This is a genomic window from Enterobacter cloacae complex sp. IR5428, assembly GCF_049238585.1.
GTDB classification, from domain to species: domain Bacteria; phylum Pseudomonadota; class Gammaproteobacteria; order Enterobacterales; family Enterobacteriaceae; genus Enterobacter; species Enterobacter intestinihominis.
Window position 1 is genome coordinate 56,893 of record NZ_JBMKHV010000008.1, and the last position, 115,343, is coordinate 172,235.

Annotated in this window: 103 protein-coding genes, 1 tRNA gene and 1 pseudogene (2 of these 105 only partly in view); 62 read left to right on the forward strand and 43 right to left on the reverse strand. The window is 55.2% G+C overall.

The window, feature by feature from the left end:
* Positions 1-81: the 3' portion of an esterase gene (gene yjfP, locus ACOTXC_RS13790; RefSeq protein ID WP_063146650.1), read on the forward strand. The gene continues 642 nt to the left of window position 1, outside the view; only the last 81 of its 723 coding nucleotides appear in the window; its start codon lies off the left edge, out of view; the stop codon is at positions 79-81.
* Here yjfP and ulaR read toward each other — a convergent pair.
* Positions 78-833: an HTH-type transcriptional regulator UlaR gene (gene ulaR / locus ACOTXC_RS13795; protein WP_003856014.1), complete on the reverse strand. Its 756-nt coding sequence runs from the start codon at positions 831-833 to the stop codon at positions 78-80. The two genes, yjfP and ulaR, sit on opposite strands and share 4 nt — an antisense overlap.
* A gap of 110 nt (positions 834-943) precedes the next feature.
* Positions 944-2,008: an L-ascorbate 6-phosphate lactonase gene (gene ulaG, locus ACOTXC_RS13800; RefSeq protein ID WP_023299142.1), complete on the reverse strand. Its 1,065-nt coding sequence runs from the start codon at positions 2,006-2,008 to the stop codon at positions 944-946.
* A 359-nt stretch (positions 2,009-2,367) separates the two neighbouring features.
* Here ulaG and ulaA point away from each other — a divergent pair, with 359 nt between their 5' ends.
* From ulaA to ACOTXC_RS13830, 6 genes are read left to right on the forward strand one after another with little or no spacing between them, the layout of a single operon-like run.
* Entirely contained in the window at positions 2,368-3,768 is a 1,401-nt protein-coding gene (gene ulaA / locus ACOTXC_RS13805; protein WP_022646831.1) for a PTS ascorbate transporter subunit IIC, read from the forward strand.
* A gap of 12 nt (positions 3,769-3,780) precedes the next feature.
* Entirely contained in the window at positions 3,781-4,086 is a 306-nt protein-coding gene (gene ulaB / locus ACOTXC_RS13810) for a PTS ascorbate transporter subunit IIB (protein ID WP_003856022.1), read from the forward strand.
* 9 nt (positions 4,087-4,095) lie between these two features.
* Positions 4,096-4,563 (forward strand): PTS ascorbate transporter subunit IIA, encoded by a 468-nt coding sequence (gene ulaC / locus ACOTXC_RS13815; protein ID WP_421767761.1) that lies wholly within the window; start codon positions 4,096-4,098, stop codon positions 4,561-4,563.
* A gap of 12 nt (positions 4,564-4,575) precedes the next feature.
* Positions 4,576-5,226, forward strand: coding sequence for a 3-keto-L-gulonate-6-phosphate decarboxylase UlaD (gene ulaD / locus ACOTXC_RS13820; RefSeq protein WP_017694667.1), 651 nt, complete (start codon positions 4,576-4,578; stop codon positions 5,224-5,226).
* Between the two features lie 9 nt (positions 5,227-5,235).
* Positions 5,236-6,096, forward strand: a complete 861-nt coding sequence (locus ACOTXC_RS13825; RefSeq protein WP_022646833.1) for an L-ribulose-5-phosphate 3-epimerase — start codon at positions 5,236-5,238, stop codon at positions 6,094-6,096.
* Positions 6,089-6,775 (forward strand): L-ribulose-5-phosphate 4-epimerase, encoded by a 687-nt coding sequence (locus ACOTXC_RS13830; protein ID WP_045307814.1) that lies wholly within the window; start codon positions 6,089-6,091, stop codon positions 6,773-6,775. Before ACOTXC_RS13825 ends, ACOTXC_RS13830 begins: the two co-directional genes overlap by 8 nt.
* 133 nt (positions 6,776-6,908) lie before the next feature.
* Here ACOTXC_RS13830 and yjfY read toward each other — a convergent pair whose 3' ends face one another.
* Entirely contained in the window at positions 6,909-7,184 is a 276-nt protein-coding gene (gene yjfY, locus ACOTXC_RS13835) for a DUF1471 family protein YjfY (RefSeq protein ID WP_421767762.1), read from the reverse strand.
* 340 nt (positions 7,185-7,524) lie between these two features.
* Between yjfY and rpsF the strand changes: the two genes are divergently transcribed.
* From rpsF to ACOTXC_RS13860, 5 genes are all read left to right on the forward strand, one after another.
* Positions 7,525-7,920, forward strand: coding sequence for a 30S ribosomal protein S6 (gene rpsF, locus ACOTXC_RS13840; RefSeq protein WP_003856034.1), 396 nt, complete (start codon positions 7,525-7,527; stop codon positions 7,918-7,920).
* Positions 7,921-7,926: 6 nt separating this feature from the next.
* Positions 7,927-8,241: a primosomal replication protein N gene (priB, locus tag ACOTXC_RS13845; RefSeq protein WP_022646836.1), complete on the forward strand. Its 315-nt coding sequence runs from the start codon at positions 7,927-7,929 to the stop codon at positions 8,239-8,241.
* A gap of 4 nt (positions 8,242-8,245) precedes the next feature.
* The gene (gene rpsR / locus ACOTXC_RS13850; protein WP_000135199.1) at positions 8,246-8,473 is read left to right on the forward strand and encodes a 30S ribosomal protein S18; all 228 of its coding nucleotides are present in this window, start codon (positions 8,246-8,248) and stop codon (positions 8,471-8,473) included.
* Between the two features lie 41 nt (positions 8,474-8,514).
* The gene (rplI, locus tag ACOTXC_RS13855; protein WP_006810372.1) at positions 8,515-8,964 is read left to right on the forward strand and encodes a 50S ribosomal protein L9; all 450 of its coding nucleotides are present in this window, start codon (positions 8,515-8,517) and stop codon (positions 8,962-8,964) included.
* Between the two features lie 152 nt (positions 8,965-9,116).
* Positions 9,117-10,046 carry a DMT family transporter gene (locus tag ACOTXC_RS13860; RefSeq protein WP_400212270.1) on the forward strand — a complete coding sequence of 310 codons (930 nt, stop codon included), beginning with the start codon at positions 9,117-9,119 and terminating at the stop codon, positions 10,044-10,046.
* Positions 10,047-10,092: 46 nt separating this feature from the next.
* Here the strand turns inward: ACOTXC_RS13860 and ACOTXC_RS13865 are convergent, their stop codons facing one another.
* The gene (locus tag ACOTXC_RS13865; protein ID WP_421767763.1) at positions 10,093-10,731 is read right to left on the reverse strand and encodes an OapA family protein; all 639 of its coding nucleotides are present in this window, start codon (positions 10,729-10,731) and stop codon (positions 10,093-10,095) included.
* Between the two features lie 231 nt (positions 10,732-10,962).
* Here ACOTXC_RS13865 and fklB point away from each other — a divergent pair, with 231 nt between their 5' ends.
* Both fklB and cycA read left to right on the forward strand, forming a co-directional pair.
* Positions 10,963-11,583: an FKBP-type peptidyl-prolyl cis-trans isomerase gene (fklB, locus tag ACOTXC_RS13870; RefSeq protein ID WP_022646839.1), complete on the forward strand. Its 621-nt coding sequence runs from the start codon at positions 10,963-10,965 to the stop codon at positions 11,581-11,583.
* Positions 11,584-11,897: 314 nt separating this feature from the next.
* Positions 11,898-13,307: a D-serine/D-alanine/glycine transporter gene (gene cycA / locus ACOTXC_RS13875; protein WP_022646840.1), complete on the forward strand. Its 1,410-nt coding sequence runs from the start codon at positions 11,898-11,900 to the stop codon at positions 13,305-13,307.
* A gap of 86 nt (positions 13,308-13,393) precedes the next feature.
* Here the strand turns inward: cycA and ytfE are convergent, their stop codons facing one another.
* The gene (gene ytfE / locus ACOTXC_RS13880) at positions 13,394-14,056 is read right to left on the reverse strand and encodes an iron-sulfur cluster repair protein YtfE (RefSeq protein WP_023299148.1); all 663 of its coding nucleotides are present in this window, start codon (positions 14,054-14,056) and stop codon (positions 13,394-13,396) included.
* A gap of 245 nt (positions 14,057-14,301) precedes the next feature.
* On the opposite strand from ytfE, the gene ACOTXC_RS13885 reads away from it, so the two are divergent.
* Entirely contained in the window at positions 14,302-15,948 is a 1,647-nt protein-coding gene (locus ACOTXC_RS13885; protein ID WP_023299149.1) for a methyl-accepting chemotaxis protein, read from the forward strand.
* A gap of 80 nt (positions 15,949-16,028) precedes the next feature.
* Here the strand turns inward: ACOTXC_RS13885 and ACOTXC_RS13890 are convergent, their stop codons facing one another.
* The 3 genes from ACOTXC_RS13890 to ACOTXC_RS13900 form a co-directional block, all read right to left on the reverse strand.
* On the reverse strand, positions 16,029-16,994 hold the full coding sequence (locus ACOTXC_RS13890) for a DMT family transporter (RefSeq protein WP_023305304.1): 966 nt from the start codon (positions 16,992-16,994) through the stop codon (positions 16,029-16,031).
* Between the two features lie 75 nt (positions 16,995-17,069).
* Positions 17,070-17,894: an AraC family transcriptional regulator gene (locus tag ACOTXC_RS13895; RefSeq protein WP_023299151.1), complete on the reverse strand. Its 825-nt coding sequence runs from the start codon at positions 17,892-17,894 to the stop codon at positions 17,070-17,072.
* An 81-nt stretch (positions 17,895-17,975) separates the two neighbouring features.
* Positions 17,976-18,824, reverse strand: a complete 849-nt coding sequence (locus ACOTXC_RS13900; protein ID WP_421767764.1) for an SDR family oxidoreductase — start codon at positions 18,822-18,824, stop codon at positions 17,976-17,978.
* An 84-nt stretch (positions 18,825-18,908) separates the two neighbouring features.
* Between ACOTXC_RS13900 and ACOTXC_RS13905 the strand changes: the two genes are divergently transcribed.
* Positions 18,909-19,295 carry a winged helix-turn-helix transcriptional regulator gene (locus tag ACOTXC_RS13905; RefSeq protein ID WP_421767765.1) on the forward strand — a complete coding sequence of 129 codons (387 nt, stop codon included), beginning with the start codon at positions 18,909-18,911 and terminating at the stop codon, positions 19,293-19,295.
* Positions 19,296-19,388: 93 nt separating this feature from the next.
* Here ACOTXC_RS13905 and ACOTXC_RS13910 read toward each other — a convergent pair whose 3' ends face one another.
* Complete coding sequence (locus ACOTXC_RS13910; protein WP_421767766.1) at positions 19,389-21,332, reverse strand: bifunctional 2',3'-cyclic-nucleotide 2'-phosphodiesterase/3'-nucleotidase; 1,944 nt, start codon at positions 21,330-21,332, stop codon at positions 19,389-19,391.
* Positions 21,333-21,522: 190 nt separating this feature from the next.
* Between ACOTXC_RS13910 and cysQ the strand changes: the two genes are divergently transcribed.
* Complete coding sequence (cysQ, locus tag ACOTXC_RS13915; protein ID WP_022646848.1) at positions 21,523-22,263, forward strand: 3'(2'),5'-bisphosphate nucleotidase CysQ; 741 nt, start codon at positions 21,523-21,525, stop codon at positions 22,261-22,263.
* Here the strand turns inward: cysQ and ACOTXC_RS13920 are convergent.
* On the reverse strand, positions 22,257-22,814 hold the full coding sequence (locus tag ACOTXC_RS13920) for a YtfJ family protein (protein ID WP_421767767.1): 558 nt from the start codon (positions 22,812-22,814) through the stop codon (positions 22,257-22,259). The two genes, cysQ and ACOTXC_RS13920, sit on opposite strands and share 7 nt — an antisense overlap.
* Positions 22,815-23,138: 324 nt before the next feature.
* On the opposite strand from ACOTXC_RS13920, the gene ACOTXC_RS13925 reads away from it, so the two are divergent.
* A complete protein-coding gene (locus ACOTXC_RS13925) occupies positions 23,139-23,345 on the forward strand; it encodes a DUF1107 domain-containing protein (RefSeq protein ID WP_006179016.1) in 207 nt (68 codons plus the stop codon).
* A gap of 76 nt (positions 23,346-23,421) precedes the next feature.
* Here ACOTXC_RS13925 and ACOTXC_RS13930 read toward each other — a convergent pair whose 3' ends face one another.
* Together ACOTXC_RS13930 and msrA are read right to left on the reverse strand one after the other, a co-directional pair.
* Positions 23,422-24,759 (reverse strand): hemolysin family protein, encoded by a 1,338-nt coding sequence (locus ACOTXC_RS13930; RefSeq protein WP_022646849.1) that lies wholly within the window; start codon positions 24,757-24,759, stop codon positions 23,422-23,424.
* 250 nt (positions 24,760-25,009) lie between these two features.
* A complete protein-coding gene (gene msrA / locus ACOTXC_RS13935) occupies positions 25,010-25,651 on the reverse strand; it encodes a peptide-methionine (S)-S-oxide reductase MsrA (protein ID WP_061856194.1) in 642 nt (213 codons plus the stop codon).
* Positions 25,652-25,875: 224 nt separating this feature from the next.
* Between msrA and tamA the strand changes: the two genes are divergently transcribed.
* From tamA to ACOTXC_RS13950, 3 genes are read left to right on the forward strand one after another with little or no spacing between them, the layout of a single operon-like run.
* Positions 25,876-27,609 carry an autotransporter assembly complex protein TamA gene (tamA, locus tag ACOTXC_RS13940; RefSeq protein ID WP_022646850.1) on the forward strand — a complete coding sequence of 578 codons (1,734 nt, stop codon included), beginning with the start codon at positions 25,876-25,878 and terminating at the stop codon, positions 27,607-27,609.
* Entirely contained in the window at positions 27,606-31,382 is a 3,777-nt protein-coding gene (gene tamB, locus ACOTXC_RS13945) for an autotransporter assembly complex protein TamB (RefSeq protein WP_421767768.1), read from the forward strand. Before tamA ends, tamB begins: the two co-directional genes overlap by 4 nt.
* A gap of 2 nt (positions 31,383-31,384) precedes the next feature.
* The gene (locus ACOTXC_RS13950) at positions 31,385-31,729 is read left to right on the forward strand and encodes a gamma-glutamylcyclotransferase family protein (RefSeq protein WP_022646852.1); all 345 of its coding nucleotides are present in this window, start codon (positions 31,385-31,387) and stop codon (positions 31,727-31,729) included.
* Positions 31,730-31,870: 141 nt separating this feature from the next.
* Here ACOTXC_RS13950 and ppa read toward each other — a convergent pair whose 3' ends face one another.
* Positions 31,871-32,401: an inorganic diphosphatase gene (gene ppa / locus ACOTXC_RS13955; RefSeq protein ID WP_006810347.1), complete on the reverse strand. Its 531-nt coding sequence runs from the start codon at positions 32,399-32,401 to the stop codon at positions 31,871-31,873.
* Between the two features lie 309 nt (positions 32,402-32,710).
* On the opposite strand from ppa, the gene ytfQ reads away from it, so the two are divergent.
* The 5 genes from ytfQ (at position 32,711) to ACOTXC_RS13980 (ending at position 38,987) form a co-directional block, all read left to right on the forward strand.
* Positions 32,711-33,667: a galactofuranose ABC transporter substrate-binding protein YtfQ gene (gene ytfQ, locus ACOTXC_RS13960; protein WP_046621030.1), complete on the forward strand. Its 957-nt coding sequence runs from the start codon at positions 32,711-32,713 to the stop codon at positions 33,665-33,667.
* Between the two features lie 131 nt (positions 33,668-33,798).
* On the forward strand, positions 33,799-35,301 hold the full coding sequence (gene ytfR / locus ACOTXC_RS13965; RefSeq protein WP_022646854.1) for a galactofuranose ABC transporter, ATP-binding protein YtfR: 1,503 nt from the start codon (positions 33,799-33,801) through the stop codon (positions 35,299-35,301).
* 10 nt (positions 35,302-35,311) lie between these two features.
* Positions 35,312-36,337 carry a galactofuranose ABC transporter, ATP-binding protein YtfT gene (gene ytfT, locus ACOTXC_RS13970; RefSeq protein ID WP_161496795.1) on the forward strand — a complete coding sequence of 342 codons (1,026 nt, stop codon included), beginning with the start codon at positions 35,312-35,314 and terminating at the stop codon, positions 36,335-36,337.
* A complete protein-coding gene (yjfF, locus tag ACOTXC_RS13975) occupies positions 36,324-37,325 on the forward strand; it encodes a galactofuranose ABC transporter, permease protein YjfF (RefSeq protein ID WP_421767769.1) in 1,002 nt (333 codons plus the stop codon). The genes ytfT and yjfF overlap by 14 nt, the downstream gene beginning before the upstream one ends.
* 93 nt (positions 37,326-37,418) lie before the next feature.
* Positions 37,419-38,987, forward strand: a complete 1,569-nt coding sequence (locus ACOTXC_RS13980) for a methyl-accepting chemotaxis protein (protein WP_045307825.1) — start codon at positions 37,419-37,421, stop codon at positions 38,985-38,987.
* A gap of 39 nt (positions 38,988-39,026) precedes the next feature.
* Here ACOTXC_RS13980 and fbp read toward each other — a convergent pair whose 3' ends face one another.
* On the reverse strand, positions 39,027-40,025 hold the full coding sequence (gene fbp, locus ACOTXC_RS13985; protein ID WP_022646858.1) for a class 1 fructose-bisphosphatase: 999 nt from the start codon (positions 40,023-40,025) through the stop codon (positions 39,027-39,029).
* A 179-nt stretch (positions 40,026-40,204) separates the two neighbouring features.
* On the opposite strand from fbp, the gene mpl reads away from it, so the two are divergent.
* Positions 40,205-41,578 (forward strand): UDP-N-acetylmuramate:L-alanyl-gamma-D-glutamyl-meso-diaminopimelate ligase, encoded by a 1,374-nt coding sequence (mpl, locus tag ACOTXC_RS13990; protein ID WP_022646859.1) that lies wholly within the window; start codon positions 40,205-40,207, stop codon positions 41,576-41,578.
* 86 nt (positions 41,579-41,664) lie between these two features.
* Here the strand turns inward: mpl and yjgA are convergent, their stop codons facing one another.
* A complete protein-coding gene (gene yjgA / locus ACOTXC_RS13995; protein WP_003856072.1) occupies positions 41,665-42,216 on the reverse strand; it encodes a ribosome biogenesis factor YjgA in 552 nt (183 codons plus the stop codon).
* A gap of 95 nt (positions 42,217-42,311) precedes the next feature.
* On the opposite strand from yjgA, the gene pmbA reads away from it, so the two are divergent.
* The 12 genes from pmbA to ACOTXC_RS14055 all read left to right on the forward strand — a co-directional run bounded on the left by pmbA (position 42,312) and on the right by ACOTXC_RS14055 (position 53,072).
* On the forward strand, positions 42,312-43,664 hold the full coding sequence (gene pmbA / locus ACOTXC_RS14000) for a metalloprotease PmbA (protein ID WP_023299182.1): 1,353 nt from the start codon (positions 42,312-42,314) through the stop codon (positions 43,662-43,664).
* Between the two features lie 42 nt (positions 43,665-43,706).
* Positions 43,707-44,093: a cytochrome b562 gene (gene cybC, locus ACOTXC_RS14005; protein WP_022646861.1), complete on the forward strand. Its 387-nt coding sequence runs from the start codon at positions 43,707-43,709 to the stop codon at positions 44,091-44,093.
* A gap of 310 nt (positions 44,094-44,403) precedes the next feature.
* Positions 44,404-44,742 carry a PRD domain-containing protein gene (locus tag ACOTXC_RS14010; RefSeq protein ID WP_026080657.1) on the forward strand — a complete coding sequence of 113 codons (339 nt, stop codon included), beginning with the start codon at positions 44,404-44,406 and terminating at the stop codon, positions 44,740-44,742.
* A gap of 10 nt (positions 44,743-44,752) precedes the next feature.
* Positions 44,753-45,115 carry an SFCGS family glycine-rich protein gene (locus ACOTXC_RS14015; protein WP_337057281.1) on the forward strand — a complete coding sequence of 121 codons (363 nt, stop codon included), beginning with the start codon at positions 44,753-44,755 and terminating at the stop codon, positions 45,113-45,115.
* 2 nt (positions 45,116-45,117) lie between these two features.
* Positions 45,118-45,417 carry a DUF4312 family protein gene (locus tag ACOTXC_RS14020; protein WP_006810338.1) on the forward strand — a complete coding sequence of 100 codons (300 nt, stop codon included), beginning with the start codon at positions 45,118-45,120 and terminating at the stop codon, positions 45,415-45,417.
* A 22-nt stretch (positions 45,418-45,439) separates the two neighbouring features.
* Positions 45,440-46,216, forward strand: coding sequence for a DUF4311 domain-containing protein (locus ACOTXC_RS14025; protein WP_006810337.1), 777 nt, complete (start codon positions 45,440-45,442; stop codon positions 46,214-46,216).
* A gap of 13 nt (positions 46,217-46,229) precedes the next feature.
* The gene (locus ACOTXC_RS14030; RefSeq protein WP_003856081.1) at positions 46,230-46,871 is read left to right on the forward strand and encodes a DUF4310 family protein; all 642 of its coding nucleotides are present in this window, start codon (positions 46,230-46,232) and stop codon (positions 46,869-46,871) included.
* A gap of 42 nt (positions 46,872-46,913) precedes the next feature.
* Positions 46,914-48,047, forward strand: coding sequence for an amidohydrolase/deacetylase family metallohydrolase (locus tag ACOTXC_RS14035; protein ID WP_022646862.1), 1,134 nt, complete (start codon positions 46,914-46,916; stop codon positions 48,045-48,047).
* On the forward strand, positions 48,031-49,149 hold the full coding sequence (locus tag ACOTXC_RS14040; protein ID WP_063849838.1) for a DgaE family pyridoxal phosphate-dependent ammonia lyase: 1,119 nt from the start codon (positions 48,031-48,033) through the stop codon (positions 49,147-49,149). The genes ACOTXC_RS14035 and ACOTXC_RS14040 overlap by 17 nt, the downstream gene beginning before the upstream one ends.
* On the forward strand, positions 49,146-49,886 hold the full coding sequence (gene dagF / locus ACOTXC_RS14045) for a 2-dehydro-3-deoxy-phosphogluconate aldolase (RefSeq protein WP_023299185.1): 741 nt from the start codon (positions 49,146-49,148) through the stop codon (positions 49,884-49,886). Before ACOTXC_RS14040 ends, dagF begins: the two co-directional genes overlap by 4 nt.
* Before the next feature lie 119 nt (positions 49,887-50,005).
* A complete protein-coding gene (locus ACOTXC_RS14050) occupies positions 50,006-51,142 on the forward strand; it encodes a lactonase family protein (RefSeq protein ID WP_048965764.1) in 1,137 nt (378 codons plus the stop codon).
* Positions 51,143-51,161: 19 nt separating this feature from the next.
* On the forward strand, positions 51,162-53,072 hold the full coding sequence (locus tag ACOTXC_RS14055) for a BglG family transcription antiterminator (RefSeq protein ID WP_023305322.1): 1,911 nt from the start codon (positions 51,162-51,164) through the stop codon (positions 53,070-53,072).
* Positions 53,073-53,104: 32 nt separating this feature from the next.
* On the opposite strand, the gene nrdG is transcribed toward ACOTXC_RS14055, so the two are convergent.
* The 5 genes from nrdG to treR form a co-directional block, all read right to left on the reverse strand.
* Positions 53,105-53,569: an anaerobic ribonucleoside-triphosphate reductase-activating protein gene (gene nrdG / locus ACOTXC_RS14060; protein ID WP_022646867.1), complete on the reverse strand. Its 465-nt coding sequence runs from the start codon at positions 53,567-53,569 to the stop codon at positions 53,105-53,107.
* 105 nt (positions 53,570-53,674) lie between these two features.
* Positions 53,675-55,813, reverse strand: coding sequence for an anaerobic ribonucleoside-triphosphate reductase (gene nrdD / locus ACOTXC_RS14065; protein WP_022646868.1), 2,139 nt, complete (start codon positions 55,811-55,813; stop codon positions 53,675-53,677).
* 373 nt (positions 55,814-56,186) lie between these two features.
* Entirely contained in the window at positions 56,187-57,830 is a 1,644-nt protein-coding gene (gene treC / locus ACOTXC_RS14070; protein ID WP_063853060.1) for an alpha,alpha-phosphotrehalase, read from the reverse strand.
* A 51-nt stretch (positions 57,831-57,881) separates the two neighbouring features.
* The gene (gene treB / locus ACOTXC_RS14075; RefSeq protein ID WP_280005346.1) at positions 57,882-59,300 is read right to left on the reverse strand and encodes a PTS trehalose transporter subunit IIBC; all 1,419 of its coding nucleotides are present in this window, start codon (positions 59,298-59,300) and stop codon (positions 57,882-57,884) included.
* Positions 59,301-59,427: 127 nt separating this feature from the next.
* Complete coding sequence (gene treR / locus ACOTXC_RS14080; protein WP_022646876.1) at positions 59,428-60,375, reverse strand: trehalose operon repressor TreR; 948 nt, start codon at positions 60,373-60,375, stop codon at positions 59,428-59,430.
* A 386-nt stretch (positions 60,376-60,761) separates the two neighbouring features.
* Between treR and mgtA the strand changes: the two genes are divergently transcribed.
* Both mgtA and ACOTXC_RS14090 read left to right on the forward strand, forming a co-directional pair.
* On the forward strand, positions 60,762-63,470 hold the full coding sequence (gene mgtA / locus ACOTXC_RS14085) for a magnesium-translocating P-type ATPase (RefSeq protein ID WP_063150733.1): 2,709 nt from the start codon (positions 60,762-60,764) through the stop codon (positions 63,468-63,470).
* Positions 63,471-63,670: 200 nt separating this feature from the next.
* On the forward strand, positions 63,671-66,055 hold the full coding sequence (locus ACOTXC_RS14090; protein WP_421767770.1) for a beta-N-acetylhexosaminidase: 2,385 nt from the start codon (positions 63,671-63,673) through the stop codon (positions 66,053-66,055).
* Between the two features lie 214 nt (positions 66,056-66,269).
* Here ACOTXC_RS14090 and gbpA read toward each other — a convergent pair whose 3' ends face one another.
* From gbpA to ACOTXC_RS14115, 5 genes are all read right to left on the reverse strand, one after another.
* Positions 66,270-67,721, reverse strand: a complete 1,452-nt coding sequence (gbpA, locus tag ACOTXC_RS14095; protein ID WP_421767771.1) for an N-acetylglucosamine-binding protein GbpA — start codon at positions 67,719-67,721, stop codon at positions 66,270-66,272.
* A 136-nt stretch (positions 67,722-67,857) separates the two neighbouring features.
* A complete protein-coding gene (gene ridA, locus ACOTXC_RS14100) occupies positions 67,858-68,244 on the reverse strand; it encodes a 2-iminobutanoate/2-iminopropanoate deaminase (RefSeq protein WP_003863373.1) in 387 nt (128 codons plus the stop codon).
* A gap of 73 nt (positions 68,245-68,317) precedes the next feature.
* Complete coding sequence (gene pyrI, locus ACOTXC_RS14105) at positions 68,318-68,779, reverse strand: aspartate carbamoyltransferase regulatory subunit (protein ID WP_421767772.1); 462 nt, start codon at positions 68,777-68,779, stop codon at positions 68,318-68,320.
* A gap of 12 nt (positions 68,780-68,791) precedes the next feature.
* The gene (gene pyrB / locus ACOTXC_RS14110) at positions 68,792-69,724 is read right to left on the reverse strand and encodes an aspartate carbamoyltransferase (RefSeq protein ID WP_063152419.1); all 933 of its coding nucleotides are present in this window, start codon (positions 69,722-69,724) and stop codon (positions 68,792-68,794) included.
* A gap of 34 nt (positions 69,725-69,758) precedes the next feature.
* The gene (locus tag ACOTXC_RS14115; RefSeq protein ID WP_022646880.1) at positions 69,759-69,863 is read right to left on the reverse strand and encodes a pyrBI operon leader peptide; all 105 of its coding nucleotides are present in this window, start codon (positions 69,861-69,863) and stop codon (positions 69,759-69,761) included.
* On the opposite strand from ACOTXC_RS14115, the pseudogene ACOTXC_RS14120 reads away from it, so the two are divergent.
* A pseudogene (locus ACOTXC_RS14120) lies at positions 69,843-69,960 on the forward strand (hypothetical protein). The gene ACOTXC_RS14115 and the pseudogene ACOTXC_RS14120 overlap by 21 nt on opposite strands.
* Positions 69,961-69,963: 3 nt before the next feature.
* On the opposite strand, the gene ACOTXC_RS14125 reads toward ACOTXC_RS14120, so the two are convergent.
* The 5 genes from ACOTXC_RS14125 to arcA form a co-directional block, all read right to left on the reverse strand.
* Positions 69,964-70,443, reverse strand: a complete 480-nt coding sequence (locus tag ACOTXC_RS14125; protein ID WP_003863366.1) for an arginine repressor — start codon at positions 70,441-70,443, stop codon at positions 69,964-69,966.
* 80 nt (positions 70,444-70,523) lie between these two features.
* Entirely contained in the window at positions 70,524-71,927 is a 1,404-nt protein-coding gene (locus ACOTXC_RS14130; RefSeq protein ID WP_022646882.1) for a YfcC family protein, read from the reverse strand.
* 46 nt (positions 71,928-71,973) lie between these two features.
* Entirely contained in the window at positions 71,974-72,978 is a 1,005-nt protein-coding gene (gene argF, locus ACOTXC_RS14135; RefSeq protein ID WP_003863360.1) for an ornithine carbamoyltransferase, read from the reverse strand.
* A 128-nt stretch (positions 72,979-73,106) separates the two neighbouring features.
* A complete protein-coding gene (arcC, locus tag ACOTXC_RS14140) occupies positions 73,107-74,018 on the reverse strand; it encodes a carbamate kinase (RefSeq protein WP_023299193.1) in 912 nt (303 codons plus the stop codon).
* A 10-nt stretch (positions 74,019-74,028) separates the two neighbouring features.
* Positions 74,029-75,249, reverse strand: a complete 1,221-nt coding sequence (gene arcA, locus ACOTXC_RS14145; RefSeq protein ID WP_023299194.1) for an arginine deiminase — start codon at positions 75,247-75,249, stop codon at positions 74,029-74,031.
* Between the two features lie 675 nt (positions 75,250-75,924).
* Here arcA and ACOTXC_RS14150 point away from each other — a divergent pair.
* The 5 genes from ACOTXC_RS14150 (at position 75,925) to ACOTXC_RS14170 (ending at position 82,737) form a co-directional block, all read left to right on the forward strand.
* A complete protein-coding gene (locus ACOTXC_RS14150) occupies positions 75,925-76,377 on the forward strand; it encodes a YhcH/YjgK/YiaL family protein (RefSeq protein WP_421767773.1) in 453 nt (150 codons plus the stop codon).
* Positions 76,378-76,615: 238 nt separating this feature from the next.
* Entirely contained in the window at positions 76,616-77,524 is a 909-nt protein-coding gene (gene yagE, locus ACOTXC_RS14155; protein ID WP_421767774.1) for a 2-keto-3-deoxygluconate aldolase, read from the forward strand.
* 14 nt (positions 77,525-77,538) lie between these two features.
* Positions 77,539-79,506: a xylonate dehydratase YagF gene (gene yagF, locus ACOTXC_RS14160; RefSeq protein WP_023299197.1), complete on the forward strand. Its 1,968-nt coding sequence runs from the start codon at positions 77,539-77,541 to the stop codon at positions 79,504-79,506.
* Between the two features lie 226 nt (positions 79,507-79,732).
* Positions 79,733-81,115, forward strand: coding sequence for an MFS transporter (locus ACOTXC_RS14165; RefSeq protein WP_336196705.1), 1,383 nt, complete (start codon positions 79,733-79,735; stop codon positions 81,113-81,115).
* Positions 81,116-81,126: 11 nt separating this feature from the next.
* Positions 81,127-82,737, forward strand: a complete 1,611-nt coding sequence (locus tag ACOTXC_RS14170) for a glycoside hydrolase family 43 protein (protein ID WP_421767775.1) — start codon at positions 81,127-81,129, stop codon at positions 82,735-82,737.
* Here ACOTXC_RS14170 and xynR read toward each other — a convergent pair.
* The 3 genes from xynR to argL form a co-directional block, all read right to left on the reverse strand.
* The gene (gene xynR, locus ACOTXC_RS14175; RefSeq protein WP_421767792.1) at positions 82,722-83,483 is read right to left on the reverse strand and encodes a DNA-binding transcriptional repressor XynR; all 762 of its coding nucleotides are present in this window, start codon (positions 83,481-83,483) and stop codon (positions 82,722-82,724) included. The genes ACOTXC_RS14170 and xynR overlap by 16 nt on opposite strands.
* A gap of 450 nt (positions 83,484-83,933) precedes the next feature.
* Positions 83,934-84,938: an ornithine carbamoyltransferase gene (gene argF, locus ACOTXC_RS14180; RefSeq protein WP_023299201.1), complete on the reverse strand. Its 1,005-nt coding sequence runs from the start codon at positions 84,936-84,938 to the stop codon at positions 83,934-83,936.
* Entirely contained in the window at positions 84,908-85,003 is a 96-nt protein-coding gene (gene argL / locus ACOTXC_RS14185) for a putative translational regulatory protein ArgL (RefSeq protein WP_213083700.1), read from the reverse strand. The genes argF (ACOTXC_RS14180) and argL overlap by 31 nt, the downstream gene beginning before the upstream one ends.
* A 99-nt stretch (positions 85,004-85,102) precedes the next feature.
* Here argL and rraB point away from each other — a divergent pair, with 99 nt between their 5' ends.
* The 4 genes from rraB to ACOTXC_RS14205 all read left to right on the forward strand — a co-directional run bounded on the left by rraB (position 85,103) and on the right by ACOTXC_RS14205 (position 87,277).
* On the forward strand, positions 85,103-85,528 hold the full coding sequence (rraB, locus tag ACOTXC_RS14190) for a ribonuclease E inhibitor RraB (protein WP_017694625.1): 426 nt from the start codon (positions 85,103-85,105) through the stop codon (positions 85,526-85,528).
* Between the two features lie 46 nt (positions 85,529-85,574).
* Complete coding sequence (gene miaE, locus ACOTXC_RS14195; RefSeq protein WP_421767776.1) at positions 85,575-86,333, forward strand: tRNA isopentenyl-2-thiomethyl-A-37 hydroxylase MiaE; 759 nt, start codon at positions 85,575-85,577, stop codon at positions 86,331-86,333.
* 30 nt (positions 86,334-86,363) lie between these two features.
* Positions 86,364-87,086: a topoisomerase II gene (locus ACOTXC_RS14200; protein WP_421767777.1), complete on the forward strand. Its 723-nt coding sequence runs from the start codon at positions 86,364-86,366 to the stop codon at positions 87,084-87,086.
* 106 nt (positions 87,087-87,192) lie between these two features.
* Positions 87,193-87,277, forward strand: a tRNA-Leu gene (locus tag ACOTXC_RS14205).
* A gap of 214 nt (positions 87,278-87,491) precedes the next feature.
* On the opposite strand, the gene ACOTXC_RS14210 is transcribed toward ACOTXC_RS14205, so the two are convergent.
* Positions 87,492-87,893: a hypothetical protein gene (locus ACOTXC_RS14210; RefSeq protein ID WP_421767778.1), complete on the reverse strand. Its 402-nt coding sequence runs from the start codon at positions 87,891-87,893 to the stop codon at positions 87,492-87,494.
* Positions 87,894-88,108: 215 nt separating this feature from the next.
* Here ACOTXC_RS14210 and ACOTXC_RS14215 point away from each other — a divergent pair, with 215 nt between their 5' ends.
* The 9 genes from ACOTXC_RS14215 to brxL all read left to right on the forward strand — a co-directional run bounded on the left by ACOTXC_RS14215 (position 88,109) and on the right by brxL (position 107,035).
* Complete coding sequence (locus ACOTXC_RS14215; RefSeq protein ID WP_032621392.1) at positions 88,109-88,726, forward strand: DUF1819 family protein; 618 nt, start codon at positions 88,109-88,111, stop codon at positions 88,724-88,726.
* Positions 88,723-89,325, forward strand: a complete 603-nt coding sequence (locus ACOTXC_RS14220) for a DUF1788 domain-containing protein (RefSeq protein WP_032621390.1) — start codon at positions 88,723-88,725, stop codon at positions 89,323-89,325. The genes ACOTXC_RS14215 and ACOTXC_RS14220 overlap by 4 nt, the downstream gene beginning before the upstream one ends.
* A 12-nt stretch (positions 89,326-89,337) precedes the next feature.
* Positions 89,338-92,952, forward strand: a complete 3,615-nt coding sequence (gene brxC / locus ACOTXC_RS14225; protein WP_421767779.1) for a BREX system P-loop protein BrxC — start codon at positions 89,338-89,340, stop codon at positions 92,950-92,952.
* 49 nt (positions 92,953-93,001) lie between these two features.
* Positions 93,002-96,679, forward strand: coding sequence for a BREX-1 system adenine-specific DNA-methyltransferase PglX (pglX, locus tag ACOTXC_RS14230; RefSeq protein WP_421767780.1), 3,678 nt, complete (start codon positions 93,002-93,004; stop codon positions 96,677-96,679).
* 110 nt (positions 96,680-96,789) lie between these two features.
* Complete coding sequence (gene pglX / locus ACOTXC_RS14235; protein WP_421767781.1) at positions 96,790-100,437, forward strand: BREX-1 system adenine-specific DNA-methyltransferase PglX; 3,648 nt, start codon at positions 96,790-96,792, stop codon at positions 100,435-100,437.
* The gene (locus ACOTXC_RS14240) at positions 100,437-101,519 is read left to right on the forward strand and encodes an AAA family ATPase (protein WP_421767782.1); all 1,083 of its coding nucleotides are present in this window, start codon (positions 100,437-100,439) and stop codon (positions 101,517-101,519) included. Before pglX (ACOTXC_RS14235) ends, ACOTXC_RS14240 begins: the two co-directional genes overlap by 1 nt.
* The gene (locus tag ACOTXC_RS14245) at positions 101,516-102,349 is read left to right on the forward strand and encodes a hypothetical protein (RefSeq protein WP_421767783.1); all 834 of its coding nucleotides are present in this window, start codon (positions 101,516-101,518) and stop codon (positions 102,347-102,349) included. Before ACOTXC_RS14240 ends, ACOTXC_RS14245 begins: the two co-directional genes overlap by 4 nt.
* A 2-nt stretch (positions 102,350-102,351) precedes the next feature.
* Positions 102,352-104,949 (forward strand): BREX-1 system phosphatase PglZ type A, encoded by a 2,598-nt coding sequence (pglZ, locus tag ACOTXC_RS14250; protein ID WP_317578758.1) that lies wholly within the window; start codon positions 102,352-102,354, stop codon positions 104,947-104,949.
* A gap of 10 nt (positions 104,950-104,959) precedes the next feature.
* Positions 104,960-107,035: a protease Lon-related BREX system protein BrxL gene (brxL, locus tag ACOTXC_RS14255; RefSeq protein WP_045307844.1), complete on the forward strand. Its 2,076-nt coding sequence runs from the start codon at positions 104,960-104,962 to the stop codon at positions 107,033-107,035.
* 380 nt (positions 107,036-107,415) lie between these two features.
* On the opposite strand, the gene ACOTXC_RS14260 is transcribed toward brxL, so the two are convergent.
* A complete protein-coding gene (locus ACOTXC_RS14260; protein ID WP_421767784.1) occupies positions 107,416-108,285 on the reverse strand; it encodes a phosphorothioated DNA-binding restriction endonuclease in 870 nt (289 codons plus the stop codon).
* 300 nt (positions 108,286-108,585) lie between these two features.
* Between ACOTXC_RS14260 and ACOTXC_RS14265 the strand changes: the two genes are divergently transcribed.
* Complete coding sequence (locus tag ACOTXC_RS14265; protein WP_180250691.1) at positions 108,586-109,059, forward strand: SymE family type I addiction module toxin; 474 nt, start codon at positions 108,586-108,588, stop codon at positions 109,057-109,059.
* A 77-nt stretch (positions 109,060-109,136) separates the two neighbouring features.
* Here ACOTXC_RS14265 and ACOTXC_RS14270 read toward each other — a convergent pair whose 3' ends face one another.
* From ACOTXC_RS14270 to trpS, 7 genes are all read right to left on the reverse strand, one after another.
* A complete protein-coding gene (locus ACOTXC_RS14270) occupies positions 109,137-109,508 on the reverse strand; it encodes a hypothetical protein (RefSeq protein WP_157508492.1) in 372 nt (123 codons plus the stop codon).
* 114 nt (positions 109,509-109,622) lie between these two features.
* On the reverse strand, positions 109,623-109,871 hold the full coding sequence (locus ACOTXC_RS14275) for a bacteriocin immunity protein (protein WP_083264126.1): 249 nt from the start codon (positions 109,869-109,871) through the stop codon (positions 109,623-109,625).
* A gap of 58 nt (positions 109,872-109,929) precedes the next feature.
* Entirely contained in the window at positions 109,930-110,187 is a 258-nt protein-coding gene (locus ACOTXC_RS14280) for a colicin E3-like toxin immunity protein (protein ID WP_421767785.1), read from the reverse strand.
* Between the two features lie 39 nt (positions 110,188-110,226).
* A complete protein-coding gene (locus tag ACOTXC_RS14285) occupies positions 110,227-110,478 on the reverse strand; it encodes a DUF7683 domain-containing protein (RefSeq protein WP_154051865.1) in 252 nt (83 codons plus the stop codon).
* Complete coding sequence (locus ACOTXC_RS14290) at positions 110,478-112,019, reverse strand: colicin E3/pyocin S6 family cytotoxin (RefSeq protein WP_421767786.1); 1,542 nt, start codon at positions 112,017-112,019, stop codon at positions 110,478-110,480. The genes ACOTXC_RS14285 and ACOTXC_RS14290 overlap by 1 nt, the downstream gene beginning before the upstream one ends.
* Before the next feature lie 3 nt (positions 112,020-112,022).
* Positions 112,023-112,505, reverse strand: a complete 483-nt coding sequence (locus ACOTXC_RS14295; protein ID WP_155024510.1) for a hypothetical protein — start codon at positions 112,503-112,505, stop codon at positions 112,023-112,025.
* A gap of 250 nt (positions 112,506-112,755) precedes the next feature.
* Positions 112,756-113,757, reverse strand: a complete 1,002-nt coding sequence (trpS, locus tag ACOTXC_RS14300) for a tryptophan--tRNA ligase (RefSeq protein ID WP_421767787.1) — start codon at positions 113,755-113,757, stop codon at positions 112,756-112,758.
* Positions 113,758-113,956: 199 nt separating this feature from the next.
* Here trpS and fosA point away from each other — a divergent pair, with 199 nt between their 5' ends.
* On the forward strand, positions 113,957-114,382 hold the full coding sequence (gene fosA / locus ACOTXC_RS14305) for a FosA/FosA2 family fosfomycin resistance glutathione transferase (protein WP_193132287.1): 426 nt from the start codon (positions 113,957-113,959) through the stop codon (positions 114,380-114,382).
* Here the strand turns inward: fosA and ACOTXC_RS14310 are convergent.
* Positions 114,368-115,343, reverse strand: partial view of a LacI family DNA-binding transcriptional regulator gene (locus tag ACOTXC_RS14310; protein ID WP_069596203.1) — the 3' portion only. Its footprint extends 32 nt past the window's final position; only the last 976 of its 1,008 coding nucleotides appear in the window; its start codon lies off the right edge, out of view; the stop codon is at positions 114,368-114,370. The two genes, fosA and ACOTXC_RS14310, sit on opposite strands and share 15 nt — an antisense overlap.

Sequence of the window (115,343 nt, forward strand, 5' to 3'; positions counted from 1 at the left end):
CTGTGGGGTGCCGGTGTCCGGCACCGTATTACTCCGGCTGCGCTGGAAGCCACCGTGGAGTTTTTCCGTCAGCACCTTTAAACGCGCAGCACCGTGACACCCTGATCCTCGAGCTTGCTGAGGATCTCGGGGTTGGCGTTTTTGCCGGTGATCACCATGCTGATTTGCTCGGCGCGGCTGAAAAGCATGCCGGCGCGTTCACCGACCTTGCTGCTGTCGACCAGCACCACCAGTTTACCCACCACGTTGAGCATGTTCTGCTCTGCCATTGCGGTGAGCATATCGGTTTTATACAGGCCATCCGCCGTCAGGCCTTTGCCGCTGGTAAACATCCAGTGCCCGGCGTAGAGGCTGTTTTCACTGTCCTGCGGGCTCAGGGTTATGGACTGGCTCTTGTTATACTGGCCCCCCATGATCACCACGCTTTCATGTTCCTGGTCAATGAGATAGTTGGCCAGCGGCAGATAGTTGGTAATGATTTGCACCGGCTTGCCGCACATCTCTCGGCCCAGTAAAAACGCTGTCGAGCCGCAGTTAATCACCACGCTTTCCCCGGGATTCACCAGCTGTGATGCCGCTCTGGCAATCCGCACCTTTTCATCGTGATTCTGCGCCTGGTGAATATTCATCGGCGTCCAGCGTGGACGCTGCTGGCTGATGGCCTCTGCGCCGTTGCGGACTTTTTTCAGCTTGCCGCTTTCATCCAGCTTGTTAATGTCCCGCCGCGCGGTAGCAGGGGAGATCCCTAAACGTTCGATCACTTTCTCGACGGTGATAAACCCTGTTTGCGCCAGGAGTTCCAGTAAAATTTGATGCCGTTGCGCTTCCGTCATGAGCTATTCCGAAAAGAATTGATTTGAAAAGATGATATTTGAAATAGCATGAAATTACTAAATTAAATATGACATCGCCAGACACAGTGTCTGGCGATTGGGCTGCACAATCAGAGGAAGGACTTGAACGGCAGGTCTGGCTCAATGGTGAAGCAATCATCAAAACCACGCGGGTAGTGGTACTCGAGATTGTCTTTATCCAGCGGCCAGGTGAACTTGCCGCCAACCTGCCAGATGAACGGCTTGAAACCATACTTGAGTCGGTCTTTTTTCATCTCCCACAGGACGCGGATCTCTTGCGGATCGGCCTGGAAGTTTGACCAGATATCGTGGTGGAAGGGGATCACCACTTTGGTGTTCAGCGCTTCGGCCATGCGCAGCATGTCCGCGCTGGTCATTTTGTCGGTAATCCCGCGCGGGTTTTCACCGTAAGAGCCAAGCGCCACGTCAATCTGGTGCTCGTTACCGTGCTTCGCGTAGTAGTTGGAGTAGTGAGAGTCACCGCTGTGATACAGGGAACCGCCAGGCGTTTTGAACAGGTAGTTCACTGCGCGCTCGTCCATCCCGTCTGGCAGTACGCCTGCGGCTTTCTGGTCAGCAGGCAGGGTGATCAGCGCGGTGCGATCAAAGGCATCCAGCGCGTGAATTTCAACGTCTTTGATTTTCACCACGTCGCCCGGCTTCATCACAATGCAGCGCTCTTTCGGCACGCCCCAGCCAATCCACAAATCCACGCAGGTCTGCGGCCCGATAAAGGGTACGTCGTCCGCGCAGTTTTGCATTACCGCTGCCGCCACGTTCACGTCGATATGATCGTTGTGATCGTGGGTAGAGAGAACGGCGTCGATCTGGCGAATGGCAAAAGGATCAAGCACAAAAGGCGTGGTGCGCAGGTTCGGCTGGAGCTTTTCAACGCCGGCCATACGCTGCATCTGGTGGCCTTTTTTCATCAGTGGATTGCCGTGGCTCTGTTTGCCGGTGCCGCACCAGAAATCGACACAAATGTTGGCGCCGCCTTCTGATTTCAGCCAGATCCCGGTGCATCCAAGCCACCACATCGCAAATGTGCCAGGAGCAACCTGTTCCTGCTCGATCTCTTCGTTCAGCCAGCTACCCCACTCCGGAAAGGTACTCAAAATCCATGATTCACGGGTGATGGTTTTCACTTTACTCATCGTTTGACTCCTGGTTTTAATCAAAAGTAATCATACTGTGACTTGTTGTGATTAATGCTGGCACTGTTTGAATCGATTTGCAATGGCTGATTTGCGGAAAATTCCCCTCGCCACATCACAGAAAATACACCTCGTCGTTGTTAAGATAACCGCTACATATAATTAATATATTGAAAATTAAGAATTTATTTATCTTTCTGGATCGGTAGTGAAAATCATTACTAACTCCATGGAAATAAATTGCGTGATCCGTCACAAATAATCAAATTCAATCTTGTGGTGATTATTTGTGATTAATAGAGTGATGACACCAACCACACAGGGATTGCCCCTCGTGTTCTCATTTTCTGGAGAGAGTTATGGAGATCCTCTACAACGTCTTTACCGTTTTCTTTAATCAGGTAATGACCAACGCCCCGCTGTTGCTGGGTATCGTGACGTGCCTGGGGTACATCCTGCTGCGCAAAAGCGTCAGCGTGATTATCAAAGGCACCATCAAAACCATCATTGGTTTTATGCTGTTGCAGGCGGGGTCTGGCATTCTGACCAGCACGTTTAAGCCGGTCGTTGCCAAAATGTCTGAGGTATATGGCATTAACGGCGCCATCTCTGACACTTACGCGTCCATGATGGCCACCATCGATCGCATGGGGGATGCGTACAGCTGGGTTGGGTATGCGGTACTGCTCGCGCTGGCGCTGAACATCATTTACGTGCTCCTGCGCCGCATCACCGGTATTCGCACCATCATGCTCACCGGGCACATCATGTTCCAGCAGGCGGGGCTGATTGCCGTTTCTCTCTATATCTTCGGCTACCCAATGTGGACCACGGTCATCTGCACGGCAGTGCTGGTCTCGCTTTACTGGGGCATCACCTCCAACATGATGTATAAGCCAACGCAGGACGTTACTGACGGCTGCGGCTTCTCCATCGGTCACCAGCAGCAGTTCGCCTCCTGGATTGCGTACAAAGTTGCACCGTACCTGGGTAAAAAAGAGGAGAGTGTTGAAGACCTCAAATTGCCTGGCTGGTTGAATATCTTCCACGACAACATCGTCTCCACGGCGATTGTGATGACCCTTTTCTTCGGTGCCATCCTGCTCTCCTTTGGCATTGACGTGGTGCAGGCGATGGCGGGTAAAACCCACTGGACGGTCTATATCCTGCAAACCGGTTTCTCCTTTGCCGTGGCCATTTTCATCATCACTCAGGGCGTGCGTATGTTCGTCGCCGAGCTGTCGGAAGCGTTCAACGGTATCTCTCAGCGCCTGATCCCTGGCGCGGTGCTGGCGATTGACTGTGCGGCTATCTATAGCTTTGCGCCAAACGCCGTCGTCTGGGGCTTTATGTGGGGCACCATCGGCCAGCTGATTGCGGTCGGCATCCTGGTGGGCTGTGGCTCCTCAATCCTGATTATTCCTGGCTTTATCCCGATGTTCTTCTCCAACGCCACTATCGGCGTGTTTGCTAACCACTTCGGCGGATGGCGCGCCGCGCTCAAGATCTGCCTGGTGATGGGCATGGTTGAAATCTTCGGGTGCGTGTGGGCGGTCAAGCTCACCGGCATGAGCGCCTGGATGGGCATGGCGGACTGGTCAATTCTGGCGCCGCCGATGATGCAGGGCTTTGCGTCCGTCGGGCTGGTCTTTATGGCCGTCATCATCCTGATTGCACTGACTTATATGTTCTTCGCTGGCCGTTCGCTGCGAGCTGAAGAAGATGCGGAAAAACAAACAGCAGAAGTTTCTGCTCACTAAGGAGTTTCGATTATGACCGTACGTATCCTGGCTGTGTGTGGCAATGGGCAAGGAAGCTCCATGATCATGAAAATGAAAGTGGACCAGTTTTTAACCCAGTCAAACATTGACCACACGGTGAACAGCTGCGCAGTGGGTGAATACAAAAGTGAACTGAACGGCGCGGACATCATCATCGCTTCAACGCACATTGCCGGCGAGATTAGCGTGTCGGGCAACAAATACGTGGTAGGCGTGCGCAACATGCTGTCGCCTGCGGATTTTGGGCCAAAACTGCTGGAAGTGATCAAAGAGCACTTCCCACAAGACGTGAAGTAAGGATGCCACATGAAACTACGTGATTCGCTGGCTGAGAATAACTCCATCCTTTTACAGGCCGAAGCCAGTACCTGGCAGGAAGCGGTGAAGCTGAGCGTGGACCTGCTGGTTAAGGCGGACGTTGTCGAGCCGCGTTATTACCAGGCCATCCTGGATGGCGTGGCGCAGCACGGCCCCTATTTTGTGATTGCCCCGGGGCTGGCAATGCCGCATGGCCGCCCGGAAGAGGGTGTCAAGGAAACCGGTTTTGCGCTGGTGACGCTGAAAACCCCGCTGGTGTTCAACCACGAAGATAACGACCCGGTCGACATTCTGATCACCATGGCAGCTGTCGATGCCAACACCCACCAGGAGGTGGGCATCATGCAGATCGTTAACCTGTTTGATGACGAAGCTAATTTTGACCGTTTACGTGCCTGCCGTACCGCGCAGGACGTGCTGGATTTAATTGATAACGCCACTGCGGCGGCCGTTTAAGAGGAATTGAAAATGTCATTACCAATGTTGCAGGTCGCGCTGGATAACCAGACGCTGTCTCACGCTTACGAAACCACCCGTCTGATTGCGGAAGAGGTGGACATCATCGAAGTCGGCACCATTCTGTGCGTGGGCGAAGGCGTTCGTGCGGTTCGTGACCTGAAGGCGCTCTATCCGCATAAAATCGTGCTGGCGGATGCCAAAATTGCCGATGCGGGCAAAATTCTCTCTCGCATGTGCTTTGAAGCCAACGCCGACTGGGTCACCGTGATCTGCTGTGCGGATATCAACACCGCGAAAGGCGCGCTGGACGTGGCGAAAGAGTTCAACGGCGACGTGCAGATTGAACTGACTGGTTTCTGGACCTGGGAGCAGGCGCAGGAGTGGCGCGAAGCGGGTATCCAGCAGGTGGTTTATCACCGTAGCCGTGATGCGCAGGCCGCAGGCGTGGCGTGGGGCGAAGCCGATATCAGCGCGATCAAACGTCTGGCCGATATGGGCTTCAAAGTGACCGTCACCGGTGGCCTGGCGCTGGAGGATCTGCCGCTGTTCCAGGGTATCCCGATTCACGTCTTTATTGCCGGTCGTAGCATTCGTGATGCTGCGTCTCCGGTGGAAGCGGCGCGTCAGTTCAAACGCTCAATCGCTCAGCTTTGGGGTTAAGGAGCGGGTATGTTGTCAAAACAGGTCCCGCTTGGCATCTATGAAAAGGCACTCCCTGCGGGGGAGTGCTGGCTGGAGCGGTTACAGCTGGCGAAGCAGCTGGGTTTCGATTTTGTCGAAATGTCGGTGGATGAGACGGACGAGCGTCTTTCTCGCCTGGACTGGCGCCGCGACCAGCGTCTGGCGCTGGTGAGCGCCATTGCCGAAACCGGCGTGCGCGTGCCATCCATGTGCCTGAGCGCTCACCGTCGTTTTCCGCTTGGCAGCGAAGATGATGCCGTACGCGCCGAAGGGCTGGAGATCATGCGTAAAGCCATTCGCTTTGCACAGGATGTTGGCATCCGCGTGATCCAACTGGCGGGTTACGATGTTTACTATCAGGAAGCCAACGATGAGACGCGCCGTCGTTTCCGTGACGGCCTGAAAGAGAGCGTTGAGATGGCAAGCCGTGCGCAGGTGACGCTGGCGATGGAGATCATGGATTATCCATTGATGAACTCCATCAGCAAGGCGCTGGGCTACGCGCACTATCTGAACAATCCGTGGTTCCAGCTTTATCCGGATATCGGCAACCTGTCGGCATGGGATAACGACGTACAGATGGAGCTTCAGGCGGGCATCGGGCATATCGTGGCGGTGCACGTAAAAGATACCCGTCCCGGCGTGTTTAAAAACGTACCGTTCGGCACCGGGGTGGTGGATTTCGAACGGTGCTTCCAGACGCTCAAACAGACAGGTTATTGCGGACCTTACCTGATTGAGATGTGGAGCGAAACCGCGGACGACCCGGCGGCAGAAGTGGCGAAAGCCCGGGACTGGGTGCGCGAGCGCATGGCGCGGGCAGGCTTACTGGAGGCGGAACATGCTTAAGCTGAAACAGCAGGTCTTTGAGGCCAATATGGATCTCCCGCGCTATGGACTGGTGACGTTTACCTGGGGCAACGTAAGCGCCATCGATCGCGATCAGGGGCTGGTGGTGATTAAGCCGAGCGGCGTGGCCTATGACGCCATGAAAGTGGACGATATGGTGGTGGTTGACCTGGAAGGACACGTTGTTGAAGGCAAATGGCGTCCTTCTTCAGATACGGCAACCCATCTGGCGCTGTACCAGCGTTACCCGTCCCTGGGTGGTGTTGTGCATACCCATTCCACGCACGCCACCGCCTGGGCACAGGCCGGGCTGGCGATCCCTGCTTTGGGTACGACGCACGCGGACTACTTCTTCGGCGATATTCCCTGCACGCGGGCGTTAACGCAGGCTGAGGTCGAAGGCGAGTACGAACTTAACACCGGCAGGGTCATTATCGAAACGCTGGGTGAGACGGAACCACTGCATACGCCGGGTATTGTGGTGTACCAGCATGGTCCATTCTCATGGGGTAAAGATGCGCATGACGCCGTGCATAACGCGGTGGTGATGGAAGAGGTGGCTCGAATGGCGTGGATTGCGCGCGGCATTAACCCACAGCTTCAGGGCATTGATGATTATCTGATGAACAAGCATTTCATGCGTAAGCACGGCCCGAATGCTTATTACGGGCAGAAGTGAATAAGTGCTCTGGAATACCGAAACAGTTGTAACCGGTGGTATTCCGGAGCCATTCATAAAAAAAGCCCCCGGCAGGGGGCAATCATATATAGCTATGATTTTCGTTGGCTTTCCTGGTGCTGGCGATAAAGCGTTACTGGTAAATATCTGCACTGGCGCGCATATTGCCGTTGCTGCCGGGCTCACGTGTCAGTATGACGTGATAGTATTTTGCGCCCTGCGCATCGGTTTCTTCATTAAGCGCCTGATCTGCTTCACTTTCAGTGGCGAAGTTATGATTGATGTAAATAACGCCTAAGCTCTGCACATCATCCATGTTTCTGGCCTGTCGGCTGTCTATCTTGATGGCTGCCATCGCGTTTGCACTGAGCAAAAGCGCAGCCAAAATGGCGATTGCGATTCTTTTCATGATATGCGCTCCACGACTGCGTGCTGTGATATGGGGTAATGCTCTCCTTCTCTGCTTAAGGCTTCTGATTAAAGTGTAATCGCTACTCGGGTTGCGATGGGTGACCATTTCTGATGGTGTTGTTCAAAAAAACAGCGTTTCTGATAAGTGAGATTTTAAATCACCCACTTAGAACAGCTTTACCCTTTGTGCGAATTATTTGTGCAATCACCTTGTGTTTAGCGGGGCGCGCAAGTATTATGACGCGTCAATTTTTCAGCCGACCTTTAACACGTTCCTTGCCTCCCCGGGCCTCGGCTGACCCAGACAGGAGGCTGAATAATCCGTAAGGAGCAATTCGATGCGTCATTACGAAATCGTTTTTATGGTCCATCCTGACCAGAGCGAACAGGTTCCGGGCATGATCGAGCGTTACTCTGCTGCCATCACTGGTGCAGAAGGCACGATCCACCGTCTGGAAGACTGGGGCCGCCGTCAGCTGGCTTACCCAATCAACAAACTGCACAAAGCTCACTACGTTCTGATGAACGTTGAAGCGCCGCAGGAAGTGATTGATGAGCTGGAAACTACCTTCCGCTTCAACGATGCCGTTATCCGCAGCATGGTTATGCGTACCAAACACGCAGTGACCGAAGCATCTCCGATGGTTAAAGCGAAAGACGAGCGCCGTGAGCGTCGCGATGATTTCGCAAACGAAACCGCAGATGATTCTGATGCTGGGGATTCTGAAGAGTAATTTCTGATGACCAACCGTCTGGTGTTGTCCGGCACCGTGTGCAGGACCCCCCTTCGAAAGGTCAGCCCATCAGGAATTCCGCATTGCCAGTTCGTGCTTGAGCATCGTTCTGTGCAAGAGGAAGCCGGGTTTCACCGGCAGGCGTGGTGCCAAATGCCCGTTATCATTAGCGGACACGAAAACCAGGCCATTACTCACAGTTTAACGGTCGGTAGTGCAGTAATCGTTCAGGGGTTCATCTCTTGCCACAAGGCAAAGAACGGCCTGAGCAAAATGGTTCTGCATGCCGAGCAGATTGATTTGATAGATACTGGAGACTAGCCAAATGGCACGTTATTTCCGTCGTCGCAAGTTCTGCCGTTTCACCGCGGAAGGCGTTCAAGAGATCGACTATAAAGATATCGCAACGCTGAAAAACTACATCACCGAAAGCGGTAAGATTGTCCCAAGCCGTATCACCGGTACTCGTGCAAAATATCAGCGTCAGCTGGCTCGCGCTATCAAACGCGCTCGCTACCTGTCTCTGCTGCCGTACACTGATCGTCATCAGTAATCGGGCACGGTCCATTAATACGACTTTAAGAGGATAAGGTAATGCAAGTTATTCTGCTTGATAAAGTAGCAAACCTGGGCAGCCTGGGTGATCAGGTAAACGTTAAAGCGGGTTACGCTCGTAACTTCCTGGTACCACAGGGTAAAGCTGTTCCAGCTACTAAGAAAAACGTAGAGTTTTTCGAAGCACGTCGTGCTGAACTGGAAGCCAAACTGGCTGACGTTCTGGCGGCTGCTAACGCTCGCGCTGAAGCAATCAACGCACTGGGCACCGTTACCATCGCGTCTAAAGCTGGCGATGAAGGTAAACTGTTCGGTTCCATCGGTACCCGCGATATCGCTGATGCAGTCACTGCAGCAGGCGTTAAAGTGGCTAAGAGCGAAGTTCGCATGCCGAACGGCGTTCTGCGTACCACTGGTGAGCACGAAGTTGACTTCCAGGTTCACAGCGAAGTGTTCGCTAAACTGGTTGTTAACGTAGTAGCTGAGTAATTTTTTACTCTGCTCACGTCGAAGCGCCGGCCTTGTGCCGGCGTTTTGCTTTTTAGCGTGACCCTACGTCATGTTTTGCGATTGTAAGGTCGCTATTCCTGATGCATTCTCTGATAATAAATTGAAACGCAATTTTATTTATGAGATTTGTCATGGATACCGCTCTGCCCACGCCCGTCTTTGCCCGTCGAAATGTGGCCTATGCCTGCGCCACGCTCTGCTGTCTGCTTTGGGGAAGCTCATACCCGGCCATTAAAAGCGGCTACGAACTCTTCCAGATCGCGACCGATGATATTCCGTCCAAAGTCGTCTTTGCTGGATACCGTTTTCTGTTTGCCGGTGCGTTGCTGCTGCTCTTTGCCCTGGCCCAACGTAAACCGATTGGCAGGCTCACACCCACGCAGTTTGGTCAGCTCACGATCCTCGGGCTGACCCAGACCACCCTCCAGTACACCTTCTTTTATATCGGCCTTGCTTACACCACCGGGGTGAACGGTTCGATCATGAATGCCACCGGGACCTTCTTCAGCGTGCTGCTGGCGCACTTTATCTACCACAACGACAAACTCAGCTATAACAAAACGCTGGGCTGTGTTCTGGGCTTTACCGGCGTGATGCTGGTGAACTTCCACGGCGGGTTAAGTGATTTCCAGTTTGTCTGGCAAGGTGACGGATTTGTGGTGCTGGCGGCCTTTATTCTCTCTGCGGCCACGCTTTACGGGAAACGCATTTCCCAGACCGTTGACCCGACGGTGATGACGGGATGGCAGCTGGCGATAGGCGGGGCGGCACTGGTTGCGGGAGGCTATGCCACGGGCGGGGCGCTGGAGGTGCACAGCATGAAGGCCGTCGCCGTGCTGGGGTATCTGACGCTGCTCTCATCCGTGGCGTTCGCCCTGTGGAGCGCGCTGCTGAAAGTGAACCGCGTGAGTATGATTGCCCCGTTCAACTTTGTCATACCTGTAGCAGGAACGGTGCTCTCCGCCATATTCCTCGGCGAAGACATTCTGGACATCAAATACGCGATTGCGCTGGTGCTGGTCTGCTCGGGGATCTGGTGGGTGAATAAACGTCGTGCCTGAGAACAAAAGTGCCGGGGGGCGGCTTCGCCTTACCCGGCCTGGGCTATTAACGTGCTCTGATAAAACTGCCGTCCGGCTGGCGGGTAAACAGTACCTGCTGCCCGTTTCCGGTATCGATCGTTAACCCGGTCACCACCCCACTGGCATTCTGGCGGATCTGCACCATCTGACCATTTTGCAGGTTGCTGAGCGGCTTGCCTGCCCCCTCGACTTGCGCCATGGCATACACATCCGTTGCAGGCAGGCTGTGGTCGCGGAACAGCTGAGCAAGGGTTTTCCCTGGCTCTACGCGATACGAACGCCACTGCTGCTCAATGCCGGTGGGCTGTTGCGCCTGTGGCTCTGAAGGGGCGACGGTCTGCTCCTGATCTTCCTGAACAGGTTCTGGTTCAACCGGCGCAACCTGGCCCGGATCGTTAGACGGTGTGACCAGTTGCGTCTGCATCGGCTGTGAATCAGGCTGCGGCTGGCTTTGCGACTGGATATCCAGCTCAGCATTGCGGCTTACCGGCCCGGTATCAACTTTGTCACTGCCGGAAGGAAGCAGGAAACCGATGACCATCAGCAACGCGCCGATGATAATGCCTCTGCGGTGCAAAGGCGGCAGCGGGTCCATGATGCGAAAGTTATCCGGCGCATGCCAGATTTTCGCCAGGGTAGGTTTCAGTTCAAATCGCCCGGGCATGGCTCTCCTCCTGCTCCGCGTCTTTTTATCCTGTCCTGAGAAGTGTAGTTTGCTAACTGCCTGATGGGCGTAACAAAGCCAGCTTTCGTGACATATATTAGGGAAAATCCTGACGGCTGCTATTGTTTCCGTTTCGTCGCAGTTTGTCACCTTTACTTAAGACAAAGTTTTACCCATAAGGGCATGGCTGATATGCTGCCCGCTACTTTAAATGTGATGGAAGGAAAACCCATGACCACCCCGACTTTTGACACTATCGAAGCGCAGGCAAGCTACGGCATCGGCTTGCAGGTAGGACAGCAGCTGAGCGAATCCGGCCTGGAAGGTCTGTTACCGGAAGCGCTGGTGGCGGGTATCGCTGACGCGCTGGAAGGCAAGCAGCCCGCTGTGCCGGTTGACGTTGTGCACCGTGCGCTGCGTGAAATCCACGAACGTGCTGACACCGTACGTCGCGCGCGTTTCGAAGAGATGGCGGCAGAAGGCGTGAAATATCTGGAAGAGAACCGTGAGCGTGAAGGCGTGAACAGCACCGAGTCCGGCTTGCAGTTCCGCGTAATCAATCAGGGTGATGGCGCAATCCCGGCGCGTACCGACCACGTTCGCGTACACTACACCGGTAAGCTGATCGACGGCACCGTGTTCGACAGCTCCGTCGCGCGTGGCGAACCGGCTGAATTCCCGGTCAACGGCGTGATTGCAGGCTGGATCGAAGCCCTGACCCTGATGCCAGTAGGTTCAAAATGGGAACTGACTATCCCGCACAACCTGGCATACGGCGAGCGTGGCGCTGGCGCGTCCATTCCGCCATTCAGCACCCTGGTGTTTGAAGTCGAGCTGCTGGAAATCCTGTAATCGGTTTTTCTTATTTTCCTCTCTCCGATCGGGGAGAGGAAAATAGCGATAAAACCTGGAGTTACGACGGAATCAACATTTTGTATTGCAAACGAAACTGTTACGTGTATTTTTGTGAGCTGTTTCGCGCTGTATGAGTGATATGACACTCACTTTCAACATATTATTAACATAATATTCAAATCATAGTATTCATCCCGCCGATTCTTACCTACTATCGATAAGCCCTTACACAGGGAACGTCATTTTTTTGGCGTATTTAAAGGCCAGAAGAGCCTTAACAACACAGACAGGCATAAACAGGAAAATATCACATGGTAGATCAGGTCAAAGTCGCCGCCGCAGAAGAGGCGACGTCTGAACAGTCGCTACGGCGAAATCTCACGAACCGTCACATTCAGCTCATTGCCATTGGCGGCGCCATCGGCACAGGGCTATTTATGGGCTCGGGCAAAACTATCAGTCTTGCAGGCCCGTCGATCATCTTCGTTTATATGATCATCGGTTTTATGCTCTTTTTCGTGATGCGTGCAATGGGTGAATTGCTGCTCTCGAACCTCGAATACAAATCCTTCAGCGACTTCGCGTCAGACCTGCTCGGCCCGTGGGCGGGCTATTTTACCGGCTGGACCTACTGGTTCTGCTGGGTGGTTACCGGCATGGCGGATGTTGTCGCTATTACGGCCTACGCCCAATTCTGGTTCCCCGGCCTGTCGGACTGGGTGGCCTCGCTGGCGGTGATTGTCCTGCTGCTGAGCCTCAACCTCGCGACCGTTAAAATGTTCGGTGAGATGGAGTTCTGGTTCGCGATGATCAAAATCGTCGCCATCATCGCGCTGATTGTCGTCGGGCTGGTAATGGTGCTGACGCACTTCCAGTCGCCAACTGGCGTTCAGGCCTCGTTTGCCCATCTGTGGAATGATGGCGGCTGGTTCCCGAAAGGCATCAGCGGCTTCTTCGCCGGTTTCCAGATTGCGGTGTTCGCGTTTGTCGGGATTGAGCTGGTGGGGACCACGGCGGCGGAAACTAAAGATCCGGAGAAATCCCTGCCGCGCGCGATCAACTCCATTCCGCTGCGTATCATCATGTTCTACGTGTTCGCGCTGATCATCATTATGTCCGTGACGCCATGGAGCTCAGTAGTGCCAACCAAGAGCCCGTTCGTCGAGCTGTTCGTGTTGGTGGGGCTGCCCGCTGCCGCGAGCCTGATTAACTTCGTGGTGCTGACCTCTGCGGCCTCTTCCGCGAACAGCGGCGTCTTCTCCACCAGCCGTATGCTGTTTGGTCTGGCGCAGGAGGGCGTTGCCCCGAGCGCGTTCGCCAAACTGTCTAAACGTGCGGTACCGGCGAAAGGGCTGACCTTCTCCTGCATCTGTCTGCTGGGCGGTGTGGTGATGCTCTACGTTAACCCGAGCGTAATCGGCGCGTTCACCATGATCACCACGGTGTCGGCGATCCTGTTTATGTTCGTCTGGACCATCATCCTCTGCTCATACCTGGTGTACCGCAAACAGCGTCCACATCTGCATGAGAAGTCGATCTACAAGATGCCACTGGGCAAGCTGATGTGCTGGGTGTGCATGGCGTTCTTCGTCTTCGTGCTGGTGCTACTGACGCTGGAAGAAGATACCCGTCAGGCGCTGATCGTCACGCCGCTGTGGTTTATCGCGCTGGGGCTGGGCTGGCTGTTTATCGGTAAGAAACGGATGGCTGGCATGCGTTAAGCATGTTGCCGGGTGGCGCTGTCGCTTACCCGGCCTACGTTCGAGGACGTTGTAGGCCCGGTAAGCGCTAGCGCCACCGGGCTTTTTTATTTACCCGATAATGCACGCGGGAACAGAACGTTATTCTCAAGACTGATGTGTTCCATCAGATCGTCGATCATCTCGTTGATGCCGTTGTACATCGCTTTCCAGGTGGTGCACGCCTCTGGCGGCGGTGTGACATTGTGGGTGGTGTGTTTGATCACTTCCAGCAGTTCTCCGGCGTCATCATGTTCGCTTTCCATCACGCTGATGGGCCCCATTGCCTGGCTGCCCATGCCCTGTTTGATCATCGGGAAGAGGATCTGCTCCTCTTTCATCATGTGGCTGGATAGTTCTTCGTGCAGCATGGTCAGGTATTTTGCCAGGCCGCGCGGTACGGAAGGTTTATCGGCGTGAACGCGCTCAACTTTGGTGGCCTGTAAAATCAGCTCCGGCAGCTGTTCGCGGTGACGGTCGTGGTAACGCACAATGATATGGTCGATGATTTCAGCCAGCGGCGCGGTGCGCCAGTCTTTGTCGACAGGCTGTTCTGCCAGCTTAGCCAGCTCCGCTTCGATAGCTTCTACATCCAGCTCTTTACGCGACGCTGCGCGCGCCAGCGTTTGCTTACCGCCGCAGCAGTAATCCATATCGTATTTACGGAACAGCGCTGAAGCGCGAGGGATGGAGAGCGCCAGCTCGCCTAAGGGTTGGTCGCGGAAGGCCATAGCAGTTACCTCATCATCAGGAATATAAGATGCATTTTAAATGCATCTTTATGGGGATACTATAACCCTTTAGAGGCAAGGGTAAAAATGAGAAGGGGATCACAAAATAATCGTGCTTTTAACTTGCTGATTGAATGCAGAAAAGGGCTTTCGAAAGTTTTTAAAGGTGGAGAAACAGTAAACAACCTGCCGCGCGTGCCGATAGATACAGGTCAGACAATACCTGTATATAAAAAAGGCAACGCATGTTTAAACGTATAAAAGTCATTACTCTTTTGATTTCGGTGCTGCTTGTGCTCGGCATCATGCAACTGATCTCCGCCGGCATTTTCATTAATGCGCTCAATAACGACAAAGAGAACTTCACCGTTTCTCAGCTTTCCAGCCAGAACGTCGCGGAGTTTACCGACGCCTGGATCAGCCTGAATCAGGCGCGTGTCACCCTTAACCGCGGCATGCTGCGTCTGCAAAGCAGCATGGCGTCGCAGATTAACGGCGGGCAGCTGAACGAGCTGGTCAATACCGCGAAAAACCTGCTGGCTGATGCCCAGACACATTACGATAAATATTACGCGCTGCCGGAAACGCCGGGTATGGACGAGCACCTGGCCGACAGGCTGGAAGAGCACTACCGCATCTACTCCGCCACGCTGACGCAAATGAACGTTCTGCTGGGGCAGGGCAATCTGGAAGATATGTTCAAACAAAATGCCGAACAGAAGCAGACCGCGATGCAAAAGGTCTATCGCGAATGGCGCGAGGCGCAGGCCGCGCTCACCGACAAAGGCATCAAAGACAATGAAAGCGACTACAAACGCATTCTGTGGATCCTCTCTGCGGTGATGCTGCTGGTGATCGCGGTGATTATTTCCAGCTGGATTGCGATGCGCCGCGTGCTGCTGCTGCCGCTGGAAGAGGTGATCAGCCATATCCGCGCCATTGCGGCAGGGGATTTAACCCAGCCGATTCAGGCTGAGGGTAAAAATGAAATGGCGATCCTGGCGCGCAACGTTCAGGAGATGCAGACTGCGCTGGCCAACACGGTGGGCGTAGTGCGTGAAGGCGCAGATACCATCTACACCGGCGCGGGTGAAATCTCGGCGGGCAGCAACGATCTCTCGTCTCGCACCGAGCAGCAGGCCGCTTCTCTGGAAGAGACGGCAGCCAGCATGGAACAGTTAACCGCCACCGTGAAGCAAAACGCCGATAACGCGCGTCAGGCGTCGCGTCTGGCGCTGGACGCCTCCTCCACCGCGAAGAAGGGCGGAAATGTGGTAGAAGGCGTGGTGCGCACCATGGACGAAATCGCCACCAGTTCCAGCAAAATTGCGCAAATTACCAACGTAATCGATGGCATTGCTTTCCAGACCAATATTCTGGCGCTGAACGCGGCGGTAGAAGCGGCGCGTGCGGGCGAGCAGGGGCGTGGCTTCGCGGTTGTCGCGGGTGAGGTGCGTACCCTTGCCCAGCGCAGCGCTCAGGCGGCGAAAGAGATCAAAGCCCTGATCGATGATTCCGGCGAGCGCGTTAACGCGGGCTCTCAGCTGGTAAATGAAGCGGGCGCGACGATGGCAGAGATCGTCAATGCAGTTACGCGCGTGACTGACATCATGGGTGAGATTGCGTCGGCCTCCGACGAACAGAGCCGCGGTATCGACCAGGTGGGCCAGGCGGTGGCGGAGATGGATCGCGTTACCCAGCAGAACGCCTCGCTGGTGGAGGAGTCTGCGGCGGCGGCGGCGGCGCTGGAAGATCAGGCCGCGCGCCTGAACGACGCGGTGGCGGTGTTTAAGATCACCCGTAACCAGGCGGTGAAAGCCGCGCCGGTAAAGACCTATGCACCTAAAGCGCAGCCCGTAGCGGCGTCTGAAGCGAACTGGGAAACGTTCTGATACTGTGCCGGGTGGCGCTGACGCTTACCCGGCCTACGGTTTTGTAGGCCCTGCAAGCTAAGCGCCGCTGGTCGAAAAGCTCACCCCTCCGACGCCGGAACGACCATCGGTTTTTCCGGCTTCGCTCTCACCGCAATCACCACCCCAACGACCAGCAGCGCGATCCCGCAGGCCGTTAGCAGCGGCGGCACGCTCTGGCGCATCAGGAAGGTATAGAGCAGCCCGGCCAGCGTTTCAAAGACAATCAGCGGCCCCAGTATCACCGTCGGCAGCTTCTGGCTGGCAATGTTCCAGCACAGTGCGCCAACCCACGAACAGAGCACGGCAATGGCGACCATTAACCCGACGAATACCCACGGGCGCGGTCCGAAGGGCAGGGCGAAATCCGGATGCTGGCTACCCAGCCAGATACATGCACCCACATAGCCCAGCAACGAGACAGGAAGCGTGACCAGCGCCTGCGCCGTCGCCCACATCATCGGATGTTTATCCGGGTTTTCCCGCAGCCAGCGTGCGTTGCGCAGGGCATACCAGGCCCAGCAGACAACTGAAATAACCGCCAGAAAGATCCCAGAACCGTAACGCCACAAGCTGAAGTTTTCGAGGCCGTGGCGTAGCTCGGCAATATTCACGCACACCAGCCCCACGGCGATGCATACCAGCGCAGGCACCATCTTTGACCACGCCAGTTTCCCGTCTCGCTGGCTATAAAGCAGGTTTGCGAAAACCGGAATGACCACCGGCAGCGTGCCGATAATCATGGTCGACACCGGCGCACCGGTACGCTGAATGGCGCTCGCCAGGCAGACGTAGTAGATAAGATTACCCATCATGGTCAGCCACAGCGCGGTGAGCCAGTCCTGGCGACTCAGCTGGCGCAGACGCGCACGCCCCAGCCATGCCAGCGGCACGGCAATAAGCCCCAGCGCCAGATAGCGTCCGGTCGACTGCAATATTGCCGGGTACTCAGGCACAATCAGCGGGCCGACGAAAATCAGCCCCCACATCAACCCTGCAAGCAGGGCATACAACACGCCGCTAATCATCTTTTCGTCCACAGTAATACATGTTGTAGCCAGTGTAGGAGGCACAGATGCACGCGTATTGTATGAGGTTGCGCATTAGCGCGGCGAAACCTGCTTCTGGTAACGCACGGGCGTAATGCCGTAGCGGCGGGTAAAGGCGCGGGTCAGGTGAGACTGATCGGTCAGCCCCGTTGCGGCGGCCACCTCGGCGGCAGGCATGCCGTGGGTGAGGAATGCTTTGGCGCGCCACAGCCGGATGGCCATCAGCATCTGGTGTGGGGTGACGTGAAAATGGGCCTTAAACTGGCGCTGGAAATGGTACGGACTGAGCGACACAACGCTCGCCAGTTCGTCCAGGGTGAGCGCGCGCATATAGTTGTCGTGCAGATAGTCGCGAACGCGCTCGAAGCGGTGCGCGCCCTCCCGGGCTACCGGCGCGTGACGGGCCAGCGGCTGGAACGTCTCAATCAGATCCAGCAGCAACCCTTTTTGTGCCAGCGCATCGTTCGTATGCCAAAGGCCGTAAATCAGCTGGCCAATTTGCTGCGAGCGCAGCGGGTCGTGGCGGGTCACGTCGCTAAACCACCAGTGGCGAAGGCCGGTGACTTCTTCCAGCAGGTCGGGTTCGATATAGACCATCCGGTAGCGCCAGCCGCCTTCGGTGGCGGATTCGCCCGTGTGGATCTCGTCCGGGTTCATGGTCACGACCGATTTTTCAGCGGCTAAGTGTTGGGTTCCGCGGTAACGGAAGCGTTCGGCGCCGGTTTCAATGGTGCCGATACCGAAGGCTTCATGCGTGTGAGGCTCAAAGGCGTAGTCAGCAATATGCGCGTGATATAGCTCCAGACCCGGCAACTGCGCCAGATGGCGAAAGCGCGCGCTGTCTCTCTCATCAGTAAACTGTTCCGGTACGCCTTGCACGGTGAGCCTCCTTGTGGGTCATCGCTTCATTATCCGAGATGACCCGAAGGGATGCCACAAAAAATAACCAATTCTTAACAATTACAGAATGGCTTTGATGCTCTCCGCCAGCGGCGTGGTCGGACGGCCAATCAGTTTGCTCAGGGTACGGCTGTCGTCAAACAGGCCGCCTTTGGACGCACCGGTATCGGAATCCGCCAGCATCTCCGCCAGCCCGGCAGGCAGACCAACGCCTTTCAGTGCAGCGGCATAATCGGCTTCGCTGAGGTTCTGATACGTTACCGGCTTACCGCTCTGCTTGCTAAGCTCCGCAGCCAGTTCGCTCAGCGTCCAGGCATTGTCACCTGCCAGTTCATACACCTTGCCGGCGTGACCCTCTTCAGAAATCACTTTTGCCGCAGCCGCCGCGTAATCCGCACGGGTCGCAGAGGCAATTTTGCCTTCGCCTGCGGCACCTATAAATACGCCGTGTTCCAGCGCTGGCGGCGCGCTTGCCAGGTAGTTTTCGGTGTACCAGCCGTTGCGCAGCAGGGCGTAAGGCACGCCTGAAGCCGCCAGTGCATTTTCGGTTTCGACGTGCTCAACGTGCAGACCCAGCGGGGATCTGTCCGCATGCAGCAGGCTGGTATAGGCGATGAATTTCACCCCGGCGGCTTTGGCGGCGTTTATCACGTTCTGGTGCTGTACGGCGCGCTGGCCCACTTCGCTGGAGGAGATAAGCAGCAGCTTATCCACGCCGTTCAGGGCGGTGGTGAACGCGGCCTGGTCGGTATAGTCCGCCTGACGTACCACAATTCCCCGCTGGCTTAAGGCGTCGGCTTTTGCCGGGTTACGCACAATAGCCACGATCTGGCTGGCAGGAATGGTTTTCAGCAGTTCTTCAATAACGTGTTGGCCAAGCTGGCCGGTTGCGCCGGTAATCGCGATCATGATGAATCTCCTTCGTGTTTGTCTGGTGTTGTGGCACACTATCACCATAACTAACTTTTAGTAAGTACGCACAAAAAGGTAAGTATGAAAACACCGATACCGACGCTCAGCGAGCAAATGCGCGATGGCAATCTCTTTGCAGAACAGTGCCCGTCACGGGAAGTGCTCAAACATGTTACCAGCCGCTGGGGCGTGCTGATCTTGGTGGCGTTACGTCAGGGGACGCATCGTTTTAGCGATCTGCGCCGCAAGCTGGGTGGTGTCAGCGAGAAGATGCTGGCCCAGTCGCTTCAGGCGCTGGAGCAGGACGGGTTTGTCGATCGCGTTTCTTATCCGGTTGTGCCGCCGCACGTGGAATATAGCCTGACGCCGATGGGGCTGGAGGTGAGCGAGAAGGTGGCCGCGCTGGCTGACTGGATTGAGGTGAATACGCCGAAGGTGATGGCGAATCGGGACGAGCGTGCGGCATGAAATGCCGGGTGGCGGCTTCGCCTTACCCGGCCTACCCGCAATCCTCGATCCCGTAGGCCGGGTAAGCGCAAGCGCCACCCGGCACAATCATCGCTACCTGCTCAAATCCACCTGATAAATCGCGAACCCAATATCATCCGTCGCGACCTGTTTCATCGGATACTGCGCCTTATCCTTGATAAACGCGGCTGCTTTATCGGACGGTGATGTCTCAAAGCGAATATCCAGCGTCGTGTCGCTGTGGATCGGCGCCAGACGCCAGTTGTTATCCACCGCCGGATGAATTTCACCCGCTTTTTTCGACTCCGCGCTAATCCACGCCGCCAGCACCGAACGGTTCTCATCCGGCGAGGCAAAGGCGATGTGGCTGTCACCCGTACCGGCAAACTTACCGCCATAGGCGCGGTAGTTGTTGGTCACCACCAGGAAAGTGGCATTCGGATCAATCGCTTTGCCGTTGAAGGTCAGGTGTTTAATGCGTTCTGCCTGCGGATTAATGGCCTGACATTCGCCGTCATATTTCGCGGGCTGGGTAACATCAATCTGATACTTCACGCCGTCGATCACGTCGAAGTTGTAGGTGCGGAAACCGTCCCAGTTTATCAGCGACTGCGGTTTGCTGCTGTGCGGATCGATCTGGTTGAACTGTCCGGCAGAGCACTCCAGCCACTCCTTCACCTCTTTCCCGGTGGCTTTCACCACCACGAGGGTGTTGGGATAGAGGTAGAGATCGGCGGCATTACGGAAGGTCAGCTGGCCTTTTTCCACCTCAACGTAGCTGGCCGGATCGTTCTTACGCCCGCCCACTTTGAATGGCGCCGCGGCAGACAGAACCGGCAGATTGGCCAGATCCGGATCGCCCTGAATATAGTGCTCGGCATAGGCTTTCTGCGCCATGTTGACTACCTGCACGGTCGGGTCATCCTGTACCAGCGCGAGGAAGCTGTACATGTTATCAGCCGATTTACCGATCGGCTTGCTGACAAATTCACGCGTTGCGTCGTGGTCATGCTTCAGGACGTCGACCAGCTTTTTATCTTCCTCGGCCAGGGATTTTTTTGCAGCGGCATCATAAATCGGACGCGCTTCCGCTTTCGACTGCGTGACTTTCCAGCTCCCGCTGTCGTTATTCAGCACCAGATCTACCACGCCAAGGTGGTCGCCCCACATGCCCGGCATCACCGATGGCACACCGTTGAGCGTCCCTTTTTCGATGTCCGCGCCTTTGATACTGGCGAAATCTTTGCCCGGGAAGACGGCGTGGGCGTGACCAAACAGGATCGCATCCACGCCCGGTACCTGGCTGAGGTAATACACGGAGTTCTCAGCCATCGCCTGATACGGGGCGGCCGAGAGGCCAGAGTGGGCCACAACGACCACCACATCTGCGCCTTTCGCCCGCATCTCCGGCACGTATTTGCGCGCCGTTTCGGTAATGTCGTTGACGGTTACTTTCCCGTCGAGGTTGGCTTTATCCCACGTCATGATCTGCGGCGGCACAAAGCCGATATAGCCGATTTTCAGCGTCTGTATTTTACCGTCCTGGTCGACAACCTCGGTCTCTTTAATCAGGTAAGGGGTAAAGAGCGGCTTTTTCGTCTTAACGTCGATGATATTGGCATTAACGTACGGGAATTTTGCCCCTGCCAGCGCATCGTGCAGGTATTTCAGGCCGTAGTTAAATTCGTGGTTGCCCAGGTTGCCGACGGCATAGTCCAGCGTATTCATTGCCTTATAAACAGGATGGATCTCGCCTTTCTTCAGCCCCTTCGCCGCCATGTAGTCGCTGAGCGGGCTGCCCTGAATTAAGTCCCCGTTATCGACCAGCACGCTGTTTTTCACTTCACCGCGGGCGGCGTTGATCAAACTTGCCGTACGTACAAGTCCGAATTTTTCGACAGGCGTATCTTTGTAGTAATCGAAGTCCATCATGTTGCCGTGCAGATCGGTGGTTTCCAGAATGCGGAGATCCACCGTCGCTGCCTGAACGCTTGCCGCAATCAGCGTTGCCAGGAGCGTTGCGCTAAACTTAATCATCTGAGGAGTCCTTTTTTCGATCCAAGCCACAAAAGAGTATGTATGTAGTATTTGTTGCTTACAGAAGTGTGAATGCTGCCAGAAAAAAGAACGCTGAAACCAGAATTGCTTCACAGATAGCGGAATTGTTCACATTACGATATAACTAAAACAATAAGTTATGCCCACTGCGTTAACGAAGAGGTGGAGAATGTTAGATCAAATTTGTCAGCTCGCACGGGATGCGGGTGATGCCATTATGCAGGTGTACGACGGTGCGAAACCGATGGATGTTGTCAGCAAAGCGGACGACTCCCCGGTGACGGCGGCGGATATCGCGGCGCATACGGTGATCCTGAAAGGTTTGCAGACCCTGACGCCGGATATTCCGGTCCTTTCTGAAGAAGCGCCCCAGGGCTGGGACGAACGTCAGCACTGGCAGCGTTACTGGCTGGTGGACCCGCTGGACGGCACGAAAGAGTTCATCAAGCGTAACGGTGAATTTACCGTGAATATCGCCCTGATTGAAAAAGGAAAGGCGGTGCTTGGCGTGGTTTATGCCCCGGTGATGAAGGTGATGTACAGCGCGGCGGAAGGTAAAGCCTGGAAGGAAGAGTGCGGCGTGCGTAAGCAGATCCAGGTGCGAGATGCCCGTCCTCCGCTGGTGGTGATCAGCCGCTCGCACAGCGACAGCGAGCTGGAGGAGTACCTGCAACAGCTGGGCGAACACCAGACGACGTCGATTGGCTCGTCGCTGAAGTTCTGTCTGGTGGCGGAAGGGCAGGCGCAGTTGTACCCCCGTTTCGGGCCGACGAACGTCTGGGATACGGCGGCAGGGCATGCGGTGGCTGCGGCCGCAGGCGCGCATGTGCATGACTGGCAGGGTAAGCCACTGGACTACACCCCGCGCGAGTCGTTCCTCAACCCTGGCTTCAGGGTGTCACTTTACTGAGCCAGTAGCTTATGCAGCAGGGCTACTACCTGCTGCACCTCATCCTGCGTCAGCGCGCCGTCTTTAACCCACTGTACGCGACCGTTTTTGTCCAGCACAACAATCGCTGAACTCTCTTCTTCCAGCTGCCACGCCTTACGCGTCACGCCGTTGCTGTCGACAATAAACTGCGACCAGGGATAGAGCTTCTTATTGCTCTCAAGGCTTGAGCGCACAAACATCCCGGAGCCGGGAATCGCGTCGTCGGTATTCACGATGGTGGTGGTCTGGTAGCGATCGTGCGGGAGTTTTGCGGCCTTGATCGCTTCCACGAGGGTGGCGTTTTTCTCTTTAGCGGATGTACGTCCGGCAATATGCTGTACAACTCTCACTTTGCCCGCAAGCTGCGCGCTATTCCAGGCTTTATAGCTAAACTTATCATTGTCGAGAATCAATTCTCCCCGGTCAGCAATGCCGACCGGCGGGACACGTTGTTTTTTTTCAATGTTGTGTGCGGAAGCCATCAGCGGCAGCAACAGGCAAGCTGCTGCCAGGAGGTTACGTAGGGTCATGGTGTTTCCTTATTGTGAGCAGGTGATCCGACCACTTGGTCATGCGCTTTTAATCATAAGTGCGATCAATGGGCTTTTCCCGCAATCCCGATGCCAGTTTGCGGGCGAACGCACATATCCACGCAAAAACGACGGCATATACTGCTCTGTATCACGCTTTGCAAAGATTATTCTGAATAATTGTAATCAAACGGTAAATAAACTTATGCACACTGGGTAAGTACGAGGTTCTGGTCTATAGTCATTGGGCATCAAAATTTGCGCTCAGGACAGTCGGGCCGATTGTGGCACCGCAAGGGCGTATGATTCGCAGGAGATACAAGAATGAAAATTTTCCAACGCTACAACCCGCTTCAGGTGGCGAAGTACGTGAAGATCCTGTTCCGTGGACGGTTGTATATCAAGGATGTTGGTGCTTTTGAGTTCGATAAGGGCAAAATCCTTATCCCGAAAGTGAAGGACAAACAGCACTTCTCTGTGATGTCCGAAGTCAACCGTCAGGTTATGCGTCTGCAAACTGAGATGGCTTAACCAACGTGCTATGCAGTAGTAGTTAAAAAGACGGCTCCCGATGGGAGCCGTTGATGTTTGTAGGACATACAAAGGGTTACGCCGACACCTTATCTTCCGCATCTGGCAGCTTCGGTACCAGCACGGTCGGTTTACTATCAATGCGCGTTACCAGCAGCTGGTCGATGCGGTAGTTATCAATATCCACCACTTCAAACTTGAAGCCAGAGAATTTCACCGAGTCGGTACGTTTCGGGATCTTACGCAGCATAAACATCATAAAGCCGCCGATGGTCTCGTAGTTTCCGGACTGCGGGAACTCGTCGATATCGAGCACGCGCATGACGTCTTCAATTGGCGTACCACCATCGATCAGCCATGAGTTCTCATCACGCTGCACAATTTGTTCTTCCAGCCCCTGGCCGACCAGGTCGCCCATCAGCGTCGTCATGACGTCGTTGAGGGTGATAATGCCCACCACCAGCGCATATTCGTTCATGATCACCGCGAAGTCTTCACCGGCGGTTTTGAAACTTTCCAGCGCTTCGGAGAGCGTCAGGGTGTCCGGCACAATCAGGGTGTTGCGGATCTGCACGCCGCTGTTCAGCGCCAGGCTCTGGTTTGCCAGCACGCGGTTCAGCAGGTCTTTGGAGTCCACATAGCCGATGATATGGTCGATATCTTCGTTACAGACCAGGAACTTGGAGTGCGGATGCTGCGCCACTTTAGTCTTCAGGCTCTGCTCGTCTTCATGCAGATCGAACCAGATGATGTTCTCACGGCCGGTCATGGAGGACGGCACGGTACGGGATTCCAGTTCGAAAACGTTCTCGATCAGCTCGTGCTCCTGCTTGCGCAGCACGCCTGCCAGCGCCCCGGCTTCCACCACCGCATAAATATCGTCAGAGGTGATGTCGTCTTTACGCACCATCGGCAGCTTGAAGATGCGGAAAATGACGTTCGCCAGGCCGTTGAAGAACCACACCAGCGGACGGAAGACATACAGGCAGAAGCGCATCGGGTTGATGATACGCAAAGCCACAGCTTCTGGCGCAATCATACCGATGCGTTTCGGGGTCAGGTCCGCGAATAGAATGAACAAACCGGTGACCAGCGAGAAGGAGAGGATGAAGCTCAACTGCTCGGCCAGCTCTGCGGACATGTACTTTACAAACAGGCTATAAAACGCCGGAGAAAATGCTGCATCGCCCACGATACCGCCAAGAATGGCGACCGCGTTCAGGCCAATCTGCACCACGGTAAAGAACATGCCTGGGTTTTCCTGCATTTTCAGAATGCGTGATGCGTTGATGTTGCCCTCGTCGGCAAGCAGCTTCAGTTTGATTTTACGGGAGGCAGCCAGCGAGATCTCCGATATCGAGAAAAATGCACTGACGGCAATAAGACAAAGTATTACTAAAATACTGTTTAACATAGTTTATCCGGCTTCTCGCCAGATCCTCAGAAGGGGAGTTGATACCATTCGTGTGAAGACACATTGAACTCAGCTCGTAGCGTTGAGCCGATTATTTCAGCGGTAGTATAGCGTAAAGGCGTGTAAATCTGCCAGAGGTCACGTTTTCGGCAAAAAGTGGCCGGATGAAAAGGCAGTGAGTGGTTAAGTAATGAACTGACACTTTTGCTTACAGGCGCGCCACGCGGCTCGCGTGGCGCTGATGTAGTAATCAGTCCTGCTGTGGAGGCAGACAGACGCCGATGCCGCCAATGCCGCAGTAGCCGTACGGATTTTTATGCAGATACTGCTGGTGGTCGTCTTCGGCATAGTAGAACGGTTTCGCAGTAGCGATTTCCGTCGTGACCTGACGTTTATCACCGGCTGCCTGCATCGCTTCCTGGAAACGCGTCAGGCTGGCGTGGGCCGCAGTCTCCTGCTCAGGGGTGAGCGGATAGATGGCCGAGCGGTATTGGGTGCCGTGATCGTTACCCTGACGCATGCCCTGCGCCGGGTCATGATTTTCCCAGAACACCTGGAGCAGCTGTTCATAGCTGATGACGCTCGGGTCATACACCACACGTACCGCTTCAGCATGACCGGTCTCACCGGAACAGACTTCGCGGTAGGTTGGGTTAGGCGTATATCCTCCGGTGTAGCCCGCAGCGGTGCTGTACACGCCCGGCAGTTGCCAGAACAGGCGTTCTACGCCCCAGAAGCAGCCCATGGCAAACAGGGCGATCTCCATTCCATCAGGAACGTTTGTCATTGAATGGTTGTTTACGGCGTGTAATGTCGCCACTGGCATAGGGGTGTTGCGTCCCGGTAACGCATCGGCTTGTGATACCAGATGCTTTTTATCAAATAAACTCACGGTGGGGCCTCCGGGGTAGCGTTGTTTCGGTTAAGGTTGTCACGAAGCGTTTAATTGAACACAATAAATGCGATGAATGAGTCTAGATTTAATCATAAGAAATATTTGGGTGTTAGGCCCTTTTTCAACCCGTAATTTGGGTTTTTGGCTTTCAGGCCGTATTTTGCCGCGGAGCGGCACTGCATTTGCTTCCAGGGTGGAAACAGGGATATTCAGGAGAAAACGTGACAAAGATCCGCCAGTTATGTTTAGTCAGTTTAATGCTGACAAGCGGGATTGCCAGCGCGGCGAATGTCCGTTTGCAGGTTGAGGGGTTATCCGGGGCGCTGGAAAAAAACGTGCGTGCGCAGCTTTCCACCATCCAGAGCGATGAAGTCACGCCGGATCGGCGTTTTCGCGCGCGCGTGGATGACGCCATTCGCGAAGGCTTAAAGGCGTTGGGGTACTACGAACCCACCATTGATTTCGATTTACGGCCGCCGCCGGCTAAAGGACGTCAGGTATTGATTGCCCGCGTCTCGCCGGGAGAACCCGTCCTGATTGGCGGCACGAACGTGGTGCTGCGCGGCGGTGCACGCACGGATCGTGACTACCTGGATCTGCTCAGCAACCGCCCGAAAGTGGGCACCGTGCTTAATCACGGGGATTACGATCGCTTTAAAAAATCCTTAACCAGCGTTTCGCTGCGCAAAGGCTACTTTGACAGCCAGTTCAACAAAAGCCAGCTGGGCGTTGCGCTTGAACGACGTCAGGCATTCTGGGATATCGATTACGACAGCGGCGAGCGCTATCGGTTTGGCGATGTAACCTTTGAAGGATCGCAAATCCGTGATGAGTATCTGCAAAACCTGGTGCCGTTCAAAAAGGGCGACTACTACCAGTCTAGCGACCTGGGCGAGCTGAACCGTCGTTTATCTGCCACCGGCTGGTTTAACTCCGTGGTGGTGGCACCGCAATTTGATAAATCCCGTAAAACGAAAGTGTTACCGCTGCATGGCGTGGTCTCACCGCGCACCGAGAACACCATTGAGACCGGTGTCGGCTACTCCACGGACGTCGGCCCGCGTGTGAAAGCCTCGTGGAAAAAACCGTGGATGAACTCCTACGGTCACAGCCTGACCACCAGCCTCAGCCTGTCTGCGCCTGAACAGCAGCTGGACTTCAGCTATAAAATGCCGCTGCTGAAAAATCCGCTTGAGCAATACTACCTCGTGCAGGGCGGCTTTAAGCGTACCGATTTGAACGATACCGAACAGGATTCGACGACGCTTGCGGTATCACGCTTCTGGGATCTCTCCAGCGGCTGGCAGCGCGCCATTAACCTGCGCTGGAGCCTTGACCACTTTACTCAGGCAAACGTCACCAACACCACCATGCTGCTTTATCCGGGCGTGATGATCAGCCGTACCCGCTCTCGCGGTGGCCTGATGCCGACCTGGGGCGATTCACAGCGCTACTCCATCGATTATTCCAACTCCGCCTGGGGCTCAGACGTAGATTTCTCCGTCGTGCAGGCGCAAAACGTCTGGATCCGTACCCTCTACGATAAGCACCGCTTTGTGGTTCGCGGCAACCTGGGCTGGATCGAAACCGGTGACTTCGAACGCGTTCCGCCAGATCTGCGTTTCTTCGCCGGGGGCGACCGCAGCATTCGCGGCTATAAGTACAAATCGATCTCACCTGAAAACGAGAAAGGCCAATTGACCGGGGCCTCTAAACTGGCGACCGGCTCGCTGGAGTATCAGTACAACGTCAGCGGCAAATGGTGGGGCGCCATGTTTGTCGACAGCGGCGAGGCGGTGAACGACATCCGCCGCAGCGATTTCAAAACCGGCGCGGGTGTGGGCGTGCGCTGGCAGTCACCGGTCGGGCCAATCAAGCTCGATTTCGCCGTTCCGGTGGGCGACAAAGAAGAACACGGTTTACAGTTTTACATCGGTCTGGGGCCTGAATTATGAGTTTATGGAGGAAGATAAGCCTCGGGGTGCTGATTTTTATCGTATTACTGCTCGGTACGGTGGCATTTCTGGTGGGTACCACCACGGGCCTGCATCTGCTGTTTAACGCCGCGAACCGCTGGGTGCCAGGGCTGGAAATCGGCCAGGTGACGGGCGGCTGGCGCGATCTGCGCCTGAAGAATATCCGTTATGAACAGCCCGGCGTGGCGGTGAACGCGGGCGAGTTTCATCTGGCGGTCAAGCTCGGCTGCCTGCGGGATAGCCAGCTGTGCGTAAACGATCTGTCGCTAAAAGATGTGAATGTGGCGATAGACTCCAAAAAAATGCCGAAGTCTGAGCCTGTCGAGGAAGAGGACAGCGGCCCGCTGAATCTCTCCACGCCGTACCCGATTGCGCTCTACCGGGTCGCGCTGGATAACGTCAATATCAAAATCGACGACACGACGGTATCCGTGATGGATTTCACCTCCGGTCTGCGCTGGCAGGAGAAAAACCTCACCCTGACCCCAACCTCCCTGCAAGGGCTGCTGATTGCGCTGCCGAAGGTGGCCGACGTGGCGCAGGAAGAGATCGTCGAGCCGAAGATCCAGAACCCGCAGCCGGAAGAAAAACCGCTGGGTGAAACGCTGAAAGATCTCTTCTCGAAACCGGTTCTGCCGGAGATGACCGACGTGCATCTGCCGCTGAACCTCAATATCGAAGAGTTTAAGGGCGAGCAGCTGCGTCTGACCGGCGATACCGATCTGACGGTCTTCAACATGCTGCTTAAAGTCAGCAGTATCGACGGCAACATGAAGCTCGACGCGCTGGATATCGATACCAACCAGGGGTCGGTAAACGCCTCAGGCAATGCGCTGCTGCGCGATAACTGGCCGGTAGATATTACCCTTAACAGCGCCCTGAACATCGATCCGCTGAAAGGCGAGAAGGTGAAGGTGAAAGTCGGCGGCGCGCTGCGCGAGAAGCTGGAGTTCGGCGTGAACCTCTCCGGCCCTGTGGATATGGTACTGCGCGGGCAAACCCAGCTGGCAGAGGCCGGTCTACCGCTCAACCTTGAGATTGTCAGCAAGCAGCTTTACTGGCCGTTCACCGGTGAAAAGCAGTTCCAGGCCGACGATCTAAAGCTGAAGCTGAGTGGCAAAATGACCGACTACACGCTGTCGTTCCGTACGGCAGTGAAGGGGCAGGGAGTACCGCCCGCCGATATTACTCTGGATGCGAAGGGTAACGAGTTGCAGGTTAACCTCGACAAGCTGACCGTGGCGGCGCTGGAAGGGAAAACCGAGCTGACCGCGCTGCTCGACTGGCAGCAGGCGATCAGCTGGCGCGGCGAGCTGAAGCTGACCGGGATCAACACCGCTAAAGAAGTCCCGGACTGGCCGTCAAAACTGAATGGTCTGATCAAAACCCGCGGTAGCCTGTACGGCGGCACCTGGCAGATGGACGTGCCGGAACTCAAGCTCACCGGTAATGTGAAGCAGAACAAAGTCAACGTAGAGGGCTCGCTTAAGGGCAACAGCTATCTCCAGTGGGTGATCCCGGGCCTGCACGTGGCGCTGGGCCGCAACACGGCAGATATCAAAGGCGAGCTGGGGGTGAAAGATCTCGATCTGGATGCCACCATCGACGCGCCAAATCTCGATAACGCCCTGCCGGGTCTTGGCGGGACGGCGAAGGGGTTAGTGAAGGTTCGCGGTACAGTGGAGGCGCCGCAGCTGCTGGCGGACATCACCGCCAATAACCTGCGCTGGCAGGAACTTTCCATTGCCCGCGTGCGCGTCGAAGGGGACGTGAAATCCACCGATCAGATCGGCGGAAACCTGGACCTGCGCGTGGAGCGTATCTCCCAGCCGGACGTGAACATCAGTCTGGTTACGCTGGCGGCAAAAGGTAACGAAAAGCAGCACGATCTCCAGCTGCGCGTGCAGGGCGAGCCGGTCTCCGGGCAGCTGCACCTGACGGGCAGTTTTGACCGCCAGGCAACGCGCTGGAAGGGCGTGCTGGATAACACCCGCTTCAGCACGCCAGTCGGCCCGCTGTTGCTGTCCCGATCCATCGCGCTGGACTACCGCAATGCGGAGCAAAAGATCAGCATTGGGCCACACTGCTGGACCAACCCGAATGCTGAGCTGTGCGTGCCGCAGACCATTGATGCGGGCGCGGAAGGACGCGCGCAGATCAACCTCAACCGTTTTGACCTGGCGATGCTGAAACCGTTTATGCCGGAAACCACCCAAGCCAGCGGGGTCTTCAGCGGTAAAGCGGACGTCGCGTGGGACACCACCAAAGAGGGACTGCCGCAGGGCAGCGTTACCCTCTCCGGGCGTAACGTGAAGGTGACGCAGGAGGTCAATGACGCGCCGCTGCCGGTGGCGTTCGACACCCTGAATGTGAACGCTGACCTGCGTAACAATCGTGCGGAACTGGGATGGCTTATTCGTCTGACCAACAACGGTCAGCTTGACGGACAGGTGCAAATTACCGATCCGCAAGGGCGGCGCAATCTCGGCGGCAACGTCAATATTCGCAACTTCAACCTGGCGATGGTGAATCCGATTTTCTCGCGGGGAGAAAAGGCGGCGGGGATGCTCAGCGCCAACCTGCGTCTGGCGGGGGATGCGCAAAGCCCGCAGCTGTTTGGCCAGATGCGGTTAAACGGCGTGGACATTGACGGTAACTTTATGCCGTTCGATATGCAGCCAAGCCAGCTGACGATGAACTTTAACGGCCAAAGCTCAACCCTCAGTGGCTCAGTGCTGACACAGCAGGGACAAATCAACCTGAATGGTGACGCAGACTGGAGCCAGCTCGACAACTGGCGCGCCCGTATAGCGGCCAAGGGCAGCAGGGTGCGTATCACGGTACCGCCGATGGTGCGCCTGGACGTGTCGCCAGACGTGGTCTTTGAGGCAACGCCGAGTCTCTTCACCCTGGACGGCCGCGTCGACGTGCCCTGGGCGCGCATCGTGGTTCACGAAGTGCCGGAAAGCGCGGTTGGCGTCTCCAGTGATGAAGTTATGCTCAATGAAAATCTGAAACCTGTTGAACAAAAGAGCGCTGGCATACCGATCAATAGTAATCTTATTGTGCACGTGGGGAATAACGTGCGTTTGGACGCGTTTGGGCTGAAGGCGAGACTCACGGGTGACCTGAAGGTGGCGCAGGATCAACAGGGGCTTGGCCTCAATGGACAAATAAATATTCCTGAAGGGCGCTTCCATGCCTACGGTCAGGATTTGATTGTGCGTAAAGGTGAGCTGCTGTTCTCCGGCCCACCGGATCAGCCGGTACTCAATATCGAAGCGATCCGTAACCCGGAAGCCACCGAAGATGATGTGATTGCGGGCGTGCGCGTGACGGGCTCCGCCGATGAACCTAAGGCAGAGATCTTCTCTGACCCGGCCATGTCGCAGCAGGAAGCGCTCTCCTACCTGCTGCGCGGCCAGGGTCTGGATAGCCAACAGGGCGATGGTGCGGCAATGACATCGATGTTAGTCGGTCTGGGGGTTGCACAAAGTGGTCAGGTTGTGGGTAAAATCGGCGAGACGTTTGGCGTAAGCAATCTGGCGCTGGACACTCAGGGCGTGGGTGACTCTTCGCAGGTAGTGGTCAGCGGCTATGTACTGCCGGGTCTACAGGTAAAATATGGCGTGGGGATCTTTGACTCACTGGCTACACTCACGTTACGTTATCGCCTGATGCCTAAGCTATATCTGGAAGCAGTGTCCGGCGTAGACCAGGCACTTGATCTGCTCTATCAGTTTGAGTTTTAGCAATGCGAATATTTGTTTATGGCAGTTTACGAACCAAGCAAGGCAACAGCCACTGGATGACCAACGCCCAGTTGCTGGGAAATTACACAATCGAAAACTACCAGTTGTACAGTCTGGGCCACTATCCAGGCGCGGTTCCGGGGAACGGAACGGTACAGGGTGAGGTTTATCGTATTGATAATGCTACGCTGGCCGAACTTGATGCCTTGCGCACCAGGGGCGGTGAATACGCTCGCCAGTTGATCCAGACGCCTTACGGCAGTGCATGGATGTATGTGTACCAACGTTCGGTCAACGGGTTAACGCTGATTGAAAGCGGTAACTGGTTAGACAGAGACCAGTTCTGAAAAACGACAGCGCCACCGTAAGGTGGCGTTATCGTTTTGCGCCTCTTGCTGATTGTAGGCCCGTGCAAGCGTAGCGCCGCCGGGCGCATCGAAAGGCATAAAAAAGCCCCGACGCGCGGGGCTTAGTATCAGCAGTAAGAATTACTTCTTAGCAGCACGCTCGAAAGACGCGATGATTTCTGCTTTCGCCGCTTCTGCGTTATCCCAGCCTTCAACTTTAACCCATTTGCCTTTTTCGAGATCTTTGTAGTGCTCGAAGAAGTGGGCGATCTGCGCTTTCAGCAGCTCTGGCAGGTCGTTCACATCTTTAATGTGATCGTACTCTTTGCTCAGCTTGGTGTGCGGTACGGCAACCAGTTTCGCATCTTCACCCGCTTCGTCAGTCATTTTCAGCACGCCAACAGGACGGCAGCGAATGACGGAGCCTGGCTGCAATGGGTATGGCGTTGGGACCAGTACGTCAACCGGATCACCGTCCAGAGACAGAGTGTGGTTGATGTAGCCGTAGTTGCACGGATAGAACATGGCGGTAGACATGAAACGGTCAACGAACAGCGCACCGGTGTCTTTGTCGATTTCGTATTTGATTGGATCTGCGTTGGCCGGGATTTCGATCACAACGTAGATGTCTTCTGGCAGTTCTTTACCCGCAGGGACGTTGAGTAAGCTCATGTCGGTGTCCTTTAAAATGGATGGTAAACAAGTGGCAGGTATTATAGCCAACTGGCGCTGAAAGTCTTCGCCTGTTTTCGTCTTATCTCCCTCGCGCTTTCACTTTTCAGACCGTTTCCATGACAGGATAATCCATAAACTCAGCCGCATTTTAAATGTGGAAATGAAAGCGATTACAAACTTGTGATTAACGTTTTATTCACTTTTCTGAAGTGTGATGTAACGCAATCCGTAACATATTCCATTGGCTATAGTTCATCCGCAGAACATCTTTTAACCAACAATAACCTACCCTACGAGGACGTTCATATGTGGAAGCGCTTACTTCTTGTTACAGCAGTTTCGGCAGCCATGTCGTCTATGGCGATGGCCGCACCGTTAACCGTTGGATTTTCGCAGGTCGGATCTGAATCCGGCTGGCGCGCCGCTGAAACGAACGTGGCGAAAAGTGAGGCCGAAAAGCGCGGTATTACCCTGAAAATCGCCGATGGTCAGCAAAAGCAAGAGAATCAGATTAAAGCGGTGCGCTCTTTTATCGCTCAGGGCGTGGATGCCATCTTTATCGCCCCGGTTGTTGCCACGGGCTGGGAGCCGGTGCTGAAGGAAGCTAAAGAGGCTGAAATTCCTGTGTTCTTACTCGACCGTTCCATCGACGTTAAAGACAAATCTCTCTATATGACCACCGTCACCGCCGATAACGTGCTGGAAGGCAAACTGATTGGTGACTGGCTGGTGAAGCAGGTGGATGGCAAGCCGTGTAACGTGGTTGAGTTGCAGGGCACCGTCGGGGCGAGCGTGGCTATCGACCGTAAGAAAGGTTTCGCGGAGGCCATCGGCAAAGCACCAAACATCAAGATCATCCGTTCTCAGTCCGGCGACTTCACCCGCAGCAAAGGTAAAGAGGTCATGGAAAGCTTCATCAAGGCAGAAAATAACGGCAAAAATATCTGCATGGTTTACGCCCACAACGACGACATGGTGATCGGCGCCATCCAGGCCATCAAAGAAGCGGGCCTGAAGCCGGGCAAAGATATTCTCACCGGCTCGATCGACGGCGTACCGGACATCTACAAAGCGATGATTGACGGCGAAGCGAACGCCAGCGTGGAGCTGACGCCGAACATGGCGGGCCCGGCATTCGATGCGCTGGAGAAATTCAAAAAAGACGGCACCCAGCCTGAGAAGTTGACCATCACCAAATCCACGCTCTACCTGCCGGACACGGCGAAAGAAGAGTTAGAGAAGAAGAAAAATATGGGCTACTAAGCTCAGCCCCCCCTCACCCTAGCCCTCTCCCCGGAGGGGAGAGGGAAAAGGGCAGTTTGGGCAGAAAATTAAAGACTGGCACGAATAATCCCCTCTCCCCTCCGGGGAGAGGGTCAGGGTGAGGGGAAACCATGACCACCGAACAACACCAGGAAATCCTCCGCACAGAGGGCCTGAGTAAATTTTTCCCTGGCGTTAAGGCGCTGGATAACGTTGATTTCAGCCTGCGGCGGGGGGAGATCATGGCGTTGCTCGGCGAAAACGGGGCGGGGAAGTCGACGCTGATTAAAACCCTGACCGGGGTCTATCACGCCGATCGCGGCGCTATCTGGCTGGAAGGTAATGCTATTTCGCCCAAAAACACCGCGCATGCGCAGCAACTGGGGATCGGCACGGTCTACCAGGAAGTGAACCTGCTGCCAAACATGTCGGTAGCGGATAACCTGTTTATTGGCCGCGAGCCCAGACGTTTTGGCCTGCTGCGCCGCAAAGAGATGGAAGCGCGCGCCGCGAAGCTGATGGAATCGTATGGCTTCTCTCTCGACGTGCGCGAACCGCTGAACCGTTTTTCCGTGGCGATGCAGCAGATCGTGGCGATCTGTCGCGCTATCGATCTCTCGGCGAAAGTGCTGATCCTCGATGAACCCACCGCCAGCCTCGATACCCAGGAAGTGGAGATGCTTTTTACCCTGATGCGCCAGCTGCGCGATCAGGGCGTGAGCCTGATCTTTGTTACGCACTTCCTCGATCAGGTTTACGAGGTGAGCGACCGTATTACGGTGCTGCGCAACGGCGGCTTTGTCGGCTGCCGGGAAACCCGCGAGCTGCCGCAGATTGAGCTGGTCAAAATGATGCTGGGCCGCGAGCTGGAGACCAACGCACTCCAGCGTGCGGGCCGCACGCTGCTGAGCGAAAAACCGATCGCCGCGTTTCACGATTACGGCAAAAAAGGGACCATCGCGCCGTTTAACCTCGAGGTACGCCCCGGTGAAATTGTGGGTCTGGCAGGGCTGTTAGGCTCCGGGCGCACCGAAACCGCCGAAGTGATCTTCGGGATCAAACCTGCCGACAGCGGAACGGCGCTGATCAAAGGCAAACCGCAAACGCTACGTTCACCGCATCAGGCGTCGTGCCTCGGCGTGGGCTTCTGCCCGGAGGACAGAAAAACGGACGGGATTATTGCCGCCGCCTCGGTGCGGGAAAACATCATTCTGGCGCTACAGGCCCAGCGCGGCTGGCTGCGTCCGATCCCTAAGCGCGAGCAGAACGCGATTGCCGAGCGCTTCATCCGCCAGCTCGGTATCCGTACCCCGAGCGCGGAACAGCCCATCGAGTTCCTTTCGGGCGGTAATCAGCAGAAGGTGTTGCTCTCGCGCTGGCTGCTGACCAAACCGCAGTTCCTGATCCTCGACGAGCCCACGCGCGGTATCGACGTGGGCGCGCATGCCGAAATCATCCGGCTTATCGAAACGCTGTGCGCCGACGGTCTGGCGCTGCTGGTGATCTCGTCTGAGCTGGAGGAGCTGGTTGGCTATGCCGATCGCGTCATCATCATGCGCGATCGCAGGCAGGTGGCAGAGATCCCGCTGGATAAACTGTCGGTTCCGGCGATCATGAATGCCATCGCGGCGTAAGGAGTCATATGTGATGTCCCGTTCTCTTTCGCAAACTGGCGAAGCGAAGCGCCGCTTCAGCTGGCCGACCGGCACGCCGCAAATCGTGGCGCTGCTGCTGGTGCTGCTGGTGGATAGCCTGGTGGCTCCGCATTTCTTCCAGATCGTCGTGCAGGATGGCCGCCTGTTTGGTAGCCCGATCGACATCTTAAACCGTGCCGCGCCCGTGGCGCTGCTGGCGATTGGCATGACGCTGGTGATTGCCACCGGCGGGATTGACCTCTCCGTCGGTGCGGTAATGGCGATTGCGGGCGCCACCGCCGCCTCGATGACCGTTGCCGGGCACAGCCTGCCGGTGGTTCTGCTGGCCGCGCTGGGCTCCGGTGTATTAGCCGGGCTGTGGAACGGCATTCTGGTCGCGGTGCTCAAGATCCAGCCGTTTGTCGCGACGTTGATTTTGATGGTGGCCGGGCGCGGTGTGGCGCAGCTTATCACCTCCGGTCAAATCGTCACCTTTACCTCCCCGAATCTTGCGTGGATTGGCAGCGGCAATTTTCTGTTCTTCCCGACCCCGGTGATCGTCGCGCTGGTGACGCTGGTGGTGTTCTGGCTTTTCACCCGCAAAACGGCGCTCGGGATGTTCATCGAAGCGGTGGGAATTAACATTCGGGCCGCGAAAAACGCCGGGGTAAATACACGGCTGATGGTGATGCTGACCTATGTGCTGAGCGGCGTCTGTGCTGCGATTGCCGGGGTGATTGTGGCGGCCGACATTCGCGGGGCGGATGCCAACAACGCCGGACTCTGGCTGGAGCTTGATGCGATCCTCGCGGTGGTTATCGGCGGTGGGTCGCTGATGGGCGGACGTTTTAATCTGCTGCTCTCGGTGGTGGGGGCGTTAATTATTCAGGGTATGAATACCGGTATTTTGCTCTCCGGGTTCCAGCCGGAGCTTAATCAGGTCGTCAAAGCGGTCGTGGTGCTTATCGTACTTATCGTGCAGTCGCCGCGCTTTATCACTCTCATTAAGGGGTTCCGCGGTCATGATAAAACGTAATTTGCCGTTAATAATCACGCTGGGTGTGTTCGTGCTGGGATACCTTTACTGCCTGACCCAGTTCCCGGGCTTCGCCTCCACGCGGGTGATTTGCAACATCCTGACCGACAACGCCTTTTTAGGCATTATCGCCGTCGGCATGACGTTTGTGATCCTCTCCGGCGGGATCGATCTCTCCGTTGGGTCGGTGATCGCCTTTACCGGCGTGTTCCTTGCCAAGGCGATTGGCTTTTGGGGTATTTCGCCGCTGCTGGCGTTTCCGCTGGTGCTGGTCATGGGCTGCGCGTTCGGCGCCTTTATGGGGCTTTTGATCGACGCGCTGAAAATCCCGGCGTTTATCATCACTCTCGCCGGGATGTTCTTCCTGCGCGGCGTGAGCTATCTGGTGTCGGAGGAGTCAATTCCGATTAACCATCCGATCTACGACACGCTTTCCAGCCTGGCGTGGAAAATCCCCGGCGGGGGGCGCCTGAGCGCAATGGGGCTGCTGATGCTGGGCGTGGTGGTTATCGGGATCTTCCTCGCCCACCGTACCCGGTTTGGTAACCAGGTTTATGCCATTGGCGGCAGCGCCACGTCCGCGAACCTGATGGGGATTTCCACGCGCAGCACCACCATCCGCATCTACATGCTTTCGACCGGCCTTGCCACGCTCGCGGGGATTGTGTTTTCGGTATACACCCAGGCAGGCTATGCCCTGGCGGGGGTGGGCGTTGAGCTTGATGCCATTGCCTCGGTGGTGATTGGCGGTACGCTGCTCAGCGGCGGGGTAGGGACGGTGCTCGGCACGCTGTTTGGCGTGGCGATCCAGGGGCTGATTCAGACCTACATCAACTTCGACGGCACGCTCAGCTCCTGGTGGACCAAAATCGCCATCGGTATTCTGCTGTTTATTTTTATCGCGCTCCAGCGCGGCCTGACGTTGCTGTGGGAGAACCGCCAGAGCTCGCCTGTTACCCGTGTGAATACATCTTTAACAGGACGATAATATGCTGAAATTGCTTAAACTCTAAACATTTTCCGGTAGCGGTCGATACTCTTTTTTTATGCCCAGAAATATCTCGCTACCGGAAATAACATCATGCTTAAAACGCTATCGATTCGTACCGGCTTGCTCTCTTTACTGGCCGTTATGACCCTTCTGCTGCTGATTGTCAGCGGCATCGGCATTTATGCCCTTACGCAAAGTTCTGCTTCTCTCCAGCGCATCAATCATCTTCAGGGTGAACAGATGGTGCAGCTGAATGCCGGCTATACGCTGATCCTGCGCGCGCGTAACGAAGCGGGTCAGGCCGTCCGCATGATGGAGGTCGGCCTGCTGGACGATGCGGCCAGGGCGGTCAAAACCATTAACCAGGAAGTGGCGCTGGCACAGAAAACGCTCAAGGGCGTGATCGGCGGCGGCGTGGCGGATGAGCAGGGACAAAAGCTGCTGGATAACGTCGCCTCGAGCCTGGCGGTGTACAACCAGCAGGGTATCAGCCCGATGCTGAAAGCCCTGAACGAGCAAAGCGCGGACGGCTATTACGATCTGCTGGAAAGCAAGCTGGTCCCGGTGGCGAAGCAGTTTGATAACGATATGCAGGCGTTCCAGACGTGGAGCGAAGCGCGCGGCAAAGCGGAGGTGAGCGCCGTGCAGGCGAGTAAAACCCGTGTGCTGATCCTGATTATCGTCGCGGCGCTGCTGACGGCAGGCATTATCGTGCTGGCCTGGCTGGTGCTGCGCCATATGCTGCTCAAGCCGCTTTCAGCCTCAATTGCCCAGCTGGAGCACGTAGCGGCCGGGGATTTAACCCACACCCTGAACGCGCCCGCGAGCCAGGAATTTAATCGCCTCAACGCGGTCATCGAAGAGATGCGCCAGTCGCTGATGAATTCCGTTCTGCGGGTGCGTGACGCCAGCTCGCAGATTGATACCGGCAGCCGCGAGCTGACGGCAGGGAACCTGAACCTTGCCCAGCGCACGGAATCCACCGCCACCTCGCTGGAACAGACGGCCGCCAGCATGGAAGAGATCACCGCCACGGTGAAACTTAACGCCGATAACGCCGGGCAGGCGCACCAGCTGGCGCAGTCGGTCTCCGATACCGCCGATCATGGCAGCGAAATGGTCTGCTACGTCATTGAGAAGATGCGCGACATCGCCGGCAGCTCGGCGCGCATCGCCGATATCCTGAGCGTCATCGACGGCATTGCCTTCCAGACCAATATTCTGGCGCTGAACGCCTCCGTGGAAGCGGCGCGCGCGGGCGAGCAGGGACGGGGTTTTGCGGTCGTGGCGGGTGAGGTGCGCAATCTCGCCAGCCGCAGTGCCGATGCGGCGAAAGAGATCCGCTCGCTTATCAGCGATTCGCAAACCCATGTGAACGAGGGCAGCGAGCTGGCGCAACAGGCCGGTGAGACGATGGACGAGATCGCTACCGAAGTGCTGCGTATGACCAAACTGATGCGAGAAATTGCGACGGCGTCTCAGGAGCAGAGCCGCGGTATTGAGCAGGTTAACATTGCCGTCAATCAGATGGATGAAACGGCGCAACAAAATGCGGCGCTGGTTCAGCAGTCCTCTGCGGCAACGCGTTCCCTGGAGGAACAATCGCGCGAGCTGATGGAGGCGATGGCATCCTTCAAACTGACGGCGCAAACGGCATGATAAAAATAGGGGAGCCTGTCGGGCTCCCCTATTTACGCGTTACGCGTCCGGGAATTCGCGGATCATGCGTTCAACGTCTTCCACCATGTGGTCGTTGCCGACAAAGAACGAACGGCGCTGGTGCAGGCTTTCCGGCACGATATCCAGAATACGCTCTTTACCGTCACTCGCTTTGCCGCCTGCCTGTTCGGCCAGGAATGCCATCGGGTTGCACTCGTACAGCAGACGCAGTTTTCCGTCCGGGTGGCTGGCGGTGCTTGGGTAGAGGTAAATACCGCCCTTCAGCAGGTTACGGTGGAAATCCGCCACCAGCGAGCCGATATAGCGCGAGGTGTACGGGCGCTGGGTGGCTTTATCCTCTTCCTGGCAGAATTTGATGTACTTCTTCACGCCATTCGGGAATCGGATGTAGTTGCCTTCGTTGATGGAGTAGGTATTGCCCTTCTCCGGGAAGCGCATGCGCTCCTGGCTCAGACAGAAAACGCCCAGCGACGGATCGTAGGTAAAGGCGTGCACGCCGCAGCCGGTGGTGTACACCAGCATGGTGGATGAGCCATACACCACGTAACCGGCAGCAACCTGCTTGCTGCCCGGCTGCAGGAAGTCTTCTTCCGTCACCGGTGTGCCAACCGGGGTGACGCGACGGTAGATGGAGAAAATGGTACCGACAGAAACGTTAACGTCGATGTTGGAGGAGCCGTCCAGCGGATCCATCAGAACAACGTATTTTGCGTGTTCACACCCTTCGAATACGACGATCTCATCTTCTTCTTCAGAGGCGATACCCGCAACGATGTCGCGCGCGCGCAGTGCTGCTTTCAGTTTTTCATTGGCGAACAGGTCGAGTTTCTGCTGAACCTCACCCTGAACGTTCTCGGCACCGCTGGCACCCAGGATATCGACCAGACCGGCCTTGTTGATATCGCGGTGGATGATCTTAGCGCCCAGCTTTATTGCCGACAGCAAAGCAGTGAGCTCACCCGTAGCATGAGAGAACTCGTGCTGCTTTTCGACAATAAATTCACCTAACGTTTTCATAACACTTTCCCTGCATCTTATGTTGAGTAAAGCGGTTGATGTCCAACAATCTTAACAAACATTCAAATATTAGCGCAGAGGTGAATCGCGCCAGCAAAATACGGATTTACCTGAAATGCGTTTCACAGCCGCTGACATGTGAGTAAAATGTGCGCCACATTGAAGAAGGATAGTGACGTATGCGCATTCATATATTGGGGATTTGTGGCACTTTCATGGGCGGACTGGCAATGCTGGCGCGCTCGCTGGGCCATGAAGTGACAGGTTCGGACGCCAATGTGTATCCGCCGATGAGCACGCTGCTGGAGAAGCAGGGGATTTCTCTGATTCAGGGATATGACGCCAGCCAGCTCGAGCCGCAGCCGGATCTGGTGATCGTTGGTAACGCCATGACCCGTGGGAATCCATGCGTTGAAGCGGTGCTGGAACGCAATATCCCGTACATGTCTGGCCCGCAGTGGCTGCATGACTTTGTCCTCCGCGACCGCTGGGTTGTCGCCGTTGCCGGGACGCACGGCAAAACCACCACCGCCGGTATGGCGACCTGGATCCTCGAAGCCTGCGGCTACAAGCCGGGGTTCGTGATCGGCGGCGTGCCGGGGAATTTCGACGTCTCCGCGCGTCTGGGCGACAGCCCGTTCTTTGTGATTGAAGCGGATGAATACGACTGCGCGTTCTTCGACAAGCGCTCCAAGTTCGTGCATTACTGCCCACGCACGCTGATCCTCAACAACCTTGAGTTCGATCACGCGGATATCTTTGACGACCTGAAAGCGATTCAGAAACAGTTCCACCATCTGGTGCGCATTGTTCCGGGTCAGGGCCGCATTATCCTGCCGGAGAACGACATCAACCTGAAGCAGACTATGGCGATGGGGTGCTGGAGCGAGCAGGAGCTGGTTGGCGAGCAGGGGCACTGGCAGGCGAAAAAGCTCAACGCGGATGCTTCCGAATGGGAAGTGCTGCTCGACGGCGAAAAAGTGGGCGAAGTGAAGTGGGGCCTGGTGGGCGAGCACAATATGCACAACGGCCTGATGGCGATCGCCGCGGCGCGTCACGTGGGCGTACTGCCTGCGGATGCCGCCAATGCGCTGGGTTCGTTCATTAACGCCCGTCGCCGTCTGGAGCTGCGTGGTGAAGCGAATGGCGTGACGGTGTACGACGATTTCGCGCACCACCCAACCGCCATTCTGGCGACGCTTGCCGCATTGCGTGGCAAAGTTGGCGGCACCGCGCGTATTCTGGCCGTGCTGGAACCGCGCTCGAACACCATGAAGATGGGCATCTGCAAAGACGATCTCGCGCCGTCCTTAGGGCGTGCCGACGAGGTCTTCCTCCTGCAACCGCAGCATATTCCGTGGCAGGTGGCCGAAGTGGCCGACGCCTGCATTCAGCCAGCGCACTGGAGTGCGGACGTGGATGTCTTAGCGGATATGGTGGTGAAAGCCGCACAGCCTGGCGATCACATTCTGGTGATGAGCAACGGCGGGTTTGGTGGGATCCATCAGAAGCTGCTGGACGGTCTGGCGAAGAAAGCCGCGGCCGCAGAGTAAAAAAAGGCCCGGTGGCGTTAGCGCTTACCGGGCCTACATTATCTCTTCTCCCTCTCCCCTTTGGAGAGAGGACTGGGGTGAGGGGTTTACTCTTCGTTCTCAGACAGCTCGCGCAGATACTGGAAAATCAGACGCGCAGACTTCGGCGGCTTATTCCCTTCTTTCTCTTTCTTCGCGTTACGGATCAAAGAACGCAGCTGCTGGCGGTCGGCATTCGGCCACAGGTTCAGCACTTCAGGTACCGCGTCATCACCTTGCTCGATCAGACGGTCGCGGATCTGCTCCAGCTTATGGAACAGCGCAACCTGCTGGTTGTGGCGGTTCTTAAGTTTATCCAGCGCCTGACGGATCGGCTCAACATCGCGCTGACGCAGCAGTTTCCCGATAAGCTGAAGCTGGCGGCGACGCCCTTCTTTCTTGATTTTCTGTGCCAGTTCAATGGCATCACGCAGATCCTGGTCGAGCGGGATCTTATCCAGCGCGTTCTTACCCAGTTCTACCATTTCTGCGCCAAGCTGTTTTAACTCTTCGGCGTCACGTTTAATTTCACTTTTACTGACCCAGATGATCTCATCATCTTCGTCTTCGATGTCATCACCGGGAACGTCGTCGAGCCAGTCTTCGGGCTGCTTAGTCATGTCAGGCTCCTTAAAAAAAGAGGCTAATGTTACCAGTTAAGACGCGCACTGAAAAACGGTTCTCTGTTAGACTTCACTTAACTCTCTCTTACAGTATGGCATTTGCGATGAAAGTAACCTCACAAGTTGAAGCGCAGCGTAAGATCCTGGAAGAAGCCGTCTCCACCGCGCTGATGCTCGCTTCAGGTAAATCAGATGGCGCCGAAGTGGCGGTCAGCAAAACCACCGGCATTAGCGTGAGCACCCGCTATGGCGAAGTGGAGAATGTAGAATTTAATAGCGATGGCGCGCTGGGGATCACGGTGTATCACCAGAATCGCAAAGGCAGCGCGTCGTCTACCGATCTCAGCCCGGATGCCATCGCCCGTACAGTGCAGGCGGCGCTGGATATCGCGCGGTACACCTCCCCGGATCCTTACGCTGGCGTGGCTGATAAAGAGCTGCTGGCGTTTGACGCGCCGGATCTCGATCTGTTCCATCCGGCGGAAGTGACCCCGGATGAAGCCATTGAGCTGGCCTCGCGCGCCGAGCAGGCGTCTTTGCAGGCTGACAAACGCATCACCAATACCGAAGGCGGCAGCTTTAACAGCCACTACGGCATCAAAGTGTTTGGTAACTCCCATGGCATGTTGCAGGGGTACTGCTCAACCCGCCACTCGCTTTCCAGCTGCGTGATCGCCGAAGAGAACGGCGATATGGAGCGTGATTACGCGTATACCATTGGCCGCGCGCTGGGGGATTTGCAGTCTCCGGAGTGGGTGGGTAAAGAGTGCGCCGAACGCACGCTGTCACGCCTCTCGCCGCGTAAACTCTCCACCATGAAAGCCCCGGTCATTTTTGCCAACGAAGTGGCAACCGGTCTGTTTGGTCATCTGGTGGGGGCGATTGCGGGTGGTTCGGTGTACCGTAAATCGACCTTCCTGCTCGACTCGCTGGGCAAGCAGATCCTGCCGGAATGGCTGACCATCGAAGAGCACCCGCACCTGCTGAAAGGGCTGGCCTCCACGCCGTTCGACAGCGAAGGCGTGCGCACGGAGCGCCGGGATATCGTTAAAGACGGCATTCTGACCCAGTGGCTGCTGACCAACTACTCCGCGCGTAAGCTGGGGCTGAAAAGCACCGGGCACGCGGGCGGCATTCATAACTGGCGCATTGCCGGGCAGGGCCTGAATTTTGAACAGATGCTGAAAGAGATGGGCACCGGTCTGGTGGTCACCGAGCTGATGGGGCAGGGCGTGAGCGGTATCACCGGCGACTACTCTCGCGGCGCAGCGGGCTTCTGGGTGGAAAACGGTGAAATTCAGTATCCGGTGAGCGAAATCACCATCGCCGGCAACCTCAAGGACATGTGGCGCAATATTGTTACGGTCGGTAACGATATTGAAACACGCAGCAATATTCAGTGTGGTTCTGTATTACTGCCGGAGATGAAAATCGCCGGGCAATAATCCCCGTAAAAGCGTGATTTATAATAAAAAAGGAAGTGAGCAATGCGTAAACACCTGTTAGCGATCGTCGCGGCTTCAACGCTGGTTCTTGGCTCATCTGCGTTTGCTGCCGATCTTGAAGACAACATGGACATCCTCAGTCAAAACCTGAAGGTGGTGCAGAAAACCGACGATGCGGCGGAGATGAAAGACGCACTGACTAAAATGCGTGAAGCGGCGCTGGATGCGCAAAAAGCGACGCCGCCGAAGCTGGAAAGCAAAGCGGCGGACAGCGCCGAGATGAAAGACTACCGCCACGGTTTTGACGTGCTGGTCGGCCAGATCGACGGCGCGCTGAAGCTGGCGAACGAAGGCAAAGTGAAGGAAGCCCAGGCGGCAGCCGACCAGTTTGCGGCGACCCGCAACGCGTATCACAAAAAGTATCGTTGATAGTCTGGATGAGCGGGGCGCGTTAAGCATCCCCGCTCACACTCTTCTCCCTCCCCATAAGAAAACCTTATCCACATCACATTTCTACGAGCCTGCTCGTAATCTTTTCCACTCCGCTTACCTGTTTAGTGCCGCGTAATAGCGTGATATTCATCACGTAAATCCAGCGATTAATCCAGATTCACCGCATTTATGTGGCACAGATCACTGCCGCGGCTCGCCTTTCCACTTCGAAGTGGAAAACAACTCGCTACAAACAACGCCCCCTCGACGTTAGTTTTATTCCAGAGCCATTAACGGGGTAAGACGAGTGATTAACGGAGCGGTAATGAACGACGTTGGGGAACAGGCGGTGCAAACAGAACAGCTCGCGAACACCATGCTTCAGCAGGTCTACGCCCTGCTGGCCCGGCACAACATCATCCCCAACGCGGTACAGGAGCAGATGCTGACCTCCCACGTTCGCGCAATGGCGCACCGGTCTGTGACCGGCGAGCCGCTGCCGGAGGTTGAAGCAGAGCTGTTCGACGAAATTTCACCAGATTCAATGCAACTTGCCCGTGAAGTGGTAGCGCAGTTTGGCAATCTTCCTGATGAAGAAGCCTGGCTGCTCTCCGTTCACTTCGAAGTCGCGAAAGACAACCTTTAAGGAGCAACACATGGAACAGATTACAGTCGTGATTGGCGATCGCCTGGGTAAAGGTCAGAAAGTGGCTGCGGGTGTGGAAAAAGTCGGCGGACGCGCGGTTGTCGTACCGGGCATGGCAGCGGATATGAAGCTCGGTGACGTGATGAAAGCAGAAAACGCCACCTTCGGGATCTCGTTCTGCGGCAGCGGCGGCGCGGGTGCCATCACCGCCCAGACCAAATACGGCTACAAGGCCAAATACGGCATGCGCTCCGTGGATGAGGGGGTGACCGCTATCAACGAAGGCTGCAACGTGCTGGGCTTTGGCTTTATGGATAAAGAAGAGCTGGGCGAGCGTCTGGTACAGGCGTGGCAGAAGAAATACGGCGCGTAAGCATGAAAGAACAGTTCACGACCACGGTGAGAGTGAAGGGGAAGGGCGATGCCAAAGCGCGCGCCTTTGCCGACGCCCTCAACCACGTACAGGCCGCGGTGATGAAAGCCTCACCGCATATCTTACTGCGTATTGAGCCACAGGATGTGCAGGTTGTTCAGGCGCAAGAAGCGGTGCGAAAAGAAGCGTTTTTGTTCTTCTTTCTGCGTCGGGAAAGACGCACCTACAGCGTGGAGCTGGATGTGACCGTCAACGTGACCGCCATCAATCTCGACCAGGTGGATTTCGTCACGCAACGCTGATTATTCATAAAAGGGCAGACTGATGTTCTTAATTATATTAATAAAATCGCTCATCATTGGCGGCCTGGTTGGCGTCGGTGTTGGAGCCGGGGCTGCACGCATGTTTCATGCGCCTACCACTCAGGGTATGGGCGCGTTTCGTACATTGGGGGAACTGAACTCCTGTGAAGGGGATCCGGCGTCCCACTTCTCCTTTGGGTTAGGTTTCTTCTTTAACGCCTGGGCCTCTTCCGTGGCCGCAGGTGCCTTCACACAGGACGTTGACCACCGCATCATCCCGAACTGGGGTGCTGCTGCACTGATGATCAAAAACCGTAACGTCGGTGAAACGCTGCATGACCCGCGCAAAATGGCGATTGCCTGCGGCATTATCGGCATGATTGTCGTGACCTTCCTTAACCTGACCGCCTCCTCCGTTCCGGCTGCGCTTCAGGTCACCGCCGTGAAGGTGCTGGTGCCTGCCGCGAACCTGTTGGTCAACACCGTGATGCCGGTGATCTTCTGGCTGGCAGCCATCGACGCGGGTAAAAAATCGGGCTTCTGGGCCACCATCTTTGGCGGCGCAGCGCAGCTGATCATGGGTAACGCCGTGCCGGGCCTGGTGCTGGGGATCCTGATCGGTAAAGGCGTGGAAGAGAGCGGCTGGAACCACGTCACCAAAGTGATGATGGCGGCGATCGTCCTGCTGTTTGTGCTGAGCGGCTTCTTCCGCGGCTTCGACATGAAGATGATCGAATCCTTCCATCTGACCGTGCCGAACTGGCTCGATATGATCCACAACTCGCTCAGCGGTAAATAACAGGAGCCTCGACATGGAACAGAATAAAGGTTTTTGGTATGCCGACTGGTCGTTCCCGATCTTCGTTGGCCTGCTCTCCTCCGGCGTCTTTGCCGGGACGCACATGTACTACCTCTACGGCATCGGCGCGTTTAACGAAGTGGCCTTCGTGGCGATGCTGAAAGCGGGAATCGATACCGGCGTTTACGGCGCGGTGGCGGCGTTCGGCGCGAGCTTCCTGTTCGCCCGTATCATCGAAGGGTCGCTGGTCGGGATTCTCGACATCGGCGGGGCGATCCAGACCGGCGTGGGCCTCGGCGTACCGGCGCTGCTGCTGGGCGCGGGGATCATGTTCCCGGTGACCAACTTTATTGCCTCGCTGATTACCGGCCTGGTGATTGGTCTGGCGATTGGCTACGTCATCATCCTGGCGCGTAAGTTCACCATCAACCAGAGTAACTCCACCTACGGTGCAGACGTGATGATGGGCGCGGGTAACGCCTCCGGCCGCTTCCTCGGGCCGTTGATTATCCTCAGCGCCATGACCGCCTCCATTCCAATCGGCGTCGGTTCCCTGGTGGGCGCGCTGCTGTTCTACATCTGGCAGAAGCCGATTACCGGTGGCGCCATCCTCGGCGCAATGATTTTGGGCTGGCTGTTCCCGGTCGCCCTTTAATACCTGCGGGCGCTTCGGTGCCCGCCTTATCAGGAGAACCCCATGTTTGATCTACTCCTGCGCCGTGCGCGCCTCGCCGACGATACCCTGACCGATATCGCCATTCAGGACGGGAAGATCGCCGCGACAGGCCAAATTGACGCTCCCGCTCGTAAAACGGTTGAGCTTAACGGTGTCGTGTTCGTCAGCGCGGGCTGGATTGACTCCCACGTCCACTGCTACCCGAACTCCCCAATTTACCACGACGAGCCGGACAGCGTGGGCATTGCCACCGGCGTCACCACCGTGGTGGACGCGGGCAGTACCGGGGCCGACGACGTGGATGATTTTTACGCCATCACCCGCAAAGCATCCACCGAGGTGTTTGCCCTGCTGAACATCTCCCGCGTGGGGCTGATTGCCCAGAACGAGCTGGCCAATATGGCCAATATTGATGCTGATGCGGTGAAGCAGGCGGTGACGCGCTACCCGGATTTTATCGTCGGCCTGAAGGCGCGCATGAGCAGCAGCGTGGTCGGTGAAAACGGCATTACCCCGCTGGAGCGCGCGAAAGCGATTCAAAAAGAGAATGGCGACCTGCCGCTGATGGTGCACATCGGCAACAACCCGCCGAACCTTGATGAGATTGCCGAGCTGTTAAGCTCCGGCGACATCATTACCCACTGCTACAACGGCAAGCCTAACCGCATCCTGACGCCCTCCGGCGAGCTGCGCGCCTCCATTACGTCTGCGCTGAAGCGCGGCGTGCGTCTGGACGTCGGCCACGGCACGGCGAGCTTCAGCTTTGAGGTGGCGAAACGCGCCATCGCGATGGGCATTCTGCCGCACACCATCAGCTCGGATATCTACTGCCGCAACCGCATCAACGGCCCGGTCGGCTCGCTGGCCAGCGTGATGTCGAAATTCCTCGCCATCGGCATGTCATTGCCGCAGGTGATTGACTGCGTCACCGCCAACGCCGCAGACGGCCTGCGCCTGACGCGCAAAGGCCGCATTCAGCCTGGTCTCGACGCTGATCTGACGCTGTTCACCCTCAAACGCCAGCCGACGGTGCTGACGGATGCTGAAAACGACAGCCTGCAGGCTGAACACATTCTGGTGCCGCTTGCCGCGATCCGCGCGGGCAAGGGCTACATGACCGAACAAGGGAGCACGGAACATGCCTTCGATTTATGAGAAGTACAACTTAAAGCAGGTTATCAACACCTCTGGCCGCATGACGGCGCTGGGTGTCTCCACGCCGCGCCCGGAAGTGGTGCAGGCGGCGATGGACGGCATGAATCACTATTTCGAGATAAAGGATCTGGTCAATAAAACCGGCGAATACATCGCGAAGTTGCTGGAGGTGGAAGGCGCAACGGTGGTCTCCTGCGCGTCGGCGGGCATTGCCCAGTCCGTGGCGGCGGTACTGGTGAAAGACAGCGACTGGCTGCTGGAAAACCTGCACGTCACACCGATTGAGAACAACGAGATCGTCCTGCCGAAAGGCCACAACGTTAACTTTGGCGCGCCGGTAGGCACCATGGTAGCGCTGGGCGGCGGCAGGCTGGTGGAAGCGGGCTACGCCAACGAATGCTCTGCCGATCAGCTGGCGGCAGCGATCACCCCGCGTACAGCGGCTATCCTCTACATTAAATCGCACCACTGCGTACAGAAAAGCATGCTCAGCGTCGAGCAGGCGGCGGTGGTGGCGCGTAAACACGACCTGCCGCTGATCGTTGATGCCGCGGCGGAAGAAGATCTGCATACCTATTACCGCTCCGGCGCGGACCTGGTGATCTACAGCGGCGCGAAGGCGATTGAAGGCCCAACCAGCGGCCTGGTGATCGGCAAAACCCAGTACGTTGAGTGGGTGAAGCGCCAGACGGCGGGCATTGGCCGCGCGATGAAGGTGGGCAAAGAGGGGATCCTCGGCCTGACCTGCGCCATCGAACACTACCTGACGGCCACCAGGGAGAGCGGGGCCGAGATGGTGGCGAAGATGACGCCGTTTATTGACGCGCTCAACACCCTGAACGGCGTCACCGCCCGCGTGGTCTGGGACAGCGCGGGTCGCGATATCGCGCGCACCGAGATTAAGTTTGACGAAGCGACCACCGGCGTCGGCACCGGTGAACTGGTGAACGCACTCAAGCAGGGCGAATACGCCGTTTACTTCCGTGGCTACAAGGCCAACGAAGGGATTATCGAAGCGGATGTGCGCAGCGTGAATGCTGACCAGCTAAACATCGTGTACCGCCGCATTAGCGAAGTATTAGGACAGGAGAAAAAAGCATGAAACTGACCCCCAACTTTTACCGTGACCGCGTCTGCCTGAACGTGCTGGCAGGATCGAAAGCCAACGCCAGCGCCATTTACGAGGCGGCGGAAGGTCATGTGCTGGTGGGCGTGCTCTCCAAAAATTACCCCGACGTGGCGAGCGCCGTCGCGGATATGCGCGAGTACGCGGCACTGATTGATAACGCGCTCTCTGTGGGGCTGGGCGCAGGCGATCCGAACCAGTCGGCGATGGTGAGTGAAATCTCCCGCCAGGTACAGCCGCAGCACGTCAATCAGGTCTTTACCGGCGTGGCCGCCAGCCGCGCGCTGCTGGGGCAGAATGAGTCCGTGGTCAACGGTCTGGTCTCCCCGACCGGCACCGTCGGCATGGTGAAAATCTCCACCGGCCCGCTGAGCAGCAACGCGCCGGACGGCATTGTGCCGGTGGAAACCGCGATTGCCCTGCTGAAAGATTTCGGCGGCAGCTCAATCAAGTACTTCCCGATGGGCGGCCTCAAGTGCCGTGACGAGTATAAAGCGGTGGCGGAAGCCTGCGCCCGTCACGACTTCTGGCTGGAGCCGACCGGGGGAATCGATCTGGAGAACTTTGAGGAGATCCTACAGATCGCCCTGGACGCGGGCGTGAGCAAAATCATCCCGCATATCTACAGCTCGATTATCGACAAAGCCAGCGGCGACACGCGTCCGGAAGATGTGCGTACGCTGCTGGAGATGACGAAGAAGCTGGTGAAGTAGAACCTGCCCCTCACCCCAGCCCTCTCCCCAAAGGGGAGAGGGTGTAATCGTCCCCTCTCCCCTTTGGGGAGAGGGTTAGGGTGAGGGGAAACACACCGCACACACCCGAAGGAGCCACCATGCACACCCGTACCCTGCTTGTCGCTTCACTCTCAATGCTCGCCACCGCCGCTGTCGCCCAGACGCAATACGCCTGGGTGGGTACCTATAATCCCAACGGCGAAGGGCTGTACCGTTTTACCGTCGACCCGCAAACCGGCGCGCTCGATAACAAAACGCTGGTGAGCCAACTCCCGAACGCTGCGCAGCTTACCGTCTCGCACGACGGCAAAACGCTCTACCTGGCAAGCGAGGTGGAGCAGGGCGTGGTGCAGGCGTTGCGAATAGGCGATAACGGCGCGCTGAGCGAGCTGAATCAGGTGGCCTCCGGCGGCGCGGGACCGGTGTATCTTTCCCTGACGCCGAACGGCAAACATTTGCTGGTGGCGAACTACGTCAGCGGATCGATCGCGGTGCTGCCCGTTAACGCAGACGGCAGCCTGGGCGATGCTACGGACACCCATCAGGACAAAGGCGAACCGGGCGCGGCAAAGCCGGAAGCTGCCGTCGAGGGCAGTTTCGCCATCAGCGATCATAACGGCCCTCACGCGCACATGATCGCCGCCGATCCGAGCGGGAAATACGTTTTTTCCACCGATCTGGGGCTGGATCGCATCTATCAGTACCGTTTTGACGATCGAACCGGAAAGCTGACCCCGAACGATCCGCCGTTTATCCGCGCCTCCTCAAAAGGGGCCGGGCCGCGCCACTTCGTCTTTACGCCGAAGGGGGATGCCCTGTGGCTGATTAACGAAGAAGCCTCTACGCTCACCCATTATGCGCTGGACAGCAACGGCAGGCTGAAAGAGGGTAAAACGATTTCAGCCTTGCCGGACGGTTATAAAGGCACCAGTTTTGCCGCCGGGCTGGCGCTAAGCGCCGACGGGAAACAGCTGTATGTCGCTAACCGTTTGCATAACAGCATCGGGCACTTTACCGTAACGGCGGAGGGCACGCTGACGCATCAGGACGATGTCTGGACGCGAGGCGACTATCCGCGCACCCTGACGCTTGATAAGCAGGGGCGCTGGCTGTACGTCATGAACCAGCGCAGCGACAACATTACCCGTTTCCGCGTGGCGCCGGACGGCAAGCTGAGCGCCGAGTCAGACTATACCCCGGTCGGCAGCCCATCCCAGATGGTCATTTCACCCTGAGCAGTAAGAGGACAACGACGTGCGATTTCCGAACCAACGTTTAGCACAACTTTTCGATCTGTTGCAAAACGAGACGCTGCCGCAGGACGAGCTGGCGCAGCGGCTGTCGGTCTCCACGCGAACCGTCCGGGCGGATATCACCGCCCTGAACGCGCTGCTGGCCAGCCACGGCGCGCAGTTCATTTTGAGCCGGGGCAACGGCTATCAGCTCAAAATCAATGATGTGGTGCGCTATCAACAATTGCAGTCGTCCCACCCGCGCGCGCTGCGTATTCCGCGAACCGGACCGGAGCGTGTGCACTATCTGGTGGTGCGTTTTCTGACGTCAGCCTTTTCCCTCAAGCTGGAGGATCTGGCCGATGAGTGGTTCGTCAGCCGGGCCACATTGCAGAGCGACATGGTGGAAGTGCGCGAGTGGTTTCACCGTTACAACCTGACGCTGGAAACCCGCCCGCGCCACGGCATGAAGCTGTTTGGCAGCGAGATGGCGATCCGCGCCTGCCTGACCGACCTCCTGTGGGAGCTGGCGCAGCAGGATAGCCTTAACCCGCTGGTGACCGACGTGGCGCTCAACGCGGGCGTGGCGGAAAAGATGGTCCCTGTCCTGCACGACGCGCTGACGCGCCATCACATTCGCCTGACCGATGAAGGCGAGCTGTTCCTGCGCCTGTACTGCGCGGTGTCGGTGCGGCGCATCAGCGAGGGGTATCCGCTGCCGGAATTCCACGCTGAAGACGTGGAAGAGAACGTACGCGAGGCGGCTAAAGATATCGCTGTGGCTATCCAGGAGCTGGCGGGCAAGGCGCTTTCGCCATCGGAAGAGAGCTGGCTGTGCGTGCACATTGCGGCGCGGCAGATCCAGGAGATCGCCCCCAGCGCCATTAATGCTGACGACGACGAAGCCCTGGTCAACTATATCCTGCGCTACATCAACACCCACTATAACTACAACCTGTTGAGCGACGAGCAACTGCATGCAGATCTGCTCACGCACATCAAAACCATGATTACCCGCGTGCGGTATCAAATCATGATCCCCAATCCGCTGCTGGATAACATCAAGCAGCACTACCCGATGGCGTGGGATATGACCCTGGCGGCGGTGTCGAGCTGGGGCAAATACACGCCGTATGTGATCAGCGAAAACGAAATTGGTTTTCTGGTGCTGCATATCGGTGTCGGTCTGGAGCGCCACTACAACATCGGCTACCAGCGTCAGCCGCGCGTGCTGCTGGTATGTGACGCCGGTAACGCGATGGTGCGCATGATCGAGGCGGTGCTTCAGCGCAAATACCCGCAGATTGAGGTGACGCGCACGCTCACCCTGCGCGAGTACGAACTTGCCGATGCCATCGGCGAAGACTTCGTGATCTCCACCGCTCGCGTGAGCGAAAAATCCAAACCGGTGGTGATAATCGCCCCGTTCCCGACCGATTATCAGTTAGAGCAGATCGGCAAGCTGGTGCTGGTGGACCGTACCCGCCCGTGGATGCTGGAGAAATACTTCGACGCGGCCCATTTCCGCATTCTCGACAAGCCTGTCGACCAGCAAACGCTGTTCCGCGAACTGTGTGGGCAGCTTGAAAGCGAAGGCTTTGTCGGCGCGGAATTTCTGGAATCGGTTATCGAGCGTGAAGCTATCGTCAGCACTATGCTCGGCGACGGCATCGCGCTGCCGCACTCCCTCGGCCTGCTGGCGCAAAAAACGGTGGTCTACACCGTGCTGGCGCCGCAGGGCATTCAGTGGGGAGATGAAACTGCCCATGTCATTTTTCTGCTCGCCATCAGCAAAAGCGAGTACGAAGAGGCAATGGCGATTTACGATATTTTTGTCACTTTCCTGCGTGAACGCGCGATGGCGCGCCTGTGCCAGTGCGAGGATTTTGCGGCGTTTAAGGCTGAGGCAATGGAGAGTGTGAGTCGGTTTTGACGTTCAGGCGGACAGAGGATATCCGCCTTCATTCAACGCAGATGATGCACAACCTGGTTGCTGCTGCCGCGCCAGATAAGCATAGGATCTTTTAGATCCTGCACGAACTTGCCGTCGACCAGGACGTTAATCAGATCCACCACTTCCTTCTGCTGCGCATTCAGTTCATCCAGCTTATAACCCGTCCAGACCCAGATGTCTTTTCCCGCGCACTCGCGGCGGATGCGTTTTACCAGCTTCAGGATCGCCGGCACGTTTTGCGGATGGAGCGGGTCGCCGCCGGAGAGCGAGATCCCCTGACGTTTAATGCGCGTGTCGTTCAGGTCGTTGATGATGCGGTCTTCCATCTCAGCGGTAAACGGCATACCCGAGTTCAGGCGCCAGGTGCTTTTGTTATAGCAGCCGGGGCACTCGTGAACGCAGCCTGATACAAAGAGGGTGCAGCGGGTGCCGGGGCCGTTGACGATGTCGACGGGGTAGTACTGGTGATAGTTCATCGCGAATAACCACGCCGGGTGGCGCTGCGCTTACCCGGCCTACAAAAGAGAGCGGTCCGTAGGCCCGGTAAGCGCAGCGCCACCGGGCATTAACGTGGCAGTGGATTACCCGATCTGCCCATTCCCCAGATGTTTCACCCTGCGCTTCACCTCTTCCTGCTTACCGGCGTTAAACGGACGGGCGTCCGGGCTGCCGAGGTAGCCGCACACGCGGCGGGTTACGGAGACGCGGGCTGCATCGTGGTTACCGCATTTAGGGCAGGTGAAGCCTTTGCTGGTACACTCGAACTCACCGGTAAAGCCGCACTCGTAGCACTCGTCGATTGGCGTGTTGGTTCCGTAGTACGGAACGTGCTGATAGCTGTAATCCCACACGTCTTCCAGCGCCTTCAGGTTATGCTGAATGTTCGGGTACTCGCCGTAGCAGATAAAACCGCCGTTCGCGATGGGCGGATAGGCCGCTTCGAAGTCGATCTTGTCGTACGGGTTCACCTTCTTCTCCACATCGAGGTGGAAGCTGTTGGTGTAGTAACCTTTGTCGGTCACCCCTTCCACGATGCCGAACTCGGCGGTATCCAGACGGCAGAAGCGATCGCAGAGGTTTTCGCTCGGCGTGCTGTACAGGCTGAAACCGTAGCCGGTTTCCTCTTTCCACTGGTCTACCGCATCGCGCAGGCGCTGCACAATCGCGATACCTTTCTCACGCAGGGCGTCGTTGTCATAGATGTGCTTGTCGCCAAACAGCGCGTTAATGGTTTCGTGAATGCCGATATAGCCGAGAGAGATCGACGCGCGACCGTTTTTGAAGATCTCCGACACATCATCATCCGCCTTCAGGCGCACGCCGCAGGCCCCTTCCATATAGAGAATTGGCGCGACGCGGGCTTTCACCCCTTCAAGGCGGGCGATGCGGGTCATCAGCGCCTTACGTGCCAGCTGTAAACGTTCATCCAGCAGCGCCCAGAAGGCCGCTTCATTACCTTTGGCTTCCAGCGCGATGCGCGGCAGGTTCAGGCTGATGACGCCCAGGTTGTTGCGCCCGTCGTGGATCTGCTCGCCGTTCTCATCCTCGTACACGCCGAGGAAGCTGCGACAGCCCATTGGCGTTTTAAACGAACCGGTGACTTTTACCACCTGGTCGTAGTTCAGAATGTCCGGGTACATACGCTTGCTCGCGCACTCCAGCGCCAGCTGTTTGATGTCGTAGTTCGGATCGCCAAACTTGTGGTTCAGGCCGTCGCGAATGGCGAACACCAGTTTCGGGAACACCGCCGTTTTACGGTTTTTACCGAGGCCGGAGATACGGTTACGCAGAATAGACTGCTGGATCAGGCGTGATTCCCAGCTGGTTCCGAGGCCAAACCCGAAGGTCACAAACGGCGTCTGGCCGTTGGCGGTGTGCAGCGTGTTTACTTCATATTCCAGCGACTGGAACGCGTCGTAGCACTCTTTCTCGGTGCGGGAACGGGCATAACCGTCGGCGTCCGGGATCTGCCACTCTTCCGCCGTTTTACGGTGTTTGTTGAAGCTCTCGGTCACGAACGGGGCCAGCACTTCATCGATGCGGTTAATGGTGGTGCCGCCATAGATGTGGCTCGCCACCTGGGCGATGATCTGCGCCGTAACCGCCGTCGCGGTGGAGATGGATTTCGGCGGCTCAATCTCGGCGTTACCCATTTTAAAACCCTGGGTCAGCATGCCTTTCAGGTCGATCAGCATGCAGTTAAACATCGGGAAGAACGGCGAGTAGTCGAGATCGTGGTAGTGGATCTCACCGCGCTCGTGCGCCGAGACTACATCGCGCGGCAGCAGGTGCTGGCGGGCATAGTGCTTGGCGACGATACCAGCCAGCAGGTCGCGCTGGGTCGGGATCACTTTGCTGTCTTTATTGGCATTTTCATTGAGCAGCGACGAGTTGGTTTGCTCTACCAGGCCGCGGATCTCCTGGTTCAGGCGACCGCGTTTCTCACGCTGGACGTCACGGTCGTGACGATACTCAATGTAGGCGCGCGCCAGCTGCTTGTACGGACCAGACATCAGCTGGTTTTCAACCGCGGTCTGGATCTCGTTGATATCCACCTGGCTGCGTTCGTGCATCTGGCTGCTAACGACTTCTGCGACGGTGGCGCAGTAATCTGCGTCATCGACTCCCGCTGCTTTAGCTGCACGCAGAATGGCTTCTTTGATGCGCTCTGATTTAAACGGCACTTTACAGCCATCACGTTTCATCACATGCGGTGTCATGATCACTCCATTTTAAAAACAGGTTATCCACAGAGGTGGAGAAGTATTCACCGGGCGTATTCCTCGCCGAGGCAAAGACTTCCCGCGTGCCCAGCTCGTGTTATCCACAATTCCGGCCAGCGTTCGCGCCGTCTTGTTGTTGGAATAGTAGACGATAAATACAAGATGTTGGGTCGGCGTGCATTTTAAGTGCTACATATAGTGATTTGCATCAAACATGTTTGCGATTTTTTTGATGCAGGACAAAGTAAAAAGACGAGAGTACAAACGGCGGGCGCTGAGGCAATTGTAAAGACGCGAAGGAAAAATCTGATTAATTATTCAACAAAAACAGTAAAGTAAGCCGGACACGGCATCGTGCCCGGCGGAGGAATTACTGCTTTAACCACCACACGGCTTCAAACGGACGAAGCATTGAGGTTTGAGGGCCGGGGTAGTTGCTTATCACCACCTGCGACTCGCCGCTGAGAGCGTCCGCTTGCCATTCCTGAGGCAAATGGCTCAGGTTCGCCACCACCATCAGCGTTTGCCCCTGCCACTGGCGGCGATAGCACCACAGGGAAGGGTGGTCAGGCAGGAGATCCTCATAATCCCCCCACGTCAGCACCGGCAGGGTTTTGCGCAGGCGAATCAGCGACTGATAGGTGTAGAACACCGAGTCGGGGTCGTCCAGCGCCGCGCGGGCGTTCACGATTTCGTAGTTGTCGCAGACACCAATCCACGGTTCGCCCCCGGTAAAGCCCGCATTGTGCGAGGCGTCCCACTGCATCGGCGTGCGCCCATTATCACGTGACTTACTCGCCAGAATCGCCAGCAGTTCATCCGTATCGCGGCCGTTAGCCCGCTGTTCGGCGAACATATTCAGGCTTTCTACGTCGCGGTAGTCGGTGATACGGCTGAAATGCGGGTTGGTCATGCCCAGCTCTTCACCCTGATAGATATACGGCGTGCCCTGCATCCCGTGCAGCACCATGCCGAGCATTTTCGCCGCCGCCACGCGGTGTTCCCCTTCGTCACCAAAGCGTGACACGATGCGCGGCTGGTCATGGTTACACCAGAACAGCGCGTTCCAGGCTTTGTTGTGCATCCCCTGCTGCCAGTGGCGGAAAAGGGTTTTCAGCGCCACAAAATCCGGCTTCGCAAGCGTCCACTTTTCGCCGCCGGGGTAGTCCACCTTCAGATGATGGAAGTTAAAGGTCATCGACAGCTCGCGCCCGTCGAGCGACGCATACTGCTGACAGTTCTCCAGCGAGGTGGAGGACATCTCGCCCACCGTCATCAGGTTGCGCGGCGTAAAGACATCCCGGCTCATCTCCTGAAGATATTCGTGGATGCGCGGCCCGTCAGTGTAGAAACGTCGGCCATCCCCGATGGTGTCGTCCGGGAAATCCTGATCTTTTGAAATCAGGTTAATGACGTCCAGACGCAAGCCGTCCACGCCGCGATCGGCCCAGAACTCGCACACTTTTTTCAGCTCGGCGCGCACCGCCGGGTTTTCCCAGTTGAGATCCGCCTGCTCCGGCGCGAACAGATGCAGATAATACTGCTCGCTTTCGGCATGCCAGCGCCAGGCGTTGCCGCCAAACTTGGAGCGCCAGTTGTTGGGAAGCGCGTCCGGCGTACCGTCGCGCCAGATATAGAACTCACGGTACGGACTCGCTTTATCCAGCGACTCACGGAACCAGGCGTGCTGCGTGGACGTGTGGTTAAAGACCATATCCAGCACAATGCGGATGCCACGTTCATGCGCCCGGGCAACCAGCTCGTCAAAGTCGTCCAGCGTGCCGTAGGTCGGGTCGATGGCAGTGTAGTTCGCCACGTCGTAACCGTTATCCACCTGCGGCGAGATATAAAACGGCGTCAGCCAGATGGCGTCAATGCCAAGGGTTTTCAGGTAGTCAAGGCGCTGCGTTACGCCGCGCAGATCGCCGGTGCCGCTGCCGGTGGTATCCTGAAAACTCTTTGGGTAAATCTGATAGATAACGCCGTTCTGCCACCAGTGAGGAAGGGTATTCATAGTACGTTCCTGCAAATGCGAAGGGGCGCAACTGCGCCCCGAAAAAGGGAATTAAACAATCTGCAACGTGCCCTGACGGAACTTACGCTGGTAAACCACGGTAGTCAGCGCCATTGGGATGATAATCGCCACCGCCATCGCCAGCGCAAATACCTGCCAGAATGAAGGCTGAATGGAGAGGATACCCGGCAGGCCGCCGACGCCAATCCCGTTTGCCATTATGCCGTTCAGGCCGCACAGCAAGCCCGCCAGACCGGAGCCGATCATCGCGCAGAGCATCGGGAAGCGATATTTCAGGTTGATACCGTACATCGCCGGTTCAGTGACGCCGAGGTAGGCGGAGATAGCAGCCGGAACGGAGATCTCACGCTCGTTGTGCTTACGGCTGACGATAATAATGCCGGTTACAGCGGAGGCCTGCGCAATGTTAGACAGGGCGATGATCGGCCAGACCGGCGTGCCGCCGAGGCTCTGGATCATCTGCATATCGATCGCCAGCGTGGTCTGGTGCACGCCGGTGATCACCAGCGGAGCGTACAGGAAGCCGAACAGTGCGGCGCCAATCGGTGCGAAGCTGCCGGTCATCAGGTGACGGACCGCGAAGGCCACGCCGTCGCCAATCATGCGGCCAAACGGACCGATAAAGGCATGCGCCAGGAACACCGCCAGGATCAGCGAGCAGACCGGGACCACCACCAGATAGAGATAGTCCGGCACGATGCGCTTCAGACGCGTCTCAATAAAGCCCAGCGCCAGACCCGCCAGCAATGCCGGGATAACCTGCGCCTGGTAGCCCACTTTGGCGATGGTAAACAGGCCGAAGTTCCACACCTCTGGCGTTTGCTGACCAAGTAAGTAAGCGTTCATTAACTGCGGAGAGACCAGCGTCACGCCGAGTACGATTCCGAGAATGGGCGTTCCGCCCATCTTGCGCACCGCTGACCAGCAGATCCCGACCGGCAGATAGAAGAAGATGGCTTCGCCAATCAGCCACAGGAAGTCATAGATGCTTTGCAGCGCCGGGTACATCTGCGCCAGGGTTTTGCCGTCGCTCATTGGCACATCGCCGATGACGTTACGGAAGCCCAGAATTAAGCCCCCGCTGATCAGCGCCGGCAGCAGTGGGAAGAAGATCTCCGCAAAATGGGAAATCAGCTGCTCATGCCATTTCATATTCTGGCGCGCTGCCTTCTTCGCCTGCTCTTTATCGGCGGAAGAGTGCCCGGTAGTCGCCAGCAGAGCCTGATAGTAATCGCCCACTTCGGTACCAATCACCACCTGGAACTGCCCGGCGTTGGTGAAGCAGCCTTTAACCATTTTCAACTCTTCAATGGCTTTCGGATTGGCTTTGGCCGGATCGTTCAGCACGAAGCGCAGGCGGGTAATGCAATGGCTGACGGTGGCGATGTTCTCGCGTCCGCCGACCAGGACGATCAGCTGATCGATATCGGCTTGTTTGACTTTACTCATCATGAAACCTCATGACAGATGGTGAAAGGGGTTATGACCTGTGCGCAAGCCTACTCCTTCAACGTGACGGCGAAAATGGGAACGTTCCCGAAATCGGGCGAAGATCACAATAATCCATTCAAAAAAATTATGAGAGGCGGGCTGGAATAACGATCTGACGGGGCTCGGTACGCCCGGTAATTTGCTCGATCAGCTGCGCGGCAGCCTGCCGGCCAGACTCGGCATAACCCGGGTCAACGCTGATAATCTCCGGGTGTAAGAACTTCATCAGCGGCGTGCTTCCCACGCTCGCTAACTGCAGCTCCCCGATGCGTTGTTCCTGCAAATATTTGCTCGCACCCAATGCAAGGGTATCCGTGGCGCACACCAGGGCGGTGGTTTGTGCAGTCAGCACGCTGGCGACCTGCTCATATCCCTGTTTCATACCCAGTCCAGGCAGCGCGGCCACGGCGGGGAGATTGTTTTTTTTACAAAACGCCAGGTACGCTTCATGGCGACGCTTGCCGGTGGTGATGTCGGCATGCGGCACGCCGAGATAGCTGATATGCCGATGGCCCTGTTCATACAGGCGCTGCATCAGGATCACGATTGCCCCTTCGTCATCGTAACAGACAGAGGCAAACCCGCTGGCGTCGCGCGCCAGCAGCACCAGAGACGGCTGCCAGGGTTTAAGCATGTCCTCTTTAAGGCCGGTAAACCCGAACAGCACTACGCCATCAATGTTGCGGCGCTGAAGCATACCGAGATGCTCCTCCACCATTTGCGCCGAGAACTTGCTCTCCATCATGATCGGATCGTAGCCCTGCTCGTAGAACGCGGGCAGCATCGTCTGTACGGCGAGGTTTTCGGAGAGGGAATCCAGACGCGAGACAATAATGGCGACCACTTTATCGCTCTGCCCGCGCATGGCGCGCGCGGAGCGGGAAGGGGAAAAACCGTGCTGATTCATCACCGCCTCGACGCGCTCGCGTGTGCGCTCGCTGACACCGCTTTCGTTGTTAAGCACGCGTGAGACGGTCGATTTCCCCACGCCGCTTAAACGCGCGATGTCTTTAATCGTAAGGCGGTTCTGCATGCTGTATTCCCTGTAACAACGATAAAATAATCAGTTGAGCCTAATGCTATCCTGCGAATTCGCTATGGGCAAAGTCTGGTTTACGTGCGGTTTATTTACGAGGGGGTATCATACCGCCCGAATAGTCACAAAAGGTATGGTTAAATCCTTATACTGCGCGACGACATCCCATTTTTAACTTACCGGAGGCCACATGGATCCCGATCCCACACCTCTCCTGACCAGGAGAAAACCTTCTTTCCGGTAAGCCAGCCTTTTGCTGTCTCACCGGCGTGAGGCAGCAACGTTCATACGTTCCTGCTTGATAAATTAAGTGCCTGACAGGTACGGCTCTGCCACGCCTGCGGGAAAACTGCGTCCGCCTTTGCGGATGCGGGGGAATGACTATGCTGAAAAATATCACCCGGCAGCTGTTCGCGCAGCTGAGCCGCCACCTGCCACATCGCCTGATTGCGCGCGATCCGCTGCCAAATGCCAACACCCTGGCGGGCGCGGAAATCCCCGCTTCCCTGACCGAGCGCTGCCTGAACGTGGCGGCGATGGATGAAAACGAAGTCTGGCGCGCCTTTGGCGGCCACCCGGAAGGGCTGAATGCGCAAGAAGTGTCAAAAATCCGCGAGGAACATGGCGATAACCAGATCCCGGCGCAAAAACCCTCACCATGGTGGGTCCACCTGTGGCTCTGCTACCGCAATCCGTTCAACCTGCTGCTGACGGTGCTCGGGATTATCTCTTACGCCACTGAAGATCTGTTTGCCGCAGGCGTAATTGCCCTGATGGTGGGGATCTCCACGCTGCTTAACTTTATTCAGGAAGCGCGCTCCACCAAAGCGGCGGATGCACTGAAAGCGATGGTCAGCAATACTGCCACCGTGTCGCGCGTGATTAACGACCTCGGCGAAAACGCCTGGATTGAACTGCCCATTGACCAGCTGGTGCCGGGCGATCTGGTGAAGCTGGCGGCGGGTGACATGATCCCGGCGGATTTACGCATCATCCAGGCGCGGGATCTGTTCGTCGCGCAGGCGTCACTCACCGGTGAATCCCTGCCCGTAGAGAAGGTGGCGAGGACCCGCGATCCGCAGCAGATGAATCCGCTGGAATGCGACACCCTGTGCTTTATGGGCACCACGGTGGTCAGCGGCACGGCGCAGGCCATTGTCACCGCTACCGGCGGCAACACCTGGTTTGGACAGCTTGCCGGACGCGTCAGCGAGCAGGAGAGCGAGCCGAACGCATTCCAGAAAGGCATTGGCCGCGTCAGCATGCTGCTGATCCGCTTTATGATGGTCATGACGCCGATTGTCCTGCTGATCAACGGCTACACCAAAGGTGACTGGTGGGAAGCGGCGCTGTTCGCCCTCTCCGTGGCTGTCGGCTTAACGCCGGAAATGCTGCCGATGATTGTCACCTCCACGCTGGCGCGCGGGGCGGTCAAACTCTCTAAACAAAAGGTGATCGTCAAACACCTCGACGCCATCCAGAACTTTGGCGCGATGGACATTCTTTGCACCGATAAAACCGGCACCCTGACCCAGGACAAAATCGTGCTGGAGAACCACACCGATATCGCCGGAAAGACCAGCGAACGGGTGCTGTACAGCGCGTGGCTGAACAGTCACTACCAGACAGGGCTGAAAAACCTGCTCGACGTGGCGGTGCTGGAAGGTGTGGATGAAGAGTCTGCCCGCATGCTCTCCGGCCGCTGGCAGAAAGTGGACGAAATTCCGTTCGACTTTGAACGGCGCCGCATGTCGGTGGTGGTCAGCGAGCAGCCGGACGTACATCAGCTGATCTGCAAAGGGGCATTGCAGGAGATCCTGAATGTTTCCACGCAGGTGCGTCATAACAGCGAGATCGTGCCGCTGGATGAGACCATGCTGCGCCGCATCAAACGCGTCACCGATAACCTGAACCGTCAGGGGCTGCGCGTGGTGGCGGTAGCAAGCAAGTTCCTGCCCGCGCGGGAAGGGGATTACCAGCGTATCGATGAATCCGATTTGATCCTCGAGGGTTACATCGCATTCCTCGATCCGCCGAAAGAGACCACCGCGCCGGCGCTGAAAGCACTGAAAGCGAGCGGGATCACCGTCAAAATCCTGACCGGCGACAGCGAGCTGGTGGCGGCCAAAGTGTGCCACGAAGTGGGCCTGGACGCGGGCGACGTCGTGGTGGGGAGCGACATTGAGCACCTGTCCGACGATGAGCTGGCCGAGCTTGCCCTGCGCACCACGCTGTTTGCCCGCCTGACGCCGATGCATAAAGAACGCATCGTCACTCTGCTGCGTCGTGAAGGGCACGTGGTGGGCTTTATGGGCGACGGCATCAACGATGCGCCAGCCCTGCGTGCGGCGGATATCGGTATCTCCGTGGACGGCGCGGTGGATATCGCCCGCGAGGCGGCAGATATCATTCTGCTGGAAAAGAGCCTGATGGTGCTGGAGGAGGGCGTCATCGAAGGGCGTCGCACCTTCGCCAATATGCTCAAATACATCAAAATGACCGCCAGCTCCAACTTCGGTAACGTCTTCAGCGTGCTGGTGGCGAGCGCCTTCCTGCCGTTCCTGCCGATGCTGCCGCTGCACCTGCTGATCCAGAACCTGATGTACGATGTCTCTCAGGTCGCCATCCCGTTTGATAACGTGGACGACGAGCAGATCCAGAAGCCGCAGCGCTGGAACCCCGCCGATCTGGGGCGCTTTATGCTGTTCTTTGGGCCGATCAGCTCCATCTTTGACATTCTGACCTTCTGCCTGATGTGGTTTGTGTTCCACGCCAATACCCCGGAACACCAGACGCTGTTCCAGTCCGGCTGGTTCGTGGTGGGGCTGCTGTCCCAGACCCTGATTGTGCATATGATCCGCACCCGCCGCATTCCGTTTATCCAGAGCCGTGCCGCATGGCCGCTGATCGTGATGACGGGCATTGTGATGGCGCTCGGGATCGCGCTGCCGTTCTCGCCGCTTGCAAGTTACCTGCAACTTCAGGCGCTGCCGCTGAGCTACTTCCCGTGGCTGGTGGCGATCCTCGCGGGTTACATGGTGCTGACGCAGATGGTCAAAGGGTTCTATAGCCGTCGGTATGGATGGCAGTAACGGCAAGCCCGGTGGCGCTGCGCTTACCGGGCCTACGATCCGAACGTAGGCCGGGTAAGGCGAAGCCGCCACCCGGCAGCTGGCTTTCCTCCCAAATTCAACAACCTGTGATCTCCGTCGGCGCATTCGCTTGACGACAATTTGAGCGCATGTTAACAGAATGTTTTGCCTTTATTTGGCCCGTCAGATAAGGAACATTCATGTTACGGTACAGCCTCTTAACCGCCGGGCTCATGCTCGGCGCCTCCGCCTTTGCCGCCCCGGCAGGCGACCTTCCCTTAATGCCCTGGCCTGCGAAGGTTGAACGCCCGACCACACAGGGTGCGCTGGTGCTTAACAATCAACTCTCCGTGAGCGTCAGCGGCGACGATCTGGGGGATGCGGTCAACCGCCTGCGCCAGCGCATCGCCCTGCAAACTGGCTGGATGCTACAGCCGCAGGCCGAAAAACCTGACAAGCCAACCATCCGTATTTCCATCGCTAAAAAAGTGAAGCCGCAGCCGCTGCCGGACAGCGATGAGAGCTATAAACTCACGGTGGACGCCAACGGCGTAAATATCTCCGCCAACACCCGCTTCGGCGCGCTGCGCGCCATGGAAACCTTGCTCCAGCTGATGCAGAACGGTGCCGAAAACACCTCGATTCCGTGGGTTACCATTGAAGATTCGCCGCGCTTCCCGTGGCGCGGGCTGCTGCTCGATTCAGCGCGCCATTTCATCCCGTTACCCGATATCAAACGCCAGATCGACGGCATGGCCGCGGCTAAGCTCAACGTCCTGCACTGGCATTTGACGGACGATCAGGGCTGGCGCTTTACCTCGAAGCGTTATCCAAAATTAACCCAGCTTGCCAGCGATGGGCTGTTCTACACCCCGGAGCAGATGCGCGAGATTGTGCGTTACGCTGCCGAGCGCGGCATACGCGTGGTGCCGGAAATTGATATGCCGGGCCACGCCTCGGCGATTGCCGTCGCCTACCCGGAGCTGATGAGCGCGCCGGGGCCGTACGCCATGGAGCGCCACTGGGGCGTGCTTAAGCCAGTGCTGGATCCCACCAAAGAGGCGACCTATACCTTTGCCGACGCGATGGTCAGCGAACTGGCGGCGATCTTCCCGGATCCGTATCTGCATATTGGCGGCGATGAGGTTGACGACAGCCAGTGGAAAGCGAACGCTGCGATCCAGAGATTCATGCGCGACAACAAACTGGCGGACAGCCATGCGTTGCAGGCGTATTTCAACCGCAAGCTGGAGACGATCCTTGAGAAGCACCACCGGCAGATGGTTGGCTGGGATGAGATCTACCATCCCGATCTGCCGAAAAGCATTCTGATCCAGTCCTGGCAGGGACAGGACGCGCTGGGGCAGGTGGCGCAGAACGGCTATAAGGGCATTCTTTCTACCGGTTTCTACCTCGATCAGCCGCAATCCACCGCCTACCACTACCGCAATGAAATTGTGCCGCAGGGGTTGAACGGCGTGGATGTGATAGCAGACACCGACAGCGTCCAGAGCTGGGCTTTCTCGATGCCGCGTCTGAAAGGCAAGCCGGTGGAAGGCAGCTTTACGCTGGTGAAAGGCGATGCTGGCTGGCGCGGATTCATTGATTTTGCCGGGAAATCGCGTCGGGCGGTGGATAACATTCAGTGGCGGGACGACAATCAGGTAACGTTTACCGTTGATACCTGGATGGGTGAAACGCGTCCGGTCGTTTCTGTTGAGAACGATAAGCTCAGCGGCTATTTCCTGGTGGGTAACGCCCGCTACCTGATTAGCGGCACGCGTCTGGACGAGGTGCCGAAAGGCGTTCCGCCGGTGGTGCCGGACCCGGCGAACGAGGCCAATCTGCTCGGCGGTGAAGCCGCGCTGTGGGCGGAAAACGTAGTCGCGCCAGTGCTGGATATCCGTCTGTGGCCGCGCGCCTTTGCGGTGGCGGAGCGGCTTTGGTCGGCGAAGGACGTCAACGACATCGACAACATGTATACCCGGCTCCAGGCGATGGACAGCTGGTCCACGGTATCGGTTGGGCTACAGCAGCATACCCAGCAGCAGGTACAGTTCACGCGCCTCGCTAATAATGCGGATACCTTGCCGCTGCAAATCCTCGCCCAGGCGCTTGAACCGGCGCAGTATTACACCCGCCAGCATCTTAAGTTCCAGGCCGGAAACTATCATCAGTTTGAGCCGCTCAACCGGCTCGCTGACGCGCTAAACGCGGAAAGTGCGACCGTGCGTCAGATGAATAAATGGGCTGATCGTCTGGTGAGCGATGCGGAAGACACGGAGAGCGCCGACGCGCTGCGCCACGTCTTTAACCGCTGGCAGAACAACACCAGCGACGTGCTGGCCTTGAGCGAAAACAGCTATCAGTTGAAGGCCATCAAACCGGTAATTCAGGAGGTGGACAAGCTGGCCTCGATTGGCCTGCGGCTGACGGATCTGGTGGCACGCCAGGGAACGCTGGATGATAAAGAGATCGCGTCGATCCAGAGCGAACTGGATAACGCGGCGAAAATCCAGGACGAGGTGGTGATTGCGGCGGTGTACCCGCTGGAAACGCTGCTGCGTGCGACGCAGAATCAGTAGAAAAAAATACCCCTCACCCCAACCCCTCTCCCCTTTGGAGGGAGGGCCAGGCGAGGGGGCTCTATCGGTACCCTCTCCCCTTTGGAGGGAGGGCCAGGCGAGGGGGCTCTATCGGTACCCTCTCCCCTTTGGAGAGAGGGCCAGGCGAGGGGGCTCGATCCGTTCCCTCTCCCCTTTGGGGAGAGGGTTAGGGTGAGGGGTAAGGTTTTTCCACTCAGTTCTTCAACACCCACGCCTCTTTCCAGTGCGCGCCAACGCCAGGCTCAAACTGGTTTGCGGTTGGGCTGTACTGCACGCAGTAGCCGCTGTACGGGAAAGGCTTACATTCGTAGGTCTTACCGTCTTTTGGCTGTAGTACCACGGTGCCTGCTTTGTACGAGGCGATATTGTCCGGGAAGGTAAAGTCGTGGTGGCCGGTGCTGTCCGCAGCCGCATCGCTTTCCAGCATCAGGTTCAGCACGTCCTGGGCGAACATCGTGCCGTCTTTATTGGTCGCGTAGTATTTCAGCATATGGTGTCCCGCCGTCACGTCAGTCAACGTCATGGTCACGTCCTGATTGACGTTGTTCATGTCCTGCTTCAGGTAACCTTTTTCCGCACCGTGGTGGTTCATCACGTGTGCTTCAAAATTAACGTCACCCTGCGTGTTGACGTGGAAGGTGACGGTCGCGTTGCCATGTTCGATTTTGCTGTATTGCAGATCGGAAACGGCGATGGTCTCGCTCACCTGCGCTTTTTGCTCTTCATAGGAGATGGCAACGGATTTCAGCGTGCTGCCCTCTTTCACGAATACGCTGTTGGCGCCGTGAACCGGGCTGATGTCACCGGCTTCATCTTTAACACCGACGCGGACATCGCTCTGAGCGGTGTTGATCTTCTGCGCCAGATCGTAAGACCACTGATTAGCGTCGCCTTGTTCAGCAGAGCCGATGGTCATTTCGGTACGCATGGCGGTCACTTCACCGTTGGCGTCGAAGAAGCGTGCGATAACCTTATCGCCCACGTTCAGGTTATTACCGGCAATCTGGCCGCTCAGGGTATTGCTCCATTCGGAAACGATCGCAGGCGTTTCGTCCGGGGTTACGTTGCCACCATTCCCGAAATCAACGTCAATGGCCTGATAAAAGCTATTTGAGGTGTCCGCAATTTCCCACACGCCGTAAATAACCTGGTACCCCGTACGCGCAGGAACATTGCAAGTCATGGATTTTGTTACGGCTGGTGCCTGACTATTTCCGTTGATCGTACAGAATGGAGTTAATTCAAATTGATCGCGAGTCAGCGGCTTATTTGGATCCCAGTTTTGTTTGGTGATGTAATAGCGCCAGTTAGTGGTTTTATGCGGTGCAGTATGATGCCAGACGAACTCATGCGGGCCTGCCGTTATTGGGTTTTTGGTCCAGGCATTCAGGCTTTGCTTATCCAGCTGAGAATACTGGGAAATACCTGCACTGGCGAGCTGGCCGTCCGGCGGCATAGCGCCGGTCGGGAAACCGGAAGTTTTTTCCACGCTCTGCGGTTCATACTGTACAGCGCCGCAATCAATATTTTGGCCAAGCTTACACATATAGGCGCGGCTGGCTGGAGATTCAATATAGCCGTGAGCAAATGCCGACGATGCAACGGTCACTGTCGCGAGGGCAAGTGCAATTTTTGAAAGTTTCATTACTCATCCATTATTAGAGAATATTACCGGGTGGAGAAGCTTAATAATGGACGGTGCGATTTGTCATTTTATATGGAGAGTAAAAATAGCCGAAATAAAAAGGACAGCTAAGCTGCCCTTTCTTAATTGAATTGAATTAGCGACGTACGGCAATCGCTTCAATTTCAATTTTCACGTCTTTTGGAAGACGCGCCACTTCCACGCAAGAGCGAGCCGGGAAGGTCGCGTTGTGCTCGGTGAAGAACGCTTCGTAAGTGGCGTTAACGGTCGCGAAATCATTCAGATCTTTCACGAACACAGTGGTTTTGACGATATCGCCCACTTTCAGACCGGCAGATTCCACGATCGCCTGCACGTTTTCCAGCGACTGACGCGCCTGCGCCGCTACGTCGGCGGGCACTTCACCGGTTTTTGGGTTCACCGGGATCTGACCAGAAGTGATGATCATGCTGCCCAGATCAACGCCCTGAACGTATGGGCCGATAGCCGCTGGTGCATTTTCCGTCGCGAGTACTTTGCTCATTTTTTCTCCAGAATTACAGCGTTAAGAATGTTCCCGGCCATTATAACAGCCGGGATTTCATTACCAACCTCAATTAGTTGGCCAGCACCACATAATGAGAAAACTCTTTTTCGCAGTATTTGCATTTGAGTGCGATGTCATTGGCGCGTTTTTTCACTGTGAAACTGGAGGAAACCGGCTCAGCATGACTGATGCAGTTGCTGTTCGGGCAGACCAGCACGCTTTCGATGCGATCCGGCAGGCTTGGGCGGGATTTGCCCACCACGTCGTAATCGTCGATGCGGTTAACCGTGGCGTCCGGCGCGTACAGCGACAGCTGGTTAACCTGCTCGTCGGTCAGGAAGGTGTTCTCGATTTTGATCAGGTCTTTACGGCCCATTTCGCCCGACGGCAGGTTCAGGCCGATGGTGATGCGCTGGTCCGTTTCGGTCAGTTTGAACAGCGTCAGCAGTTTAAAGCCCACCTGCGCAGGGATGTGGTCAATCACGGTGCCACGCTTGATGGCTTCAACCTGGAGTTTGTTATCGTGTGTCATGGTCGTCTCCCCTTACAGAGCTAATTCGCGATTCAGAACCAGTGCCAGTAACGCCTGGCGAGCGAAGATGCCGTTTCCGGCCTGCTGGAAGTACCAGGCGTGCGGCGTTTTGTCCACGTCTGTGGTGATCTCATCGATGCGCGGCAGCGGGTGCAGCACCTTCATATTGTCACGCGCGCCTTCAAGGTCGCTGGCGCGCAGCACGAACTGCGCCTTCACGTTGGCGTACTCGGACGGATCCAGACGCTCTTTCTGCACGCGGGTCATGTAGAGAATATCCACGTTGCCCATCACCTCTTCGATACTGGCGTGCAGGCTCCACGCGATGCCTTTCTCGTCCAGCATGTCGAGAATGTACTGCGGCATCGCCAGCGCGTCCGGCGCGATAAAGAAGAAGCGGTTGCCGTTAAATTTCGCCAGCGCCTGGGTCAGGGAGTGGACGGTGCGGCCATATTTCAGGTCGCCGACCATGGCGATGTTCAGGTTCTCAAGCGTGCCCTGCGTCTCCTGAATGGTGAACAGATCCAGCAGGGTCTGCGTCGGATGCTGGTTAGCACCGTCACCGGCGTTCAGCACCGGAATGCGGCCGGAAAACTCGGTCGCCAGACGCGCCGCGCCCTCCTGCGGGTGGCGCATCACAATCGCGTCAACGTAGGTACTGATAACCGAAATGGTATCCGCCAGGGTTTCGCCTTTTTTGCCCAGCGACGTGTTGCTGCTGTCCGAGAAGCCCACCACGCTCGCGCCCAGACGGTGCATGGAGGTTTCGAAGGAGAGGCGGGTGCGGGTCGAGGCTTCGAAGAAGCAGCTCGCAATCACCTTGTGCTTCAACAGCTCCGGTTGCGGATTGGCCTTCAGTTTTGCCGCGGTTTCCAGAACCAGTTCCAGCTCTTCGCGGCTGAGGTCGTTTATGGAAATGATGTGTTTTTGATAAAGCGGATTCATGTTTATCTCCTGACGCCGGGCAAAAAAAAGCCCCTCAAATGAGGGGCTCTGGGAATAGGTTTAGCAACGGGAAGAAAAACGGCAGGCCAGCGTCTGATTTCAGACGCGGTAAGACGTTATGTCGTACACGCTTGACCATGCTTCCTCCCGGCAAATTGTCGGGCATTATACGCAGCTCGCTTTTGGGATCAAGCGATTTAATGCACGCTTTACTCAATGCAAACGGTTCTTTGTGAATATTAATGCGTTCTGAGTAAATAATTAATTTGCTTATGTACCAGCGCGGTGCGCTTCACTACGCGGGGCGCGACCCAGACAATACTGCTCCCGGCCACTACACCTAAAATTTCCGGTAACTGGTGATAATCCAGAATACGCGCCACCGCGCGGCCATATCCGGCGACGGTATGGATAAGGATAAATTCGCTGTTGTGCTCCACGCTCACCACCATTTCAGAGACCGTACGCGCCGCGTCGGGGGCCGGGCGCAGCTGGGGATTCAGCGAATAAATCTTTAGCCCTTTGGCATTGCGAATTTTTATGACACCAAGCAACTTGAGCAGACGTGAAACGGTGGACTGGCTGATGGTCTCAAAACCACGCTCCTGTAAGTCACGGCGGATCTCTTCCTGGGAGAGATAGCTCTTTTCCGCGATCAGACGCTGGCAGACCGTTAGCTGTAGTTGCTCTTTGGGAGAGTACTCTTCGTAATCCATCATAGTTCCCATATCAGTTCCCGAAATAACCGGTGGCACCGCACCGATCCGTAGGCCGGATAAGCGCAGCGCCATCCGGCAAATCACAACAAAGCGCCCAGGCTTAACGCCACCATAATCACCACCGTTAAAATCCCCAGCAGCGGCGCGACCCATTTCAGATAACGCACGTAGGGCACGCGGGCGATAGCCAGCCCGCCCATCACGACGGCAGAGGTGGGAGTGATCAGGTTGACGATGCCGGACGCCGACTGGTAAGCCGTAACCACCAGGTCGCGGTTGACGTTAGCGAAATCGGCAAGGGGCGCCATGATCGGCATCGTCAGAACGGCCAGGCCGGACGAAGAAGGCACAAGAAACGACAGCACCACTTCCAGCCAGTACATCACGTTGATGAACGCCACCGTCGACAATCCGGTGACCATTCCCTCGGCGCTGTGCAAAATGGTGTGGGTAATCATGCCCTTATCCATGATCACTACGATACCGCGCGCGATGCCGATTATCAGCGCGACGCCCAGCAAATCTCGCGCGCCGTTGATAAAGGTTGAGGTCAGCTCCTCTTCGCTCATGCGGGCGATCAGCCCGACGATAATGGCACTGGCGAGGAACACCGCCGAAATCTCCGCCATCCACCAGCCCAGCACCGCCACGCCGTAGATCATCACCGCGAAGGCGAGGGCGAAGATCACCAGGATGAGTTTGCGCACCGGGGTAAATTCCAGCGACTGCTCGCCCTTGTTACCGAGAAAGTGGGCGAGATTTTCTTCCTGCTTATCCGCCACGATCGACAGCGACGGATCCTTGCGCACCTTGCGGGCGTAGCGCATTACCCACGCCACGCAGATGATCCAGCCGATCACCAGCAGCGCGATGCGTAGCATGATGCCGTTGGTGAAGGGGATCCCGGCGGCGTTGGCGGCGATCACCGTGGCGAACGGGTTGATGGTGGATCCGAGCGTGCCGATCCCCGCGCCGAGCAGCACGGTAGAAGCCGCAACCACCGGATCGAACCGCGCTGCCAGCATCACCGGCACCAGTAAGGTATAGAAGGGTAGCGACTCTTCGGCCATGCCGTAAATCGTGCCGCCGGCGGCAAACAGCGCCATCAGGATCGGGATCATCCACTCTTCGCGGCCGCGCAGTCGGGTGGTGACGCGCTCGATCCCGGCGTCTATCGCCCCGGTTTTAGTGACGATCCCGAGGAACCCCCCGATGATCAGAATAAACAGCGCCACGTCGATCGCCCCGGCCTGGCCGGACTCCGGATCGTACAGCCCGGCAATCGGCGCCATCAGCACGGAGACGAGCCCCTGCGGGTGCGCTGCCACGTGCGCGTAAGTGCCAGCAACCGGCACTTCTTTGCCGAGCGCCTCGTTCATCGCCATATGGTACTGCCCGGCCGGAACAATCCACGTCAGCACGGCAACCACGGCAATCAGAAAAAAGAGAATGGTATAAGCGGAGGGAAATTTGAACTTGCCCATGATGTTCTCCTGAACCCGGCGCACCCCGCGGCGCGCCGGGCGGTGATTAGTCGCCGAGTGTCGCCACCATGACCGCTTTAATGGTGTGCATGCGGTTCTCTGCTTCGTCGAAGACGATGGAGTTCGGGGATTCAAAGACCTCTTCCGTCACCTCCAGCCCCTTCAGGCCGTACGCCATCTCGATTTCGCGGCCCACTTTGGTATGTTCGTTGTGGAACGCCGGCAGGCAGTGCATGAACTTGACGTTCGGGTTACCGGTGGCCTTCATCACGTCCGCATTAATCTGATACGGCTTCATCAGGCTAACGCGCTCGGCCCACGCCTCCTTCGGCTCGCCCATGGAAACCCACACGTCGGTGTAGAGGAAATCGGTGCCCTGCACGCCTTCTTCCACGTCGTCGGTCAGCGTGATGCGCGCGCCGGTCTCTTTGGCGATGGCGCGGCACTGCTCAACCAGCCCGGCCTCCGGCCAGAAGGATTTCGGCGCCACAAGGCGGATATCCATCCCCATTTTGGCTGCGCCGACCATCAGCGAATTACCCATGTTGTTGCGCGCGTCGCCGAGGTAAGCAAAGCTCAGCTCCGGCAGGGTTTTGCCCGGAGAGTGCTCCAGCATGGTCATCAGGTCGGCAAGGATTTGCGTGGGGTGGAACTCGTCGGTCAGGCCGTTCCACACCGGCACTCCCGCGTATTCGCCCAGCTCCTCAACGATGGCCTGGCCGTAGCCGCGGTACTCGATGCCGTCATACATGCGGCCCAGCACGCGCGCGGTGTCCTTCATCGACTCTTTGTGGCCAATCTGCGAGCCGCTTGGGCCGAGGTAGGTGACCTGCGCGCCCTGGTCGAACGCGCCCACTTCAAAGGCGCAGCGGGTGCGGGTGGATGTTTTTTCAAAGATCAGGGCGATGTTTTTCCCGACCAGGGTTTGCTTTTCGCGCCCGGCTTTTTTGGCCGCCTTCAGCTCGATGGCGAGGTCGATCAGGTACTGGATCTCCGCCGGGGTGTAGTCCAGCAGTTTCAGGAAGTTGCGGTTTTTCAGGTTGATGGTCATGGGTAAATCCTTTTTAAAATTAATGTCTAAGACCTTACCCCTCACCCCAGCCCTCTCCCCAAAGGGGAGAGGGTGTAATCGTCCCCTCTCCCTTTGGGGAGAGGGTTAGGGTGAGGGGAAATGGGTGCTCAGTTACGAATCAACGTGCCTTTCTCGCCCGCCAGGATCTCCGCGCCGTCGGCCAGCGCGCCGATCCCGGCAATGCCGTTGCAGGCTTCAACAAACTCGCGGCAGGCGGTCACTTTTGGCCCCATCGATCCGGCGTCGAACTGCATGCCTCTGAGCAGTTCCGGCGTGACCTGCGCCAGCGGGCGCTGGGTCGGCTTGCCCCAGTCGAGGTACACTGCGTCGGCATCGGTGAGGATCAGCAGGGCATCGGCCTCGATCTGCCGCGCCAGCAGAGCGGCGGAGAGGTCTTTGTCGATCACCGCCTCAATGCCGCGATAACCGTTGGCGTTTTCCACCACCGGCACGCCGCCGCCGCCGTTGCAGATGACCAGGTGGTCGCGCTGAATAAGCGCCGTAATGGCGTCGCTCTCCACGATGCGCTTCGGCTGCGGAGAGGGCACAACGCGGCGGAAATAGGCCCCGTCGACCTTGAACACCCAGCCTTTTTCCGCGGCCAGCGCATTCGCCTGGGCTTCGCTGTAGACCGGGCCGATGTACTTGGTCGGGTTGCTGAACGCCGGGTCGGCGGCGTCCACTTCCACCTGCGTGAGCAGGACGCTCACCTCGCGCTGGGGCAGATTGTTTTTCAGCGCCTGCTGGAGCATGTAGCCGATCATTCCCTGGCTTTCGGCGCCAAGAACGTCCAGCGGGTAGGGGGTGACTTTGTCGTAGGCGCTGTTTTGCAGCGCCAGCAGCCCGACCTGCGGGCCGTTGCCGTGCACCAGCACCACGCGCCATTGCTCCGTTAAGCCTGCGATGGTGCGGGCGGCCTGCTCGATGTTCTGACGCTGGATGTCCGCTTCCAGCGGCTCGCCGCGCTTGAGCAGCGCGTTGCCGCCCAGGGCCACAACCAGAGTGGGTTTTCGTTCCATGATGGCTCCTTTAAATTCCGTCGCGTTCCAGTGGGCAGCTCATGCAGCGTGCGCCGCCGCGACCGCGTCCCAGCTCGTCGCCCGGGATCGGCAGCACGGTGATGCCCGCTTTGTCGTACTTCTCGTTGGTCCAGACGTTGCGCTCGTAGCCGATCACCACGCCCGGACGGATGGTCAGGACGTTGTTAGCGTCGTTCCACTGCTCGCGTTCGGCTTCAAAGGCATCGCCGCCGGTGGTGATCAGGCGCACCTGGTTAATGCCGAGGGCTTTTTCGATGGCGTGCAGCAGGTCGGTTTCCTGAGTACGCAGCAGACCGCCGCGTCCGTCCGGGGTGAGCGTCCAGCACTGGGCGTCCTTGCGCACCACTTCCGGGTAAACGGAGAAAGTGTCCACGTCGATGTGGGTCATCACGGTGTCGAGGTGCATGCAGGAGCGATGTTTCGGCAGCTCAACGGCGATCACGCGCTCGGCCTGACGATGTTTAAACAAGCTGTTGGCGAGGAACTCCACGCCCTGCGGCGTCGTGCGCTCTGACATGCCGATCAATACCGCCCCGCGGCCAATCACTAATACGTCGCCGCCTTCCAGGGTGGCGTGGTCGTAATTAATATTCTCGTCGCCGAAATACTTAATAAACTCGCCATCGGCAAATGCGGGGTGCCAGCGATATATTGCGCGCAGATTATTGGTTTCGCGCTGACGGGCGGGTTTCGCCATCGGATTAATGGATACGCCGTTATAAATCCAGCAGGAGGTATCGCGGGTAAATAAGTGGTTCGGCAGCGGTTTCATAATAAAATCATTTGCCGTGTGGGTATCGACCACCATATTTTTAATAGCTGCCGGAATTTCACCGTAGGTTAATCCGCCGCTTAATCTGCGCGCCAGTTCGCGGTGCGGCATATCCGCCAGCCAGCCGCGGACGTCGCTGGCAAAGGCTGGGCCGAGGCGATAGTCGGAGATTTGTGTTTCAAGAAGCCAGGCTTTTGCTTCCGCAATATCAAGCGTTTGCGTAAGAAGGTCGGTCAATAGCAGGACTTCCACACCCTGCTCGCGCAGCGTGTTTGCGAAGATATCATGCTCCTCTCCCGCCCGCTCAACCGAGAGCACGTCATCAAATAACAGCTCCTGACAATTCGATGGCGTTAAACGTTTAAGACTTAAATTAGGACGGTGCAGCATAACGCTACGCAATTGACCAATTTCAGAACCGACGTAATGCTTTTCCATAATTATTCCTTTAACTTTTTTTCAGAATAAAAAGGGCATGCGCCATGTGATGTGTTTAATTTCATGGCGGCTAAGCTCAATTGATTTCGTGATTCATAGTAGGCGCTTAAATAATGGTTATTGTGACGCTGCTCACGCGAAAACCGATATTGAGCAGTTTATTTTCAATTGCATGATTCGTATCAGATAATGATTAATTTCATATTATTACGGGATGAATAGCTAAGCAGAAACGGGTGGCAATATTTGAGGTTGTTATTGTTTTGTAGAATTACATGCTTTGAAATATTTAGTTATGATGTTGATTTTAATGAATAAAATTTTGCCTCGAGAATAGCTATGCAATAATGACAGTTAACTATTTTTCACTTAAGAGAAATCGATAAATAATTATGGGGTTTTAAAGGAAATAACCGAAGTGATAAAGTGTGATGCAACAACAGGTTTTGTGAGTTACGTTTTAAATTCAGCGAGTTAGATAAGTTGCGTAAAGCTTAGGAAATGAGGTTATGCATAACGACTGCATAAATGCCTTTATGTAATTAACAGTGAATTAACATATTTTCCGATAAACATGCGCTGGCGCAAATCTTGTCTAAAAAGGGCTGGTATGGGAGAGGCGATTCTCGTATAAAAGATAAAAATGAAACAATGTTTTAATTTGAGGGTTGTATCATGATTATTGGCAATATTCATCATCTCCAGTCCTGGCTACCAGAAGAGCTGCGCCAGGCCATTGAGCACGTTAAGACCCACCTCACCGACGCGACGCCGACCGGCAAGCACGACATCAGCGGCAACAGCCTGTTTTATCTGGTATCGGAGGACATGACCCAGCCGTTCGCTGAGCGTCGCGCTGAATACCATGCACGCTACCTGGATATTCAGATTGTGCTGAAGGGGCAGGAAGGGATGACCTTCAGCACCCTGCCGCACGGCACACCGGACACCGACTGGCTGGCGGACAAAGACATCGCGTTCCTGCCGGAAGGCGAGCAGGAGAAAACCGTGGTGCTGAGCGAAGGGGATTTCGTGGTGTTCTGGCCGGGTGAAGTGCATAAGCCGCTGTGCGCGGTGGGGGCGCCTGCTAAGGTCAGGAAAGTGGTTGTTAAGATGCTGGTGGAGTAATTCCTTACCCCTCACCCTAACCCTCTCCCCAGAGGGGAGAGGGGACTTTACCACCCTCGCCCCTTTGGGGAGAGGGCCGGGGTGAGGGGTTAGCGGACAATATGTGATACAGCTTAAACTTCCCGCACTCCCTCCTCATCTCCCATTTACCTGTGCTTTTTCTCCGTCATAGTATGATCGTTAAATTAATGAACACTGTTCTATAATATAGAACAAAATGATTCAGCAAGGAGATCACATGCCGCAGTCCGCGTTGTTCACGGGTATCATTCCCCCTGTCTCCACCATTTTTACCGCCGATGGCCAGCTCGATAAACCGGGCACCGCCGCGCTGATCGACGATCTGATCGCGGCAGGCGTTGACGGCCTGTTCTTCCTGGGCAGCGGCGGCGAGTTCTCCCAGCTCAGCGCCGAAGAGCGTAAAACCATTGCCCGCTTTGCTATCGATCATGTCGATCGTCGTGTGCCGGTCCTGATCGGCACCGGCGGCACCAACGCCCGGGAAACCATTGAGCTGGGCCAGCACGCGCAGCTGGCGGGCGCGGACGGCATCGTGGTGATCAACCCCTACTACTGGAAAGTGTCGGAAGCGAACCTGATCCGCTACTTCGAACAGGTGGCCGACAGCGTCACGCTGCCGGTGATGCTCTATAACTTCCCGGCGCTGACCGGGCAGGATCTGACCCCGGCGCTGGTGAAAACCCTCGCCGACTCGCGCAGTAACATCGTCGGCATCAAAGACACCATCGACTCCGTCGCCCACTTGCGCAGCATGATCCACACCGTTAAAGCGGCCCATCCACACTTTACCGTGCTCTGCGGCTACGACGATCATCTGTTCAATACCCTGCTGCTCGGCGGCGACGGGGCGATCTCGGCCAGCGGCAACTTTGCTCCGCAGGTGTCGGTAAATCTTCTGAAAGCCTGGCGGGATAAAGACGTGGCGAAAGCGGCTGAGTATCATCAGACCCTGCTGCAAATCCCGCAGATGTATCAGCTGGATACGCCGTTTGTGAACGTCATTAAAGAGGCGATCGTGCTCTGCGGTCGTCCAATTTCTACGCACGTCCTGCCACCAGCCTCGCCGCTGGACGAGCCGCGTAAGGCGCAGCTGAAAAACCTGCTACAACAGCTCAAGCTCTGCTGAGCCGGACGATAACGATGACCATTGAGAAAATTTTCACCCCACAGGACGACGCGTTTTATGCGGTGATCACCCACGCGGCGGGTCCGCAGGGCGCGCTGCCGCTGACTCCGCAGATGCTGATGGAATCCCCCAGCGGCAACCTGTTCGGCATGACGCAGAACGCCGGGATGGGCTGGGACGCCAACAAGCTGACCGGCAAAGAGGTGCTGATTATCGGTACTCAGGGCGGCATCCGCGCCGGAGACGGACGCCCGGTTGCGCTGGGCTACCACACCGGACACTGGGAAATCGGCATGCAGATGCAGGCGGCGGCGAAGGAGATCACACGCAACGGGGGGATCCCGTTCGCGGCCTTCGTCAGCGATCCGTGTGACGGCCGTTCTCAGGGCACGCACGGCATGTTTGATTCCCTGCCGTATCGTAACGACGCGGCGATCGTGTTTCGTCGTCTTATCCGCTCTCTTCCGACGCGGCGGGCGGTGATCGGCGTGGCAACCTGCGATAAAGGGCTGCCCGCCACCATGATTGCGCTGGCCGCGATGCACGACCTGCCGACCATTCTGGTGCCAGGCGGAGCGACGCTGCCGCCGACCGTGGGGGAAGATGCGGGCAAGGTGCAGACCATCGGCGCGCGCTTCGCCAACCATGAACTCTCCTTGCAGGAGGCCGCCGAGCTGGGCTGCCGCGCCTGCGCGTCGCCGGGCGGCGGGTGTCAGTTCCTCGGTACGGCGGGCACCTCGCAGGTGGTCGCGGAAGCGCTGGGTCTGGCGTTGCCGCACTCCGCGCTGGCCCCGTCCGGACAGGCGGTGTGGCTGGAGATCGCCCGCCAGTCGGCGCGGGCGGTGAACGAGCTGGATAACCGCGGCATCACCACGCGCGATATCCTCACCGACAAAGCCATCGAAAACGCGATGGTGATCCACGCGGCGTTCGGCGGCTCCACCAATTTACTGCTGCACATTCCGGCCATCGCCCACGCGGCGGGCTGCACGATCCCGGACGTTGAACACTGGACGCGCGTCAACCGCAGGGTGCCGCGTCTGGTGAGCGTGCTGCCCAACGGCCCGGACTATCACCCGACCGTGCGTGCCTTCCTCGCGGGCGGCGTGCCGGAAGTCATGCTCCACCTGCGCGATCTCGGCCTGCTGCACTTGGATGCCATGACCGTCACCGGCCAGACGGTGGGCGAGAACCTCGACTGGTGGCAGAGCTCGGAGCGCCGTAAGCGCTTCCGCCAGTGCCTGCGCGAGCAGGACGGCGTGGAGCCGGATGACGTGATCCTGCCGCCGGAGAAAGCAAAAGCGAAAGGGCTGACCTCGACGGTCTGCTTCCCGACGGGCAACATTGCGCCGGAAGGATCGGTGATCAAGGCCACGGCGATCGACCCGTCGGTCGTCGGTGAAGATGGCGTTTACCGCCACACCGGCCGGGTGCGGGTGTTTGTCTCGGAAGCGCAGGCGATCAGGGCCATCAAGCGGGAAGAGATTGAGCAGGGCGATATCATGGTGGTGATCGGCGGTGGACCGTCCGGCACCGGCATGGAGGAGACCTACCAGCTCACCTCCGCGCTGAAGCATATCTCGTGGGGCAAAACGGTGTCGTTAATCACCGATGCGCGCTTCTCGGGCGTGTCGACGGGCGCCTGCTTCGGCCACGTGTCGCCGGAGGCGCTGGCGGGCGGGCCGATAGGCAAGCTGCGCGATAACGACATCATTGAGATAGCGGTGGACCGCCTGACGTTAACGGGCAGCGTAAACTTTATCGGTACCGCGGACAACCCGCTGACGCCGGAAGAGGGCGCGCGCGAGCTGGCACGGCGGCAGACGCATCCGGACCTGCACGCTCACGACTTTTTGCCGGACGATACCCGGCTGTGGGCGGCATTACAGTCCGTGAGCGGCGGCACCTGGAAAGGCTGTATTTATGACACCGATAAAATCATTGAGGTAATTAACGCCGGTAAAAAAGCGCTCGGTATTTAATTATTTTGTGAGAGAAAATTGTCTGCGGAAAATAGTCCGCGGGCGGTTTTTACGTGTCTGCAATTTACTAATTTAAACAATAAGTTGCGATATATCGTTGACGTCACAAAAGCGAAATAACGTAATTCAGAAATAAGATATGAGCATTGCTGGTTAATTGAACAGCTCATTACACTCCATTAACACGATGTTGTAATTCAGCACACTACATAAGGGTGTAATTCTGATGACGCAATTAACCATGAAAGACAAAATTGGCTACGGGCTGGGTGACACCGCCTGCGGCTTCGTCTGGCAGGCCACGATGTTCCTGCTGGCCTATTTCTACACCGACGTGTTTGGCCTCTCCGCGGGCATTATGGGGACGCTGTTTTTAGTCTCCCGCGTGCTCGACGCCGTGACCGACCCGCTGATGGGGCTGCTGGTAGACCGCACCCGCACGCGGCATGGCCAGTTTCGCCCGTTCCTGCTGTGGGGCGCCATCCCGTTCGGCATCGTCTGCATGCTGACCTTCTACACGCCGGACTTCTCCGCGCAGGGCAAAATCATCTACGCCTGCGTGACCTATATTCTGCTGACTCTGGTCTACACCTTCGTTAACGTCCCGTACTGCGCCATGCCGGGCGTCATTACTGCCGACCCGAAAGAGCGTCACGCCCTGCAGTCCTGGCGCTTCTTCCTGGCGGCGGCGGGGTCGCTCGCCATCAGCGGCATCGCGCTGCCGCTGGTCAGCATCATTGGCAAAGGCAACGAGCAGGTGGGTTATTTCGGCGCCATGTGCGTGCTGGGGCTGAGCGGCGTGGTGCTGCTCTACGTCTGCTTCTTTACCACCAAAGAGCGCTACACCTTTGAGGTGCAGCCGGGTTCGTCGGTGGCGAAAGACCTTAAGCTGCTGCTGGGCAACAGCCAGTGGCGCATCATGTGTGCCTTCAAGATGATGGCGACCTGCTCCAACGTGGTGCGCGGCGGGGCGACGCTCTACTTCGTGAAATACGTGATGGATCACCCGGAGATGGCGACCCAGTTTTTACTCTACGGCAGCCTCGCCACCATGTTCGGCTCGCTCTGCTCCTCCCGCCTGCTGGGCCGCTTCGACCGCGTTACCGCCTTCAAGTGGATCATCGTTGCTTACTCGCTGATTAGCCTGCTGATTTTCGTCACCCCGGCGGAGCACATCGCGCTGATTTTTGCCCTCAACATTCTGTTCCTGTTCGTCTTTAACACCACCACGCCGCTGCAGTGGCTGATGGCCTCTGACGTGGTGGATTACGAGGAGAGCCGTAGCGGTCGCCGCCTCGACGGGCTGGTGTTCTCCACCTACCTGTTCAGCCTGAAGATTGGCCTGGCAATTGGCGGGGCGGTGGTGGGCTGGATCCTGGCGTACGTCAACTACTCCGCCAGCAGCAGCGTGCAGCCGGTCGAGGTGCTGACCACCATCAAAATTCTGTTCTGCGTGGTGCCGGTGGTGCTCTACGCGGGCATGTTCATCATGCTGTCGTTCTACAAGCTCACCGACGCCCGCGTGGAGGCCATCAGCCAGCAGCTGATCAAGCATCGCGCGGCGCAGGGCGAGGCCATTCCCGACGCTGCGACAGCCGCATCCCATTAACCGGAGGCATTATGGAAATCACTAACCCGATCCTGACCGGCTTCAACCCGGACCCGTCCCTCTGCCGTCAGGGCGAGGACTACTACATCGCCACCTCGACCTTCGAGTGGTTCCCGGGCGTGCGCATCTACCACTCCCGCGATCTAAAAAACTGGTCGCTGGTCAGCACCCCGCTGGACCGCGTGTCGATGCTGGACATGAAGGGCAACCCGGACTCCGGCGGCATCTGGGCGCCTTGCCTGAGCTACGCCGATGGGAGGTTCTGGCTGCTCTATACCGACGTGAAGATTGTCGACTCGCCGTGGAAAAACGGCCGCAATTTTCTCGTCACCGCGCCGTCCATCGAGGGGCCGTGGAGCGAGCCGATCCCGATGGGCAACGGCGGGTTCGATCCCTCCCTGTTCCACGACGACGATGGCCGCAAATACTACCTCTACCGCCCGTGGGGGCCGCGCCACCACAGCAACCCGCACAACACCATCGTGATGCAGGCGTTTGACCCGCAGACCGGCACGCTCTCGCCCGAGCGCAAAACGCTGTTTACCGGCACGCCGCTCTGCTACACCGAAGGGGCGCATCTTTATCGCCACGCGGGATGGTACTACCTGATGGTTGCCGAAGGCGGCACCAGCTACGAGCACGCGGTCGTGGTGCTGCGTTCCAAAAATATCGACGGGCCGTACGAGCTGCACCCGGACGTGACGATGATGACCAGCTGGCACCTGCCGGAGAACCCGCTGCAAAAGAGCGGCCACGGCTCGCTGCTGCAGACCCACACCGGGGAGTGGTATATGGCCTACCTCACCAGCCGCCCGCTGCGCCTGCCCGGCGTGCCGCTGCTGGCCTCCGGCGGGCGCGGCTACTGCCCGCTGGGGCGCGAGACCGGCATCGCCCGCATTGAATGGCGCGACGGCTGGCCTTACGTGGAAGGCGGCAGGCACGCGCAGCTTACCGTGAAAGGCCCGCAGATGGCGGAGCAGCCTGTAGCCGTTCCGGGCATCTGGCGGGAGGACTTCGACGGCAGCACGCTTGACCCGGAACTGCAGACCCTGCGCATTCCGTTCGACGATACTCTCGGCTCGCTTACCGCCCGCCCGGGCTACTTACGGCTCTACGGCAACGACTCGCTCAACTCGACCTTTACCCAGTCGACCGTGGCGCGCCGCTGGCAGCATTTCACCTTCCGGGCCGAGACGCGGATGCAGTTCTCGCCGGTCCACTTCCAGCAGAGCGCGGGGCTGACCTGCTACTACAACAGCAAAAACTGGAGCTACTGCTTTGTGGACTACGAGGAGGGGCAGGGGAGAACCATCAAGGTGATCCAACTCGACCACAACGTGCCGTCATGGCCGCTGCACGAGCAGCCGATTCCGGTGCCGGAACAGGCCGAGAGCGTCTGGCTGCGGGTGGACGTGGATAAACTGGTCTACCGCTACAGCTACTCGTTCGACGACGAGACGTGGCACACCGTTCCGGTGACGTATGAGGCGTGGAAGCTGTCGGACGACTATATCGGCGGGCGCGGTTTCTTCACTGGTGCGTTTGTGGGACTGCACTGCGAGGACATCAGCGGCGACGGCTGCCACGCGGACTTCGACTACTTCACCTACGAGCCGGCATAGCCCAGTGCGCGTGAGAGCGCGAGCCCGGCCTGCTGAAGCTGCTCGCGGAAATTAGCCAGCTCGGCGTTGTCCACGCGCGAGGTCAGGGTCGACAGGCTCAGGGCGGCAATCACGCGGGATTCGTGGTTCCACACCGGCACCGCCACGCAGCGCACGCCCTGCTCGTTCTCTTCGCTGTCCAGGGCATAGCCCTGCTCGCGGGTCTGCGCCAGAGCGGCCATTAACGCTTCACGAGACGCGAGGGTGGAAGGCGTAAAGGTGGTGTAGTGATAGCCCTCCAGCAGGGCATTCAGCTCGGCCTCGCCCAGCCAGGCAATCAACACCTTGCCGATGGCGGTGGCGTGAACCGGCAGGCGGCGGCCGATGCGCGAATAGGCTATGGCGGCCAGCTTGCCTTCAATCTTCTCGATATAGACCCCTTCACGACCGTCCAGGATCCCCAGATGGGTGGTCTGCCCGGTCCGCTGGGACAGCTCCGTCAGCCAGCCTTTCGCCTTCTGGCGAATATCGATGGAGCCCACGACGAAATGACCGCGCTCAACCAGCTTCATGCCGAGGCGATACTTACCGTTCTCCGGGTTCTGATCGATATAGCCGTGAAGCTGCAGGGTTTTCAGCAGCGAGTGGAGGGTACTCTTGCTCAGCCCCATCAGTTTGCTGATGTCGGTGATCTTAAGCTCGGTGGCCTGCTCGTTGAACAGGTCGAGGATCTGCAACGCACGTTCAACAGACTGAATAATCGGCATAATGCTGGCATGTCCACGCTGGAATGAAGGCGAAAACGTACCTTTTTCGGGGTGAAAAATCAATGAAATGGCGCCGGTGTTCTCCCTCTCCCCGTGGGAGAGGGACGGGGTGAGGGCATAAGGCCGCATCGTTGCCTGATTCGCCCGGCGGCGCTACGCTTGCACGGGCCTACGGGCTGGGTGTTCTCCCTCTCCCCGTGGGAGAGGGACGGGGTGAGGGCATCAGGCCGCATCGTCGCCTGATTCGCCCGGCGGCGCTGCGCTTGCACGGGCCTACGGGCTGGGTGTTCTCCCTCTCCCTGTGGGAGAGGGCCGGGGTGAGGGCACCAGGCCGCATCGTCGCCTGATTCGCCCGGCGGCGCTGCGCTTGCACGGGCCTACGGGCTGGGTGTTCTCCCTCTCCCCGTGGGAGAGGGCCGGGGTGAGGGCACCAGACCGCAGAGGAGTCAATCACTCCCCAAGCGTCGCCACCATCACCGCCTTAATCGTATGCATCCGGTTTTCCGCCTGGTCGAAGACGATACTCGCCGCCGACTCAAACACCTCGTCCGTCACTTCCATCCCGCCGTGCAGGTCGAACTCCTTCGCCATCTGCTTGCCGAGCGTAGTCTGGTCGTCATGGAACGCCGGCAGACAGTGCAGGAACTTCACGTTCGGGTTGCCGGTGAGCGCCATCATCTGCGCGTTCACCTGATACCCGCGCAGCAGCGCTATCCGCTCCGCCCACTTCTCCTTGGCTTCGCCCATCGACACCCACACGTCGGTATAGATAAAGTCCGCGCCCTTCACGCCCGCCGCCACGTCTTCCGTCAGGGTGATTTTCCCGCCGTGCTTCTCCGCCAGCGCGCTGCACTCCGCCACCAGGCTCTCTTCCGGCCAGCAGGCTTTCGGGGCCACCAGACGCAGATCCAGCCCGGTCAGTGCCGCCGCTTCCAGCATCGAGTTGCCCATGTTGTTGCGCGCGTCGCCCGCGTAGACCAGCGTCATCTCGTTAAACGCCTTGCCCGGCAGGTGCTCCTGCATGGTCAGCAGGTCCGCCAGCAGCTGCGTCGGGTGGAACTCGTTGGTCAGCCCGTTCCACACCGGCACGCCAGCATACTGCGCCAGCGTCTCGACGACTTCCTGGCCGTGACCGCGATACTGAATGCCATCGTACATCCGCCCGAGCACGCGCGCGGTGTCCTTAATTGACTCTTTATGCCCAATCTGGCTGCCGCTCGGCCCTAAATAGGTAACGCGCGCGCCCTGGTCAAATGCGGCAACTTCGAAAGAGCAACGTGTACGGGTTGAGTCTTTTTCGAAGATGAGCGCGATGTTTTTGCCAGTAAGCTTTTGTACTTCCTTGCCATTTTTTTTATCGGCTTTGAGCTGTGCGGCAAGAGTCAGCAGAGAAGTGAACTGTGCAGGGGTAAAGTCGAGCAATTTCAGAAAGTGTTTCTTGTACAGATCAGACATTTTATCCTCGCATGGCGAACGCCACTTATTGAATTAAAATTCACTTTATATGTGTAATTATTCATTTGCAACCCCGTTTCACAAATCTTTCCAACAAAGGTGGAGGCAAACCCGTCCGTGTGTGAAAATAGAAGTATCTGCCGCACTTTAAAGAGGATTGACCCATGGCAAACCCGGAATTACTGGAAGAGCAACGCGAAGAGACGCGTCTGATTATTGAAGAACTGCTGGAAGACGGTAGCGATCCGGACGCGCTGTACACCATCGAACACCATTTCTCTGCGGATGACTTCGAGGCGCTGGAAAAAATGGCCGTGGAAGCCTTCAAGCTGGGTTACGAAGTGACCGAGCCGGAAGAACTGGAAGTGGAAGAGGGCGACACCGTCATCTGCTGCGACATCCTGAGCGAAGGCGCGCTGAAGGCGGAGCTGATCGACGCGCAGGTAGAACAGCTGATGAACCTGGCCGAGAAGTTTGAAGTGGAATACGACGGCTGGGGAACCTACTTCGAAGATCCGAACGGTGAAGACGGCGAAGAAGGCGACGACGAAGATTACGTCGACGAAGACGACGACGGCGTACGTCACTAAGCGTTTCAGGCGGTGGCACGCGCCACCGCTTTTTCAAGGCAGAACCATGGATTACCCGCAGATACTCGCCCCCGTACTCAACTTCCTCCAGTGCCCGACCCCGCAAGCATGGATTGATAAAGCCCGCGACCCGGCGAACCTGCCGCTGCTGCTCACCGACCACATGGTGTGCGAGCTCAAGGCCGCCCAGACCGCGCTGTTACTCGTGCGTAAATACGTCGCCGACGAAAGCGGTGCCGATGCGCTGCTCGACTGGCTCAAGCCCTACGAACAGTTCACCTTCCGCGACGGCCCGGAGCCGGACTTCATCGCCCTGCACAGGCAGATTGGCAAAAGCGTGATGCCCAAAACCGACGACCCGTGGGGACAGGCGCTCATCGACAGCATGGTGCTGCTGATTAAAGAGGAGCTGCACCACTTCTGGCAGGTGCGCGAGGCGATGCTGGCCCGCGACATTCCGTACGTCAAAATCACCGCCAGCCGCTACGCCAAATGGATGCTGAAGGAAGTGCGCACCCACGAACCGCTGACGCTGATCGACAAGCTCATCTGCGGCGCCTACATCGAAGCCCGCTCCTGCGAACGCTTCGCCGCGCTGGCCCCGTTCCTCGACGACGACCTGCAGAAGTTCTATCTCTCGCTGCTGCGCTCGGAAGCGCGCCATTATCAGGACTACCTGACGCTGGCTCAGCAGGTGAGCGACGACGATATCTCACCGCGCATACAGCTTTTTGGCGAAATTGAAGCCACACTTATCTCGACACCGGACCACGAGTTTCGCTTCCACAGCGGCGTGCCGGTGTAACCCGGCATAACTCAAGGATAAGGATGCGAGATGAATAAAAAGTGGACCCGTATTGTGATTATCGTCATTGCGGCTGCCTCCGTGGCGTTCTGGGTGTTTTTCGACAGGCAGCGCGCTCCGGAACGGCAGATGGATAACGCCCTCAACGAGATGCCCGCCTGGCAGGTGATTAAGGAGCAGGAGCCCGCGCTGCATCAGCGCATCCTCGACCAGATGGCCGCCCTGCAAAAAGCGGGCGAGCCGGAGCAGCAGATTATCGACACCATCCAGCCGCAGATCCTGCATCTGCAGATGACGCGCCTGCAAAACGCCCCGGACGCCAACGTGGTGAACTACATGACCATCAACATGGAGCAGACCGCCGCCATCCAGAAGGTGAGCGACGACGCCTGCTTCCGCTTCCTCTACCCGATGGTGAAGGGCGGCATCAACCCGATGCGCATGCTGGATAAAGACCTGATGGCGCGGCGCATGCAGGCCGACGCCGACATGATGCGCGCGGCCTACGGCAAAAACAGCCACACCGTGACGCAGGCCGAACGCGAGGCGGCTGTGGAGGATGTGAGACCGATTATGAAGGCGCTTGCCGATAAGTACGGCGAGGACATCCAGCTGCTGCAGATGCCGGAGAAGGCGGCGGGCAAAGAGAAGCTCTCCTGCGATATGGTGCAGGAGATGTGGGCCAAGGTGCTGGCGCTGCCGGAGCAGAAGGCGGCAGGGGTGATTCGGCTGGCGGTGTCTGAGCTGGAGTGACGAAGGGCGCTGGTTTTTTGGGCACTTAGCGCGGGTTTAGCGCGTCGTCGCTTGCATGGCGGCGCGCGACAGGTATAATCCACAACGTTTCCGCATCCCCTTCAGTGCCGAAGTGGCGAAATCGGTAGACGCAGTTGATTCAAAATCAACCGTAGAAATACGTGCCGGTTCGAGTCCGGCCTTCGGCACCAAAAGATGCAAATCAAAGTCGCTTAAGGGCGGCTTTTTTTGTGTCCATATTCATCTAAATTTACTCATCTCCAAATGTAATAAAATCAAGTTTATTGGTGATAAATAACAATAGATATTGCGTGAACATGCTGCATATAAGAGGTCCTTTCCCGGCATAGTTTGAAAAGCAGAATGTTAAACAGGACGCTTAACAATTCCCTGACAATATTATCGTTACCACTTTCCCTTATATGCATGAGCATGGTCCAGCTTGAGTGGCATAGCATCCGCGTGTCCAAAGCTACGGTTGAACGCTGCAAGATGGCAAGGCGTACAAAGATGCACTTTCCCATAGTTGCTGTCGGCATATGCCCTGATTGGGCTGATGTAACTGTGGCATTCGGCACAGTAATGTTTTTCTGTAACGATTTTCCCCCTTCTGACTTTCAGGATCAGCGGACCGTGCTCACCGCTGATAAGATTGTCATAATCGCTGGTGGCAATATTATAGCGAGTCGGTTTTCCATGCCGTTTAGCGGTAGCGTCCGTCTTTTCTTGGTGACTTCCTAGTGCTTTGAGGATTTTCTTCTGGGAGTAAGGTGATAAGACAAATCCCGGATTATTGGCTTTCGACATCCTAGCTTACCTTCGGTTACATTTCATAAACTCACTCAGTGTGAGAGCTTCATGAAGGCATCAAACCGGAAATTACGCTCTAAATCTATGATCATGATCAGTCAATAACCAGCATCAATAAATCACATCATTGTTCGGGTCTTAACCATGGCATATCACCTGCATGCCGATTACAATCATTACTTGATTTTTGCGAGCAGCATTCCGGATTTTTGATGACAAACACCATGATAAAAAATGACAAACGCTGGATTGGCGATCTGCTGGGCGGTTCGTTGATGGTCCGGGAGAGCCGAACCATTGCTGAACTGTTGCTTTTCGAACCAGATGAAACGACCTGGCAGCAGCAAATAATCAATGAAAATATTCTTCAGGCATCCTCAACCAGTACCGCAAATCGTTATGCCCGAACTTTAAGGCTGCGATTGATGACCCTGGATCGTGAGTGTTGGCAACTGATTGCTAATGGTAGTGAAAGCGAACGTCTGCAAATGCTGTTGGTTGCATTGATGATACAGTCTCCAGTTGTTGCGGCGTTTATTGCTGATGTCGTAAATCCAGCTCGCCAACAGTTTAAAGAAAAGCTTGGTATAAATTGCTGGGGTGAGTTTGTGGATGAGAATCTGCGATTGCACCCGGAGCTGGCGGCTTTCTCTGATTCATCTATCCAAAAAATGGGTAACAATCTGATTAAGGCACTGGCAGAAGCTGGTTACCTGGATAGCCCACGTCGCCGCAATTTACAAAACGTTTTCCTTCTACCGGAGGTTGCAACGGCCTTGCATCGTTTAAACAAAGCCGAATTGCTTCCTATTCTGGAGGGTAACGTATGAATGACCCGATCCTTGAATATCGATTAAAACAGTTAGAAGAACGAATCGGCGACGACCGTTTTTTGAAAAACCAAGGTTCCGGCAATGAGATTGGCTTCTGGATCTTTGACTATCCGGCAAAGCAAGAGCTTCAGGTCCGCGAATATCTTCACTTTTTATTCAAAAAACTGGATAAAAAGTATACCTATAAAACGCTAAATATCTTCCAGGTCATCATCGATATGCTGGAAGAACGTAAGCTCTTTGACCGTATCTGCCAGCGAGAGCCTGAACTTGGCCTGGAAACACTGAAAAAACATCTGGCAGCTCCACTAAGCCAGAAAAAAATCGCGGAATATATTGCGCGCACTGTCGATCTTCCGGCGCAGCAATTTGTCATTCTGACGGGCCTCGGTAACGCCTGGCCGTTGGTTCGTGGTCATGAGCTAATGAGCGCGCTTCAGGACGTGATGGGGTTTACACCACTGCTGATGTTCTATCCAGGCACCTACAGCGGATATGATCTTTCACCACTCGCTGGCATTCACTCCCGTAACTATTACCGCGCCTTCAGACTGGTACCAGAAACCGGACCTGCGGCGACTTTGACTCCTCGTTAAAAGACGACAGCAATGAATATTGAAAAAATTTTTGAGAAACCGCTAAAACGTAATATTAACGGCGTGGTTAAAGCCGAGCAGACCGACGACGAAAGCGCCTGGATAGAACTGGATGAGTACGTTATCACTCGGGAGCTCGATGGCCACCTGCGTCAGTTCTTTGAAGTCTATGCCCCAGCTACTGGACCAGGGAGATTACAGCTTGCCGACAAAATGGGCGTCTGGGTTTCAGGCTTCTTTGGATCCGGTAAATCACACTTCATTAAGATCCTTTCCTATCTGCTGGCGAACCGCGAAGTTAGCCACAATGGCGTCACGCGTAATGCGCTCTCCTTCTTTGAAGAGAAAATTGATGATGCACTGCTATTGGCCGATATTCGGAAATCGGTTCAGCATCCGACTGATGTCGTTCTATTCAATATTGACTCACGTGCGAATGTTGAAGATGGCGTGGATGCCATCCTCAAAGTCTTTCTGAAAGTTTTTAACGAACTGGCTGGTTATTGTGGGGACTTCCCGCATATTGCACACCTGGAACGTGAGCTCGATAAGCGTGGACAGTTTGATACCTTTAAAGCCGCCTTTGCGGACATCACCGGCTCTCGTTGGGAAGATGAACGTGATGTTTATCTGATGATAAACGATCAGATGGCTCAGGCGCTGAGTGTTGCTACAGGCCAGAGTGAAGAGTCTTCTCGCCAGTGGATCGAGCAACTTGATAAGAACTTCCCACTGGATATCAAAAATTTCTGTACGTGGGTGAAAGAGTGGCTCGATAGTAAGGGCAACCGCAACATCCTGTTTATGGTCGATGAAGTCGGTCAGTTCATTGGCAAAGATGGCCAAATGATGCTGAAGTTACAAACTATTACAGAAGATCTGGGTGTTATTTGTGGGGGGCGCGCATGGGTAATTGTGACATCCCAGGCCGACATCAATGCCGCGATCGGTGGTATGAGTAGCGGAGATGGTCGTGACTTCTCCAAGATTCAGGGGCGTTTCTCTACACGCTTACAACTCTCCAGCTCGAATACCTCAGAAGTTATCCAGAAACGTCTGCTGGTAAAAACAGAAGCGGCAATACCGGCGCTGGAAGCTGTCTGGCAGGAAAAAGGCGATATTCTACGCAACCAGTTGGCGTTTGACACGACAACGACAGCTACGCTGCGAGCCTATACAAACAGCCGCGAGTTCGTGGATAACTATCCGTTTGTACCGTGGCATTACCAGATCCTGCAAAAGGTCTTTGAATCCATTCGTACCAAAGGGGCGGCTGGTAAGCAGTTGGCAATGGGGGAGCGTTCTCTGCTGGATGCCTTCCAGTCGGCAGCCGTCCAGATTTCTGAAGATGGCCTGGATAGCCTGGTCCCGTTCTGGCGTTTCTATTCTGCGATTGAAAGCTTCCTGGAACCCGCTGTTAGCCGCACTATCATTCAAGCCTGCCAGTCTCCGTCACTGACGGAGTTTGACGGCAAACTGTTAAAGACCCTGTTCCTGATTCGCTACGTCGATGTGCTGAAAAGTACGCTCGACAATCTCGTCACGCTTTCTATTGAGCGTATTGATACTGATAAAGTGGAACTCCGTCGACAGATTGAAGCCAGTCTTAATCGTCTGCAGGCTGAGATGCTGATCTCGCGTATTGATGACAAATTTGTTTTTCTCACTAACGAAGAAAAAGAGATTGAAAACGAAATCCGCAATATTGACGTGGAATTCACCACCATCAATAAGCAACTCTCAACGATCATTTTCGAAGAGATCCTGAAAAACAAAAGATATCGCTATCCGGCCAATAAGCAGGATTTTGATATCAGTCGTTTTTGTAACGGACATCCGCTGGATGGTGCGAATCTTAACGATCTGGTGGTTAAAGTGCTCACGCCCCTGGACTCGAACTACGAGAGCTATAAGGGTGCGCATTCTAATAGTCTGCTGATGACTGACAGCAAAGACTGCATCTTAATTTGCCTGCCTGATGAGGCTCGTACCTGGCAAGACCTGACCATGTACGCGCAGACCAAAGCCTTCCTTAGCAAGCAAAGCGGACAGCGCCCTGAACAGGCAACGCTGTTGGCAGAAAAAGGCCGTGAAAATGGCATGCGCGAAAAAACGCTGAAGGCGCAGATCGAAGGCTTGCTGGCTCAGGCTGATGTCTGGGCGCTGGGCGAACGGCTGGATAAGAAATCCTCTTCGCCGTTAGCTATCGTGGATGCAGCCTGCGGTTACGTTATCGAGAACAGTTTCTCCAAACTAAAATTGCTGCGTGTTAGTACCGGAGACGTAAATCGTGAAACTCACGCGCTGTTGACAGTAGAAAATGATACCCAGCTCGATCTCGGGGATATGGAAGAATCCAACCCAGAGGCGATGCGTGAAGTGGATAACTGGATCAGTATGAGTATTGAGACTCATAAGCCAGTTTACCTGCGGGATATCCTCACTACTTTTGGCCGTCGCCCATTTGGCTGGCCGGAAGATGAAGTCAAATTGCTGGTTGCTCGGCTGGCACGCAGCGGTAAATACAGCTTCACTCTACAAAGTAGTGAAATTGCACTGAAGCAGGCGTGGGACGCGTTTAATAATTCACGTCGTTACAGCGATTTGCGTCTGCATAAAGTTCGTCGCCATGACGAAGCGCAGCTGACTAAAGCTGCGCAGCTGATGGCTGATATTGCTGGAGAACCGTTTAACGAGCGTGAAGAGCAGCCGCTGGTCTCTCATATTCGCGAACTCTTTGGCCGCTGGAAGAGCGAACTGACCGTTTTTAAAACTCGTGCCGAGAGTGGACAAAACCCTGGCCGTAAAGAGATAGAAGAAGGCCTGGTATTGCTGAACGGGATCCTTAACGAGAAAGAGGAATACGCGGTCATTGAAAAAATCACCACAGCGGCCGACGATCTTAAAGAGTTCTCGGAAGACTGGGACGATTTGGTTAGCTTCTACAAAAACCAATACGCTACATGGCAGCGCTTGAGCACGGCGTTCAATGGAAGTTTTAAAGCTAACCGTAACGCGCTGGATAAAGACGAAACGGCCCAAAAGGCGTTGCAGGAGTTGGAAGGGATCTACAGTAAGGCACGACCTTACGGAGAGCTGCACCGGATTATTCCTCTGATTGAAACCGTTGAAACCATCAACCAGCGTCTGGTGGAAGAATACCGAAGCCATGCGCTGCAGCAGATAGATAACCATATCAATGAGCTGAAGCAAAGCATGCAGGAGATGCACGTCCCTGCTGACTTGCAGCACTCGCTTTTACACCCGATGCAGCAATCGCGTAAGAAAGTGGAGCAGAACGGCCTGATCCCACAGATTATGGAAGAACAGGCTGAGGTTCGGGCGCTACAATTCAAAGCAAACGAACGACTGAACGGCTGGGTTGAAGAACAGCGTAAGAAAGTGCCTGAACCAAAAACCGTCCCTCAGCCAGGGATTATCGATCCAATAGCTAAGCCTGAACCCAAGCTGAAAAAGACCATCTACGTGAACACGCGTAAAACGATGGAACGAGCTGCGGGTGTGACAACGCTGGATAACGCCGAACAGGTAGACAAAGCCCTGGAGCAACTCCGTAAAACGCTAATGGATGCCATTAACGCAGGCGAACGCGTTCAGCTTCAGTAATATTCCCCATTTTCAGGGCAGACGTTGTCTGCCCTTTTCAGGACTTCACATGAATACGTCAAATATCAAAAAATACGCCCCGGTGGCACGTAAACAGTTCCGCGATGCGGTCATGCAAAAACTGACTACGCTGGGTATTGAGGCCGATAAAAAGGGCAACCTGCAAATTGCGCAAGCAACCGATCTCGGCGACAGCGTGCGTTATGGTCAGTTCTCGCTGGATAAATCACTGGCGTCACGCCGTGAGCGTCTGGTCAAGCGAGCAGATAAGCAGGGCTACGACGTGCTGGTGGAACACATTGCTTACACCTGGTTTAACCGCTTCTGCGCTATTCGCTATATGGAGCTGCATGGCTATCTTGATCACGGTTTCCGTATGCTGTCTCACCCGACCCTGGAAGGGGGTTTTGAGGTTCTGGATCATGTGCCGGAAGTGGCTGCAGCTCTGGAGCTGGACAAAGCGCGCCTGGTGGAGATGAAGCTGGCGGGCGATCGTGACGAAGAGCTGTACCGCGAACTGTTGCTGGCACAGTGCCATGCATTGCATGGCGCGATGCCTTTCCTGTTCGAAGCAGTCAATGATGAAATTGAGCTGGTGCTGCCGGATAACCTGACTCGCACCGACTCCATTCTGCGCGAGCTAGTGGATGAGAAAGTGATACCGAAAGAGGATTGGGACCAGATCGAAGTGATCGGCTGGCTGTATCAGTTCTACATCTCCGAGAAAAAAGACGACGTGATCGGCAAGGTGGTGAAGAGCGAAGATATTCCCGCAGCCACTCAGCTGTTTACCCCGAACTGGATTGTGCAGTATCTGGTGCAGAACTCGGTGGGTCGCCAGTGGCTGCAAACCTACCCAGATTCCAGCTTGAAAGGCAAGATGCCGTACTACATCGGGCCAGCGGAGCAAACGCCAGAGGTGCAGGCACAGCTGGCGGCTATTACCCCATCGAGCATTGAACCCGAAAGCATAAAAGTGCTGGACCCGGCTTGTGGTTCCGGTCATATCCTGACCGAAGCCTATAACGTGCTGAAGGCCATTTACGAAGAGCGTGGCTACCGTACACGGGATATCCCGCAGCTGATTCTGAAAAACAATCTCTTTGGGCTGGACATTGATGACCGTGCCGCACAGCTGTCTGGTTTTGCGATGCTGATGCTGGCGCGTCAGGATGACCGTCGTATTCTGACCCGCAGCGTGCGGCTGAATATTGTCTCCTTGCAGGAAAGTAAGCTAGATATCGCTGAGCTATGGACCAAGCTGAACTTCCACCAGCAGGTGCAGCGCGGCAGTATGGGAGATATGTTTGCAGAAGGGGCGGCACTGACCGATACCGACAGCGCGGAATATAAGCTGCTGATGCGTATGTTAGCACTGTTCACCAGTGCGAAAACGCTGGGATCGCTGATTCAGGTTCCACATGAAGATGAAACGACGTTAAAGGCGTTTCTGGATGGATTGTATCGCCTGGCGGTTGAAGGTGATATTCAGCAGAAAGAGGCGGCGGCAGAGCTGATCCCGTATATCCAGCAGGCTTGGATTTTGGCGCAGCGTTATGATGCGGTGGTGGCGAACCCGCCTTATATGGGCGGGAAAGGGATGAATGGCGAGCTGAAGGAGTTTGCTAAAAAACTCTTCCCGGACAGTAAGTCGGATCTGTTTGCGATGTTTATTGAACGAGGCTTTGGCTGGCTCAAAGATGGTGCATTCAACTCGATGGTGACCATGCAATCATGGATGTTCCTTTCCAGCTACGAAAATATGCGTGCGAACATTCTGGATAAATACACGATTGAGAACATGGTGCATATGGGCAATGGAGTAATGAAAATTGCCTTTGGGACCAATGCTACAATATTTAGGAATTCCCATATTCCTTCTTATCAGGGGACATTTTCTTATGCTGAAAATGATGATATCAATGATGAGGGGTACCCAAAAACATTCCCTGTTAAAAATGAACGTTTGAAGACTGCTGCTACCGATGATTTCAAAAAAATACCTGGTTCACCGATCGCCTATTGGGTTAGCCATACATTAAGGTCTGCATTTATTAAAAATAATCGTTTAGAAGAGATTGCCCCAACCAGAAAAGGTATGGTTACAGCAAGAAATGATTTTTATGTAAGGGAATGGCATGAAATATCTTTAACAAATGCCGGTTTCAACCGACAATTTAGCAGGGAAGAGGCGGCTGGATCAGGTTTGAAATGGTTTTCTTATCTGAAAGGTGGTGGATTTCGAAAATGGTATGGGAATCGCTATACTGTTATCAATTGGGAAAATGATGGATGGCTTCTTCAAAACACCCCTCATCCTACAGAGAATAGAATATGGGCTACTAACTTCAATTTGGATTATATATTCAAGAAAAATATAAATTGGGGGGCTGTAACTTCATCTGAGTTTTCAGCACGTATCAGTTTTGGTGGTGAAATATTCGATGCTGGAGGATCTGCGTGTTTCCCTGATGAAGAACATATTGAATTAGTTTTGGGTTTCTTAAATTCAAAACTGTCTGGTATTCTTTTGAAGATACTAAATCCGACCCTGAACTTTCAGGCTGGTAATATATCAAGCCTACCTCTTGATATAGAGTTTGATAGTGATCACAAAAGAGTCGTAAATAATCTTATTGCCATCCATAAAAGCGACTGGGATCAAAGTGAGGAATCTTGGGGTTTTTCTAAACACCCTCTTATAAATATTAGTAATAATCTTAAGTTAAAGATTGCTTATTCGCAGTTGGCAATGTCATGGGATAGGCTTGTAGATAAAGCCGCATTACTTGAAATTGAAAATAACACTATATTAATTAATCGATATGGTTTTGACAACGAACTCTCGCCAGAGATAGAGCGAAGAGATATCACCTTGCGCATAAACCCTTCTTGGCAATATGGCGAAAATGTTGTTAGTACCGAAATGCGTGAAAGAAGGCAATCAGAATCGATTTCTGAACTGATTTCTTACGAGATAGGGTGCATGATGGGCCGCTATTCCCTCGATCGCGAAGGCCTAGTCTATGCCCATGAAGGTAACAAAGGTTTTGCCGAATTGGTCGCCGAGGGTGCCTACAAATCCTTTCCTGCCGATGAAGATGGCATTTTGCCATTAATGGATTCTGACTGGTTCGACGACGATGTCACCGCCCGCGTTAAAGAGTTTATCCGTACCGTCTGGGGGGATGAACACCTTCAGGAAAACCTCGACTTCATTGCTGAAAGCCTCTGTTTGTACGCGATCAAACCGAAAAAAGGCGAATCTTCGCTGGATACCATTCGTCGCTATCTTTCCACCCAGTTCTGGAAAGATCATATGAAGATGTACAAGAAACGCCCAATTTACTGGCTGTTCAGCTCCGGTAAAGAGAAGGCGTTTGAGTGCCTGGTGTATCTACACCGTTATAATGAAGGCACGCTGTCGCGTATGCGTACCGAATACGTAGTTCCGCTGTTGGCACGCTACCAGGGCAATATCGATCTGATTAACGATCAGCTTAAGAATGCTGAATCAGGTGCGGCCACCACACGCCTGAAAAAAGAGCTGGATGGTCTGACCAAAAAATTCAACGAGCTGCGTAGCTTCGACGACCGCTTGCGCCACTATGCTGATAGACGTATCACTATTGATCTGGATGACGGCGTTAAGGTTAACTACGGCAAATTTGGCGATCTACTGGCGGATGTGAAGACCATTACCGGCAGCGCACCAGAAGAAATTTGAATTTACATTTGTCAACAAGCCAATTTTCCAATCGTTCTGGCTTTTAATAATTTTAAAATGTGCCCGTTATTTAAACGTCAGCATGTTTATTCAATTTATTGGGATTGAATATGAACACGTCCAACATCAAAAAATACGCCCCGGTGGCACGTAAACAGTTCTGCGATGGAGTCATGCAAAAGCTGACCACGTTGGGTATTGAGGCCGATAAAAAGGGCAACCTGCAAATTGCACAAGCAACCGATCTTGGCGACAGCGTGCGTTATGGTCAGTTCTCGCTGGATAAGTCACTGGCGTCACGCCGTGAGCGTCTGGTCAAGCGTGCAGAAAAGCAGGGCTACGACGTGCTGGTGGAGCACATCGCTTACACCTGGTTTAACCGCTTCTGCGCTATTCGCTATATGGAGCTGCATGGCTATCTAGGTCACGGTTTCCGTATGCTGTCTCACCCGACGCTGGCAGGTGGTTTTGAGGTTCTGGATCATGTGCCGGAAGTGGCTGCAGCTCTGGAGCTGGACAAAGCGCGCCTGGTGGAGATGAAGCTGGCGGGCGATCGTGACGAAGAGCTGTACCGTGAACTGTTGCTTGCGCAGTGCCATGCACTTCATGGCGCGATGCCTTTCCTGTTCGAAGCGGTCAATGATGATATCGAACTGGTACTCCCGGATAACCTGACCCGCACTGATTCCATTCTGCGCGGGCTGGTGGATATTATTCCTGAGGAGGACTGGGAACAGGTCGAAGTGATTGGCTGGCTGTATCAGTTTTATATTTCCGAGAAAAAAGATGATGTGATCGGCAAGGTGGTGAAGAGCGAAGATATTCCCGCCGCCACTCAGTTGTTTACGCCAAACTGGATTGTGCAGTACCTGGTGCAGAACTCGGTGGGTCGCCAGTGGTTGCAAACCTACCCGAACTCCAGCCTGAAAGGCAAAATGCCGTACTACATTGAGCCAGCGGAGCAAACGCCGGAAGTGCAGTCGCAGCTGGCTGCTATTACCCCCTCGAGTATTGAACCCGAAAGCATTAAAGTGTTGGATCCGGCCTGCGGTTCCGGCCATATCCTGACTGAAGCCTATAACGTACTGAAGGCCATTTACGAAGAGCGCGGCTATCGTACCCGTGATATTCCGCAGCTGATTCTGGAAAACAATATTTTCGGCCTGGACATTGACGACCGTGCCGCGCAGCTTTCCGGATTTGCGATGCTGATGCTGGCACGTCAGGATGACCGTCGTATTCTGGGCCGTGGTATACGTCTGAATATTGTTTCCCTGCAGGAAAGTAAGCTGGATATCGCTGAACTCTGGACCAAGCTGAATTTCCACCAGCAAGTGCAGCGCGGCAGTATGGGGGATATGTTCGCCGAAGGGACGGCACTGGCCAATACTGACAGTGCGGAATATAAACTGCTGATGCGAACGCTAGCATTGTTTACCAGCGCAAAAACGTTGGGATCACTGATTCAGGTTTCACATGGAGATGAAGAGGCGCTCAAAACGTTTCTGGATGGGCTGTATCGCCTGGCTGTTGAGGGCGATAATCAGCAGAAAGAAGCGGCATCAGAGTTGATACCATTTATCCAGCAGGCATGGGTCTTAGCGCAGCGTTATGACGCTGTTGTTGCGAATCCGCCGTATATGGGCGGGAAAGGGATGAATGGCGAGCTGAAAGAGTTTGCAAAAAAACAGTTTCCGGACAGTAAGTCAGACCTTTTTTCATGCATGAATGAACATGGTTTTTCTTTGCTTAAAGATCATGGTTTCAACGCTATGATAATTATGGAAAGTTGGATGTTCCTTGCATCGTATCAGTCATTTAGGGAAAAAATCATTGGGCAAAGAACAATTATGGATTTAGTTCATATGCCTTATGATGGAAAAGGAAGAACGCCGCTTGGAATTAATTTTGGAACTTCTGCTACCATTGTTTTAAAAAAATATATTAATGGTTTTTCCAGTCACTTCTCTTGCTTGAGATTTTACGAAATTGATGACTGTGGTGTCCCTCTTCAGTTTCCATATAATAATGAACGTCAACGAAATATTGTAGTGGAGAATTTCAATAAGATCCCCGGCAGTCCGGTTATTTATGATGCGGCTGATTCAGTTTATTCGGCCTTTGAAAAATTCCCATCGCTAATTCAAAAGCATCATGTTTGTTCTGGCTTACAAACAGGTGATAATGATCTATATTTAAAGCAATGGTATGAAGTTAATAATGAATATATTTTTTTAGATTATAATGAGATCCATAATAAAGATAATTTTAAATGGTTCTTCCATAGGAAGGGAGGTGAGTTTAGAAAATGGTACGGGAATGTTGATTATATTCTAAACTGGGAAAATGAAGGGATGGATATAAAAAACTCTAAGTCTGCACGCCCCCAAAACTTGGATAAGTGGTTTTTAAAAGGTGTGACTTGGTCTCACACATCCTCCGCTTCGTTTAGCTCTAGGTTGCTTCGAAATATAGATACAATAAATGTTGAAGGTCCGTCTGCCTTTTCAGAAAAACCAGAAAAACTTCTGGCATATTTGTCATCAAAATTAGCTTTTTATTTTATGGGTATTTTAAACCCAACAATGCATTTTCTAGTAGGGACTGTTTCGCAATTGCCTTATAAAGATGGTGTAGGGGATGTAAATATAGTCAATAGACTAATTGATATATCAAAAAGAGATTGGGATTCTTATGAAGTTTCCTGTGGTTTTTCAAGGGGAACTTTATTGAATTTTAGTGCGCATAAATCAAACTTGTTTGATATCTATAATGATATTGTTTCTTGTTGGCGCAGGGATATTTATGAGGTGCAGGGTTTGGAAGAGGCTAATAATAAATTATTCATTGGCGAATATGGGTTTAATGATATATTAACACCATCTGTAATGTTAAATGAAATAACCCTTAACTGTAATCCGTATTATCGATATGGTAGTAAAAACTCAGAGATTGAACTAAAAGCGATGCAGCAGAGTGACACGGTGGTTGAGCTTATTTCATATACTATCGGCTGCCAAATGGGCCGCTATTCCCTCGATCGTGAAGGCCTGGTCTACGCTCATGAAGGTAACAAAGGCTTTTCTGACTTTGTCGCTGAAGGCGCCTACAAAACCTTCCCTGCCGACGAAGACGGCATCCTGCCGCTGATGGATTCCGACTGGTTCGACGATGATGTCACCGCTCGCGTGAAAGAATTCGTTCGCACCGTCTGGGGCGAAGAGCATCTGCAGGAAAACCTAGATTTCATTGCCGAAAGCCTCTGCTTGTACGCAATTAAGCCGAAAAAAGGCGAGTCTTCTCTGGATACCATCCGCCGCTATCTTTCCACCCAGTTCTGGAAAGATCATATGAAAATGTACAAGAAGCGCCCAATTTACTGGCTGTTCAGCTCCGGTAAAGAGAAAGCGTTTGAGTGCCTGGTGTATCTACACCGTTATAATGAAGGCACGTTGTCGCGTATGCGTACCGAATACGTGGTTCCGCTGCTGGCACGCTACCAGGGCAATATCGATCTGCTTAACGATCAGCTTAAAAATGCTGAATCCGGCGCAGCCACCACGCGTCTAAAAAAAGAGCTGGATGGGTTGACCAAAAAATTCAACGAGCTACGCAATTTTGACGATCGCTTGCGTCACTATGCTGATAGACGTATCACTATTGATCTGGATGACGGCGTTAAGGTTAACTACGGCAAATTTGGCGATCTGCTGGCGGATGTAAAAGCCATTACCGGTAGCGCACCTGAGGAGATTTGATGAAAATAGCGGCGATTTATACGCAGAGTGTTGGCCCATTGGGCAATGCGGAAATTAGCTTCAAAAGCGACTGGACGGGAGATGTGGAGGAGAATGTCCTCCTCACCGGCCCGAATGGCTGCGGTAAATCGACGCTGCTGCGTGGTATAGCTATGCTGTGGGATGCCCTGGGTTATTGGCTTGATCAGCGTGATTTCCTGCCTTTAAGAATGGAGACAAAGAAATGGCTGCGCCGATGGAATGGAGTAGCCATCGTTCTTGAAGACATGGGTTTTCTTGGTACTGAAAAAGTTGGTGTTTATTTTGGCAACAAGGAATGGGTCGGAAAACTTTTCATCGAACATCCTGAGGTCTCCTGGACTGGTGAAACCTTTGGCAGTAGCTCTGGACGCATAAGTCTCAGTAAAGGCATCTGGAGTGCAGAGTCAGGCCATTCGTCACTGATTCCTGATCTTATTGATAAGTGGTCACAAATTAGACAGCGGCTCCTAATTACTAGTGAGTACGTTAATGCTCCAAATATTATCTATCTCGATGCAGATGAGCGACGCTGGGTTTCACCGCAAAAAAATATATCGTCCTTATCCCAAGATGATTTAAGTCAACGGTGGTTAGCTACTTACTCTCCCTCCGCTGACTGGAAAGATCAGCTTGAAGCGTCGCTGTTCAACATGAAAGCGACCTTGCCCGATCAGTATCCCGAGATGATGAAAACCCTGAATCAGTTCTTCTCAGGGAAAATCATTGAAGAAGAGATTCAGCCTGGGCAGCGTCAGCAGGTCAAACTTGCTAACGGTGACACCCATACGCTGGATGAGCTGAGTTCTGGTGAGCATCAGGTTTTGATCATGCTCTTTATGGTTCAACGCTGGCTTCAGCCGGGCGGGGTCGTTTTAATCGACGAGCCGGACCTACATCTGCATCCTTCTCTGGTTTCCCCCCTGCTTGCAACTCTGGAAAACATTATCCAGAAAAAACAGGGGCAGCTTATTTTGACTTCTCATGCGACTGACGTCTGGCAGCGTTACGAAACGTTAGGGCTGCGTTATCCCCTTTCTGTTGAAAAGGATGATAAGCAATGAAGGAGTTTGAGTGGCATATCAAGACTATCCTTGAGACAAAAATCACCCAAGGTAAACGAGCGCTGATTGTTGAAGGTAAAACGGATGAACTCGTTTTTACCCAGCTCTTAAAAAAAGTCGATCCCCAATGGGAGACCAAATGGGTTCTTGCCGAAGTTGGCGGGAAACGTAATGTGGTAGAAATTTTGTCAAAACAACCGACTTGGTTGGGCATTGTTGATCGCGATGAGTGGGATAATGCTCAACTGAGCCAACGACAACTACAACTACCAAACCTGCTAGTTTTGCCTAGGTTCTGTATTGAAAACTATCTTACTGTCCCGGATGAGCTCTGGCATTGCTTGCCACAGAAGCAAAAAGCAAAACTCCCGGAAGGGCGAGAAGCGGCTATTCAATCTATTACTGTACCTATTACTGAAAACCTTGAGCAGTGGGTTCAATTTGGTGCTTTATGGGCAATAATAAACCCGCTTTGGGACGAACTGCGATTACTTGGTTTTAACCGAGACCTTCTCGATCCTGAACTGGTTGTTGATGAGCAACGTTTTCGAGCACAGTGCGCTAGCTGGCATAGCCATCTCGATCCTCAGAGATTATGGCAGAGATATCAAGAGAAACTGACTGCAATTCAAGCTCAGACTAATGATGAAAATCTGCGCACCATTGTTCATGGAAAAAAATTTTTTAAAGCAGTAGTGACTCCTGCTTTCAGAAGGCTATTTGCCATTCAGAGTGCAATTTCAGTTGAAGATTTATTCCGACAAATGCCAGTTCCGGCAGACCTGGCATTTGTCTGGCAACGCATGGATTTAACCCCAGAAGATAATTAATTATGCAATTTAAAGAACTGGAATCCGGGCTTCGTCAGAAGTTTACCGACAACCGTATCGTCTTCTGGCATGACCCGGAACAACGCTTCACTGATTCGCTCAATGAGCTGGATCTCGACAACGTTGCGCTGCTGGATATGCGCGGCGTTTCTGTGCTCGCAACAAAAAAACGACTTGAAATCGACGAGCCTGAGCAAAAATTTTTACTCTATTTCACCAGTGAGGTTCCCGCTCGCGAGCAGGACTGGTTGCTGGATATTCGCCTCTATAGCACAGAATTTCACGCTGATTATGCGGCGATCACTCTGAATTCGCTGGGTATCCCGCAGCTTGGTTTACGCGAACATATTCAGATCCGCAAAGCCTTCTTTACCGTTAAGCGAACTCAGATCCTGAAGGGATGGGTTACCGAGCGCGAAACGGAAAACTCTCTCGATAAGAAAATGCTTGCGGTGGTGGTCGGAGCCAGTACCTTTGAAACCAAAGAGATTCTGTTTGCTTTGGTTCAGCAATTTGTCGCGGCACGGCAGCAGGATGACAGCGCGCTGGAGAACACCTTCGCCGTACTGAAGAAACTTGGCCTGGATGAGGTACTCTGGGAGATTCTTCGTGTTGAGCTCGGGTACCAGTTTGAATCTCCTTCACTGGAAAACCTGCTGCTGAAACTGTTCTGTACCGATCTCTGGGCGCAGGGTGATGAAGCGCATCGTGACTGGTTGAGTAAAAATGTGCTGGCAACTGCGGCTGGACGAGCCTCTTCACTGGCCTTTATGGGGGCGTGGCGCAACGATCGTCGCTATAAAGCAGAATACGATTATTGTGCAGAGGATTTGCAACAAACACTGCAGCCAAAAGAGCACTACAACTACAGCTCACCGTACGCCCTGGCAAAATGTGAAACCTTCGAGGCCATTGAACAACTTATTATCCGTGGTCTGGTGACCCAGTTGCAGGAAGAGAGCACCACTCTGGACAGAGATGCGTTTAAAGCACTGGTATCTGAGCGCAGTGCTAAATACTGGAGCCAGACACGTCCAGAGTATCTTTCTATCTGGAATGCTATTCGTCAGGCGGAACGTTTGCTGAATTTGCGTAACCGCTACACTGACGGGTTTAATTTCCCCGATACAGGCGCGTTCTGGAAGGCCTACTGCGACGAAATTTATCGCTTCGATCAGACCTATCGTTTGTTTAATGAATATGCCGCACCGGTGCACAGCAAAGGGGCGATGATCCTGCATGAACTGGATAAATTCATTGAAGAGTTGTACAGCAACTGGTATCTGGCCGAGCTGAGTCGCGGCTGGAACAAACTGCTGGAAGCGGAAAACCGCATGCAGGCATGGCAATTTAGTGGCATACCCCTGCAGCGCAATTTCTATAAAGAGAATGTTAAACGTCAGTTTGACACCTCTCAGGTGAAACGCGTTTTTGTCGTGATCTCGGATGCACTGCGCTATGAAGTGGCGGAAGAGCTGGGCAGGCATATCAACCATGAGAAGCACTTCAGCGCAGAGCTGCGCTCCCAGACCGGAGTGCTCCCAAGCTATACCCAACTGGGCATGGCCGCACTGTTACCCCATGAGTCGTTGAGCTACCTTCCTGATAATTCTGGCGTAGTTTACGCCGATGGGATGTCCACTTCCGGGTTTGAAAAACGCGCCTCTATTCTGGCGAAGGTGAATGGTGTAGCACTGAAAGCAAAGGACTTGCAGAATGCCAATAACCAGGAAGTGAACGAGCAAATCCGCAACGCTTCCGTAGTTTATATCTGGCACGACACTATCGATGCCATGGGTGATAAGGCTGCAACGGAAGATAAAACGTTTGAGGCCTGCCGAAGTGCAATCACTGAGCTAAAAGATCTGGTTTCACGCCTGCGTATCCGATTTAATGCCAGCCGAATTTTTGTTACCGCCGATCACGGGTTCCTGTTCCAACAACAAGCGCTGGTGGAGCAGGATAAAACGAAGCTGGAAAGTAAAGCCAAAGACACGATTGAAGCGAATAAGCGTTTTATTGTAGGTCATCAACTGCCTGAAAGTGAATTTTGCTGGCACGGTAAACTGGCAGATACTGCAGGCTCAAGCGATGAGAGTGAATTCCTGTTACCCAAAGGGGTACAGCGTTTCCACTTCGTAGGTGGTGCTCGTTTCGTTCATGGCGGAGCCATGCTGCAGGAGGTGTGTGTTCCTGTGTTGAAGATTCGCGCGCTTGAAAAGAAAGCGGCTGAGAAGCAACCCCAGCGGCAGCCCGTGTCCGTCGTTGCGCGGGATCAGGTGATCAAACTGGTTAACAGCATTGATAAAGTTGGTTTTATTCAGACTTCGGCAGTGAATGATTTAAATGAGCCGCGCACGCTGAATATCTTTATCGTCGATGAAAACAACCAGGTCGTCTCCGGCACGGAAACAGTATGCTTCGACAGTGATAACGAAGATATGGGTAAACGCACCCGCGATGTAACCATGAAACTCATGGGGACGGCATTCAATCGTAAAAACAAATATGTTCTGATCCTGGAGAATGCGGACAGCGCAACAGAGTATGGTCGCTACCCGATCACGATCGACCTGGCATTTCAGGATGACTTCTTTTAAGTGAGGCGTTATGCAACAGCAGGATAACTCAGCCAGTAACATGGAAACGGCCTCTGTGTTGGCTCAGGACCTGGATTCATTGTTGAATCAGCACTTTCGCGGTCGCGTGGTGCGTAAGGATCTGACTAAGCAACTTAAAGAAGGGGCTAATGTTCCGGTTTACGTACTGGAATATCTACTCGGTATGTACTGTGCCTCCGATGACGATGAGGTTGTCGAGCAGGGGCTACAGTCGGTTAAGCGTATTCTTTCTGATAACTACGTCCGCCCGGATGAAGCAGAAAAAGTGAAATCACTGATTCGCGAGCGTGGTTCTTACAAAATTATCGATAAGGTCACGGTAAAGCTAAACCAGAAGAAAGACGTTTACGAAGCCCAACTCTCTAACCTCGGTATTAAAGATGCCCTGGTGCCGTCTCAGATGGTGAAAGACAATGAGAAACTGTTGACGGGTGGCATCTGGTGCATGATCACCGTGAACTACTTTTATGAAGAAGGGCAAAAAACGTCTCCTTTCTCGCTGTTCACACTGAAGCCGATCCAGATGCCAAATATGGATATGGACGAGATATTTGAGGCCCGCAAGCAGTTTGATCGTGACCAGTGGATCGACGTGCTGTTACGTTCTGTCGGGATGGAGCCTGCGAATATTGAACAGCGTACCAAGTGGCATCTGATTACTCGCATGATTCCCTTTGTGGAAAACAACTATAACGTCTGTGAGCTTGGACCACGTGGTACCGGTAAGAGCCATGTTTATAAAGAATGCTCCCCTAACTCCCTGCTGGTATCTGGCGGGCAAACCACGGTAGCGAACTTGTTTTACAACATGGCCAGCCGGCAGATTGGTCTTGTGGGTATGTGGGACGTCGTCGCGTTTGATGAAGTGGCAGGGATCACTTTCAAAGACAAAGATGGCGTGCAGATCATGAAGGACTACATGGCATCAGGTTCGTTCTCTCGTGGTCGTGACTCCATCGAAGGTAAAGCCTCCATGGTGTTTGTCGGCAACATTAACCAGAGCGTGGACACGTTGGTCAAAACCAGTCATCTGCTTGCACCGTTTCCGGATGCGATGATTGATACTGCATTTTTTGACCGCTTCCATGCTTATATTCCTGGTTGGGAAATTCCAAAGATGCGTCCGGAGTTTTTCACCAATCGCTATGGTTTGATTACGGATTACCTCGCTGAATACATGCGCGAGATGCGTAAACGTAGCTTCTCCGATGCAATTGATAAATTCTTCAAGCTGGGAAATAACCTCAATCAGCGTGACGTGATTGCCGTACGCCGCACGGTATCCGGTCTGTTGAAGCTAATGCACCCGGATGGCGCTTACGACAAAGAAGATGTCCGGGTTTGCCTGACTTATGCACTGGAGGTCCGTCGTCGCGTTAAAGAGCAGCTTAAGAAACTCGGTGGCCTGGAGTTCTTTGATGTGAACTTCAGCTACATCGATAATGAAAGTCTGGAGGAGTTCTTTGTAAGCGTACCGGAGCAGGGTGGCAGTGAATTGATTCCCGCCGGTATGCCGAAACCTGGCGTAGTGCATTTGGTCACGCAGGCTGATTCAGGTATGACGGGCCTCTATCGTTTTGAAACGCAGATGACTGCCGGTAATGGCAAACATGCGGTATCAGGTTTAGGGTCGAATACAGCAGCGAAAGAAGCGATCCGCGTGGGTTTTGACTACTTCAAAGGTAACTTAGGTCGTATCAGTGCTGCGGCTAAATTCTCTGAACATGAATATCATCTACATGTGGTGGAGCTGCACAGCACAGGACCGAGTACTACCACCAGTCTGGCCGCGTTAATCGCGTTTTGTTCCATATTGCTGGCAAAACCGGTTCAGGAACAAATGGTCGTATTGGGCGGCATGACATTGGGCGGCGTGACGAATCCCGTTCAGGATTTAGCTGCATGTCTGCAGGTAGCATTCGATAGCGGTGCTAAAAAGGTACTGCTCCCTATGGCGTCTGCTATGGATATTCCTACCGTACCGACTGAGTTATTTACCAAGTTCCAGGTAAGCTTTTATGCTGACCCTGTGGATGCGGTGTACAAGGCATTAGGTGTGAATTAAATGATATTATTACCAGTACTGTGTTCACTGCTTTACTGGTAATTTCATTTATTCCAAATATTCTTTTGAAATTTAAATTATGTCTTTTCATAAATTATTTGATCCCGGTTTTATGAAATAAAAATACAGGAATACAAACGGGATACAGTTTTCAAGAATCGGAATGGATTTGAGGTAATTTAGCATCTCGACTGGCGCAGTGCCGTGAGAAGCCTTACTCTGGAATGCGTTTCGGATCTGGAAAATAATCACGCAACTTTGTGATCTTCCACGCAGTATTCAATTTTAAGTCCCATTCTGGGGGTAAATCCCCAAAGTAAATCCTCACAACTCATTTATTTTCAACAAATTAAACCAAAAGGCGAGTCCGGCCTTCGCACTCATCCTCTAAACACCTCCCTCCGATGCCATTCCACAAACCCTTCCCTTGGATAATTCCCTTTCACCACCGGCAAAGCAATCTGCCTCCCGGCAAAATCCCAAAAAAGCCTCCCAACAATTCCATTCCCATTCACCGCCTCTGACACCAGCACCCGCATACTCTCATCCAGCCCAATCGATCCTTTATCAAATGCCTTATGATGAATTGCACACAGCGCCAGTCCATTCGGGATCTCACACGGTCCACCAAACTGCTTCCACTTGATATGCGCGGCTTCGAGTCCAACGGAGGCGTTATCATGTCGCATGTTGAATCCGCAGATGGCACATTCATAGTTATACGCACGCAACACCTGCTGGCGGAACAGCGGATCGCGAACCTTACGGATCTGCTGGATATCAAACCCCATCTCATCCGCGATCTCTTCCTGAATGCTTTCAGGAAAGTGCGCTTCAAGGATCTGCTGCGCCAGCGAGCCGATCAGGTTTTTGTTCTTACTCAGCAATGCAAAGTGTTCTTCATCAAACCCACCTGCGACATTATGTTCCACAAGTTCTTTGACGGGCGGTTGCTTACTGCCGGTGGTCGAACAGAACTCAGTGTTCTGAAGATCCCAAAATCCGTCCCTCTTGAGCCGCCAGAAGGGCATATTCGGGTAATGCGCCTTCCGCTGTGGGCCAAAGCGTTCTAACAGGCTAAGCAGTTGCTCGTGGACCTCGGTTCCGTAATCAAACAGTCTCACATGCCCCTGCTGATAGTTCGCCAGCACGTACAGAAGCAATAAAGGCTTATGCGGCGCACGCTGTTCGCCTTTGCGCCAGATGGTGATGTCGGCAATTGCCTGTTCGAGAGTTATGCTGGAAGCCATCGCGTTACGGGAGAAGGTAAATAATTGCGATGATGCTCGCAAAACCCGGACCAATCAACCCGCAATCAACAAAAACATGACCTTACCGCACACTCAACTATTTCCTGAATCCCCCTCGCAAATTCCAAATTTCCCCCACCCAAAACCGCTGTATTTATATTCAGCCCTGTATAATAAGCACCAGAAATTACGACGAACGGCAAAGGAAGTATCAAAGAATATTTAAAGAAGAATTCGCGATATGAAGGTGCTGCAACACCCCCATACCGCTAACCACCAACAACTACGGAGAAGTTGAAAATGGCTGCGACGAATTTTAAGCCAGAGTTTACTGTTTGCAAAACAGAATCAGACGCTTTCACCGGCATGATTGAAAACCGCGAGCTGGTACGCAAAAACAGCGCCCGCCGTCTTCACGGTAACCAGACCAACGTAGCGCCCGTCCATCCCCGCGCGGAAACGCCTCAGGACAGTGCCGCCTGCTGTGAATTGTATGCCCGCATAGACATGAAATATCTTCTCCTGGGCGGCGAGTGGCTAACCCGTGCAGGCTTTATCAACGGTATGCCGGTGAAAATCCGCGCCATGAAAGACTGCATTGTGATTACGCCGCAGCATACAAGAGAATTATGGGGATGCCTGGAAGGTATGAGTGTGGTGAATATAAATAAGCAGAAAGTCGCTCAGTGGTTAAAAACGTTTCCGGGGGCGCTGAATGATACCGGCGATATACCCGTTGTGAAGCGGGGAATCGGGCAAGCGATGCCTGAGTAGTTCTGGCTTCCTGCCTTATATTCCTGGAGCAATATAACGATACGGGCATGTTATCCCATGCCCGTATTCATCAGAAATCACTCGTGCTTTACCTGCTCTTTCACAGCCTTAACCAGCACAGCGTGAAGTTCGCCAACGGTTAAATCGCGTATCACAGGTTCTGGTATGCCACGCACCCAGCGGATAAATCGACAGATGCCAAAAAAGTCTATACCTTCACCCGTAAACAGATACTCGTTATCAGCAAGAGAGAACGTTTTCCTATAGCCATCCTCTTCCATGGCAAGCTGAACGCCAAACGCTTTTTCGCAGTCTTCCAGTAGGTCTTCGCCATCCATACCGCAAATATGTAAATCGGCCTCAATCCAGGTGTTGTTATCAATAGGTTTACGATGTATCCCAGAGGACTCACGAACGACCTCAATAACTTGTGCGAGAGTAGGTTCCATTTACAAAAAATTCCGTATTCGTTAGATTCAATTGGCTATCCGGAACTTAACAGTCACCCGCTATTAGATAAGGTGTGAAGTAGAGTACTGCTCCAGAAAGCATGATTATCTTTGCTATGGTTTGAAACCGGATTTACCATTTTCCCTACGCCACTCCTTTACTTCCTGGACTACGCCTTCGGGGCTGTCTACTCTATCTTCTCGTGGATAGTAAATAAGATCGGAACCATCAGGGTGCTGCGTCAATCGTTTGAATTCGAGGATTTTTTTTATATCTTCAGCTTCAGTGGTACCAGATACATCAAAAAATTTTCTTACAAATTCCAAAAATTGTTCTTCTGTGTAATCTTCAATTTTATCCATTTTTTCATCTTAGATGAGATCTTTTAGTATGCCCGATACGATTATCGGGCAATGCCTCTCACCAATTATCCCTATAGTCGAAAGAAACCTGATAGTCATAAATAGTAGGGGTTATTTTATGTAAGAAATGGGGTTGGAGAACGGGTATCCATTCGGCTTCAACATCAAAAAAACCATTATTCACATTGTTTTTAGTCGGTATATGAAGACCTTTGGTCATGATCTCCGCATTATCGCCGAAGTCGTTCGAAAATTCTGTCCCTTCACCTAGCACAGTCCTCATATCATACCATTGCAATCTAATCTTCAAACCCATGGTAGCCCTCTTTTTTGAATTAATGATTCTAAAGTTAGGTTAAATTTCCCCTCCAGAAAGCTGAAAGGTTAAATCAGCAGAATAAAATGTTCTTCCAAGAAGGCTTTCTAAAAGATGTGCCTGATGCTCATTGATATTATAGACGCCAATACCATGCGAAAAATCGCTTCTATCTTCAGTATTCATCCCCATAATCATACATAGATCATTGAGGTTTTGATGCGGTATTTCGATTTCGAAAAGCAAATCTTCATCTGTTTTGCTGTATGCATCAATTGTGTAAACGATCATTATTTTTCTACCTTTCTGGTTGGGTCTGCTGGTTTAGTTTGCTTACCTGTAGAGGGATCAAACTCACCGAGGTGATTGCGTCCTGAACGATCATATACCTCAACTGTACCGTGTTGAGAGTCCCACTCGTAAATTTTACCTTTTGAATCCTTCCAACGGGTACGCAGTTTACCTCCCCCTTTAATTGGTGTTTTCGCTTGAGCTTTCTTAGCATCAGGAAATGCAGATAAAGGAGGGTTTCCTTTAGGAGGTGAATGGTATTTGTGATCTGAATTAATATAGACATAAATCGGCGGCACCCCGCCCACCGGCAGAATCAGAATATAATCTGCAAACGTCTTCTCTTCCGGTGTCGGGCTGGTCGTCGCACCAATCCCCGTATCCTCCGGCAGCGGATCAACGACAACCGGGTTCGGTATCCGTACCGGATTCTGATTGCCCGTATCCCACGGCTTACTCTCTCCGGTGCGGTCCGGTGTCCAGATAATGGTGATACCGGGGTCTTCTTCGGTGGTAAAGGTGTACGCCTGGCGTCGGCTATCCCACTCCATCCTGCGAACGCGCACGCTGTCTTTGCCCGGCGGCGTATGCCAGCCGCGCGGTGTCGGATTGCCGCTGGCGTCGTTCTCCCAGGTGAAGCGAACTCGGGTAGGGGCTTCCCGCATCTGTTCGGCGCGCATCCTGTCGATAAAATCCTGCTCTCCGTCGTTCAGCTTGCCGGGATACATCCCTATCAGCACCCCTGCGACAGGAGCACCAAGGCCTCCCGTGGCTATCTCGCCAAGTGCAGCGCCGCGCATGGCCCATGTGCCGGAAGTAATTGTACGCCCGCCAACCAGTACGAGTTCGCTGGCATCGGCGATCGCGTTCCGCGCGGTCCAGGCCCTTTCTTCGGCTGCAACGGCAGCCTGATAGTCCATCTCCTCGTGATGCCCATTCCACCAAAGATAAAGCGCGCTGCGTTGCTTCGGCTTTGGGGGCGCCTTACGCTTTGCCGCCTGGGCGTGCTGAGGGGCGTCGTTGGGCATGGCCTGGTAAAATGCCATCTCGGCGAAGTTGGTGTGCGGCTCACTTTCGGTGCCTGCATCGTTACATCCTTCACCGCGCAGGCAGGATTTCGCAAAGACCCGGTTGCGATCGCGTTCTTCTGTTTGTCGCTGTGCTTCGGCCTCTTCCTCTTTTCGGCGTGCTGCGAGCATGGCCTGATGCTTTTCCTGTGCGATCTGTTCAGGAGAGGGACCGGAGCCGAGCCACTCTCCCGATGGGGCGATCACGCGGTTGGTTCCGTGCGGGCAGCCACAAATGACGACAGAACCATCGACGGCTGAGGTTTGTCCCATCCAGTTAACCCGAGGTTCGCCGTCTGCAACAACGCCCTGTTTGCCGCATTTAGGGCATGCCGTAGTTTTATCGCCAACGCGGATAACGCCGCGCCCGTGCTCGGTGCAGTTGGGCAGGGTGCTACAACATATTGCGCCGGTGGTCGTTCTGTCGCCGTGCAGCGCCTGACCGCGGCCGTAGTTCGTGGAACGGTAGCCCATGGCCTATTCTCCGGGCCAGGTTAAGAAATCCTCTTGAGGTGGAATCCCTTCGCGGGTGACCAGATAAGTACTGCCGAGCGGTGTGCTGATAATCTCGTCATCGTTATCAAGCAGGCTGCCTACCAGGGCAACGCCGTGTCCTTTCCAGGTAAAAGCGGTTCCTGATGAGGTCATAATCGTGGCGAGCGTTCCATCCGGATAGGCCACACAGTCTCCTTCGACAATCGGGCTGGTGTAACTCCCATCGTCCATGAGCATTGTGGCTTCACGATCGACGGGAAGTACCATGCCGCCCATTCGGGTCTGGCTGCCAGCCGTGGCGATCCGCCAGATGGCGGTGACGGGATGTTGTCGATGAAAGGCTTCCTGTTCGGCAATAATGGCGCGCGCGTCCTCAGGCATGGCGGCCAGTTCTTCAGCGGAAAAAGGCGAACGATCTATTTCCGCTTTTAATTCAGTGGTGAATTCATTGGTATAAAGCTGCATGACAATTCCTTGTAGGGGCAGAAGAGTAAATGCAGCAATGCTAGGTTTGAGACTGTAAGGCGAATATACATAAAGTGGTTAATAAGTCGGGCTAAATTCCGAAATAAATATCCAGGTTGATATTGGTCATCTTTTAAAGAAGGGTTAGTAATAGTTCCTGTTAATTATAAATTTAATATTCGCTGAATTGCCGATAGTAATATTATGCAGCGCATGTATTATTTGAATACATACGCTGCATGACGTTATTTCAAAACACCGGCACCCCCAACCCAACCTTCACCTCCCTCAACGTCGCCTGCGTCACCCCCTGCGCCCGTTCGGTCCCGCGCTTCAGCATCGCCATCAGCTCCCCCTTGTCCTGCATATACATCGCCCTCCGCTCCCGCATCGGCGCAATCAGCTCCTGCAAACACGCCTCCAGCTCGTTCTTGCACGCCCGGTCACCCAGCCCGCCCGCCTGATAATGCGCCTTCATCGCCGCCACTTTCTCTTTGTCCGGATGAAACGCGTCAAGGTACGTAAACACCACGTTCCCCTTAATCTGCCCCGGGTCGCTCACCTTCAGGTGGTTCGGGTCGGTGTACATGGCGCTGACCGCACGGTGAATAGCCTCTTCGCTGGCCGACAGGTGCAGCGTGTTGCCCAGCGATTTAGACATCTTGGCGCTGCCGTCGATGCCGGGCAGGCGGCTGGTGTCGCTCAGCATCGCCTTACAGTGGTGCAGTACCGGGGCGGGCAGCAGGCTGTTCATCTTGTGCACAATCTCGTTGGTCTGCTCAATCATCGGCAACTGGTCGTCGCCGACGGGCACGCACTCGGCCTTAAACGCGGTGATGTCCGCTGCCTGGCTGATGGGGTAGGCCATAAACCCGACCGGCAGCGAGCGGGCGAAGCCCTTCTGCGCAATCTCGTTTTTTACCGTCGGGTTACGCTCCACGCGGGCAACGGTGACGATGTTCATATACAGCATCGTCAGCTCGGCGAGGGCGGGCAGGGCGGACTGCAGGCAGATCGTGGTCAGATTCGGGTCGATACCGGCGGCGAGGTAGTCGGCCAGCACTTCGGGGATGTTGTCGCGGATCTTCTGCGGGTTGCTGCCGTTGTCGGTCAGCCCCTGAAGGTCAGCAATCAGCACAAACTGGTTGTGCGTCTGCTGAAGCGCCACGCGCTGGCGCAGCGATCCGACGAAGTGGCCGAGATGCAGCGGGCCGGTTGGGCGGTCGCCGGTGAGGATGGTTGGTGCGTTCATAAAGACTCCTTAATGTGCAATTGCCGAAAGGGGTCTTAGAAATGTGAAAGCCGCCTTTCGGCGGCTATCAGAAAATGGGGAAAACTACTCCGTGCCGCCTTTAAGAGGGCAGCCACCAGCGGTTTACGGTGAGCACGGCGTGGTTTATGTTCATGCTTTTACCGTATCACGTCCGGCGCGAAAAACAAAAGGGCACGTCATGCTGCAATCTCTCAATCATCTGACCCTCGCGGTCAGCGACCTGCAAAAAAGCGTCAGCTTCTGGCACGAGCTGCTGGGGCTTGCGCTGCACGCCCGCTGGAATACCGGGGCCTATCTCACCTGCGGCGAACTGTGGGTCTGCCTGTCCTACGACGAGGCGCGCCAGTACGTGCCGCCGCAGGAGAGCGACTACACCCACTACGCGTTTACCGTGGCGGAAGCGGATTTTGAACCGCTCTCGCAAAGGCTTGAGCAGGCGGGCGTCACCGTCTGGAAGCAGAACAAAAGCGAGGGGGCGTCCTTCTATTTTCTCGACCCGGACGGGCACAAGCTGGAGCTGCACGTGGGCAGCCTCGCCGCGCGGCTGGCGGCGTGTCGCGAGAAGCCCTATGCGGACATGGTATTTACTTCAGACGGGGCTTGAGGCGCGCACCTTCAGCCTGCCCGCCAGCGTTACGTGTGTGGCGGCATCTTCCTGATTGCACAGGTACTCCACCGCCAGCCGTCCCAACTCGCTGTAGGGCAACTGGATACTGGTCAGCGGCGGGGTTAGCTGTTCGGAAATCTTCTGGTCATCGTAGCCCGCCAGCAGCATGTCCTGCGGGATACGCACGCCATTCACCGCCAGCGCCTGGTAGCAGCCAATCGCCAGCCAGTCGCTGGCACAGAAAATGGCGTCCGGGCGTTCGGTCAGTTCCAGCAGGGACGTGGTGGCGGTAAAGGACTCGCTGAACTGCCAGTTGGTCTGGCGCACCAGGCTCTCGTCACACGTTAAACCGGCCTGCTTCAATGCCGCCTGGTAGCCCGCCAGACGCTGGCGCGAGGCCTCCATCCAGCTCTCGCCGGTGATGTGGGCGATGCGCGTGGCGCCGCAGGCGATGAGGTGTTTAGTCACCTGGAAGGCGTTGGCGTAGTCGTCCGGGATAAACGACGGCAGCAGCGGCGAGCCAGGGTCGCGCTGGTTGAGCAGCACCAGCGGGATGCGGGTACAGTCCTGAAATGGCGTCATATCGACGACATTCGTGACCGGAGAGGCAAGGATAATCCCGATGCAGTTGCGCTTGTCCAGCTGGCGGATGATGTTCAGGGCCAGCTCCACGTCGTCGCCGTAGTCGTAGACTGTGAGCAGCGTCTCGTTGCGCCACGCCGCTTCCCGCGCCTGGCTGATGGCGTCGATAAACGGGTCGAAGCTCTGCAACGAGCTGACCAGCAGGGCGATCTCCTCCTGGTTGCGCGGAGCGTGAATGGCAGGAAGACGGTCGTAGCCGAGCTCGGTAGCGACGTTGATCACCCGCTGACGGGTGTCGTCGCTGAGCTTGATGTTGCGGGACTGGTTAAGCACCAGCGATACCGTCGCCTGCGACACACCCGCCGCCCGCGCAATA

What these genes read in the sequence shown, in the direction of transcription:
- ulaR (WP_003856014.1), bottom strand. Translation starts at nt 833, where the DNA reads ATGACGGAAGCGCAACGGCATCAAATTTTACTGGAACTCCTGGCGCAA.
- ulaG (WP_023299142.1), bottom strand. Translation starts at nt 2,008, where the DNA reads ATGAGTAAAGTGAAAACCATCACCCGTGAATCATGGATTTTGAGTACC.
- ulaA (WP_022646831.1), top strand. Translation starts at nt 2,368, where the DNA reads ATGGAGATCCTCTACAACGTCTTTACCGTTTTCTTTAATCAGGTAATG.
- ulaB (WP_003856022.1), top strand. Translation starts at nt 3,781, where the DNA reads ATGACCGTACGTATCCTGGCTGTGTGTGGCAATGGGCAAGGAAGCTCC.
- ulaC (WP_421767761.1), top strand. Translation starts at nt 4,096, where the DNA reads ATGAAACTACGTGATTCGCTGGCTGAGAATAACTCCATCCTTTTACAG.
- ulaD (WP_017694667.1), top strand. Translation starts at nt 4,576, where the DNA reads ATGTCATTACCAATGTTGCAGGTCGCGCTGGATAACCAGACGCTGTCT.
- ACOTXC_RS13825 (WP_022646833.1), top strand. Translation starts at nt 5,236, where the DNA reads ATGTTGTCAAAACAGGTCCCGCTTGGCATCTATGAAAAGGCACTCCCT.
- ACOTXC_RS13830 (WP_045307814.1), top strand. Translation starts at nt 6,089, where the DNA reads ATGCTTAAGCTGAAACAGCAGGTCTTTGAGGCCAATATGGATCTCCCG.
- yjfY (WP_421767762.1), bottom strand. Translation starts at nt 7,184, where the DNA reads ATGAAAAGAATCGCAATCGCCATTTTGGCTGCGCTTTTGCTCAGTGCA.
- rpsF (WP_003856034.1), top strand. Translation starts at nt 7,525, where the DNA reads ATGCGTCATTACGAAATCGTTTTTATGGTCCATCCTGACCAGAGCGAA.
- priB (WP_022646836.1), top strand. Translation starts at nt 7,927, where the DNA reads ATGACCAACCGTCTGGTGTTGTCCGGCACCGTGTGCAGGACCCCCCTT.
- rpsR (WP_000135199.1), top strand. Translation starts at nt 8,246, where the DNA reads ATGGCACGTTATTTCCGTCGTCGCAAGTTCTGCCGTTTCACCGCGGAA.
- rplI (WP_006810372.1), top strand. Translation starts at nt 8,515, where the DNA reads ATGCAAGTTATTCTGCTTGATAAAGTAGCAAACCTGGGCAGCCTGGGT.
- ACOTXC_RS13860 (WP_400212270.1), top strand. Translation starts at nt 9,117, where the DNA reads ATGGATACCGCTCTGCCCACGCCCGTCTTTGCCCGTCGAAATGTGGCC.
- ACOTXC_RS13865 (WP_421767763.1), bottom strand. Translation starts at nt 10,731, where the DNA reads ATGCCCGGGCGATTTGAACTGAAACCTACCCTGGCGAAAATCTGGCAT.
- fklB (WP_022646839.1), top strand. Translation starts at nt 10,963, where the DNA reads ATGACCACCCCGACTTTTGACACTATCGAAGCGCAGGCAAGCTACGGC.
- cycA (WP_022646840.1), top strand. Translation starts at nt 11,898, where the DNA reads ATGGTAGATCAGGTCAAAGTCGCCGCCGCAGAAGAGGCGACGTCTGAA.
- ytfE (WP_023299148.1), bottom strand. Translation starts at nt 14,056, where the DNA reads ATGGCCTTCCGCGACCAACCCTTAGGCGAGCTGGCGCTCTCCATCCCT.
- ACOTXC_RS13885 (WP_023299149.1), top strand. Translation starts at nt 14,302, where the DNA reads ATGTTTAAACGTATAAAAGTCATTACTCTTTTGATTTCGGTGCTGCTT.
- ACOTXC_RS13890 (WP_023305304.1), bottom strand. Translation starts at nt 16,994, where the DNA reads ATGATTAGCGGCGTGTTGTATGCCCTGCTTGCAGGGTTGATGTGGGGG.
- ACOTXC_RS13900 (WP_421767764.1), bottom strand. Translation starts at nt 18,824, where the DNA reads ATGATCGCGATTACCGGCGCAACCGGCCAGCTTGGCCAACACGTTATT.
- ACOTXC_RS13905 (WP_421767765.1), top strand. Translation starts at nt 18,909, where the DNA reads ATGAAAACACCGATACCGACGCTCAGCGAGCAAATGCGCGATGGCAAT.
- ACOTXC_RS13910 (WP_421767766.1), bottom strand. Translation starts at nt 21,332, where the DNA reads ATGATTAAGTTTAGCGCAACGCTCCTGGCAACGCTGATTGCGGCAAGC.
- cysQ (WP_022646848.1), top strand. Translation starts at nt 21,523, where the DNA reads ATGTTAGATCAAATTTGTCAGCTCGCACGGGATGCGGGTGATGCCATT.
- ACOTXC_RS13920 (WP_421767767.1), bottom strand. Translation starts at nt 22,814, where the DNA reads ATGACCCTACGTAACCTCCTGGCAGCAGCTTGCCTGTTGCTGCCGCTG.
- ACOTXC_RS13925 (WP_006179016.1), top strand. Translation starts at nt 23,139, where the DNA reads ATGAAAATTTTCCAACGCTACAACCCGCTTCAGGTGGCGAAGTACGTG.
- ACOTXC_RS13930 (WP_022646849.1), bottom strand. Translation starts at nt 24,759, where the DNA reads ATGTTAAACAGTATTTTAGTAATACTTTGTCTTATTGCCGTCAGTGCA.
- tamB (WP_421767768.1), top strand. Translation starts at nt 27,606, where the DNA reads ATGAGTTTATGGAGGAAGATAAGCCTCGGGGTGCTGATTTTTATCGTA.
- ACOTXC_RS13950 (WP_022646852.1), top strand. Translation starts at nt 31,385, where the DNA reads ATGCGAATATTTGTTTATGGCAGTTTACGAACCAAGCAAGGCAACAGC.
- ppa (WP_006810347.1), bottom strand. Translation starts at nt 32,401, where the DNA reads ATGAGCTTACTCAACGTCCCTGCGGGTAAAGAACTGCCAGAAGACATC.
- ytfQ (WP_046621030.1), top strand. Translation starts at nt 32,711, where the DNA reads ATGTGGAAGCGCTTACTTCTTGTTACAGCAGTTTCGGCAGCCATGTCG.
- ytfR (WP_022646854.1), top strand. Translation starts at nt 33,799, where the DNA reads ATGACCACCGAACAACACCAGGAAATCCTCCGCACAGAGGGCCTGAGT.
- yjfF (WP_421767769.1), top strand. Translation starts at nt 36,324, where the DNA reads ATGATAAAACGTAATTTGCCGTTAATAATCACGCTGGGTGTGTTCGTG.
- ACOTXC_RS13980 (WP_045307825.1), top strand. Translation starts at nt 37,419, where the DNA reads ATGCTTAAAACGCTATCGATTCGTACCGGCTTGCTCTCTTTACTGGCC.
- fbp (WP_022646858.1), bottom strand. Translation starts at nt 40,025, where the DNA reads ATGAAAACGTTAGGTGAATTTATTGTCGAAAAGCAGCACGAGTTCTCT.
- mpl (WP_022646859.1), top strand. Translation starts at nt 40,205, where the DNA reads ATGCGCATTCATATATTGGGGATTTGTGGCACTTTCATGGGCGGACTG.
- yjgA (WP_003856072.1), bottom strand. Translation starts at nt 42,216, where the DNA reads ATGACTAAGCAGCCCGAAGACTGGCTCGACGACGTTCCCGGTGATGAC.
- pmbA (WP_023299182.1), top strand. Translation starts at nt 42,312, where the DNA reads ATGGCATTTGCGATGAAAGTAACCTCACAAGTTGAAGCGCAGCGTAAG.
- cybC (WP_022646861.1), top strand. Translation starts at nt 43,707, where the DNA reads ATGCGTAAACACCTGTTAGCGATCGTCGCGGCTTCAACGCTGGTTCTT.
- ACOTXC_RS14015 (WP_337057281.1), top strand. Translation starts at nt 44,753, where the DNA reads ATGGAACAGATTACAGTCGTGATTGGCGATCGCCTGGGTAAAGGTCAG.
- ACOTXC_RS14020 (WP_006810338.1), top strand. Translation starts at nt 45,118, where the DNA reads ATGAAAGAACAGTTCACGACCACGGTGAGAGTGAAGGGGAAGGGCGAT.
- ACOTXC_RS14025 (WP_006810337.1), top strand. Translation starts at nt 45,440, where the DNA reads ATGTTCTTAATTATATTAATAAAATCGCTCATCATTGGCGGCCTGGTT.
- ACOTXC_RS14030 (WP_003856081.1), top strand. Translation starts at nt 46,230, where the DNA reads ATGGAACAGAATAAAGGTTTTTGGTATGCCGACTGGTCGTTCCCGATC.
- ACOTXC_RS14035 (WP_022646862.1), top strand. Translation starts at nt 46,914, where the DNA reads ATGTTTGATCTACTCCTGCGCCGTGCGCGCCTCGCCGACGATACCCTG.
- ACOTXC_RS14040 (WP_063849838.1), top strand. Translation starts at nt 48,031, where the DNA reads ATGCCTTCGATTTATGAGAAGTACAACTTAAAGCAGGTTATCAACACC.
- dagF (WP_023299185.1), top strand. Translation starts at nt 49,146, where the DNA reads ATGAAACTGACCCCCAACTTTTACCGTGACCGCGTCTGCCTGAACGTG.
- ACOTXC_RS14050 (WP_048965764.1), top strand. Translation starts at nt 50,006, where the DNA reads ATGCACACCCGTACCCTGCTTGTCGCTTCACTCTCAATGCTCGCCACC.
- nrdG (WP_022646867.1), bottom strand. Translation starts at nt 53,569, where the DNA reads ATGAACTATCACCAGTACTACCCCGTCGACATCGTCAACGGCCCCGGC.
- nrdD (WP_022646868.1), bottom strand. Translation starts at nt 55,813, where the DNA reads ATGACACCGCATGTGATGAAACGTGATGGCTGTAAAGTGCCGTTTAAA.
- treC (WP_063853060.1), bottom strand. Translation starts at nt 57,830, where the DNA reads ATGAATACCCTTCCTCACTGGTGGCAGAACGGCGTTATCTATCAGATT.
- treB (WP_280005346.1), bottom strand. Translation starts at nt 59,300, where the DNA reads ATGAGTAAAGTCAAACAAGCCGATATCGATCAGCTGATCGTCCTGGTC.
- treR (WP_022646876.1), bottom strand. Translation starts at nt 60,375, where the DNA reads ATGCAGAACCGCCTTACGATTAAAGACATCGCGCGTTTAAGCGGCGTG.
- mgtA (WP_063150733.1), top strand. Translation starts at nt 60,762, where the DNA reads ATGCTGAAAAATATCACCCGGCAGCTGTTCGCGCAGCTGAGCCGCCAC.
- ACOTXC_RS14090 (WP_421767770.1), top strand. Translation starts at nt 63,671, where the DNA reads ATGTTACGGTACAGCCTCTTAACCGCCGGGCTCATGCTCGGCGCCTCC.
- gbpA (WP_421767771.1), bottom strand. Translation starts at nt 67,721, where the DNA reads ATGAAACTTTCAAAAATTGCACTTGCCCTCGCGACAGTGACCGTTGCA.
- ridA (WP_003863373.1), bottom strand. Translation starts at nt 68,244, where the DNA reads ATGAGCAAAGTACTCGCGACGGAAAATGCACCAGCGGCTATCGGCCCA.
- pyrI (WP_421767772.1), bottom strand. Translation starts at nt 68,779, where the DNA reads ATGACACACGATAACAAACTCCAGGTTGAAGCCATCAAGCGTGGCACC.
- pyrB (WP_063152419.1), bottom strand. Translation starts at nt 69,724, where the DNA reads ATGAATCCGCTTTATCAAAAACACATCATTTCCATAAACGACCTCAGC.
- ACOTXC_RS14115 (WP_022646880.1), bottom strand. Translation starts at nt 69,863, where the DNA reads ATGGTCAAGCGTGTACGACATAACGTCTTACCGCGTCTGAAATCAGAC.
- ACOTXC_RS14125 (WP_003863366.1), bottom strand. Translation starts at nt 70,443, where the DNA reads ATGATGGATTACGAAGAGTACTCTCCCAAAGAGCAACTACAGCTAACG.
- ACOTXC_RS14130 (WP_022646882.1), bottom strand. Translation starts at nt 71,927, where the DNA reads ATGGGCAAGTTCAAATTTCCCTCCGCTTATACCATTCTCTTTTTTCTG.
- argF (WP_003863360.1), bottom strand. Translation starts at nt 72,978, where the DNA reads ATGACCATCAACCTGAAAAACCGCAACTTCCTGAAACTGCTGGACTAC.
- arcC (WP_023299193.1), bottom strand. Translation starts at nt 74,018, where the DNA reads ATGGAACGAAAACCCACTCTGGTTGTGGCCCTGGGCGGCAACGCGCTG.
- arcA (WP_023299194.1), bottom strand. Translation starts at nt 75,249, where the DNA reads ATGGAAAAGCATTACGTCGGTTCTGAAATTGGTCAATTGCGTAGCGTT.
- ACOTXC_RS14150 (WP_421767773.1), top strand. Translation starts at nt 75,925, where the DNA reads ATGATTATTGGCAATATTCATCATCTCCAGTCCTGGCTACCAGAAGAG.
- yagE (WP_421767774.1), top strand. Translation starts at nt 76,616, where the DNA reads ATGCCGCAGTCCGCGTTGTTCACGGGTATCATTCCCCCTGTCTCCACC.
- yagF (WP_023299197.1), top strand. Translation starts at nt 77,539, where the DNA reads ATGACCATTGAGAAAATTTTCACCCCACAGGACGACGCGTTTTATGCG.
- ACOTXC_RS14165 (WP_336196705.1), top strand. Translation starts at nt 79,733, where the DNA reads ATGACGCAATTAACCATGAAAGACAAAATTGGCTACGGGCTGGGTGAC.
- ACOTXC_RS14170 (WP_421767775.1), top strand. Translation starts at nt 81,127, where the DNA reads ATGGAAATCACTAACCCGATCCTGACCGGCTTCAACCCGGACCCGTCC.
- xynR (WP_421767792.1), bottom strand. Translation starts at nt 83,483, where the DNA reads ATGCCGATTATTCAGTCTGTTGAACGTGCGTTGCAGATCCTCGACCTG.
- argF (WP_023299201.1), bottom strand. Translation starts at nt 84,938, where the DNA reads ATGTCTGATCTGTACAAGAAACACTTTCTGAAATTGCTCGACTTTACC.
- argL (WP_213083700.1), bottom strand. Translation starts at nt 85,003, where the DNA reads ATGAATAATTACACATATAAAGTGAATTTTAATTCAATAAGTGGCGTT.
- rraB (WP_017694625.1), top strand. Translation starts at nt 85,103, where the DNA reads ATGGCAAACCCGGAATTACTGGAAGAGCAACGCGAAGAGACGCGTCTG.
- miaE (WP_421767776.1), top strand. Translation starts at nt 85,575, where the DNA reads ATGGATTACCCGCAGATACTCGCCCCCGTACTCAACTTCCTCCAGTGC.
- ACOTXC_RS14200 (WP_421767777.1), top strand. Translation starts at nt 86,364, where the DNA reads ATGAATAAAAAGTGGACCCGTATTGTGATTATCGTCATTGCGGCTGCC.
- ACOTXC_RS14210 (WP_421767778.1), bottom strand. Translation starts at nt 87,893, where the DNA reads ATGTCGAAAGCCAATAATCCGGGATTTGTCTTATCACCTTACTCCCAG.
- ACOTXC_RS14215 (WP_032621392.1), top strand. Translation starts at nt 88,109, where the DNA reads ATGACAAACACCATGATAAAAAATGACAAACGCTGGATTGGCGATCTG.
- ACOTXC_RS14220 (WP_032621390.1), top strand. Translation starts at nt 88,723, where the DNA reads ATGAATGACCCGATCCTTGAATATCGATTAAAACAGTTAGAAGAACGA.
- brxC (WP_421767779.1), top strand. Translation starts at nt 89,338, where the DNA reads ATGAATATTGAAAAAATTTTTGAGAAACCGCTAAAACGTAATATTAAC.
- pglX (WP_421767780.1), top strand. Translation starts at nt 93,002, where the DNA reads ATGAATACGTCAAATATCAAAAAATACGCCCCGGTGGCACGTAAACAG.
- pglX (WP_421767781.1), top strand. Translation starts at nt 96,790, where the DNA reads ATGAACACGTCCAACATCAAAAAATACGCCCCGGTGGCACGTAAACAG.
- ACOTXC_RS14240 (WP_421767782.1), top strand. Translation starts at nt 100,437, where the DNA reads ATGAAAATAGCGGCGATTTATACGCAGAGTGTTGGCCCATTGGGCAAT.
- ACOTXC_RS14245 (WP_421767783.1), top strand. Translation starts at nt 101,516, where the DNA reads ATGAAGGAGTTTGAGTGGCATATCAAGACTATCCTTGAGACAAAAATC.
- pglZ (WP_317578758.1), top strand. Translation starts at nt 102,352, where the DNA reads ATGCAATTTAAAGAACTGGAATCCGGGCTTCGTCAGAAGTTTACCGAC.
- brxL (WP_045307844.1), top strand. Translation starts at nt 104,960, where the DNA reads ATGCAACAGCAGGATAACTCAGCCAGTAACATGGAAACGGCCTCTGTG.
- ACOTXC_RS14260 (WP_421767784.1), bottom strand. Translation starts at nt 108,285, where the DNA reads ATGGCTTCCAGCATAACTCTCGAACAGGCAATTGCCGACATCACCATC.
- ACOTXC_RS14265 (WP_180250691.1), top strand. Translation starts at nt 108,586, where the DNA reads ATGGCTGCGACGAATTTTAAGCCAGAGTTTACTGTTTGCAAAACAGAA.
- ACOTXC_RS14270 (WP_157508492.1), bottom strand. Translation starts at nt 109,508, where the DNA reads ATGGAACCTACTCTCGCACAAGTTATTGAGGTCGTTCGTGAGTCCTCT.
- ACOTXC_RS14275 (WP_083264126.1), bottom strand. Translation starts at nt 109,871, where the DNA reads ATGGATAAAATTGAAGATTACACAGAAGAACAATTTTTGGAATTTGTA.
- ACOTXC_RS14280 (WP_421767785.1), bottom strand. Translation starts at nt 110,187, where the DNA reads ATGGGTTTGAAGATTAGATTGCAATGGTATGATATGAGGACTGTGCTA.
- ACOTXC_RS14285 (WP_154051865.1), bottom strand. Translation starts at nt 110,478, where the DNA reads ATGATCGTTTACACAATTGATGCATACAGCAAAACAGATGAAGATTTG.
- ACOTXC_RS14290 (WP_421767786.1), bottom strand. Translation starts at nt 112,019, where the DNA reads ATGGGCTACCGTTCCACGAACTACGGCCGCGGTCAGGCGCTGCACGGC.
- ACOTXC_RS14295 (WP_155024510.1), bottom strand. Translation starts at nt 112,505, where the DNA reads ATGCAGCTTTATACCAATGAATTCACCACTGAATTAAAAGCGGAAATA.
- trpS (WP_421767787.1), bottom strand. Translation starts at nt 113,757, where the DNA reads ATGAACGCACCAACCATCCTCACCGGCGACCGCCCAACCGGCCCGCTG.
- fosA (WP_193132287.1), top strand. Translation starts at nt 113,957, where the DNA reads ATGCTGCAATCTCTCAATCATCTGACCCTCGCGGTCAGCGACCTGCAA.